General features: G+C 45.6%; 116 protein-coding genes and 2 riboswitches (2 of these 118 cut by a window edge). Of the genes, 29 read left to right on the top strand and 87 right to left on the bottom strand.

The features are described 5' to 3' along the window. Positions 1-921, top strand: the 3' portion of a protein-coding gene (locus BK120_RS07270) for an MFS transporter (protein WP_083681702.1). 267 nt of this gene lie to the left of the window's left edge; only the last 921 of its 1188 coding nucleotides appear in the window; its start codon lies beyond the left edge, outside the window; the stop codon is at positions 919-921. 132 nt (positions 922-1053) lie between these two features. Here BK120_RS07270 and BK120_RS07265 read toward each other — a convergent pair whose 3' ends face one another. The 3 genes from BK120_RS07265 to BK120_RS07255 all read right to left on the bottom strand — a co-directional run bounded on the left by BK120_RS07265 (position 1054) and on the right by BK120_RS07255 (position 3049). Continuing rightward, positions 1054-1773 carry a YebC/PmpR family DNA-binding transcriptional regulator gene (locus tag BK120_RS07265; protein ID WP_076266821.1) on the bottom strand — a complete coding sequence of 240 codons (720 nt, stop codon included), beginning with the start codon at positions 1771-1773 and terminating at the stop codon, positions 1054-1056. Positions 1774-2066: 293 nt separating this feature from the next. Next, on the bottom strand, positions 2067-2264 hold the full coding sequence (locus tag BK120_RS07260) for a cold shock domain-containing protein (RefSeq protein WP_054024152.1): 198 nt from the start codon (positions 2262-2264) through the stop codon (positions 2067-2069). 83 nt (positions 2265-2347) lie between these two features. After that, positions 2348-3049, bottom strand: a complete 702-nt coding sequence (locus tag BK120_RS07255; protein ID WP_076266820.1) for a methyltransferase domain-containing protein — start codon at positions 3047-3049, stop codon at positions 2348-2350. A gap of 146 nt (positions 3050-3195) precedes the next feature. On the opposite strand from BK120_RS07255, the gene BK120_RS07250 reads away from it, so the two are divergent. The 3 genes from BK120_RS07250 to pepF all read left to right on the top strand — a co-directional run bounded on the left by BK120_RS07250 (position 3196) and on the right by pepF (position 5729). After that, positions 3196-3429: a hypothetical protein gene (locus BK120_RS07250; RefSeq protein WP_076266819.1), complete on the top strand. Its 234-nt coding sequence runs from the start codon at positions 3196-3198 to the stop codon at positions 3427-3429. Positions 3430-3561: 132 nt separating this feature from the next. Continuing rightward, entirely contained in the window at positions 3562-3744 is a 183-nt protein-coding gene (locus tag BK120_RS07245; RefSeq protein ID WP_076266818.1) for a hypothetical protein, read from the top strand. Between the two features lie 194 nt (positions 3745-3938). Then, positions 3939-5729: an oligoendopeptidase F gene (gene pepF / locus BK120_RS07240; protein WP_076267058.1), complete on the top strand. Its 1791-nt coding sequence runs from the start codon at positions 3939-3941 to the stop codon at positions 5727-5729. A 73-nt stretch (positions 5730-5802) separates the two neighbouring features. Here the strand turns inward: pepF and BK120_RS07235 are convergent, their stop codons facing one another. Further along, positions 5803-6150, bottom strand: coding sequence for a winged helix-turn-helix transcriptional regulator (locus tag BK120_RS07235; RefSeq protein WP_076266817.1), 348 nt, complete (start codon positions 6148-6150; stop codon positions 5803-5805). A gap of 187 nt (positions 6151-6337) precedes the next feature. Between BK120_RS07235 and BK120_RS07230 the strand changes: the two genes are divergently transcribed. Next, positions 6338-7066, top strand: coding sequence for an SDR family oxidoreductase (locus BK120_RS07230; RefSeq protein ID WP_076266816.1), 729 nt, complete (start codon positions 6338-6340; stop codon positions 7064-7066). A 77-nt stretch (positions 7067-7143) separates the two neighbouring features. Here the strand turns inward: BK120_RS07230 and BK120_RS07225 are convergent, their stop codons facing one another. From BK120_RS07225 to BK120_RS07175, 11 genes are all read right to left on the bottom strand, one after another. Continuing rightward, positions 7144-7635, bottom strand: a complete 492-nt coding sequence (locus BK120_RS07225; RefSeq protein ID WP_076266815.1) for a DinB family protein — start codon at positions 7633-7635, stop codon at positions 7144-7146. A 207-nt stretch (positions 7636-7842) separates the two neighbouring features. Then, complete coding sequence (locus tag BK120_RS07220; RefSeq protein WP_076266814.1) at positions 7843-8703, bottom strand: DUF92 domain-containing protein; 861 nt, start codon at positions 8701-8703, stop codon at positions 7843-7845. Positions 8704-8782: 79 nt separating this feature from the next. Further along, a complete protein-coding gene (locus BK120_RS07215) occupies positions 8783-9544 on the bottom strand; it encodes a glycerophosphodiester phosphodiesterase (protein ID WP_076266813.1) in 762 nt (253 codons plus the stop codon). Positions 9545-9568: 24 nt separating this feature from the next. Next, entirely contained in the window at positions 9569-10861 is a 1293-nt protein-coding gene (locus BK120_RS07210) for a CapA family protein (RefSeq protein WP_076266812.1), read from the bottom strand. Between the two features lie 100 nt (positions 10862-10961). After that, the gene (gene hemG / locus BK120_RS07205) at positions 10962-12410 is read right to left on the bottom strand and encodes a protoporphyrinogen oxidase (protein ID WP_076267057.1); all 1449 of its coding nucleotides are present in this window, start codon (positions 12408-12410) and stop codon (positions 10962-10964) included. Between the two features lie 5 nt (positions 12411-12415). Next, positions 12416-13369, bottom strand: coding sequence for a ferrochelatase (gene hemH, locus BK120_RS07200; RefSeq protein ID WP_076266811.1), 954 nt, complete (start codon positions 13367-13369; stop codon positions 12416-12418). Next, the gene (hemE, locus tag BK120_RS07195) at positions 13362-14432 is read right to left on the bottom strand and encodes a uroporphyrinogen decarboxylase (protein WP_076266810.1); all 1071 of its coding nucleotides are present in this window, start codon (positions 14430-14432) and stop codon (positions 13362-13364) included. The genes hemH and hemE overlap by 8 nt, the downstream gene beginning before the upstream one ends. Positions 14433-14643: 211 nt before the next feature. Beyond that, positions 14644-15333 (bottom strand): hypothetical protein, encoded by a 690-nt coding sequence (locus tag BK120_RS07190; RefSeq protein ID WP_076266809.1) that lies wholly within the window; start codon positions 15331-15333, stop codon positions 14644-14646. 2 nt (positions 15334-15335) lie between these two features. Further along, entirely contained in the window at positions 15336-15938 is a 603-nt protein-coding gene (locus BK120_RS07185; protein ID WP_076266808.1) for a hypothetical protein, read from the bottom strand. After that, positions 15935-16978 (bottom strand): type IV pilus biogenesis protein PilM, encoded by a 1044-nt coding sequence (gene pilM, locus BK120_RS07180; protein ID WP_076266807.1) that lies wholly within the window; start codon positions 16976-16978, stop codon positions 15935-15937. Before pilM ends, BK120_RS07185 begins: the two co-directional genes overlap by 4 nt. Before the next feature lie 33 nt (positions 16979-17011). After that, the gene (locus BK120_RS07175; protein WP_076266806.1) at positions 17012-18985 is read right to left on the bottom strand and encodes a hypothetical protein; all 1974 of its coding nucleotides are present in this window, start codon (positions 18983-18985) and stop codon (positions 17012-17014) included. 73 nt (positions 18986-19058) lie between these two features. On the opposite strand from BK120_RS07175, the gene BK120_RS07170 reads away from it, so the two are divergent. Next, positions 19059-19514, top strand: a complete 456-nt coding sequence (locus tag BK120_RS07170) for a type IV pilus modification PilV family protein (protein WP_076266805.1) — start codon at positions 19059-19061, stop codon at positions 19512-19514. Between the two features lie 21 nt (positions 19515-19535). After that, complete coding sequence (locus tag BK120_RS07165) at positions 19536-20042, top strand: PilV family protein (protein WP_076266804.1); 507 nt, start codon at positions 19536-19538, stop codon at positions 20040-20042. Here the strand turns inward: BK120_RS07165 and BK120_RS07160 are convergent. The 5 genes from BK120_RS07160 to BK120_RS07140 all read right to left on the bottom strand — a co-directional run bounded on the left by BK120_RS07160 (position 20039) and on the right by BK120_RS07140 (position 25363). Then, positions 20039-20812, bottom strand: a complete 774-nt coding sequence (locus BK120_RS07160) for a prepilin peptidase (RefSeq protein WP_076266803.1) — start codon at positions 20810-20812, stop codon at positions 20039-20041. The genes BK120_RS07165 and BK120_RS07160 overlap by 4 nt on opposite strands. Before the next feature lie 71 nt (positions 20813-20883). Continuing rightward, the gene (locus tag BK120_RS36365) at positions 20884-21234 is read right to left on the bottom strand and encodes a prepilin-type N-terminal cleavage/methylation domain-containing protein (RefSeq protein ID WP_372238961.1); all 351 of its coding nucleotides are present in this window, start codon (positions 21232-21234) and stop codon (positions 20884-20886) included. A gap of 143 nt (positions 21235-21377) precedes the next feature. Continuing rightward, positions 21378-22589, bottom strand: coding sequence for a type II secretion system F family protein (locus tag BK120_RS07150; RefSeq protein WP_076266801.1), 1212 nt, complete (start codon positions 22587-22589; stop codon positions 21378-21380). A 33-nt stretch (positions 22590-22622) separates the two neighbouring features. Further along, positions 22623-23660 carry a type IV pilus twitching motility protein PilT gene (locus BK120_RS07145; RefSeq protein WP_076266800.1) on the bottom strand — a complete coding sequence of 346 codons (1038 nt, stop codon included), beginning with the start codon at positions 23658-23660 and terminating at the stop codon, positions 22623-22625. Between the two features lie 35 nt (positions 23661-23695). Then, complete coding sequence (locus BK120_RS07140) at positions 23696-25363, bottom strand: GspE/PulE family protein (protein ID WP_076266799.1); 1668 nt, start codon at positions 25361-25363, stop codon at positions 23696-23698. 320 nt (positions 25364-25683) lie between these two features. On the opposite strand from BK120_RS07140, the gene BK120_RS07135 reads away from it, so the two are divergent. Next, on the top strand, positions 25684-26907 hold the full coding sequence (locus BK120_RS07135) for an MFS transporter (protein ID WP_076266798.1): 1224 nt from the start codon (positions 25684-25686) through the stop codon (positions 26905-26907). Between the two features lie 481 nt (positions 26908-27388). Here BK120_RS07135 and BK120_RS07130 read toward each other — a convergent pair whose 3' ends face one another. Then, positions 27389-28021, bottom strand: a complete 633-nt coding sequence (locus BK120_RS07130; RefSeq protein ID WP_076266797.1) for an O-methyltransferase — start codon at positions 28019-28021, stop codon at positions 27389-27391. A 142-nt stretch (positions 28022-28163) separates the two neighbouring features. On the opposite strand from BK120_RS07130, the gene BK120_RS07125 reads away from it, so the two are divergent. Next, positions 28164-29306, top strand: a complete 1143-nt coding sequence (locus BK120_RS07125; protein ID WP_076266796.1) for a THUMP domain-containing class I SAM-dependent RNA methyltransferase — start codon at positions 28164-28166, stop codon at positions 29304-29306. Between the two features lie 27 nt (positions 29307-29333). After that, positions 29334-31367, top strand: coding sequence for an LTA synthase family protein (locus BK120_RS07120; protein WP_076266795.1), 2034 nt, complete (start codon positions 29334-29336; stop codon positions 31365-31367). A 113-nt stretch (positions 31368-31480) separates the two neighbouring features. Here the strand turns inward: BK120_RS07120 and BK120_RS07115 are convergent, their stop codons facing one another. From BK120_RS07115 to racE, 8 genes are all read right to left on the bottom strand, one after another. Next, positions 31481-32923: a PDZ domain-containing protein gene (locus tag BK120_RS07115; RefSeq protein ID WP_076266794.1), complete on the bottom strand. Its 1443-nt coding sequence runs from the start codon at positions 32921-32923 to the stop codon at positions 31481-31483. An 86-nt stretch (positions 32924-33009) separates the two neighbouring features. Then, positions 33010-33309 carry a hypothetical protein gene (locus BK120_RS07110; protein WP_076266793.1) on the bottom strand — a complete coding sequence of 100 codons (300 nt, stop codon included), beginning with the start codon at positions 33307-33309 and terminating at the stop codon, positions 33010-33012. Next, the gene (locus BK120_RS07105; RefSeq protein ID WP_076266792.1) at positions 33272-33886 is read right to left on the bottom strand and encodes a DUF3990 domain-containing protein; all 615 of its coding nucleotides are present in this window, start codon (positions 33884-33886) and stop codon (positions 33272-33274) included. Before BK120_RS07105 ends, BK120_RS07110 begins: the two co-directional genes overlap by 38 nt. A 110-nt stretch (positions 33887-33996) precedes the next feature. Then, positions 33997-34221, bottom strand: coding sequence for a YuzB family protein (locus BK120_RS07100; RefSeq protein WP_076266791.1), 225 nt, complete (start codon positions 34219-34221; stop codon positions 33997-33999). Between the two features lie 37 nt (positions 34222-34258). Beyond that, on the bottom strand, positions 34259-34561 hold the full coding sequence (locus BK120_RS07095; protein WP_076266790.1) for a heme biosynthesis protein HemY: 303 nt from the start codon (positions 34559-34561) through the stop codon (positions 34259-34261). Between the two features lie 45 nt (positions 34562-34606). Beyond that, on the bottom strand, positions 34607-34840 hold the full coding sequence (locus BK120_RS07090) for a hypothetical protein (protein WP_076266789.1): 234 nt from the start codon (positions 34838-34840) through the stop codon (positions 34607-34609). A 78-nt stretch (positions 34841-34918) separates the two neighbouring features. Further along, positions 34919-35824, bottom strand: coding sequence for a M14 family metallopeptidase (locus BK120_RS07085; protein WP_144376702.1), 906 nt, complete (start codon positions 35822-35824; stop codon positions 34919-34921). Between the two features lie 102 nt (positions 35825-35926). Next, on the bottom strand, positions 35927-36736 hold the full coding sequence (gene racE, locus BK120_RS07080) for a glutamate racemase (RefSeq protein ID WP_076267055.1): 810 nt from the start codon (positions 36734-36736) through the stop codon (positions 35927-35929). Positions 36737-37065: 329 nt separating this feature from the next. On the opposite strand from racE, the gene BK120_RS07075 reads away from it, so the two are divergent. The 3 genes from BK120_RS07075 to BK120_RS07065 all read left to right on the top strand — a co-directional run bounded on the left by BK120_RS07075 (position 37066) and on the right by BK120_RS07065 (position 41057). Further along, the gene (locus BK120_RS07075) at positions 37066-37872 is read left to right on the top strand and encodes an SDR family oxidoreductase (protein WP_076266788.1); all 807 of its coding nucleotides are present in this window, start codon (positions 37066-37068) and stop codon (positions 37870-37872) included. Between the two features lie 48 nt (positions 37873-37920). Continuing rightward, the gene (locus BK120_RS07070; protein WP_076266787.1) at positions 37921-39666 is read left to right on the top strand and encodes an alpha-glycosidase; all 1746 of its coding nucleotides are present in this window, start codon (positions 37921-37923) and stop codon (positions 39664-39666) included. A gap of 170 nt (positions 39667-39836) precedes the next feature. Then, positions 39837-41057 carry a sugar phosphate nucleotidyltransferase gene (locus tag BK120_RS07065; RefSeq protein WP_256710821.1) on the top strand — a complete coding sequence of 407 codons (1221 nt, stop codon included), beginning with the start codon at positions 39837-39839 and terminating at the stop codon, positions 41055-41057. Between the two features lie 133 nt (positions 41058-41190). On the opposite strand, the gene BK120_RS07060 is transcribed toward BK120_RS07065, so the two are convergent. The 5 genes from BK120_RS07060 to BK120_RS07040 all read right to left on the bottom strand — a co-directional run bounded on the left by BK120_RS07060 (position 41191) and on the right by BK120_RS07040 (position 44018). Further along, positions 41191-41607 carry a YtxH domain-containing protein gene (locus BK120_RS07060; RefSeq protein WP_076266786.1) on the bottom strand — a complete coding sequence of 139 codons (417 nt, stop codon included), beginning with the start codon at positions 41605-41607 and terminating at the stop codon, positions 41191-41193. Between the two features lie 51 nt (positions 41608-41658). Beyond that, positions 41659-42135: a DUF948 domain-containing protein gene (locus tag BK120_RS07055; protein WP_076266785.1), complete on the bottom strand. Its 477-nt coding sequence runs from the start codon at positions 42133-42135 to the stop codon at positions 41659-41661. A 216-nt stretch (positions 42136-42351) separates the two neighbouring features. Then, positions 42352-43008 (bottom strand): helix-turn-helix transcriptional regulator, encoded by a 657-nt coding sequence (locus BK120_RS07050; protein ID WP_076267053.1) that lies wholly within the window; start codon positions 43006-43008, stop codon positions 42352-42354. Between the two features lie 150 nt (positions 43009-43158). Further along, a complete protein-coding gene (locus BK120_RS07045) occupies positions 43159-43578 on the bottom strand; it encodes a DUF86 domain-containing protein (RefSeq protein WP_076266784.1) in 420 nt (139 codons plus the stop codon). 152 nt (positions 43579-43730) lie between these two features. Further along, complete coding sequence (locus BK120_RS07040) at positions 43731-44018, bottom strand: Dabb family protein (RefSeq protein ID WP_076266783.1); 288 nt, start codon at positions 44016-44018, stop codon at positions 43731-43733. A gap of 110 nt (positions 44019-44128) precedes the next feature. Here BK120_RS07040 and BK120_RS07035 point away from each other — a divergent pair, with 110 nt between their 5' ends. Beyond that, complete coding sequence (locus tag BK120_RS07035; protein WP_076266782.1) at positions 44129-44395, top strand: hypothetical protein; 267 nt, start codon at positions 44129-44131, stop codon at positions 44393-44395. 69 nt (positions 44396-44464) lie between these two features. Here the strand turns inward: BK120_RS07035 and BK120_RS07030 are convergent, their stop codons facing one another. The 4 genes from BK120_RS07030 to BK120_RS07015 form a co-directional block, all read right to left on the bottom strand. Next, positions 44465-44854, bottom strand: a complete 390-nt coding sequence (locus BK120_RS07030) for a cupredoxin domain-containing protein (protein WP_054024112.1) — start codon at positions 44852-44854, stop codon at positions 44465-44467. 135 nt (positions 44855-44989) lie between these two features. After that, a complete protein-coding gene (locus tag BK120_RS07025) occupies positions 44990-45391 on the bottom strand; it encodes a YhjD family protein (protein WP_083681694.1) in 402 nt (133 codons plus the stop codon). A gap of 362 nt (positions 45392-45753) precedes the next feature. Then, positions 45754-45990: a hypothetical protein gene (locus tag BK120_RS07020; protein WP_076266781.1), complete on the bottom strand. Its 237-nt coding sequence runs from the start codon at positions 45988-45990 to the stop codon at positions 45754-45756. Positions 45991-46106: 116 nt separating this feature from the next. Beyond that, positions 46107-46682, bottom strand: coding sequence for a GNAT family N-acetyltransferase (locus BK120_RS07015; protein ID WP_076266780.1), 576 nt, complete (start codon positions 46680-46682; stop codon positions 46107-46109). Between the two features lie 129 nt (positions 46683-46811). Here BK120_RS07015 and BK120_RS07010 point away from each other — a divergent pair, with 129 nt between their 5' ends. Next, the gene (locus BK120_RS07010) at positions 46812-47483 is read left to right on the top strand and encodes a class I SAM-dependent methyltransferase (protein WP_076266779.1); all 672 of its coding nucleotides are present in this window, start codon (positions 46812-46814) and stop codon (positions 47481-47483) included. 52 nt (positions 47484-47535) lie between these two features. Here BK120_RS07010 and BK120_RS07005 read toward each other — a convergent pair whose 3' ends face one another. Together BK120_RS07005 and BK120_RS07000 are read right to left on the bottom strand one after the other, a co-directional pair. Continuing rightward, positions 47536-49104: a sensor domain-containing diguanylate cyclase gene (locus BK120_RS07005; RefSeq protein WP_076266778.1), complete on the bottom strand. Its 1569-nt coding sequence runs from the start codon at positions 49102-49104 to the stop codon at positions 47536-47538. Positions 49105-49184: 80 nt separating this feature from the next. Next, entirely contained in the window at positions 49185-49490 is a 306-nt protein-coding gene (locus tag BK120_RS07000) for an ArsR/SmtB family transcription factor (protein WP_076267051.1), read from the bottom strand. A gap of 122 nt (positions 49491-49612) precedes the next feature. On the opposite strand from BK120_RS07000, the gene BK120_RS06995 reads away from it, so the two are divergent. Next, positions 49613-51004, top strand: a complete 1392-nt coding sequence (locus BK120_RS06995) for an MFS transporter (protein ID WP_076266777.1) — start codon at positions 49613-49615, stop codon at positions 51002-51004. 1 nt (position 51005) lies between these two features. Here BK120_RS06995 and BK120_RS06990 read toward each other — a convergent pair whose 3' ends face one another. From BK120_RS06990 to BK120_RS06945, 9 genes are all read right to left on the bottom strand, one after another. Next, the gene (locus BK120_RS06990; protein WP_076266776.1) at positions 51006-51674 is read right to left on the bottom strand and encodes a DNA alkylation repair protein; all 669 of its coding nucleotides are present in this window, start codon (positions 51672-51674) and stop codon (positions 51006-51008) included. 100 nt (positions 51675-51774) lie between these two features. Next, entirely contained in the window at positions 51775-53130 is a 1356-nt protein-coding gene (locus tag BK120_RS06985) for an S-layer homology domain-containing protein (RefSeq protein WP_076266775.1), read from the bottom strand. A gap of 156 nt (positions 53131-53286) precedes the next feature. After that, positions 53287-53754, bottom strand: coding sequence for an NUDIX domain-containing protein (locus BK120_RS06980; protein WP_083681736.1), 468 nt, complete (start codon positions 53752-53754; stop codon positions 53287-53289). Between the two features lie 907 nt (positions 53755-54661). Beyond that, positions 54662-55090, bottom strand: a complete 429-nt coding sequence (locus BK120_RS06970; RefSeq protein WP_076266773.1) for a pentapeptide repeat-containing protein — start codon at positions 55088-55090, stop codon at positions 54662-54664. A gap of 118 nt (positions 55091-55208) precedes the next feature. Next, the gene (locus BK120_RS06965) at positions 55209-56234 is read right to left on the bottom strand and encodes a S66 family peptidase (protein WP_256710820.1); all 1026 of its coding nucleotides are present in this window, start codon (positions 56232-56234) and stop codon (positions 55209-55211) included. 177 nt (positions 56235-56411) lie between these two features. Continuing rightward, positions 56412-56819, bottom strand: a complete 408-nt coding sequence (locus BK120_RS06960; protein ID WP_076266772.1) for a DUF6855 family protein — start codon at positions 56817-56819, stop codon at positions 56412-56414. A gap of 76 nt (positions 56820-56895) precedes the next feature. Beyond that, positions 56896-57243 carry a hypothetical protein gene (locus BK120_RS06955; protein WP_076266771.1) on the bottom strand — a complete coding sequence of 116 codons (348 nt, stop codon included), beginning with the start codon at positions 57241-57243 and terminating at the stop codon, positions 56896-56898. Between the two features lie 475 nt (positions 57244-57718). After that, the gene (locus BK120_RS06950) at positions 57719-58324 is read right to left on the bottom strand and encodes a DUF2087 domain-containing protein (protein WP_076266770.1); all 606 of its coding nucleotides are present in this window, start codon (positions 58322-58324) and stop codon (positions 57719-57721) included. A 204-nt stretch (positions 58325-58528) separates the two neighbouring features. Further along, on the bottom strand, positions 58529-59086 hold the full coding sequence (locus tag BK120_RS06945; protein ID WP_076266769.1) for an SLOG family protein: 558 nt from the start codon (positions 59084-59086) through the stop codon (positions 58529-58531). A gap of 87 nt (positions 59087-59173) precedes the next feature. Continuing rightward, positions 59174-59276: riboswitch (TPP riboswitch) on the top strand. 87 nt (positions 59277-59363) lie between these two features. Here BK120_RS06945 and BK120_RS06940 point away from each other — a divergent pair. From BK120_RS06940 to thiD, 4 genes are read left to right on the top strand one after another with little or no spacing between them, the layout of a single operon-like run. Beyond that, on the top strand, positions 59364-60140 hold the full coding sequence (locus tag BK120_RS06940) for an ABC transporter ATP-binding protein (protein WP_076267048.1): 777 nt from the start codon (positions 59364-59366) through the stop codon (positions 60138-60140). Beyond that, positions 60121-60897: an ABC transporter permease gene (locus tag BK120_RS06935; protein WP_076266768.1), complete on the top strand. Its 777-nt coding sequence runs from the start codon at positions 60121-60123 to the stop codon at positions 60895-60897. The genes BK120_RS06940 and BK120_RS06935 overlap by 20 nt, the downstream gene beginning before the upstream one ends. Further along, positions 60894-61919: an ABC transporter substrate-binding protein gene (locus BK120_RS06930; RefSeq protein WP_256710819.1), complete on the top strand. Its 1026-nt coding sequence runs from the start codon at positions 60894-60896 to the stop codon at positions 61917-61919. Before BK120_RS06935 ends, BK120_RS06930 begins: the two co-directional genes overlap by 4 nt. Positions 61920-61951: 32 nt before the next feature. Further along, positions 61952-62761, top strand: coding sequence for a bifunctional hydroxymethylpyrimidine kinase/phosphomethylpyrimidine kinase (thiD, locus tag BK120_RS06925; protein WP_076266767.1), 810 nt, complete (start codon positions 61952-61954; stop codon positions 62759-62761). A 69-nt stretch (positions 62762-62830) separates the two neighbouring features. Here thiD and BK120_RS06920 read toward each other — a convergent pair whose 3' ends face one another. The 6 genes from BK120_RS06920 to BK120_RS06895 form a co-directional block, all read right to left on the bottom strand. Further along, positions 62831-63013, bottom strand: coding sequence for a hypothetical protein (locus tag BK120_RS06920; protein ID WP_076266766.1), 183 nt, complete (start codon positions 63011-63013; stop codon positions 62831-62833). Between the two features lie 324 nt (positions 63014-63337). Continuing rightward, positions 63338-63835 (bottom strand): preQ(1) synthase, encoded by a 498-nt coding sequence (queF, locus tag BK120_RS06915; protein ID WP_076266765.1) that lies wholly within the window; start codon positions 63833-63835, stop codon positions 63338-63340. 31 nt (positions 63836-63866) lie between these two features. Beyond that, on the bottom strand, positions 63867-64601 hold the full coding sequence (queE, locus tag BK120_RS06910) for a 7-carboxy-7-deazaguanine synthase QueE (RefSeq protein WP_256710818.1): 735 nt from the start codon (positions 64599-64601) through the stop codon (positions 63867-63869). Then, entirely contained in the window at positions 64601-65038 is a 438-nt protein-coding gene (gene queD / locus BK120_RS06905) for a 6-carboxytetrahydropterin synthase QueD (RefSeq protein ID WP_076266764.1), read from the bottom strand. The genes queE and queD overlap by 1 nt, the downstream gene beginning before the upstream one ends. 9 nt (positions 65039-65047) lie before the next feature. Beyond that, the gene (queC, locus tag BK120_RS06900) at positions 65048-65698 is read right to left on the bottom strand and encodes a 7-cyano-7-deazaguanine synthase QueC (RefSeq protein WP_076266763.1); all 651 of its coding nucleotides are present in this window, start codon (positions 65696-65698) and stop codon (positions 65048-65050) included. 147 nt (positions 65699-65845) lie between these two features. After that, positions 65846-65889: riboswitch (PreQ1 riboswitch) on the bottom strand. A 150-nt stretch (positions 65890-66039) separates the two neighbouring features. Further along, complete coding sequence (locus BK120_RS06895; RefSeq protein ID WP_076266762.1) at positions 66040-66561, bottom strand: hypothetical protein; 522 nt, start codon at positions 66559-66561, stop codon at positions 66040-66042. Positions 66562-66715: 154 nt separating this feature from the next. Between BK120_RS06895 and BK120_RS06890 the strand changes: the two genes are divergently transcribed. Next, a complete protein-coding gene (locus tag BK120_RS06890; protein ID WP_076266761.1) occupies positions 66716-67297 on the top strand; it encodes a DJ-1/PfpI family protein in 582 nt (193 codons plus the stop codon). Between the two features lie 55 nt (positions 67298-67352). Further along, positions 67353-68018: an HAD family hydrolase gene (locus tag BK120_RS06885; protein ID WP_076266760.1), complete on the top strand. Its 666-nt coding sequence runs from the start codon at positions 67353-67355 to the stop codon at positions 68016-68018. 100 nt (positions 68019-68118) lie between these two features. Here the strand turns inward: BK120_RS06885 and BK120_RS06880 are convergent, their stop codons facing one another. Further along, entirely contained in the window at positions 68119-69228 is a 1110-nt protein-coding gene (locus BK120_RS06880) for a rhamnogalacturonan acetylesterase (RefSeq protein WP_076266759.1), read from the bottom strand. Positions 69229-69516: 288 nt separating this feature from the next. Between BK120_RS06880 and BK120_RS06875 the strand changes: the two genes are divergently transcribed. After that, positions 69517-70419, top strand: a complete 903-nt coding sequence (locus tag BK120_RS06875) for a hypothetical protein (protein WP_076266758.1) — start codon at positions 69517-69519, stop codon at positions 70417-70419. 135 nt (positions 70420-70554) lie between these two features. Here BK120_RS06875 and BK120_RS06870 read toward each other — a convergent pair whose 3' ends face one another. The 10 genes from BK120_RS06870 to BK120_RS06825 all read right to left on the bottom strand — a co-directional run bounded on the left by BK120_RS06870 (position 70555) and on the right by BK120_RS06825 (position 82211). Further along, positions 70555-71229: a FadR/GntR family transcriptional regulator gene (locus BK120_RS06870; RefSeq protein WP_305953878.1), complete on the bottom strand. Its 675-nt coding sequence runs from the start codon at positions 71227-71229 to the stop codon at positions 70555-70557. A gap of 130 nt (positions 71230-71359) precedes the next feature. Beyond that, positions 71360-72085 (bottom strand): LutC/YkgG family protein, encoded by a 726-nt coding sequence (locus tag BK120_RS06865; protein WP_076266756.1) that lies wholly within the window; start codon positions 72083-72085, stop codon positions 71360-71362. Further along, a complete protein-coding gene (locus BK120_RS06860) occupies positions 72078-73607 on the bottom strand; it encodes a LutB/LldF family L-lactate oxidation iron-sulfur protein (protein WP_076266755.1) in 1530 nt (509 codons plus the stop codon). Before BK120_RS06860 ends, BK120_RS06865 begins: the two co-directional genes overlap by 8 nt. Before the next feature lies 1 nt (position 73608). Next, entirely contained in the window at positions 73609-74331 is a 723-nt protein-coding gene (locus BK120_RS06855) for a (Fe-S)-binding protein (RefSeq protein ID WP_076266754.1), read from the bottom strand. Positions 74332-75081: 750 nt separating this feature from the next. Further along, positions 75082-75840 (bottom strand): DeoR/GlpR family DNA-binding transcription regulator, encoded by a 759-nt coding sequence (locus tag BK120_RS06850; RefSeq protein ID WP_076266753.1) that lies wholly within the window; start codon positions 75838-75840, stop codon positions 75082-75084. 37 nt (positions 75841-75877) lie between these two features. Beyond that, complete coding sequence (locus BK120_RS06845) at positions 75878-77347, bottom strand: rhamnulokinase (RefSeq protein ID WP_076266752.1); 1470 nt, start codon at positions 77345-77347, stop codon at positions 75878-75880. After that, a complete protein-coding gene (gene rhaI / locus BK120_RS06840; protein WP_076266751.1) occupies positions 77344-78564 on the bottom strand; it encodes an L-rhamnose isomerase in 1221 nt (406 codons plus the stop codon). The genes BK120_RS06845 and rhaI overlap by 4 nt, the downstream gene beginning before the upstream one ends. 31 nt (positions 78565-78595) lie before the next feature. Next, positions 78596-78967 carry a sensory rhodopsin transducer gene (locus BK120_RS06835; RefSeq protein ID WP_076266750.1) on the bottom strand — a complete coding sequence of 124 codons (372 nt, stop codon included), beginning with the start codon at positions 78965-78967 and terminating at the stop codon, positions 78596-78598. Between the two features lie 13 nt (positions 78968-78980). After that, the gene (locus BK120_RS06830) at positions 78981-81050 is read right to left on the bottom strand and encodes a bifunctional aldolase/short-chain dehydrogenase (protein ID WP_076266749.1); all 2070 of its coding nucleotides are present in this window, start codon (positions 81048-81050) and stop codon (positions 78981-78983) included. A gap of 255 nt (positions 81051-81305) precedes the next feature. Further along, positions 81306-82211: an ArsR/SmtB family transcription factor gene (locus BK120_RS06825; RefSeq protein WP_076266748.1), complete on the bottom strand. Its 906-nt coding sequence runs from the start codon at positions 82209-82211 to the stop codon at positions 81306-81308. A gap of 183 nt (positions 82212-82394) precedes the next feature. Here BK120_RS06825 and BK120_RS06820 point away from each other — a divergent pair, with 183 nt between their 5' ends. Both BK120_RS06820 and BK120_RS06815 read left to right on the top strand, forming a co-directional pair. Further along, on the top strand, positions 82395-83561 hold the full coding sequence (locus BK120_RS06820) for an iron-containing alcohol dehydrogenase (protein ID WP_076266747.1): 1167 nt from the start codon (positions 82395-82397) through the stop codon (positions 83559-83561). 16 nt (positions 83562-83577) lie between these two features. Then, positions 83578-84405 (top strand): aldo/keto reductase, encoded by an 828-nt coding sequence (locus BK120_RS06815; protein WP_076266746.1) that lies wholly within the window; start codon positions 83578-83580, stop codon positions 84403-84405. Between the two features lie 63 nt (positions 84406-84468). Here BK120_RS06815 and BK120_RS06810 read toward each other — a convergent pair whose 3' ends face one another. From BK120_RS06810 to BK120_RS06765, 10 genes are all read right to left on the bottom strand, one after another. Beyond that, a complete protein-coding gene (locus BK120_RS06810) occupies positions 84469-85629 on the bottom strand; it encodes a sn-glycerol-1-phosphate dehydrogenase (protein ID WP_076266745.1) in 1161 nt (386 codons plus the stop codon). An 85-nt stretch (positions 85630-85714) separates the two neighbouring features. Continuing rightward, the gene (locus BK120_RS35890) at positions 85715-87595 is read right to left on the bottom strand and encodes a substrate-binding domain-containing protein (protein ID WP_076266744.1); all 1881 of its coding nucleotides are present in this window, start codon (positions 87593-87595) and stop codon (positions 85715-85717) included. Next, entirely contained in the window at positions 87592-88803 is a 1212-nt protein-coding gene (locus tag BK120_RS06800; RefSeq protein ID WP_076266743.1) for a response regulator, read from the bottom strand. The genes BK120_RS35890 and BK120_RS06800 overlap by 4 nt, the downstream gene beginning before the upstream one ends. Positions 88804-88827: 24 nt before the next feature. Further along, positions 88828-90600, bottom strand: a complete 1773-nt coding sequence (locus BK120_RS06795) for a cache domain-containing sensor histidine kinase (protein WP_076266742.1) — start codon at positions 90598-90600, stop codon at positions 88828-88830. Positions 90601-90717: 117 nt separating this feature from the next. Continuing rightward, on the bottom strand, positions 90718-91767 hold the full coding sequence (locus tag BK120_RS06790; RefSeq protein WP_076266741.1) for an ABC transporter substrate-binding protein: 1050 nt from the start codon (positions 91765-91767) through the stop codon (positions 90718-90720). A gap of 70 nt (positions 91768-91837) precedes the next feature. Then, complete coding sequence (gene yjfF / locus BK120_RS06785) at positions 91838-92866, bottom strand: galactofuranose ABC transporter, permease protein YjfF (RefSeq protein ID WP_076266740.1); 1029 nt, start codon at positions 92864-92866, stop codon at positions 91838-91840. Then, positions 92866-93873 carry an ABC transporter permease gene (locus tag BK120_RS06780; protein ID WP_076266739.1) on the bottom strand — a complete coding sequence of 336 codons (1008 nt, stop codon included), beginning with the start codon at positions 93871-93873 and terminating at the stop codon, positions 92866-92868. Before BK120_RS06780 ends, yjfF begins: the two co-directional genes overlap by 1 nt. Then, positions 93845-95380, bottom strand: coding sequence for a sugar ABC transporter ATP-binding protein (locus tag BK120_RS06775; RefSeq protein WP_076266738.1), 1536 nt, complete (start codon positions 95378-95380; stop codon positions 93845-93847). Before BK120_RS06775 ends, BK120_RS06780 begins: the two co-directional genes overlap by 29 nt. Before the next feature lie 158 nt (positions 95381-95538). After that, positions 95539-96597: a Gfo/Idh/MocA family protein gene (locus BK120_RS06770; protein ID WP_076266737.1), complete on the bottom strand. Its 1059-nt coding sequence runs from the start codon at positions 96595-96597 to the stop codon at positions 95539-95541. 34 nt (positions 96598-96631) lie between these two features. Continuing rightward, positions 96632-97519 carry a sugar phosphate isomerase/epimerase family protein gene (locus tag BK120_RS06765; RefSeq protein ID WP_076266736.1) on the bottom strand — a complete coding sequence of 296 codons (888 nt, stop codon included), beginning with the start codon at positions 97517-97519 and terminating at the stop codon, positions 96632-96634. 126 nt (positions 97520-97645) lie between these two features. On the opposite strand from BK120_RS06765, the gene BK120_RS06760 reads away from it, so the two are divergent. Continuing rightward, positions 97646-98536 (top strand): helix-turn-helix transcriptional regulator, encoded by an 891-nt coding sequence (locus tag BK120_RS06760; protein ID WP_076266735.1) that lies wholly within the window; start codon positions 97646-97648, stop codon positions 98534-98536. 76 nt (positions 98537-98612) lie between these two features. Continuing rightward, on the top strand, positions 98613-99530 hold the full coding sequence (locus BK120_RS06755) for a DUF4358 domain-containing protein (RefSeq protein ID WP_076266734.1): 918 nt from the start codon (positions 98613-98615) through the stop codon (positions 99528-99530). A 344-nt stretch (positions 99531-99874) separates the two neighbouring features. Here BK120_RS06755 and BK120_RS06750 read toward each other — a convergent pair whose 3' ends face one another. Beyond that, positions 99875-101761: a beta-L-arabinofuranosidase domain-containing protein gene (locus tag BK120_RS06750; RefSeq protein WP_076266733.1), complete on the bottom strand. Its 1887-nt coding sequence runs from the start codon at positions 101759-101761 to the stop codon at positions 99875-99877. Between the two features lie 190 nt (positions 101762-101951). Here BK120_RS06750 and BK120_RS06745 point away from each other — a divergent pair, with 190 nt between their 5' ends. Together BK120_RS06745 and BK120_RS06740 are read left to right on the top strand one after the other, a co-directional pair. Next, positions 101952-102809, top strand: a complete 858-nt coding sequence (locus BK120_RS06745; RefSeq protein ID WP_076266732.1) for a helix-turn-helix transcriptional regulator — start codon at positions 101952-101954, stop codon at positions 102807-102809. A gap of 74 nt (positions 102810-102883) precedes the next feature. Continuing rightward, positions 102884-103420, top strand: coding sequence for a GNAT family N-acetyltransferase (locus BK120_RS06740; RefSeq protein WP_076266731.1), 537 nt, complete (start codon positions 102884-102886; stop codon positions 103418-103420). An 83-nt stretch (positions 103421-103503) separates the two neighbouring features. On the opposite strand, the gene BK120_RS06735 is transcribed toward BK120_RS06740, so the two are convergent. The 10 genes from BK120_RS06735 to BK120_RS06690 form a co-directional block, all read right to left on the bottom strand. Further along, positions 103504-104676 (bottom strand): sugar ABC transporter permease, encoded by a 1173-nt coding sequence (locus BK120_RS06735; protein WP_076267045.1) that lies wholly within the window; start codon positions 104674-104676, stop codon positions 103504-103506. Between the two features lie 2 nt (positions 104677-104678). Continuing rightward, a complete protein-coding gene (locus tag BK120_RS06730; RefSeq protein ID WP_076266730.1) occupies positions 104679-106202 on the bottom strand; it encodes a xylose ABC transporter ATP-binding protein in 1524 nt (507 codons plus the stop codon). 80 nt (positions 106203-106282) lie between these two features. After that, positions 106283-107383, bottom strand: a complete 1101-nt coding sequence (xylF, locus tag BK120_RS06725) for a D-xylose ABC transporter substrate-binding protein (protein ID WP_076266729.1) — start codon at positions 107381-107383, stop codon at positions 106283-106285. A gap of 133 nt (positions 107384-107516) precedes the next feature. Then, positions 107517-109064 (bottom strand): response regulator, encoded by a 1548-nt coding sequence (locus tag BK120_RS06720; RefSeq protein WP_076266728.1) that lies wholly within the window; start codon positions 109062-109064, stop codon positions 107517-107519. Then, the gene (locus BK120_RS06715; protein WP_076266727.1) at positions 109042-110508 is read right to left on the bottom strand and encodes a sensor histidine kinase; all 1467 of its coding nucleotides are present in this window, start codon (positions 110506-110508) and stop codon (positions 109042-109044) included. Before BK120_RS06715 ends, BK120_RS06720 begins: the two co-directional genes overlap by 23 nt. Further along, on the bottom strand, positions 110505-111482 hold the full coding sequence (locus BK120_RS06710; RefSeq protein ID WP_076266726.1) for a substrate-binding domain-containing protein: 978 nt from the start codon (positions 111480-111482) through the stop codon (positions 110505-110507). The genes BK120_RS06715 and BK120_RS06710 overlap by 4 nt, the downstream gene beginning before the upstream one ends. 183 nt (positions 111483-111665) lie before the next feature. Continuing rightward, positions 111666-112091: an L-fucose mutarotase gene (gene fucU / locus BK120_RS06705; protein WP_076266725.1), complete on the bottom strand. Its 426-nt coding sequence runs from the start codon at positions 112089-112091 to the stop codon at positions 111666-111668. A gap of 39 nt (positions 112092-112130) precedes the next feature. Then, complete coding sequence (locus BK120_RS06700; RefSeq protein WP_076266724.1) at positions 112131-113633, bottom strand: rhamnulokinase; 1503 nt, start codon at positions 113631-113633, stop codon at positions 112131-112133. Between the two features lie 50 nt (positions 113634-113683). Continuing rightward, positions 113684-114343, bottom strand: a complete 660-nt coding sequence (locus BK120_RS06695; protein ID WP_076266723.1) for a class II aldolase/adducin family protein — start codon at positions 114341-114343, stop codon at positions 113684-113686. Between the two features lie 15 nt (positions 114344-114358). Further along, positions 114359-115343, bottom strand: the 3' portion of a protein-coding gene (locus tag BK120_RS06690) for an L-fucose isomerase (protein WP_076266722.1). 806 nt of this gene lie beyond the right edge of the window; only the last 985 of its 1791 coding nucleotides appear in the window; its start codon lies beyond the right edge, outside the window; it ends in the stop codon at positions 114359-114361.

Genomic DNA, 115343 nt, shown 5'->3' with positions numbered 1-115343 from the left:
TTATTTGGACAGCTTGTCATGATTTCATTGCTTTTCCCTATTGAAAACTTTGCTCTTGTTTGCCTTGTTATGATGGGCTTTTATTTTTTTCAGACACCTATTAATCCATTAAGTGACAGTCTGCTGTTATTATCAAGTCAATACACCGGAACGCCATACGCTTTAATACGCATATTCGGTTCGCTAGGCTTTGCAGTAACGGCTTATACGTTCGGACTTATTCTAAAAGAAATTGGCTCACAGTGGACGCTTCCGCTAGCACTTTGTACCATAGCCATCACCCTCGCCTTAACGACGAGAATTAGAGACTATCAAGGAAGCGCTCGGAAAATCGATTTCTCTGGATTCTTTAAGCTTATTCGCCAGCGCGATGTCCTATTGTTCTTTTTAATTATTTTGACCATTTCGATCCCGCACCGTATGTACGAGGGATTTCTTGCCGTCACCATGCGTCAAATGGGAGCAAGCGATTCTTTGGTTGGACTCGCATGGCTCGTGTCCGCGATGAGCGAGATTCCGATCTTGTTTCTACTCGGCAAATACGGCCATAAATTTAAGGAGCTTCCGCTGCTTATGATCGCATCCATCATGTATGCTGTCAGACTATGGCTGCTTAGCGATATTCAAGATCCGCGCTGGGTAATTGCTACCCAAGCCATGCACAGCGTTTCGTTCGGCATTTATTTTTCAACTGCGCTGCGTTATTTGTCCCACCTAATTCCCGACGAGTTCCGCGCATCCGGCCAAGCCGTTTATGCCGTTGTCTGGACTGGACTTGCCGGAGTGATCAGCGGCATGTTCGGCGGTTATATTTATGAGCATTTCGGACGCGAGACCTTCTTCCGCATGGGAGCTGCCTTAGCACTGGTTGCAGCGGCTGCCTTCCTTACAAGATACTTTTTCAGTCGTACGAACCGATAACGAGCTCTAGTTCACCAAGTAAAAACGCCTTCAGTGTCACAATGAAATCATATCTTATAGTTAAACAAAGGCTGCTCCAGAAGGCGTATCACCTACGCTTGGAGCAGCCCTTTTTTATTGCTTAAGCAGATACTATTCTACAATTTCAAAATTGGAGTATACATCCTGCACATCGTCGTTATCTTCAAAAGCATCCATCATCTTAAGCAGCTTCTCCGCATTTTCGCCGTCCACTTTAACAATCGTTTGCGGAAGCCAGCGCACGCCAGCATTTACGAAAGAGTAGCCTTCCTTCTCAAGCGCATTTTTCACCTGCTCGAATTCATGCGGATGTGTCAAAATCTCAAAGCTTTCGTCATTGACAATAACGTCCTCAGCTCCGGCTTCAAGCGAAACCATCATCATCGTATCCTCATCTGTCTCATGCGCTTCACGATCGACAACAAGCAATCCTTTATGGTCGAACATATAACCTACACAGCCGCTCTCACCCATATTGCCGCCACGTTTATTAAACGCAGAACGAACGTCAGCTGCTGTACGATTCCGATTATCTGTCAAGCATTTAACCATAATAGCTACGCCGCCTGGGCCATAACCCTCATACATAATATCATCGTACTCGACGCCATCGCCTGCACCAGCTGCTTTCTTGATCGCACGCTCGATATTATCGTTTGGCATTTGCTCCGCTCTTGCGTTGGCAATCGCTGTTTTCAAACCAAAGTTCGAATCTGGGTTTGGTCCGCCTCTGCGGGCTTGTACATAAATTTCACGTCCAAGCTTGACGAACTTGTTATTTTTAGCCTGATCGGCCTTTCCTTTACGGTCTTTGAACAATTTAAATTTCATTATGCTCGCTCCCCTGACAAAGTTTCCAAGCAACAGTTTATCATTGCAAATAGGTCTTGGTCAATGAAAGCAAGCGCAAACGGCGGTTAATTCACGTTATTTATTGATCTGATTATGGCTTAGAAATTCGTATCGTAATGGTGGTTTAATAGTCCAACTTCAAAAATATAAAAAATGCTTTGATTATTTATAAAAGGCTGACAATAAAATTTATAAATACTATTAATGGTAATATGTTCATATTAAAAAAGGGCTCCCTGCTTCCAGGGAGCCCTCTCCATTCGCACATTTTCCTATAGTTTAATGACGTTGGCCGCTTGAGCACCGCGGTTACCTTCAGTAATGTCGAATTCAACCGCTTGCCCTTCATCTAAAGATTTGAAGCCATCGCTTTGAATCGCTGAGAAATGCACGAATACGTCTTCTCCGCCCTCTGTTTGGATAAAGCCGTAGCCTTTCTCTGCATTAAACCATTTAACTGTTCCTTTCAATTGAACAACCTCCTAAATATGACCGCCGTTTTATTTGAACGTGCGAGTAAAATTATTATAGCTATCCCGTTTCGAAAAAGCAATTAAAGTAAGATTTTCAAATATTGACTAGATCTAGGAATAAACGGAAGGTTTGAGTTTCCAAGCTCTGTTCGCCCTCCGTTAGCAGCTATCATCGTTATCAGGTTATCTAGTTCCGAATAAGGTTCCCAGTTAAGCGATATAAGCGGATAAATTCGAATTTGACCGCCTGGCTTACAAATACGCATCAGTTCCAGAACAGCCTGCGAATGAAATTCATGACCAAATTGATTCGCATACAAAAACATAAAATGGCTGCACAAAATGAGTGAAAAGCGATTCTCCTTGAAGGGCAGCTCTGGAAGCTTGCCATCTATATAGATTTGTTTATTCTCGTTTCTTAATACATCGGCTTTAAATCGTTCAATGGATGCTTCGCGTCCAGCTCGATGATTCTCAACCGACCCGTAATAGCTCCAGTCAAAATGCTCCTGAATTTTAGCAATCTTAGCTGTTGAATTTTCGATTTCCTCAGCTGCCTCAGAAATCCATTGCTCAATTCCTGCCCCGTAGCGCGGATCAACAGCAGTTGCTGAAAAACCTCTCTCATTTACTTCAGCAGTAAATGACGAACCCCCGGCTGCAACATCAAGAATTTCCCCTTTAGCAAGATCCTCCTGCTGTAAATCAAACATCCTTAAATACTCTTCGTAGCTTCTGCAAGTCATAGCGACTCCCATTTGCTCATAGCCCTGTTTACTCATTCTTGCACTCTCCTCTGCTCGTCTCATCTCAACTTTTCTCGTTACAGCTATAGCTTCTTCTTGCAGCGTCGTATTGATTACCGCCGCCATAATGGCTATGATGATAAGAATACCATAATTAACTACTATAAGGGTGGAATTTACGCATGTTTAAGAAACACGAAATTTACAAGACCGACAAATACAATATGTTGACGGTTGAAGTTCAAGGCAAAACACTTATTGTTCGGGAAATTTCTGATCAATGGGGCGAGGACACACATACTTTTATTAGCCGCCCTGAGATGCTTCACTGGGCACAGAATCGGTTTCGCGCAGCCGACTTTGTTGGACGCGAAGATGAACTAGCATCCATTATGAGTGCGCTTAAGGAAGTATAAGCAGTCTATTTCTAACCAATCAGCAGGATATTTCACACATCGCGGCGAACATATCGTTACGCATTTGTGCATAGGTAAAATTAGAATGCTGCCTTTTGAGGCCAGCTTACAATCAGGAGGACTTGCCTTCAAATGGATGCTACCGCTTCAGTTATTTTCATTATTGCAGCCTTCGCGCTAGGAGCCATCGTTATCATGAAACGAGATACCTTGCCTCCTGGCATACGCAGAGGTCTTGCACTTGTATCCATTGGATTTATTGCATTTGCGTTTTTTCTGATCGTATATGCTTTTTTCACAATGGGTACAGCTTAGCCGGCAGGCAGCTGAATATTCATTATCCCGTACGGACATAGTAGAAACAAACTGTGTCCTGAGGTGATAACTGGATGAAATGGCTTCCCCTGCTGCTTGTTTTAAGCCTCGTGCCAGGTGCTTCCGCTACAAATGAGACCGCGGCACATGCAGAGCATGCTTTACCAACCTTATCCATACCAAGGAGGAATTCGATGAATCACGTACCTAAACGTTCAGAATCGGCACCTGAGACCCGCTGGAAGCTAGAGGATATTTTCGCAAGCCAAGCGGCATGGGACAAGGAATATGCAGAAGCAAAAGGATTAATCAAAAAAATATCCGAATACCAAGGCAAATTAGCCGATGTCGCGCAGCTTAAAGCTTGCTTCGAGCTTGAAGATGAATTGTCACTGCATGTTGAACGGCTTTATGTATATGCAAATATGAAGCATCATGAGGATACGGCAGAACCTACTTATCAGGCTCTTTCCGAGAAATCCAAAAAACTAAGTGTGGAATCCGGCGAAGCATTATCATTCATCACACCTGAGGTTCTCAGTCTATCCGATGAGCAGCTGGAGCAATTGATAACGAACGAATCCGTTGCCAAATTCCGCCACACACTCGAAGAAATGCGTCGCCAGAAAGCTCATATTTTATCAAAAGACGAGGAAGCGCTGCTTGCACAAGTAGGCAATATGAGCTCCGCTCCCGGTACAATCTTCAGCATGCTGAACAATGCAGACCTCAAATTCCCAAAAGTGAAAAACGAAAAAGGCGAATTGGTTGAGCTGACACACGGCAGTTACATACAGTTTCTTGAGAGCAAAAACCAAGACGTACGCCGCGAGGCATTTAAAGCAGTGTACGAAACATACGGCAAGTTAAAAAACACACTTGCTACAACATTGACGGCTAACGTTACAAAAAACAGCTTTTATGCAAAAGCTCGCAAATATGACTCCGTGCTGGATATGTCCCTTTATGGCGACAACATTCCGCAGGAAGTCTATACAAACCTTATCAACACCATTCATAAGCATCTGCCATTGATGCATCGTTATATGGAGCTTCGCAAAAAGCTGCTCGGTTTGGATGAGCTGCATATGTACGACTTGTTCGCACCGCTCGTTGACGAGTTCAAAATGGACATTACGTATGAGGAAGCCAAAAAAACAGTAAAAGAAAGCTTGAAGCCACTGGGCGAAGATTATTTGAAGGTGCTGCAAGAGGGCTTCGATAATGGCTGGATTGATGTGTACGAGAATGAAGGCAAACGCAGCGGTGCTTATAGCTGGGGCGCTTTCGGCACGCATCCGTATGTATTGCTCAATCATAATGACAACTTGAACAGCATGTTCACATTGACGCACGAGATGGGTCATGCTCTGCATTCCCATTATTCGGATACAAATCAGAACTACCGCGACGCACAATATACGATTTTCCTTGCTGAGGTTGCTTCAACATTAAACGAAGCTTTGTTGATGGATTATCTCCTTAACAAATCAACTGATCCAAAAGAAAAAATGTATTTGCTCACTTATTATGCGGATCAGTTCCGTACAACTGTATTCCGTCAAACGATGTTTGCAGAGTTCGAGAAAATCATCCATGAGCGCACGGAGCAAGGTGATTCATTAACGCCGCAAGATCTAAGCAAAATCTATTACGATCTTAACGTTCAGTACTACGGCTCAGGCATGGTCGTAGATAAAGACATTGAAATGGAATGGGCTCGTATCCCCCATTTCTATAACAGCTTCTATGTGTACAAATACGCTACGGGCTTCTCAGCTGCAACCAGCTTCTCCAAGCAAATTTTGGAGGAAGGCGAGCCTGCGGTTGAGCGTTATCTTGGCTTCCTCAAAAGCGGCGGCAAAGACTTCTCGATTAATATCTTGAAAAAAGCCGGCGTGGATATGTCTTCACCTGAGCCAATTGAGCAAGCAATGAGCGTCTTTGAAGAGCTTATTGGTCAAATGGAGCAACTGACGAAATAACCGAAATACGTAAAAAGACCGTCAAGCCTGCTTGACGGTCTTTTTGCTGTTTATTTTTGAGGAGCTGGATTGATTATTTCATTTCCTTCGTATCAACGTAGGCCAAATGCTCCCTACCCCAGCCGCACATGCTGTCAAGCACCGAAGTTAAAGTTCTTCCGTGTTCAGAAATGCTGTACTCCACCTTAGGAGGCACTTCTTGATAGATAACACGGGTAATGAGCTCATCCTCTTCGAGCTCGCGAAGCTGCTTCGCAAGCGTACCTTGCGAGACATCAGGAATAAGCCGTCTTAGTTCGCCAAATCGTTTGGTCCCGTCAATTAATAAAATAAACAATATAAGCGGCTTCCATTTCCCGCCAATCATATGAAGGGTGGTAAGTACACCTTTTAGCCTCGGTTCCTTCAAATCCGTAATCATCGTATCCCCTCCACTATCATCATACCGCATGTTATTTGCATGCGCACGTTAGTTCCAGTCATTATATTTTTTTATGATTAGTACGATTTTTCGTACTAAGTACGAACAAAGTGCGTACTTGGCAGCCTTGTTTTTGTCATGAATAATAAACACTAGAAGTGATTTGACTGCAAAAGGAGATATGATTATGTCTAATTTTTCATTAAAAAATAAACGTATCGTCATTATCGGAGGAAGCTCAGGAATTGGCTTAGCGACTGCAAAACAAGCGATAGAGCAAGGGGCTCAGGTTGTCATTGCCGGCCGGTCCAAAGAAAGGTTGGATGCTGCACGGCAGTACTTAGGTCATGAGCATGTTGAAGCCTATGCATTAGATAACAAGAATGAACTGGCGCTTCAGTCTTTTTTCGAGCAAATCGGTCATTTCGATCATTTATTTACACCTGGTGCCTCCTATGTTCGAGGTCCAATAACGTCAAGCGCTGAGGTTGCACACAGCTGCTTTAATTCAAAATTTTGGCCGCAATACAATGCGGTAAAATACGCTGCCCCATTTATTAACTCGAATGGCTCAATCGTGCTCATGTCCGGTGCTTTTGGCCAACGGCCGCTTGCGGGCGGTGCTTCCTATGCTGCCTGCAACGGCGCTATCGAAAGCCTTGGCAAAGCGCTGGCGGTTGAACTTGCTCCCATACGTGTCAACGTCATATCACCCGGCACCATCCATACGAATTTCAACTTGGAGGGTGCAGAGCAGGAAGTTAGAGACCAATCTTATGATGCCTATGCAAAAATCAATCTGTTAGGCAAAATCGGTCAAGCTGAAGAAGCAGCCCATACGACTATTTATTTAATGACTAATGCGTATACGACAGGAAGCACCCTTTTTCCTGATGGCGGATATATTTTGCGTTAAGCAGGTATTTTGTAGAGCACGGATAACACCAAAAGATTCCTTAGCGATCGCAAGAAATCTTTGGGTTCTGTAATCTATTAGTTTGTCTTAGGGCGAAACACCGAAGTGGATGTGTATTCCTCTTTCAAACATAGTTTTGCAATATAGAATAGTTGTCCCATATGTTCAGAATAATGGGCAGCACATTGATGCAGCATATCCAGATTCGTTCTTTCTCGGTTCCTCACCGTTTGGGTTTGTTCCAACGCTTCATCCGAAATCGTCTGAATCGTATCGATGACCAGCTGCAGCCTATCCTGAATGATCATTTGCAAGGCTGCCTTCTTTACATATTCAGCTTTAAACTCATTGTCACGGCTTCTCTTATTATCTACATGTAAAATACCTTTTACGATTCTCTCTTCAATATTGCCATCTATGTGATTGATCAACATCGATATGCTGTGACTTGATGGATCAGGCTGCCAATTCAACTGGTCATCATCAAGCTGATCTATCACCTTCATCATCCTTTTTCGGATTTCTTCAAATTTATTGGTTAACCACACCCGATTAAAACTGTCGTTCATATGATTCCCTCCTTGTGTATTGGTAGTCTATTGATTTACATATTTATGTAAATTTTAACGAGGTAGATATAGGATAAGAATAACATAGATTACCTTTTATTGAGTGGTTAGTGAAAGGGTTAACCATCGTGTAGATTGAAAAAAAAAGACTGATCAGGTGAATTTCTTCATCCTGATCAGTCTTTTCACATTAGCTATTCCTATCGGTCACAGAAAAACTTGACCGATCCCCCATGCTAGCACGCCTGCGAATAACGACGACAGAAGGTTCACTCTGTCGTTGTTCAGCCAGGCGAAGCCGCGCACTTGCTCCGCCGCGCTGCCGCAATGCGCGGCGCGCTCGATCTCGCTGCCGCATACCCGGCAGCGATACATGGCCTGGCCGGTTGCGCCGAGCAAAGAGTCGGCGAACGCCCCGGCCAGGCCAGCGGCGGCCGCTGCGGCGATATATACCGCCGCCGCGCCGCCAAGCGTACCCGCAGCAGCCTCTGCTGGCTGCGGGGCCGCAAGCAGCAGCGCGGCAACGGCGCCAATGAACACGGCGCCTGCGAGCGCTGCTGCGCTGCCGAGCGGCGTGACACCGCCGCTCGTTCCAGGCGTGACCGGCTTGCCGCTCGTCACCGATCGCGGCGCCGTCTTACTTAAGGCCCCGATCTCCGTGGCCCATGTATCCGCGTTTACAGCAGCCATCACGCCGATGTACGCGAATAGCCACCCCTCATCAGGCCAGATTGCATGAGCAGCGCACAATAGGAGTCCTACGCCGCCATTTGCCCATACTTGCCCTGCATCACGGCGGCCCGTCTTCGCATATTTGGCTTCGGCAGCTTCCTTCGCTCTATGTTTTCTCTTCCACTTCGACCATACACTCGATGAAACAAAAAAACCGATCAATAATCCAAACCAGACCGGTTCACCTAGAGTTACGAAGCCGGTTCCCATTACGATCGCCGAGCACGCGCCTGAAGCAGACAATGATTTCACATGATAGGCTGCTGCCGCAATAAAGCAGCTGCCCACTAAACCGATAATCAGACGCAACCACCATTCATCTATCCATCCTACCATCTAGCGAGCAACCTCCTGCTTATACACAACCCATAAATGCTTGCTATCTTATTCTTTGCACTCTATTTATTAATTTTAATCATTTTTTTCTATTCACTACTTCTAATTCCATGCTTTCAGCCCGCAGCTCATGCCAGCGTTCCGGGTAATTTGTACATATTAATAATTCCGGATCAAGTGCAGCAATTTTACGGATCGCACGTTTCTCATTGATCGTCCAGGCCATAATTTGAATGCCTGCATTTTTCAATAGCTCGACTCGTTCCTTGTTTAGCTTGGAATAGCTGATCGATAAAAAATCTGCTCCCAGCTCTTTTAGCTCTTTAGGCAGCGAATTCCGCCAGCCGTCAATAATAATACCGGTACGAATTTGGCTGCATAGGCGCTTCATGCGGTATAAGGTCCCTTCATGAAAGGACGTGATGACCACTTCACTTTCCGCTTGATATGCCTGTATACATTCAAGCACCTTCTGCTCGATCAACGGATAACGGATGCCGTCCGTCTTCAGCTCGATGTTAAGCTTGCAGTGTCCGACTGATTCTTTAATCACCTGAGCAAGCGTCGGAATATGCTCGCCTTGATACTTTTGTGAAAACCAATTTCCCGCATCTAGTGCAGCAAGCTCAGCAGCCGTCTTTTTTTTCACATCGCCTTTTCCATCTGTCGTTCTGCGCAGCGTGTAATCATGAATCACCATCGGTACATGATCCTTTGAAAGATGAACATCAATTTCAATCCATTCAATTAGTGGATCAGCGAGCGCCAACCGTATAGCTGCCATCGTATTTTCCGGCGCGCGGCTAGACCAGCCTCGGTGCGCTACGCACGGATTTTTCATTAAACGCTCATCCTCTCACTCGGCTCATTTTTCAGGTGTAATGCGTCCATCCTCATTCAGCTTTACGCCAAAGGAGACCGATGTTAGCCGATCGAGTAACGCTTTTGCTTTTTCTCCCTCTAATGGGGTAGGCTGCGCATTAACTGTAAACATCGGATGAAACGTCATCTCACAATCCCCTTTTTTTGTGCATAAAGCGTCAAGAACACCCGTCTCGCCCGCTGTCTCCTTGGGATATGAGCTAAAAATAAAGTTTCCTAAACTGTATGCAATCCATTTGCCTTTATACATTTCGAAGCCTTGCAGCACATGCGGGTGGCTTCCGATTACCAGATCTGCTCCCGCATCGATATATTGTTTGCCAAAATCTTTTTGATAAGGCTCGGGCTGATCGACTCGCTCTTTGCCCCAGTGCACCATCACGACGACGATATCGGCTTCCTTCTTTGCTTTCGCAATCGCTTCCGTCGCGCGCCGAGTGTCGTAGGTTTCAGCTAATCCAGCCACATTTTTATCCGCTTTCCATGAAGAGAACGGCACGACTCTGCTGAGGCCAATATAAGCTACTTTAATGCCCCGAACCTCCTTGATCACCGGAGTGAAAGCCTCGGTATCATTATTGCCCGCCCCCATATGCGATAGGCCTGCTTCATCCAAATATTTCATCGTGTCGAGCATGCCCTCAACGCCTTGGTCAAGCGCATGGTTGTTGGCTAAGCTCAAAACATCAAAGCCTGCATTGCGAATCGATGGAAGAACATCAGGCGAACCTTTAAACACATATGGCGTTCCTGTTACCGGAGTACCACGCTTCGTCACTGGAAACTCCAAATTTCCAGCCGTCAGATCCGGTTCGCTTAGGTACAGCATTGCAGGCTGATAGAGATACTCATAGCCTTCACGGGCAGTGATGGCGCTCACATAATCAGCAACGAGCAAATCCCCCACAAAGGAAAGGCTGACTCTCTCTTCCTCGATGCCGGCTCCGTTAGGATCCGTTACAGCAGAAGTATCTTCCTCTTCATTCGGTAGATTGGACCCTGTATCATTTCCAGACAAATCTACGTCGTCTGTTAAATCCGGCTCTTTTTCTGACCCTTTATCACCCGTGTTAATCGTTTGATTTTGTCCTTTATTCGCATTACCTGCGAAGCTTAACAAACCTTTGAGCTTATCTGAATTTTCAGCCGCAAGCCAGGCACCTAATACGATTATAATGATGCCTAACAGCGACAAATTAACGAAAATTAGTCTTCGAAGCCTCTTTTTACGTTTAGACCTATCCTGCTGATGCGTTTCAGAACGTGATATGTGCATGGAAGATGGCTCCTCTTTAATAGAATCAAAGTCTATGAATAGCTAGACTCTTCCATTATAGCAATGATCCACCTTCGCGGGGAGAACTATTATTGCGAGCTTACTTTAATAGTTCCTGAGCAGCTTCCTTGCCCTGTCTTATGCAGTCCGGAAGACCTACTCCATCGAATGCTGCACCCGTAATCCAAACTCCTGGCAGCTCTCGTTCGAAGCGTCCTCGCAGCTGTTTCATATTCTCAACATGACCAACCGGATATTGCGGCATGGAGCGCGGCAACCTCGTAATTTCAACAAACAAAGGCTCTGCCTTTATGCCCATTGTTTCTTCAATATCTCGCCGCACAGCCTTAATAAGCTCAGCATCCGGTAGTCTAACGCTTTCTTCATCACCCGACCGTCCGACATAGCAGCGAAGCAGCACCTTGTCATCCGGACTCGAATGCAGCCATTTATTTGATGTCCATGTGCAAGCAGTAATTTGCAAACCTTCTGAGCGAGGCACTACAAATCCCGATCCGTCAAAATCGAGCCCAAACGTCGCTTTATCAAATGCCAGTACGACGTTTGCAACGGATACATAATTAATAGCCCGCAGCTCGTTAACTTCCGTCAAAGGCGCAAGCAGCTCTGCCGCGTTATATGCAGGTGCCGTCATCACGATTCGATCCGCCCACAGCGTCTCCCCGCTATCAAGGACAACCTCATAACGAGCTCCCTCTGACGCACTCGAAACAGCTTGATCCGCACAACGTTTAATTTCAACAACCTTTGTACTAAGTCGTCGCTGTACTTTGCTCAAAGCTTTATCTAGTGCATTAACAAGCGAAGACAAACCACCCTTGAACGTCAAAAAAGTTCCACCCTTTGCGACGGCTGGAAGCGCCCCTGCAGCAGCACTCACTTTACGGTTATGCTGCATGCCGCGAATCAGGCTGCCATGCTTGCGCTCTGACGCGGCAAACTGCGGAAATGTAGCTTGCAGACTTAGCTTTTTCAAATCACCTGCATAAATACCCGCAAGCAGCGGCTCCGCGATGCGCCGCATCACTTGATTGCCCACTCGTCGTTCCAGAAAACCGCCAAGCGACTCATCGCTTTGCTCCTTGCGAACAGGCAGCACCAAATCCATCAGCGCCCGCAGCTTGCCGCCCCATGACAATAAGCCTGTTTTCACGAACGGCCCAATTTCAGTCGGAACCCCAAGCACGAGCCCCGCAGGCATCGGAAACAGCTTTCTTTGATGCAAAATATATGTTTTTTTCGCTCCTGGATTCGTTGTCGTAAGCTCGTCCGTTATGCCTAGCTCCTCCGCCAAATCAATGATGGCAAGCTTGCGCGCCAAAAAAGAATCCGGCCCTTTCTCGATGACGAACCCGTCACGCTGCAGCGTATTAATTTTTCCGCCTAAGGCAGGAGCCCCATCTACGATGGTTATCTCCAGCTCCCTGCCTTGCCGCTCCGCTTCCCGCTGCAAATAAAAAGCGGAGCTCAGTCCGCTGATCCCTCCGCCAATAATGACAATTCGATCAGGTTTTCCGATTCTCCGCATCTCATTCATTCCTTCCCTTGGCTGTCCAAAGCTTCGATGACCGATTCTGCCAATGTTTCCATATATAAAGGATCACGATTCAGCATCGCAATTCTATCTAAAGTCATATTCAGCTCTTTCGCAGCAGCTTGTGCTTCAATATCAAGATCGTACAGCACTTCCAAATGATCTGATACGAAACCAACTGGTGCGACAAGTACTGCTTTTACGCCCTCTTCGGCGAGCACTGGCAATGTTTCCAAAATATCAGGGCCAAGCCAAGGGTCTCTTGTCCGTCCTGCGCTTTGCCAAGTAAACTGCCAATCCTTCACGTTAGCTGCTTTCGCAACCGCTGCGGAAGTTTCAAGCAGCTGCTGCTCATAAGGATCACCAAGCTCACGAATTTTTTCAGGCAAGCTATGCGCGCTAAAAAGTACCTTCACACGCTCTTCACCGTCTGTAGCAGCATCCAAGCGTTCTAATCCAGCTACAACGCGATCCGTAAGCGCCTCAAGCAATTTCGGATGCATATGGTATTGCTTTACGAAAGTCATCGCGATACCTAGCTCTTTCGCCTTTTCTTCCGCACGCTTAATATAACTGCCCACACTCATCGTTGAAAAATGTGGCGCGAGTACGATACCGATCGCTTGCGTGATGCCGTCCTTCGCCATTTGCTCAACACCGTCTTCAATATACGGTTTTGCATGCTTCAAGCCCTGGTAGCATGTATATTTATTTGGAGCTAGCTGCTCTAGTTTGTCCTGCAAGCCGGCAACCTGACCGTTCGTATTTTCACGCAGTGGGAAAACCCCGCCTACAATCGCTTCATAACGACCCTTAAGCTCAGCAAGCAGCTCAGGAGTTGGTGCATTGCCGCGGCGAATATGCGTGTAATACGTTTCAACATCATCCATCGATTCCGGCGTTCCGTAGGACATTACAAGTACGCCTATTTGTTTCGCTTTATGCTCAGACATGACTAGTCTCCTTATGGCTGCGTGCAGCGATTGCCTTTTTAGAATACGATTGTACGAATGCAGTTAACTGAGCCAGCTTCTCGAGTGATGCTTCAGGGAACAAACCATGACCAAGGTTGAAAATAAATCCTGGCTCCTCTATTCCGCTATCAATGATCTCTTTCGCATAGGACTCAATCACGCTAATTGGCGCAGTCAGAATTGTAGGATCTAGATTGCCTTGCACGGCAAAGCCATGATCCAGTCGCAGGCGGCCTTCTGCAATCGAAACCCGCCAGTCGAGACCGATGACATCTGATTTAACATTTAATAGTTCCGGAAGCAGCTCTCCCGAGCTTACGCCTGGGAAGTAAATTTTCGGCTGTGGCAAGTCTGACAATTCTGCAAAAATACGCTCAATCGTCGGCAAGACAAATTTCCGGAAATCCGCTGGCGTCAAAGCGCCTACCCAGCTGTCGAACAATTGAAAGGCTTTACCGCCTGCCGCGATATGCGCGCGCAAATAAGTGATGACCATGTCGCCAAGCTTACGCATCAATTCATGCCATAGCTCCGGCTCGCTGTACATCATTTCTTTCGTACGCAAATAGTTTTTGGATGGCCTTCCTTCAATTAAATAGCTGGCGATGGTGAATGGCGCACCAGCGAACGTAATTAACGGCACTTCTAGCTCACGGTCTAGTATCCGAATCGTCTCAATAACATGGCCTAGATCGCCTTCCACATCAATCGGCTTCAAGCGCTCAACATCAGCAGCCGAACGAATCGGGTTCGCAATTACGGGCCCAATATTAGCTACGATATCAAAATCAATTCCGATAGATGCTACTGGATTCATAATATCAGAATACAAAATAGCTGCATCGACACCCAGCTTACGAACCGGCATCATCGTTACTTCAGCCGCAAGCTCCGGCTGTTTGCATATTTCAAGCAAAGAATACTTCTCTTTTATTTTGCGATACTCAGGATCATATCGTCCCGCTTGTCGCATGTACCATACAGGTAATTGATCTACTTGTTCCTTCCGGCAAGCCCGTATGAAACGGTCGTTATAAGACATTCCCGTTCCCCATTTCTATGTATTTTCCTATGCTTCCATTATGCCCTTTTTCCGCAAACCTAACAACCGCCGACACTCCACTTCCTATGACAATAGTATGACAATCAGCAGCAGGTTGCATGAAGGATGTATGAAAAAAAGATGGCTTCATTAATAAGAGCTGTAGCACTCTAACTAATAAGCCATCTTGTACTTATGACATTCCTTTGAATTAGGCTGATTGCTCCTGAGTTTTCTCCGTATCACTGACTTTACGGAAAACGTCTGCATATTGAGGAAATATGTACGTTTGAATGTTCATTCGCAAGGAAAGAATCGGTTTATCTTTCTTAATAAACGGATGCGAATTTAAATCTGGATAATCCTTATTAACGGTTTCTTTAGTTAATTCCGTCAAGTTCCACTTTTGCAATGTAAACAGCCGTTCATGCTTCTGCATATTGTCGATATAAAGCAATAGACTAGGAAGATGACCAACGACAACCACTTCGAGGTTATTAGTAATCGTATTTGAGTTTGGCACCGCAGTCTCAGAGGTTTGTGGAGTATTTTCATCCTCATTCGATTGCTTAACATAAGCTAGCGGTGCCATAGAGAGCAACGCTAAATCTTGAAAAAAAATGAGGTTATCTGAGTCAGTTCTTCTTACAGGCACACGGTTCGTTAATTCTTCTATCTCTTTCTCTGATATCTTCTCGTCAGAATATTCGTTTCTCACACTTTGCAGCGTCAGTTTTTTTTGTACTAACACTTGTTTAACTTGCTTCAAGTTCTCTAGCTCAGGTAATAGGTAAACATACAAAGATACTGCGTTCACCAATACCAATATAGCAATCCCAATGATAAAATAAATCTGAAATTTAGTAAGCGACGGCTTGGCAACTTTTAATTTGATCTCCATATTTATTGAGCTCCTTTTTCCTTATTAAGCTCAATGACCAAGGTTAGCTTATAAACTTCTTTTCTTTTCATTTCTATGACGGTTTCGCCATTTGCACCTGAAGTAACAGCTTCCGCAGACGTTTGCTCGTCCACTTTCTTATAGAAAGAAGATAATACAACATCTTGAAGCTTATCATTATCCTCCAAGTCCTTCATATATTGAATCACCTCAGATGCATTTACAAAATCGAGCTCCATACTAATTTTCAGATCATCACTAGCGGATATCGTCACTATCTTTGTTGTCAAAGGCAAATTCCCAATAATGGCCGCCAAATACGATTTCCATTCCGTTCGATTAAGCTCTAATTGGGCAATCATTTGCTCAGCTTGTTTATATCCGTCCACCTTTACCTTCAAATCGCCGTTATTACGGATATTGTCGGCTTCCTGCTCCGATTGTAAGCTCTCCTGTTGAAATCTGCTAGCTTCCGCTTGCCAAGTCTTCGTATAGTACAGCTGCGCGCTTAACAAAATTAACATTAATAACAACATCAGCGGCAGCAGCTTTGGATTTTTGGAGTTTGATTTTTGCTTCACAGGCAATAAATTTATTGATTTCATGTTTCCTTCCCCCTCAAAGCTAAACCAAGCGGCACGGCATACATTGGAACACTCCAGCTGCTATCCTTTCCTGCTTCAGATATTAGATCCAAATTCAGCAACGCGACAGGCGGGGTTAGACTATCCTCCATTAAAGAAGCTAGCTTATCTAGTTGTAAAATATCACCAGAGACTATCACTCGGCTGAATGTACGTTCACTCTTATTGATATTGTAGTAGTAAAAATTCATTAACCGCTCTAGCTCTGCTATTAAATCCTGTGCAGCATTCATGAAAAATTGCTCAGGGTTTGAGTAGTTATCTAGCCAAAGATTTTGTTCAATGTCGTGTTCTGTGACTAACGATTTGAAGGATACCTCGACATTACGGGTAATTTTGAAATGTCCATCTTCTATAATAGTTATCTCACTGTTTAGTTCATTTACATTAACGATAATATTAATTCCTTCAACATCGATTTGCCCCCATTCTACTAACCGCAGTAGGGAGAATGACTTGATCTCAATGCTGCAAGGAATTAATTTCAGTTGTTCAAAAATATCTACATAATCCTGCAATATGCTCGTTGATGCAGCCACCACCAACACCTCGCATAAATTCGCTTCTTCTGATGGTAGCACTGCCTGAACGTTAACAGCCTTCGGCAGCTTAATGAAATCGTAATAAGGATCGTCAAATGCCATACTCAAGTTATTTTTCACTTCGAACTGTACAAGCTTCTTAAGCTCAACATTTACGATATCCGGCAGCTTGAGACTTCTTACCATCACTCTTTGACTAGGAATGGCGAAATGAACGTATCGACTTCCAAAGCGCCTGGAGTCCAACACTATTTTCAATACAGCTTGCAGCTTTTCCTTATCCATGACCTTTCCATCGTCAACAACACCCACTGGCAGCTCTCTTGAGGAATAGTTCATTAATTGAACAGCCTTCTTGCCCTTTTGTTGAATCTCACAAACCTTAACATAGCTGTCTGTGATTTCAATACCAAGGGTTTGATGACCATTAGTTAGTTTTCTAAGTATGGACTGATTCATTTCTCATCCCCCTTGCGGCAGTGCAAAATGTAGTTACTTAATGCAGATACGTTCTTGTATGTGTCCTTTAACAAGACCATCTAGATATGTAGAGGTTGCATACTCCGAATTAAACTTCGTTGTACCACCTACGTAAAAACCTTTGGTTTGATTACTATTCCAGTCCTTCTTTAAGTCACCAAAGGTAGCGTCTTTAAATACTAAAAGCATACCACCAACATCTAGGCTCCCATTTAGTCGCCATTCACCAAAGTTTAAATCTGCTTTAGAAATTAGATTTCCACCAATCTTTATAAACGCATCCGTTTGTATAGTATTATTAAAAACAATATTTCCTTTTGACACTAATGAGCCTTTAATATTGAATGCTTTCTCGATAGTACTATTAACAGTAAAATCTCCTTCCACAATTACATTGCCAAGAACATTAAAATCAAAAACTGTATTTGCTAGTAGCATATTCCCTTTTATATAGATAGAGCCGCCCACTTGAAAGTTTTTCTTAATGACATCATTAATGATTAAATTATGATTAGCAACGATATCTCCTGCGACGACAAAGCTATAAACTGTATTTTTAATTTGAAGGATTCCTTTCACCTTCAAGGACCCCCCAATGGAGAATAATCCTGTTACACCATCTCTTGACTCTGCAACAGGATTGGTGAAGAGCATCCCGCCTTGAACAACAATATCCTTTTTCACATCAAAGCTAGTAATACCGTTTGTTGCATTGATACTTCCTTTTACAACTATACCGCCATCGACATGCCATCTTAGAACGGTGCTCTTATACTCAATATCACCATTCACTATAATATCGCCTTTGACAAAAAAGTTTGTCAGTGTATTATTTACCACTAAATTACCATTCACAATTAGATCACCGTCAATAACAATCGTGCCATTCGTTCCCGTATCACCAATGACTACATTTCCTTTTACAAGAACATCTTGTTTAAAAGTGATCGTTTTGTCAGCAGCGAGTTCTCTAAATCTCAAATTCCCCCCGACACGTACGTCTCCTTGAAAAAGTATCTCTGCTTTGACGATATCCTTGAAGTACAAATCTCCATTTGCCACAACAGAATTCCCGTTACTATCGGAATCAATGACTACATCCTTTGTAATGATGGTGTTTGGCGATCCGCTTATATTTACATGTCCTGCATTGGTAATTGCTTGTCCTGAAACATATTTTGACAACTCACTTGATGTAACTTTACTATTTAATGCTGCAACCTCACTAAACCGTTTATCCAAGAACACGTTCTGGAATGCGTTTGAGATCACGTTAGAAGAATGATTGATATAATAGTCCGCTGTCGGAGCAAACCAATCTTTAAACTGAGTGTCCGTATAATCATTTAGAATATGCGACGTCGGCAACGCTTGACCCGTTGCAGGCAATATATAGCATGCTGCAAAAACTTTATTGTTTTTGTTATCCTTATTGTCTGTTGTATTGTGACTATTTTTCATAATGACCTTATTGCCAGTTGAAGGGACCGGCGGGGTTGGTGATGGTGTAGAGCCTGGAGTTGGCGTCGGCGTTGGTGTTGGCGTTGGAACAACGATGATTGGAGGAGAAGTAGGCTCATGAAGCGGAACTAAATTATACCTTAGCTCGCTTGCACGAACCTGATTTCCGTTTCCGTAACCTGCTTTAAAGACTACAGCAATCGGCTTATTATCGCTGTCATTCACAATATCCGCTTGGACGTTTAATTGGTGCATTCCATTGACAATGTGAACCAACCGTTCGATGTTTGGCAATGTATTGTTCGTTTCATCAATCTGTTTCATATCCTCATACATTCTAGCGAACACGGTCATACCTGAATGAGCATCTGTGAAAGACTTCTCTGAATTTGCGTTTGTTTTGGCTTGCAACAATCCAACACTCGTACTCATAGCAAGCGGAGCTATTACAATGGAAATCATTACGATAAATCCAAAAACAAGCATTAACGTTCCGCCTTTTTCGGACTGAAAAGATTTAATCATTGCCTTTTCCCCCTTCAGCATATTATTCTATGAGTAAATCGATCCGACTACTTAACTTTAAAGGAGCTGCCCGATGCGTAATCAAAAAGGATTAACATTGATAGAAGTTTTGGGCTCCATCGTCTTATTAGGCATCGCAGTTCTAGGTATCACATTCATTTTGCAGCAAACCGCTTTAGATACCAAATCAAATGAAAAATCAGATGAAGCAGTTGTAGTGGCTAGAAATGTGATGGAAGAAATCAAAAACAAACTAAAAACGAACAGTGCACAAACTACTGTATATGGACAAGCCATCTCACTAGAGAATCTGCGGAATCTTGCCTCAACAACCATTTATTATCCGGATGCCATTGATCGGCGGTATGAACTGGACATTCAATCTCATACAGCTTCATTAGGAACAGTAGCTCTTACAGATACAGCAGTATCCGACTTAGACTCCATATTCCGCCGAGTTACCGTCAATTGTATCGAGGTCTCTTCTTCTAAAAAATTCGAATTAGAAGCGTATGTTGAATATAAATAATTTCGATTGAGGTGAACGGAAGTGCGATATTATTTAAAAAATGAAAAAGGTTTGACGCTTGTTGAAGTTACTGCCGTTCTTGTTCTTTCGGTCATTATTTTAGGCTTCTTAATTTACCTGCTAAACTATTCAAATATGAGTCTAAATCAAGTATCTGCTAGAGAGAAAACACTCCAACAACAAAGGGATATCATGAGCCAAGTTGTGAAAACCGTCCGTAAAGGCTATTCGCCAGTACCACTAGTGAGTAAAACTAGCCAGTTGCGACTCGTTAGTTCTGAAAATGATGAGGCAGTCGATTACACATATGATAGTTCTTCGAAATCACTTACAGTCTCGTATAAACCAATTGTTGCAAACATTGTATCCGCAACCCCAACTTCAAGCTTCAAATTCTCTGATAAGGTTGAAAGTATTCTATTTGATGCCAAAGACGGTCGAATAGAGATTACGCTTGAGATGAAGCTGCCCAACAATTCGATCAAAAAAACATCAACCGTTGTTTATACTACTCAACGAATCAGCTAAAACATCAGCAAAGATAAATACCATCCAATCAAGCCGTTCCCCCAATAATAAGCCGCTAATGCACCTGCAGCGATATAGGGTCCGAACGGTATCGTTTTGCCTCTGGACTGTGCCCCTGTTGCAATCAAAGCAAGCCCTCCGATTAATCCAAATAAACTGGCGAGAAACAAACTGAGCAAGGTGAGCTTAACGCCTAAGATCAAGCCAATGAACACATAAAGCTTGATGTCTCCGCCACCCATCGTTTCTTTCTTCAACACCTTATCTCCAATGATGCCAATGATTAACAACGCCCCGCTGCCCGTAATAGCAGCAATGCCATAATTCAATAATGGAAGCGGATGAACGAGTAATCGGATGCATATTGCACCGACGACACCAACCACCACCACTTTATTTGGAATAATCATATCGGTAAGATCTGTTTGTACGATGATAACTAAAATACTGATGAAAAATAGAACAGCGAACAGTTCGAGCTTCCAGCCTATGTAATAGGCGGCATGAGCAAACAGAACGGCCGTTATGAGATCGCCTACGGGGTAGCGCCACACTATACGATTGGTACTTACTGTGCTATTGAGCATCGAGATTAGAACAGATAGAAACGGTATAATCGCATGCCGTTTCGGCTTTGTTTGATTGTTGAGTTCGTATGTAGGTGGATAAACAGGAAAAAGCCGTTCATCCCATCGGATAGCAACAGCGTTAAGCACACCGCTAAGAAGCAGCCCAAAAAACGCGAATGCGATAATAGCTGGTGTAATCATTTTGACCCTTCTTTGTTTTGGAGATTTATAGAAAGGCAACCTTAAGAGGTTGCCTTTCTATACTATTGTTATTAGCTTAAGGTTACTGTCCATTTATTTGCGTTAAGCGTTGCAGTAAATTTAGTCTTAGCATTACCTGTTACTTTCCAAGTAGGCATAGCATTTAAATATCCCTTAGTTACTAATTCTGTGTCAATAACCGCATCTGTCACAGTTGCAGTTTTCTCTTCATCAATCACGTACCGTAACACAGATTCGATAATAATTTGGTCGGTAGCAGCGTCTGCTTTTATTTTTGAATTGTTAATCGTGTTCCCAATAGCCGGGATAGCAATCGCAGCAATAATCCCAACAATAACTAACACCGCAAGCAACTCGATAAGTGTAAGACCCTTTTGATTCCGTTTCAATGCCATCAACATAAACATTCTCCTCTCAATTTTCAAAGCATATTTAAAACAATTAAAACCAAGAAACCAATACGACATTTAAGCAGCTCTGAGCAAGGGGTACATCTATGCTCAGAGTGGATAACGCTTATTCTCCGTAATTTGGAAACATCAATCTATAAATAGCTCTGCATCATCTTAAAAGTCGGCATCATGACCGCCATAACGATGACTCCTACCACACCCGTTAGCAGAACAATCATAAGCGGCTCTAAAAGCGACTTGAGACGGTCCGCCATCTGATCAACGTCTGACTCATAAAAATCTGCAACCTTATCCAGCATGTCCTCAGTTGAACCTGAACGCTCCCCGATAGCCATCATTTGAACAACCATTGGTGGAAAAAGCTTGGATTGTTTAATCGTTTCTGACATCGTTTCCCCACTTAGAACCTTTTCCCGAGTATCAGAAATCACCTTCCCCATTGCCTCATTTCCTACAACATTCGAGACGATAGACAAGCCTTGCATAATCGGAATAGCAGCAGCTATAAGTGAACTAAACGTTCTTGAGAAACGGGCAATTGCTTGCTTATGCCATAATGTGCCGAATACCGGTATTTTGAGAAGCAAGTAGTCCAACTTTTGTCTACCGGAAGCTGTGCGTCTAAAAAATTTCCATAATAAGCTCGGCACAAACATTGTAGCAATTACGATATACCAGAAGTTTTGCATAAATTCACTAACTGACATAACGATGCGCGTTGGCATTGGCAGCTCGATTCCCATACCCGCAAAGCTTGTCACATACTGAGGAATAACAAAAAGCATCATGAAAATAACGACGAGAACCATCATTACGAGCATCACCGTCGGATAGACCATTGCTGACTTTACCTTTTCTCTTGTGTTGCGCTCTTTCTCAAAGAAAACAGCTAACCGATGCAGCATCGTATCCAGATTTCCTGCTACTTCACCTGCCTGAACCATGCTAACAAATATAGGCGAGAAAACGGTAGGGTATGCGGACACTGATTCAGAGAACTGCTTGCCGCCTCTCATTTCTTCAGCAATGGCTGCGAGAAGTTTGGATAAGGTTTTGCTATCGGTCTGTTCACTCAAAATTTGAACAGCCTCTACTAAACTAATACCCGCTTGATACAGAGTAGCGAGCTGTCTGCAAAAGACATTAAACTGATCCATCTTGACTCGCGGCCCGCCAAACGATATATCCTTGTATAACGTCGTTTCATTCGTATCTAATATATCCGTAACCCACAAGCCCTTCTCGTTCAGAGCCTCGCGTGCACGTTGCATCGTATTCGCTTCAAGAATTCCAATTGACTTCTTGCCACTGGAAGTAATCGCTTTGTACCGATATTTCGGCATTTTACCCACTCCAATGAAACTCGAATATTAAACTTATAACTCACCGAATCCGAATAATGCTTCACGTGCAGCTTCTATTTTAACCTGCCCCTGCTGCACGAGTTCCCGCAGCGAATACTCCATTGTCTGCATACCTAACGCCTTGCCAGTCTGCATAACAGAACGTATTTGATAAATCTTCTCGGATCGTATTAGATTTGAAACAGCGGGCGTATTGACAAGAACTTCAAAGGCAGCTGTTCTTCCATTTCCGTCGGACTTAGGCAATAGACGTTGTGAGATGACGCCTAGTAAAACGGCTGCAAGCTGAATTCGAATTTGCGCCTGCATCGCAGGCGGGAAAACATCAATAATACGATCTATCGTTTGCGGTGCGTCCGCAGTATGTAAGGTGCCAAATACGAGATGTCCAGTTTCTGCTGCACTAATTGCTGTACTTATCGTTTCTAAATCTCGCATCTCACCTACGAGTACAATATCTGGATCCTGTCTGAGCGCTGCTCGCAGGCCATCAGAGAAGGACGGCGTATCCAGACCAACCTCACGCTGATTGACCATCGATTTCTTATGATCATATATAAACTCTATAGGGTCCTCAAGTGTTATAATATGAGCATTTTCCGTTCGGTTTAGATGGTCGATGATGGATGCTAACGTGGTAGACTTCCCGCTTCCCGTAGGCCCAGTTACTAGTAGTAAACCTTGTGGTTTCTTCGCAAATTCAGACGCCATCCGCGGCAGCCGCAGCTCCTCCATAGTAGGAATTCGGCTGGGCACTATTCGAATAGCTAGTCCAACGCTGCCTCGCTGCTTATACGCGTTTATTCTAAATCTGGCGAGTCCTGCTACTCCGTAAGAAAAATCAACGTCACCGTTTTGTTGAAGCGCAGTATACTGTTCTTCATTCATGAATTGCTTAGCGAGCTCGAGCGTATCAATCGGCTTTAGTAACTCATCATTTATGGGTATTAATTCTCCGTGAATTCGGAATATGATGGGAGAATTAACTGTGATGTGAATATCAGATGCTTGTTTGGAATGAGCTAAGCGAAGCATTTCCTCTGCCTGCATGTACAGCCCCCCTCCTGGCAATAACTAACTAGCCTTTATTCTCCAAGTCCTAACACACGAAAAACCTCAGTAACCGTTGTAAGCCCTTCTGCTGCTTTACTTAATCCATCCACCATGATTGGGATCATTCCTTGCTTGAGTGCATGTTCATAATACTCATTGTCAGATCGCTTAGAAATAATGAAGGAGCGAAGTTCATTATCTACAAGCAACACTTCATGAATGGCTAATCTGCCTTTATAGCCGGTGCGACCGCATTCTCCGCAGCCCGCACCCTTGTATAGGTGATCCGTTCGAATGCCATAGCTTGTTATAAGTTCTAATTCCTTATCAATCGGCGTATATCTCTGCTTGCAATGCTTACAAATCCGTCTAACAAGCCGCTGTGCCACGATACAATTGACAGAAGACGAAATAAGAAAGGGCTCTACTCCCATATCTATTAATCTTGTAATTGAATTCACTGCGTTATTTGTATGTAATGTACTCAGAACCAGATGTCCAGTCATTGCGGCACGTACTGATATTTCTGCTGTCTCTGTGTCACGAATTTCTCCTAGCATTACGATGTTCGGGTCCTGCCGCAAAATAGCCCGTAATCCTCTCGCGAATGTCAAACCACTAGTAGAATTAACCTGAACCTGATTTACACCTTCAAGCTGATATTCTACTGGGTCCTCTACTGTAATGATGTTCACGTCTTCTTTGTTTAAATGGGCAAGCGCTGAATATAGTGTTGTAGACTTACCGCTTCCTGTCGGACCTGTTATAAGTACTACCCCATAAGCCATTTCAATGCTTTTGCGAAAGACCTGCTCATTACGCTCGGATAACGCTAGTTTTGAAATATCCGCCAATGAATTTCCAAGATCTAATACTCGAATAACAACCTTCTCACCATGAATCGTCGGCAAAGTCGAAACCCGGACATCAACCTTTCGAAAATCAATATCGAGCTCCACTCGTCCATCTTGCGGAAGACGTCGCTCAGCAACGTTCAAATTAGCCATAATCTTAATTCGGGCTACAATAATGCCATGCATATTAGGTGGGAGCGTTCGCTCCGTTCTCATCACACCATCCACACGATAACGTATGCGGAAACTTCCGTCCTGCGGATCAAGATGAATATCACTTGCACCCAATTGCACAGCTTGTACAATAACTTGGTTGACGGTTTTCACGACAGGAGAATCCTCATCCGAAATCGCGTGATCTTCGTCTATATCTTTTAGCTGCAAATTTTGACTGATCTGCTCGATTGTATCTTGCAGCCCATAATAACGGTTAATGGCACGTACAAGCTCATCTTTAGAAGCGATTACTGGCTCAATTCGAAGCCCCGTAGCAATACGTATTTCATCAATTGCGAAGTAATCTAGCGGATCAGCCATTGCTAGAATCAGCTTATTGCTTTCCATGCGAAGCGGCATGACACAATGCTGGTCGGCCAGCTTCTGAGAAATAAGTTGTATAATCTTAGGATCTATCTTCTGGCGATAGATTTGTACATGCGGTATGCCTAGCTGAAATTCCAACGCTTCAATAAACTGCTGTTGTGTTATGTAACCCTTTGAAATCAATACGTCGCCAAGCCTAGTCTTTAATTCCCGTTGCTGAATTAATGCCTGCTGCAGCTGTTCTTCGCTAATTACGCCAGACTCGACTAGCAAATCTCCTATTCGCTTACGAAAACCTGACATAACTCATCACCATCTATCGATAAATTTGTAGATATACTAAAGATATTCTCACAATTTGGAACTTGATTTAATTAAATCAAGTTCTAGCATGTCTGTCAATGACTTTAGAACTATATTTTACTCTAATATATAAGTATTTTAGCCTAGTAAAGTAGATAACTATTTCAACAGGGTCTTATGACCTATGAAAATCATCCCATTATAAATATAAACGTTTAATAAGAAGAAAAATTACTTAGTCAATATTTTTAAATTGTACATTTTAATCATTTTATTAGAAGCAATTTTTTCGAACCGATCACATATGTTATAATTTTCTTATGGAACAATGGAAAAAAAATCTGATCGTGTTGTGGTTCGGACAGTTTCTCGTTATGGCTGGGATGACGATGATCATTCCGTTCCTGTCCCTCTATTTGCAATTTGATTTAGGTTTAACCGATAAGCATGAGATCGGCGTGTGGGCTGGGCTTATTTTTGCGGGCAACTTTGTGACGTCATTTATTTTTCAACCTATATGGGGAAAGATGGCTGACAGGTACGGTCGCAAAATGATGCTTCTCCGCTCTGGTTTCGGTATGTCCATCGTTATGGTATTGATGGGGTTTGCCACAACTCCATGGCACTTGCTGCTGCTTCGTATGGTGAATGGGACAATATCCGGCTTCAACCCTGCATCTATCGCATTAATTTCAGCAACAACGCCTAAAAACAAGATGGGCTTCGCGATGGGAACGATTCAATCAGGAGGCATTGCCGGAACGATACTTGGTCCATTTATTGGCGGCTTGCTCGCGGATTCTATTGGCTTTAGGCCGATCTTCTACCTGACAGGAGCCTTGCTGTTCGCAGCCTCGCTGCTTGCTCTATTTGTTGTAAAAGAACCGTTTGACCGCATGAAAGCAGCGGCTCGCGTGCAAGCCTCCGTCATCGAAGGTTTTCGAAAGTTAAGCGGCATTCCTCAGCTTACTGCGTTATTTGCCGTCACTTTTCTCATTCAATTCGCTATGATGAGCCCAATGACGCTTATTCCGCTTTATGTTCAGGAGCTTCACGGGACAACGGCCAACCTTGCTTTCTTGGCAGGCTTCGTCGGATCAGTCACCGGTCTCTCTAATCTCGTGTCCTCGCCGCTGCTCGGTAAGCTTAGTGACCGAATCGGCGCAGAACGTGTACTTGGCGTAGCGCTTGTTGGTTCGTCGCTCGCCTTTATTCCGCAAGCGATGGCAGGCACTGTATGGCAATTGCTCATTGCCCGCTTTTTTCTTGGCATCTTTCTCGGGGGGCTTATCCCAGCCGTAAACTCCCTTATTCGAAAATACACACCTGACGGCATGGAGAGCCGTTCCTACAGCTTCAACACCAGCACAATGAGTCTAGGCAACATGATTGGCCCGATCACGGGTGGTGCCCTCTCCGGTTGGATCGGCATTAAAGGTTTATTTCTTTTATCTGCGGTCATGCTCATGATTAACGCTGGATGGGTGTGGCAGTCGCTGCTTCGCAAGCGGCCACAGCCAAAAGAGCCGGTCAAGGACGGCTGATCGATTACATGGAGACAGCAAAGGTCATGAAGGAGAATGCGAATTCCTTCATGACCCTTTTTTAGATTAATGTAGTACCCTCGTTGTACATGCACATAGGTTCTTAATGAGTTCAAACGATACGACACATGCGACATCTACGTATGAGCACACATATGCGCTTAAAGATTACTTCCAACGCCAAATAGAAGCTGTAAGAACACATAGGTTCTTACAGCTCACAAATTGACGCTGCTTTCACCCAATAAGCACACATATGCGCTTAAAACCTACTCCGAGCACTCCCAACACGCCAAATAGAAGCTGTAAGAACACATAGATTCTTACAGCTCACAAATCAACGTTACTCCTACCCCATAAGCACACATATGCTCTTAAAACCTACTTCGAGTATTTCCAACAAACCTAACTCCCACCACCTATCAAAAAAAAGCCCTGATCCCCTCCAGCATTATACCGATGGGAGTCAGGGCTTGCTCTATTACTTCACAATCGCTATCGCTAATCCATCGTAGCCCGGCAATATCGTGCTCTGAAAACGATCGTCTGTTGCAATGATCTCATTAAAAGAGCGCACGGCACGAACTGCTGGACCTTCCTTGGCTGGATCAATCGTTCTTCCGCGCAGTAAAATATTATCGCCTACAATAATCGCTCCCGGATTAGCAAGCGCGATCGCGTAGTCCAGATAGATGGGATATCCTTCTTTATCTGCATCGATAAAAAAGAAATCAAACTTCCTGTCAGCAGACTTCAGCTCCGCAAGGCTTTGCTTCGCATCACCGACCCTATACTCTACCTTATCTCCGAGTCCAGCTGCTTCCATATGAAGCTTGGCTAGATCAGCATAGTTTTGCAGCAGCTCAAGCGATACTAATTTACCGCCCTCTTGCAGGCCCCGTGCCAAGCAAATGCCGCTATAGCCGCCTAGTGCTCCAATTTCAATAATATTTTGTGCTTTCGACAGCGATACAAGCATCGTTAACAGCCTGCCATACCCATCAGCAACTGATATATCCGGCATTCCATTAGCCGCTATACCTGCTTTTGTACGCTCAAGATCAGCATCTGCCACATAAAGCGAATCCACATATTGTTCATTTTGCAACGTCATTCTACTCTCTCCAATTTTACAATTTGTAAAAACAAGCTAGTTTGTCCTATACTTGATTGTATGTTTTTGTTCACGGGGTTACAAGCTTATGCTTTAGATATGAAGCTAAGGTCACCAAGAATTAATGAAAAGAGAGTGTAAAATGGAAAAGTTACAATTGATCGCAACTGCGCCAATGGGGCTTGAAGCGGTTGTTGCACGTGAATTGAAGGATCTAGGTTATACCGATCTTCAGGTAGAGAACGGACGCGTTAATTTCACAGGCGGTCCTATCGATATTTGCCGCACCAATCTTTGGCTGCGCACAGCAGGCAGAATTCTAATCAAAATGGGAGAATTCCCTGCTACCACCTTCGATGAATTGTTTGAGGGCACCAAAGCGCTTGATTGGCCGACATGGATTCCGAACGACGGTGAATTCCCTGTAAATGGCCGCTCGCAAAAATCTCAGCTGACAAGCGTACCTGCCTGCCAAAGCATCGTCAAAAAAGCGGTCGTTGATAAAATGTCTGCACGTTATGGTACCGAATGGTTTCCCGAAAACGGCGGACGTTATGTAATAGAAGTTACGCTAATGAATGACCGTGCCATGCTGACGCTGGACACTACAGGCGATGGCTTGCATAAACGTGGATACCGGAAAGTAGCTACCGAAGCTCCAATTAGGGAAACACTTGCCGCTGCTCTCGTTCAACTTAGCCGCTGGCGTCCTGATCGGCCGCTTTATGACCCATTTTGCGGTTCCGGTACGATATTGATTGAAGCAGCAATGATTGGCTGGAACATCGCACCTGGCCTTCGCAGAAGCTTTAACAGCGAAGGCTGGCCGCTTATTCCGAATGAGCTGTGGGATGAAGCTCGCGATGAAGCATTTGATTTGGTAAAAGATGATGTTCCACTTCAAATTGCAGGTTCTGATATTGATCCAGGAGCGATTGAAATCGCAGAAGCTGCGATTAAGAAAGCGGGTTTCGGCAAAGAAATCAAGCTTACTGTTCAACCTGTTGCCAAAGTGAAGCTTGAAGGCGATTATGGCGTTATTATTACGAACCCGCCATACGGCGAACGTCTCGGCGATGATGTACAAGCAGAGGCTGCGCTGCGTCAGTTCGGATTGACTGCGCTCCATTACCCAACTTGGTCGTATTTCTCGATTAGCCCATCAACGACAATCGAGCACTATTTCGGACGTCCTGCGGATAAGAAGCGGAAGCTGTTTAATGGACGTATCGAGTGTAATTACTTGCAATTTTTTGGCCCGCTTCCCCCTCGCGGAAATCGATAGTAACGAATGAGGAAGGATATTTTATAGATGTTATATAATAACCACTCGGCTTTACGCCGCTTGATGAGCAAGATTCTGATAGGGTTCGAGCGGCTGAAGGCTGTAGACTTGCTTTTATTTGTGGCTGTGATGATGGCGAAGGTTTATCTATTCAACGCCATTCTTGACGTACCCAAAATGAAAATGACCGATAAAGATGCCCTTATCGAGCTCGGAGCCATTTTATTGTTCAGCTTCTGGACTATATGGCTGCCTGCACGCGGACGGATCGTTGCACTTATCGTGTTGAACCTGATTGCATCCTTTGTTTTGTATGCCGATATTATTTATTATCGCTACTTTCAAGATCTGATCTCCGTTCCGGTATTGCTTCAGTTCAGTCAAGTGGACTCCCTAGGCGAGAGTATCGGCACACTTCTCCGAGCGACGGATTTTATCTTGTTCCTTGATTGGATTGTCATCATTCCCTTTGCGATCTACGCATTATGGCGAGGGCGGAGCGATCTTCGTCAAGCGAATGAGTATCGTCGCAAGCCTGCTGGCATGCAAAAGGCAATCGTCCGCATCGTTCTAAGCGCTGTCATTTTTGGCATCGGAACATCGCTTGTTTTCACAAACGTAAATGAAGCGAAGCGTACGTGGGGACAAGGTATTTTGGTCGGCAATTGGTGGAATCTGTCCATCTACAACATGACGGGTGCGCTTGGTTTTCATGGCTATGACGTGTATCGGTATGTCAAACAACACTGGCTGGATGCGGAGACGGTTACCGCTGAGCAGTATTCGGGTGCAAAAAACTGGATTCAAGAACGCGGCGACCAGCGGGAAACGCTTGAGCAGGATGCTTTATTTGGCGCATATAAAGACAGCAATGTCATTATGCTTCAGCTCGAAGCTTTCCAAAACTTCATGGTTAATAAATCAATCGGCGGTCAAGAAATTACCCCGAATTTAAACGATTTAATCGAGCAGAGCGCCTATTTCAGTCAATTCTATCAACAAACCGCTCAAGGCAGAACCTCGGATGCCGATTTCATGGCAAACTGCTCCATGCAGCCCGTCACGAACGGCTCGGTTTTCATCCAATATGCACCAAACGAATTCGATTGTATGTCCAGCACCTTAAAAGCAAACGATTATGGGACATCCGTCTTCCACTCTTATGAGGGTGGTTTTTGGAACCGAAATACGATGTACAAAAACATGCAATATGATCAGTTTTACAGCTTAAAGCATTTTCAACTAGATGAAAAAATCGGCTGGGCTCTCGGAGACAAGTCTTTCTTCCGACAATCCTTTGACGTCATTGCCGATCAGAAGCAGCCCTTTTACTCCTTTCTGATCACACTCTCCAGCCATTATCCGTTCACAATGCCGGAAGAGGAGCAAAAGCTTAACCTTGGCGAGCTGGATGGTACATTAATGGGGGATTATTTGCAATCCATTCATTATGTAGACGCCGCGCTCGGTGAGCTGGTTGATCGAATGAAAGCAGAAGGGCTCTGGGATCACACGATTCTCGTCATGTACGGGGATCACGACAACTCAATTAATGACTGGTCGTTGTTTGAGACTTTCCTTGGCAAACCGCTGAATGATTTAGAGCGTCAAATGATTGTGAAGCAGGTACCTCTGCTCATACATTTGCCAAAGAACGAGCATGCAGGAACATATACGAATGTAGGCGGTCAGCTGGATGTAACGCCTACGATCATGCATCTGCTCGGCATCTCGACGGCTGATCAATATTTAATTGGCATGCCTCTGCTTATGGAGAATCCTCTCCTTGGCAAGAAGGTCGTGCAAAGAAACGGTGCCTTCACTGATGGTACCCTCTACTTTATGCCTTCAGCAGATGGCATCGCTGAGAACGGAGCATGCTGGAACATCCAAGACAATGCATCCATACCAGTCAGCGGCTGCATAAGTGCCTTTGAAGACTCGCGCACCGAGCTGAACATGTCGGATCAAATCGTCATGAACAATCTCATCGCTGACTTCAAGGAGCAAACCGCTACAGAAGCTCGCAGCAGCAATGAGCTTGAGACAGCTGGTCGTTAACCTTGCAGCTTGGTAAGCTATGAAAAAGCAAAAGAACCTTCAAATCCACATTCAATAGTGGATTTAAAGGTTCTTTTTTATATTCGGTATACCTAACATTCCTATACATTTAGCTACTTTTTATGCTCAGACAGCCAATTCAGCACATCGTCAATCGTGTTCACTGGCACAATGTTGAGATCAGGCGCTCCGCTGCGAGCATCTCCTTCAAGCTCTGCCGGCACAAAAAACACATCAGCATCCGTCCGGCTGATGGCATAAGCCTTTTGCTTGATGCCGCCAATTAATCCAATCGAGCCATCTGCTTCAATTGTACCTGTACCCGCCACCTGATTGCCATACGTAACGCCGCCTGGTGTCAGTTGATCAATAATAGCCAGCGTTAGCATCGCCCCATGAGATGGGCCTCCAATATGCGCCATAAAGCGTTTGTAATCGATGTTAAGCGGGATATCGAGAAGCAGCTCTGTTTGCACCGATATGCCGAACACCGCTCGCTCTGGCGAATCAGCTGAAGCCTTCGTCTTGACCTCTGCCTGTGTCTGGACTCCCGATCTCCTTAGCGTAATCTGTACGGACTCGCCAGGCTTTACCGCTTTCTCCATGTAGTCGGTCATCTCGCCAATCGATTTAACCGCTTGCCCATTCATTGCATCGATAATATCGCCAGCTTGCAGCTTCTGCTCAGCTGGACTATCCTTTACGATAGCAATAATTCTAATGCCATCTGGCTTAATTCCGCCTCCAACGCCTGCTTTCTGCATGGCAACAGCTGCTGCAACACGATTGGCATCCGTTTTCATATGAACGACTTGTGTGTACGATTCCGTCAGCGGCGGTTCATTTTCTGGTATTTTCTCGAAGCTATACATCGGAAGCAGCTTGGCATACAGCCAATCAGCCGGTACGGCCGGCCTCTCGAATACGAGTATGCCGTTTACCGTTCCCCCGCTGTTTTCGCTCTTCTCGACATGCGCATAACGATTCATATTAAGCGTCATCCCCGGGTATGTGACTCTATACCCAGTAGGGCAGAGCAAAACCAATAGAAGCACTATCGTAATCGTTAGAGTGATCATCCCGCGCTTTGGCAGCCACAGAGAGCTTAGAAGCCTCTTGGGAGCGTTTGAACGATTCCCCCCTATATTCGATGCCTTCGCCGCTCGCGACCGCTCTAACGCTTCAGTAAGAAGCATATCTGCAAACACTAGCGGTGCAGCAGCGCCGATAACCAGCAGCATCTGGAACAGCATCTCTGGCGCAAACAGCACATAACCTGCTCCGATTATGCCTAGTCCAGCGATTATAAGCCGTACTAACTGTAAAATAAGTGTCCAGCCTTTCCTTTTCCGCTGCTGCCAGACCCCGAGCAAGGCACCAACCGCCCAGCTAATCGGTATTAGAGCTAATATATTGAACAACCAATCGATCATTTCTATCCACTGTATCCCGCCGGACGTCTTCAGCGGGGCCGGCAGCCAAATGAGCTCTGCTGCAGCCAAACAGACAAGCGCTAGGACTAGTCCAAATAGATAATAACGTGCTGGCTTCAGCATTCTTCTCCCCCTAAGCTTTCTCAAACGAAGCATATGTATTTCTCTTAGGATAAACAAAGGACCCGGGCGATACACATCGCGGGGTCCTATTTCATTTGCAAATATTGCCGCTGTTCCGAATCAATGCCTCTGTCTCTCATTTCGCCTTTCTCCACGCTTTGGATACGTTCAAGCCACTGCGCTGGGGAATGGTTCATACGACGCGCACGATCGAGCAGCTGAGCATACTGGGCACAATTGTCATACCCGCTAAGCTTGCGGATAACCTGAATATATTCGACGACAAGCTCTCTCGCATCCGCTGCGGTATAGCCGTATTCGGCAGCTAAAGCCTCAGCAATTCCGCGTTCATATAAGCTTAACCTGACCTGTGTTTTCACTTTCATGATACATCCACCTGCTTCCCGTATAAATATGGTAGCCGACTAGTTTCAAATGAGATTCCCACCGTTCGGAGCAAAAAACGACCTGATTGCCGAGCCGCAGCGAATCGAGCTTCCTGCCTTTACGCGACACTGTAATTTGCTCATAAAACCATTGCTCATCTTTCTTTAATTGTACTGCTTTATGTACGATTTTTCCAGTGTCATTGTCCGCCATAGGACCGATGATAATGTCTGGATGTGCATCACAGGGATCAGTTCCTTTGACTGCTGCCTTGCGGTGAGCAAGAATGAAAGACGCCCATGCCGGTGAATCGGATAAAAACAAGAGAGGCTCAACCTGCTCCGGAACCGAGGTCAGCTCTACGACAAGCACGCATGGACGACCGCCGTCCCATGACTCCTTTGCTGCCTTATGCGACCATTTGCGTGCTTGCTCAGCCGATATTGTCGTATAAAATCCTTCTCCAAAATCTTTCCCCGGCCGCCAATAGGGGGAATTCAACAGCTTCTGCCCAAATGATTGTACAGTATCGCTTGTAGTTCCATGATATAAAAGCTGAGGCGTCGTTATGTCCACGCTCGCACTCCTTTCGTTTGGCTCCTCGTATGAAAATACAAAGACCCTACGAAATCAAACTGTCGCAGGGTCTTGTCGTGTATGTCGTTCTATAATATTAATATTATTATTTATTTCTTGATGTAAGGAATGATCTTCTCGATGACCTCATCCTCTGAAGGCGCCTTAATGTACCGTCCATTAACAAAAATAAATGCATAGCGGGCGCATGGCCCGCAGTACGACTTGCAGCCTACACGAACCTCTGTGTCCGGCGCCAGCTTCTGCAGCTTGGGTAAAATCGATTTGATCTTCGTATGCTTGCATTTGTCGCAAACCATTATATCGTTAGCCATTATTCATCGTCCTGTCTCAACCGAATACGGAAAAATGCTAGTGATCACCGTGGTTGCCCTTGGTTGGATTCGTAACGGCAAAACCTTCTTCAGGCACATAGAAATAATCGATGCGAACGCCGTCCAGAAAAGCATTGTCTTTCTCCAAAATAACATCGATCCCTTTGTTAGTGGATACAACAATATCCTTCTCAGTCGGCTCGTCGATTCCCATACCGTAATGAGCATGGTCGCCGTGCGAATGAGTGACATAAATACGCAGCTTTTTACCTTCGTTTTCAGGCTTGTCCAGCTCTACTTGCAGAACTTTAGCAGCATTTTTTGAAATTTTGCAGTTCATAAATTATCCAGCTCCTCTTATCGTTAGGCCTTTCGGCAATCGTTATTATTTTATATTATACTTGCTCTCCATTCTACGGGCAAACCATTCGGCAAGCACCATCGTAACCGCGATGTCATCAATCGGCATGAACGGCATGACGTCCGGCAAAACCCAGTAAAGAAAAACAGGCACGGAAAAAATCAGCTTGTCCAGCAGTGAAACATCCTTTGATCGAAGCAGCTGAAAAATACGGACAAACGTACGCTGCCAATGGCGCAGCGACAGCAACTTACGCATGAAATCCCACCTTTGCTGACCTTTTCCGATTAGTATAGCATAAGCATGACGTAATTAACTACTAGAGGCCAGCGGCCGCTAAAGGCGAAGCGCCTCTAGCAGCAGCGGCTGCAGCTCCACATAAATTTGATCAAAATTACTCATCGGCAGCGGATTTTCGCCATAGCCCGCTTCCACTGTAAAGCCGGGTCTGCGGAACTGATGAATAAACCAGTCCTTATATCCCGCATCGCTGCCAGTCAGCTTTACCGCTTCATATCCACTTGCCTGAGCGAGCCGTTTGGCAAGCTGCTCTGCATTTGCCGGCTCATAATCACGATAATTCCAATAGATTTCCCGCCCCTGCGTATGAAGCGCAAGAACCGCATCGAAACCGATTCTACTCGTAAATTGAGCCATGGCATTCGCCTCCGGCTCACTTAGCGGATACGGTCCTGGATAGTCGCGTGGTCCAGGTCCCTCTACCCCTCTGCGCTTGCACTCCTCTTCCCAAAACGCAGGGAATTGATCATTTAAGTCAACACCTCTAATGTTGGCCTTCCAGTTGCTGAACTGATCGGAGCCGCCATTCCATTCCATTAGCTGTTGATAATAAGGATGCCTCGGCAATGCTCCATATTGTGCGAGTTCTACACCATCTGGGTTTACCATCGGTACAGCCCATAAAGTCACGTCTTTGCACAAATCCGCCACTTGCTGTCCACCCATTCGCTCCCCGCTGCAATAAGCTGCTGACAAATCAGCAACGAAGCGCATCAGCAGTGCAGAGGTTATCCATTCATTTGCATGAAAGGAGCCGTTCATATGAATTTGACGCGGACCATTGCCGCAGCGGAGCGCCAATAACGGCTTGCCCATTACGCTCTCCCCAATAATATGTGCCGATAAAAACGAGTATCTGCCTGATAGCTGCCGAATACCTTCCACTAAATCAAGATAGCCATACGTTTGTAAGGAGTATATATCCATCGCCCCCAGCTGCATAAATTTGCTCCTATCATGCTATGCAAGGCCTTACTTGTCCTATGTAGCAATCAACAAAAAGAAGCCTTGCTATGTTTAAGCCCGGCTTCAGTTTCTTATCATTTAAATGATATTGGGTATTTGCCAAACTACAGGCGTCAGTTCAATCTGCTTCCCAAGCCACTGCTGAGTAATGGTTTGAAACATTCGTGGATCTCCGCTGCAAAAAAATTGATGCACCGGTTCCCTCTCCTCGCTTGCTAGCTGGTCATTGTTTTCCAAAATATTTCTGATCTCGCGTGTCGTCTCATCCGCTGAGCTGATAAGATTCACACTCTGGCCCATCACCTCGGATATGGTTTCCGCTAGAAAAGGATAATGCGTGCAGCCAAGTATTAACGTATCCATTGGAAAAAGCCTCAAATGCCCAATGGAGCTCTGCACCGTCTCGTACGTTTCAAAGGAACGAAAATTCCCCTTTTCCACTAGCGGCACAAATCTCGGGCACGCTTCGCTTATCACTTGCACCTTCGGCGACAGCGTCTTTAAGGCTTGCTCATAAGCACCGCTTTTGATCGTTCCCTCTGTGCCGATGACGCCTACATAACCCGTAGCTGTAAGGCCGATAGCAGCTCTTGCACCAGGATCAATGACGCCAACAACCGGGATCGCGACTCTTGAGCGAATGTCTTCAAGTCCGGCCGCTGTTGCTGTGTTACATGCTATAACAATCATTTTCGGATTAAACTGAATTAAGTAATCGACGATTTCCCTCGTAAAACGAACAATCTCTTCTGAAGAACGCGGTCCATAAGGCGTTCGAGCCGTGTCTCCAAAGTAAAGGATTTTTTCTCGCGGCAGTTGGCGCATAACTTCCTTGGCAACGGTGAGGCCGCCAACGCCTGAGTCCAGTATTGCAATCGGTTGCTGCACAAACACACCGCTTTCCTAAACATAATGTGATGAATAGAGACAAAATAGCATATGAATACAGGCACAAAAACGTACCAGTATCTTATCGACATTTCGGACAAGCGGTCTGAAATTTCATGTTGAAAGCTCCATTTAAATGACAAAGGACCGTTAATGACTACGTTACGTAGCATTGACAGTCCTTTTTGGGTTAATCCAGCAATAATGCAGAGGAATAAATGGGGTTCAGCCTTTTGTATTCGGTTTAGATCATCTCGGATCGGGTACATACGTGTAGATACAATGTGGAGCATTGCATTTGGATTGAAAACAAAAAGGAGGGCATTCAGATGACAAAAGTGAAATATCCGATCGGCCGTTTGCAAGAAAAGGTCGCTCTCATTACCGGGGCAGGCTCTGGTATTGGCAGGGCAGCAGCTTTGAAATTCGCGAAGGAAGGCGCCAATTTGGTTCTGCTTGATGTTAAAGAATCCGCCATGGAGCAAGTATGCCGAAGTGTTCGAGAATACAATGTCGACTGCTTGCCTATTGAAACTGATATTTCCAACGAAGCTCAGCTTGAAGACGCCTATCGACAAGCACGCGAGCATTATGGGCACTTGGACATTGTATTTGCCAATGCAGGCATTAACGGTGTATTAACACCGATTGAACTGATGGATATCGAAGACTGGAATACGACGCTTCAAGTTAATCTCACCGGCACATTCCTGACTGTAAAACACGCTATCCCTTTGTTAAAGGATAAAGGCGGAAGCATTATTATCACCAGCTCCATAAATGGTAATCGGGTGTTCTCGAATATCGGCTTCAGCGCCTACAGCAGCACAAAGGCTGGACAGGTCGCTTTTGCCAAGATGGCTGCTTTGGAGCTTGCTCAGTACAAAATTCGCGTGAATGCCATCTGCCCCGGAGCTATTGAGACGAATATCGAGCAAAACACGGAGCGCACGCCAGAACTAGAGAGTGTGTCGATACCCGTTGAATATCCAGAAGGCAGCCAGCCGCTCGAAGATGGGCCCGGCAGCGCAGCTCAAGTGGCCAAGCTTGCATTATTCCTCGCATCTGATGATTCGGACCATGTCTCAGGTACCACCGTTTACATAGACGGAGCAGAATCCTTGCTGCGCGGATAGCTATTATTAACGATAGATAGAAGACCATATGATAAGGGGCGAACGCCATTGTTTAAAGAATGTTTACATCATTCATCGGATCTGAAATGGGCCTATGCATACGATCGCGATACTTTCCATCTTAGACTGCGCACCAAAAGAAATGACGTTGAAGAGGCTGTTGCGGTAACAGGAGATAAATACGACTGGGATCAGCATCATCATGATGTACCGATGGAAAAAATAGCTGCCGATTCCCTCTTTGATTATTGGGAAGCTGCCATCAAGCCGGAGTTTGGGCGTTTTTCGTACGGCTTTCGTGTACGCAGCGGCGAAGAAACGTTATGGCTCATCGAGAATGGCATCTTTGAGGAGCAGCCTGCCCCAGCTGGCGGATATTTTGAAATTCCTTTTATTCATACGGTTGATTTGTTTGATGCGCCTGAATGGGCAAAGGAAGCAGTTTTCTATCAAATTATGCCCGACCGCTTCGCAAATGGCGATACGGCCAACGACCCCGACCACGTGCAGCCCTGGGGTGAAGCGCCTAGCGGCGAAAGCCACTTTGGCGGCGATCTGCAAGGCATAATCGATAATCTCAAGCATCTGACGGACCTCGGAGTGACGGCGATTTATTTGACGCCATTATTTACAGCACCTTCAAATCACAAATATGATACGGTCGATTATATGCAAATCGATCCGCAGTTTGGAGATGCCGAGCAGCTTAAGAAGCTGGTCAGCGCTTGTCATGATCTAAATATCCGAGTAGTCTTGGATGCTGTCTTTAATCATACGAGCGAGCAGTTTCCACCTTTCCAAGACGTGCTCGCGAATGGAGAAAATTCAAAGTACAAGGATTGGTTTCATCTGAATGGCTTCCCTGTAGAGGTCAAAGACGGTACAGCAAATTATGCTACGTTTGGATTTTATGGCAATATGCCGAAGCTGAATACCGCAAACCCGGAAGTAAAGCAATTTTTGCTTGATGTTGCTGTGCACTGGATTAAGGAAGCAGATATCGACGGATGGCGGCTCGATGTCGCTAACGAAATTGATCATGCTTTCTGGCGGGATTTCCGTCATGCCGTTAAGGCTGAAAAGCCGGATGCTTTTATTATCGGCGAGGTATGGAGCAATGCGCTTAACTGGCTGCACGGTGATCAGTTTGACTCTTCGATGAATTACCCATTTGCGCAGCACATCTTGGATTTTTTTGCTTCCTCCGAAGGAAAAGCATCTGATTTCGCCGATCAAATCAACCGTTTACTTATGCGATATCCTCAGCAAACCAATGAGGCGATGTTCAACCTCCTATCCAGTCATGACACACCTCGTGCGTCAACTCGTTTAAATGGAGATAAGCAGCGTTTAAAGCAAGCCGTTGTATTCATGATGACTTCTATGGGTATCCCTTGCATCTATTATGGCGACGAGATTGGAATGGATGGCGGCGATGATCCGGACTGCCGCAAATGTATGGAATGGGATGCGGACAAACAGGACCGCGAGCTGTTTGATTTCTATCAGCTCCTCATTGCCCTACGCAAGCAGCATACCGTTCTTCGTGATGGGCGATTCCGCTTCTTATTTGCAGATAACGAACGCGGCGCCTTCATTTATGAGCGATTAAACGCCAATCAACATTTCACCATTTGGATTAACCATACCGAGGAAACCGTTAAGCTTACGCATCCAATGCAGGCGGACGACTGGAAAGATGCGCTCTCGAATGAAGAAGTTGCCACATTCGAAGAGCAGCTTCAGCTTGAGCTCGGCCCGCATGATTTCCGAATTTTGTATAGAAATATCTAATCATTTGAGGGCTTTTGCACCGTCTTGCCGGCGGAGCAAGAGCCCTTTTCGCTTATCTATTTCCCCCTTTTTTTCTCCGTATCGGTTTCAAAGTCACCATGAAAGGTTAATGACTCCATATAAGAAACAGAGCCAACACTACTACACTTACTAGTCAGGGGGAAATTGAATTGAAGAACCATACTGAATGTATTGCTATGCTGTTAGCCGGTGGAGAAGGGCGGCGCCTAGCCCCGCTCACAACTCAGTTTGCCAAACCTGTCGTACCTTTTGGCGATCGCTTCCGAATGATTGATTTTCCACTTAACAATTGTGCAAACTCAAATATTACTACGATTGGCGTGCTTACGCAGTACTGCGCCGAAAGCGTTCATAAATATGTAAATCAATCCACGAACGGTTATCAAACGGATCAAGCGAATAGCGGAGTATCCTTCCTCCCTTCTTCAAAAAAATGTTTAGAAGGCTATGCGGGAACGGCCGATGCTATTTATCAGAACATCGACTTTATCGATGAGAAAGCTCCAGAGCATGTACTAATCCTCTCGGGCGACCACATTTACGAGATGGACTACAAGCCTATGCTTGAATTCCACAAAAACCGCGGTGCAGCTGTTACGATCGCCGTTAAACAAGTTCCTTGGCGCGAGGCAAGCCGCTTCGGCATTTTAGAAACTGATGAACAATTTCGGGTCAATTCCTTTCATGAGAAACCTTCGGATCCTCGCAGCAACTTAGCTTCCATGGGCATTTATTTATTCCGCTGGTCAGACTTGAAAAAAATACTCATTGAAGATGCTGCTTCGGAAGCGTCAACTCATGATTTTGGCAAAGATATTATTCCTGCTCTTCTTACCTCCAAAACCAATATGATCGCTTACCCTTATAAAGGCTACTGGCGGGATGTCGGTACAATAAACAGCCTATGGGAAGCCAACATGGATCTGCTGGATGGCGAGCTAAAGCTTGGCGCAGCGAAGTGGCCAGCTCAGTCCGGAACAAACCAGTCTAGCGAAAAGCCTTACTTAAGCCCCGAAGCATCAATTACCGACTCCATCCTCCACCCCGCTTGCGCTGTGGAAGCAGAAGTAACACGCTCCATCATTTGCTCAGGCGTTACAATAGGCGTAAACAGCGAAATTTATGAGAGCATCATCATGCCGGGAGCCAGAATTGGAAGAAATGTTACGCTCCATCGCGTCATTATCGGTGAAGGTGCTATTATTCATGACGGCGCGTTCGTCGGTCGATTAGATGATGAAATTTCTGTAGTTGGGCCAGGCGAAGCCATTACCGCAACTTCACCATCAATGAACGACTACAACATGGAGCCGCTCGCAAGCTTGCTTCGTCCCGTGTCCAATTACGTTCACAACCATATTGTTGGCTAACCCTATTCATACACGTGAATAAAAAAACAAACGGCAGGAGACTTCGCTCCCTGCCGTTTGCCTTTTTGAATTAAACAATTGAACCATTTTACCCATTGCCTAATTTACGTATGTTCCATCTATCGTTAAGTCTCTATTGTTCCTTTGCTGTAGCAGCTTCTGTTTCTCCGGCTTCTACCGCTTCAATTGCACTTGCTGCTTGCTCATTGCCATCTTCTGTAAAAGCGATATCGCCACTAACCGCTTCTGTTTCCTCTGTAACTTTGTTGCGGCCTCTTACCGTGCTTACAACGCTGCTTGCCGCTTGTTTCGTACGATCGGCAATTTGAATCGCTTGGCCGCTGATCTGTTTAGCAATACGACCCGTCGTATCGCCTACTTGACCTGCAACTCTAACCGTCGTTTCTCCAACCTTCTGTGCGCCTGTTGAAATATCCTGACGCAATTCCTTGCCCGGCTTCGGTGCTAGCAACAATGCAGCAATCGAGCCTACAACACCTCCAGCTAATGCGCCGAGAAAAAATCCTTTTGTTTGTTTACGTGTTGTCATTGTTTTTGCTCCTTTCGTGTTTAGCGTGCTCTTCGACCTTAGCACCTTGACTTAAGATTCCGATTCGAATACAGGTCCATGCTCATCTTCGGCAGTCGTTGCTGCCTTTCGGCTAGTTTGCCACAGCTGCCATGCCGCCATCCCTAGCTCTGCCCATTCAAGCGCCTCACCGACCTGCCGCTTCGTCTCGTGCCGCTTCGCATGCTGCTCAGCCGACTCCGATAATATAGACGTTACCCGCTCAACCGTCGATGTCGTGTGGGCAATTGCTCCGCCGACCTGCCCTGCCGCTTCAAATAGCTTGCTCATGGCTTGCAACTGACGGTGTACCGCGCGAATCGCTTCCTCGGTCGGCTGCACAAGCCCGCCAATCTCAGCGGATAACTTACTGAGGTCCTGCCTCATAATCTCCGCTTCAGCCTGCACTTGCTTCACTTTGCTTAGCGCCGACCGCAAGGCAATGAGTATACCGCCAACTAGAATGACAAATGCTCCAGCAACTACCGCTGCGCTCCACATCATGACCATGCCTGCATCCCTCCTCCTCTATCAATTGCAGGATCATACGTATATGCTCCTAGACGAATGCCCACTTGCGTAATGACAGTATAAGCAGCATGGGCTTGTCATGACACAACCGAAATAAAAATGATAAGGCATCGGTGCTTTTTCCACATTTGCAACAAAAAAAGGCTGTCTCAGCAAATCTTCTCCGATTTGCAAAGACAACCTCTATTTATTTCATTAACCGATGCGGTAGCTGCACTTGCCGCCGCCCTTCGCCAAACATTCCGTTCGTTCAACAGGTACGTCAAGCAGCGATTTAAACAAGGAGAGCTCACATTTGCAAGCTTGCAAATATTTGCCGGCTACTTGAGCAATCGGACAATTATACTCATACAACATATAGCTGCCGTCGCTTTGTGGTTCCACTTCAGCCATATAACCTCCAGCGTTCTGAATCGCTGCGAGCTCGCTCACCTTCTGCTCCAAGCTCTTGCCCGCCATCCGGGGCTCATAACGTTCGAGCAGCTTGTTCTTGCGTCCATCAAACATCCGGTCAATAAGCGCTGCGGTATCCGGGTCATCAGCGAGCTCGCCCAGCAAGTCGAGTGCGAGCATATGATAATTTTTGGGGAAAAGCTCATCCGCCTCAGCTGTCAGCTCATACGCATGGAGCGGTCTGCCCATGGCTTGCCGCACCGATACGATATTCACGCTGCCTTCGCTCTCTAGTGCATACATATGCCGCCTGATTGCCATTTCCGTTAGTCCTAGCTCGCTTGACAAGGAACCAGCATTCAATCTGCCGCCTGTTTTCAGCAGCATCAATATGCGCTCTCGCGTGGAATGATCACCGCGTGAAGCTGCCGTTATATCTGATGCACTTGCCGTTTTCATCCGCTTCAACCCTTCACCACCTTTGCAGGCTTGATAGCGTCATTGTAACGTATTTTTAGTTTTTCGTAAATCAAGCGTAAAACAATCATAAAGTCATAATCTATGCTTGCTCTGCAATCGTAATGGTTTACGTGCAAATAGCAAAAACGCCTACAGCTCGCGTTCTAAATAATCATCAATCGATTGCTTAAAGGCAGGCAGCAGAGCAGTAAGCGTCTTCGTAAGCGGATGAAGCTCAGTTCTCGGCCAAACATAATAGTCCTGCACTAACGGCTTGCGAAGCTTCACCAGCTCCGTCAGCGTCGCCTGCATTTCAAGCGGAAACGCGCCTGCCTCGCCAGTAATATCGATGATGTCCTCATAGCTGCTCGCATCCCGCAAAATAAACCCGTCGATCAAGAAGCTGCCAACATCTGTTACGGTTTCAATAGCCAGATGCAGCGCTCTTTCCTGCGCCAGCCCCTCCAGCACCGTTCCCTGCCAATTAGCGGCAAGCGAGTCCAGCGCCGAAGCGATTTCAGTAATCGAATTCAACCTTACCGCTATTTGTTCACGATTCACATAATACATCAATCAGTCGCCCGCTTTCAGCCTTGCTTCTTTTTTTTCCCTTTGCGTTTCAGCCACGCCACCATAATAATGCTGCTAAAAATGATAACAAGCAAATAAGTAAATATTTCGTATACATCCCTCATGTCGCTCATAACTGCTCAACCTGCCTCTCAGCTTTCAAAATCAACGCTGACGGAAGCTTCACGAACTTGCATCATGTGTTCAATAACTTTTTTATGTACAGGATGCACTTGATACACTTCTAGCGCTTCCAAAGATTCGAACTTCGTAATAAGAGCGATATCGTAAGAACGCTCCGAATGCACAACGTCCACGCCAACCTCAATCGACTTTAATACTTCGATTTGCCCTTCCATATCCCTAAGCACTTGTGCGGTACGCGCTACGCTCTCTGCGCTGCCATCTTTTAATTTAAAAAATACGATATGAGTAAGCATTATTTAGTTCCTCCTCTAATATTGACGCATAACTTTTGTCTATTTGTCACATAATAACCTATGCAGTCGCATTACGGCAATCTTTAACACGAAGGGGCTCGGTGTACGTTATGCGCTATCCAGTTACAATTGTTGCAACAATTATTGGACTAGCTATCTGCTTGTTCAACTCCACGGGTTACGACCCGCACAATCTTGTTTTCTTCATGTTTAGCATTCCCGCATGGGTCGTTGATTTATTTGTTGACGTGCACGAGGTTAACGTCTTGCTCATGTATGTACTTACTGTTGCTACATGGGCGCTGCTTGGCTTTCTCGCCGACGTGCTTATCGTACGCAGTCGTGACAAAGAGCATCATCCTCGTTCAGCACGATAGCTTTATTTTAGGCAAAAAGGAGCCTTTCGGCTCCTTTCTCATTTCTACAGCACATGAATCAATTACGCACTAGGCTGCTTCAACCACTAAAGTCGATTCCATCGTTGTATGTCCTTGACCGCATGGAATGGAACAATAGATTCTGTAAGTACCTGGCTCTTTAAATTCCAAATCTGTTTCCGGGTGATCGTTATCCAAAGCTACTTTAAGCTCGTCAATATGCATCCCGTGGATACCGCTTTTGTTGGAAAGTTTTAGTCTAACTTTGTCTCCAACTTTAACTTTGTACTCTTTTTGATCAAATACAAAATCGTTGGACGCTACAACCTTCAATAAAGTCATGCCCTCTGGCAACGAGGCAGACTCATCAACCGGCTTAGCTGGCAGTGCGAACGTGAGCAAATATAAGCCCAGCAAAGACGCCGCTGCGAATACAGTAAACATAATCCACTTATGCATTGCTATGTGCTCCCCTTTGCGATCATAATGTCTACCTCTTATATTACATAAGATCGTCCGAAGTTCTCAACCTTAAACTACGGAAAGCTGAAAAGTTTTTTTGTTATTTTGACAAAACCATGAACAATTACAAAATTAGCTGGACAAATACTGTTTTAACACCCGTTCAGACTCCGCTTTTACAAAGCCCCACAGCATAAAAAAACGATGATGGTACCCTCTGCACACATATTCGGCATGCAAACCATCCGCTTCGCGCTTCTCCTCATACACCTTTATTCCTGTTTCGCGGAATTTCCTTCTAATTCCAGCGAGGTCGAGCAGCACCCGATCCTGCATGCCGCGCATCATCGATTCATAAAACCGCGGCAGTTTAATGGCTGATGTGCCTATCACACGTATATCATGATCCAAAATACGCATAACAATGCCAAGCAAAACGTACTGCTTCACCAGCACAAGCTCTTCCTCGGTCTGTATCGGTGGATTAGCTGCCATTCTGACTTTTCCGCGGGCTTCTTCCTCTTTAGCGGCCATTGCCACCCCTCCAAATAAGAACATTTGTTCTTATTATAGCGAGGAGCGAGGATTTGATGCAAGTTAATTTACTATTACCCAAAAGTTAACTTTTAATCCTGCTTGGCGTGATTGTTTGCGAGTCATTGATTCGCATCAGATGCATGACATAGGCATAAATCAATTTTTACCAAATCCAATGTAATACAACATGCTTAGAAATGCGGCTCGCTCGCGCTAACAACTGCATCTTCACTTTACCCAAAAAAATGAATACCCTTGTAAGAACGACTGCGTGCTTACAAGGGTATTGTTGTCATTACTTTAAAGTATTTCATTATGTACGTCTTCATATTACCATAGTAAAATTACGAAATTCAAAGTCAGCTAACCTGCTTATCCCAAACCAAACAGCCCCTATAAATACAAAAGGAACCATCGCTGTAATTCGCGTGATTCCTTCGGTGTTTCTTATTCAGCTTCGTCTGCTTCTCCTGCAGAGTAGGTGTACGTTTGATTGTTGGATTGACGCCCAGCCAGCTGCCCCGCAGTGCATCCGGTGTCATGCGCCCTTGCTGCGCCAGCTTCTGTCTTGCCTTTCTCGCCTTGCTAATAGACATTAGTAATGCCTCCCAAAAAAAGTATTATAAAGCAACGCCGCCGAGCAAGCATACATTTAGCTTCCTGCGGCTCGCTTCTTCCTATTATACGATGAAAACGTCCTTTGCGAAAGACGCTAACGTGCGTGCAATAATTCAAACTCCTTGCGCAGCATCGTAAATACAAGCAGCTCAATAAAATTCCCATCCTCAAACTCAAATTCCCTCGGCTGACTATCCTGTTTGAAACCGAGCTTACAGAGCAGGTTGATCGATGCAGTGTTTGACGGATCTACCTTTGCCTCGATGCAATGGAGCTTCATGCTGTTGAAGCCAAAAGCAATAATGGGCGCCGCTACCTCACTCATAATCCCTTTCCGCCAGTAGCTTGGAGATAGATCATAACCTAAATCCGTACGCGCATGCTCCTTCAAATAATGTAAAAACCCACATGTGCCGATTACTTTACCCGAGCTCTTCTCTTCAATTATCCATCTGATGCCTATTTGTAGAGCATAAATCTCCAAATGCCAATTCATTTCCTGCCATGCCTCGTCTTCTGCCGAGAAAGGCAGCAGCGGTGTATATTTGACAACATCATCATTGGAATAGAGCTCAAACAATTCATGCACATCTCGCTGCTCTGTTTTTCGCAAAATAAAACGATCCGTCTCTATTCGCGGAAACGTCTGAAATGAGAATGACGCACCCATCCATTCAACCCCTTTTTCCATCATACAAACACGTAAAATACATAATCTTTCCCTTGCATCATAAGCTTGTAAAATGAGCCTTGCATGTGAGCTTGCCATATAATCACGTTTGCGGGAGGAAAATAACGCATGTTAAATCCAAATGAGCACAGCCGCGAAGAAGCACGCTTCTTCACATCGACTGATCCGAGGATAGATACGCTTATCTATCCTTTGCCTGAAACCTGGTGGAGCCGTCCCTATGAGTATGAATGGTGCCGAACGCTCATTTCACCAAATGATATCGTACTGGATGCAGCCTGCGGCATTTCGCACCCTTTAAAATTTTATTTGGGCGGCGTTTGCAAGGAAGTACATGCTTGCGATTTCGATGCGCGCATTAGCTCATGGGAGGCTATTTCTCAGGAAATTATTCAGGACGTAGGTCAGCCAGCTCTCCAGTTAATAACCAACCACCAAGGCTGGTCCAAGGTTCAATATGCTCAGGCAAGTATAACTGACCTTCCTTATGAAGATAATTATTTTGACATCATCTTCTGTATTTCTGTGCTTGAGCATCTAAGACATGTAGATCAGGACCTCAGCTTAAAAGAATTCGCAAGAACAGTGAAACCAGGAGGCCGGATCGCGCTAACCTTCGATTATCCGACAGTTGACTTGCAGCAGCTCAAACGAGCCGCTGAATCTGCAGGACTCACATATGGCGGCGAATTTGAGGCTGCACCCAGCTCTACTGCCATTAGCTCAAATATGTGGGGAACGCTTTATTGCTTTAGAGTACTGTTAAGCAAACCAGTATGATTTTCTATTTGGGATGAATGGCGTATGGAGCAGAGCAGCCTTAACCGAACAACTAATCCTCTCGTCCGCTTAATGGCTTATTGTCGTAAACCGTTGTTCGGTTTCTGCCTGCTTCCTTCGAGCGATAAAGCGCTTGATCCGCCATTTCAATTATTTCCTTCGCTTCCTTCGCCTTCCCACTCGAAATTGAAATGCCGATTGAAACGTAGATTGGACTGCCAGTCGGACTGGCGCCAGCAGCGATTCCTTCTCTAAGCCGCTCCGCAATATTTGTTGCCGTAGGAATGCTTCCTAGCTTAACCAGTATGCCAAACTCTTCACCGCCGTAGCGGAAGCTAAGATCGTGACTTCTGGAAAATGCTTTTATTTGCGCAGCTGTATAGATTAATACTTCATCTCCAATAAGATGCCCGTGCTGATCGTTAATTTTTTTGAAATGGTCAACATCCAGCAGTATAAGCGCAAACGGTATATCCTCGGCAATCCACTCTTGAATGGTCAAATCAAATGTTTTCCTATTCGCAAGTCCCGTAAGCCCATCCAATCGAATTTCCTTGTTCAGTAAATTAAAATGGTTATTTATACTTTGATTAAGCTGTCTCACTTCATAGATGTAAGAATTTGTTTTGGGCATTTTAGAACGTATCGCCTTTGTTGATAAAATCGCTTCCTCTGAGAAAGCAGCTAGTTCAAATAGAGGCTTCGATATTAAATGGGAAACATACCACGCAAGCAGCAGGATTACGATAAATAACGGGAGAAATTGCAGCAGTATACTCCATATCAATTCATTTAATGGCTTATCAATAATTGAAGCAGGCGTTTGTGCTACAATAGCCCAACCGGTTATCGACTCGCTCGCATAACCCGCAAAGTAACGATTCTCCTTTGAGTTAACAATCTCCTGCGATCCGCTATGTCCAGCTAATGCCTTATTAATAACCTCATTTGAAGTAATTTTTTCATTAATTCGCTTATGGTCCGGATGGAAAATAAGGCGGCCTTGCTTATCTGCTACGTAGACGTAAGAGCCGTTTCCGTAAAAATGTTCGTTGAGCAATTTGCTAAGCGCGTTGCTCTCGCTCAAATAAATGGTTCCAGCTACAAAACCTTCATATTCGCCATGTTCATTGAATATGGGTGAAGAAATTAGCATAAGAAGCTGGTTCGTTGTTGTCCCCACATAAGGCTCTGAAATAAGCGGTCTTTTCTGTTCAACCGCTTGTTTCGATGCATAAGAGTTCAGCACTGCCCCTGCCTTGACTCCTCCGCTTGAAAAACTAGATAACATCACTTTACGATTGGAATCCACAATGATAATCGCATTAAAATATTGCTCATTTGCATCGTACCAGCTATCCAATTCCTTTTGCGATATATTTTGTATGCCTGCTCTTGCAGCGATGGCATCAACATTATTTCCAATAATATCCAATAATTCTTTCGTATTAGAGGACAGCTTTTGCGCATATTGATAATTGCTTTCCAAATAACCCGACGTTAGTGAAGTCTTGTTTGTCGTCCATGCAAAATAACCGCCGATGATGGCGGTTAAGATAACAGAGCCGATTACGAACAGCCCCAAGACGAATCGAAGTTTTAAGCCTTTGCGTGTACCCACAGTTGTTCCTTCTCTCGTTGCCAAAGTACAGCCTTATTTTAGCGTATATGGGCGAGAAAAGAAATAGTTCTTACTTTCGTCTATACAGAAGCCGGTTGAAGAATAGCCGTTAACAGGCCTGGAAAGCGAGCATCCAAATCCTCAGTGCGCAGCGTCAAAAAATGCTGGGTGCCTTGCTTTCTAACATTCACTATACCCGCTTCACGCAATGTACGGAAATGATGCGTCATTGTAGACTTTACGACAGGAAGATCAAAGTGGCCGCAGGACTGTTCGCCATGCTTATCGATAGCGACAACAATGCTAAGCCGAATAGGATCACTTAATGCATATAAAACAGAAGTAAGCTCAATATCCTCACGATTGGGATGGAATAATATTTTCAATGGCATTCGCACCTCTCTCATTAAGTACTTATTGCATTATACCATAGCTCATGCTATATTTTCATTGTACGATAATATTCGTACAATGAAAATAGATAAAGAGACAACTTTGGAGGTTCTATATGAGAAACAGTGCCGCTGTTACTGTCCCACCCGTATTCACCGAGGAGCGGCCCGCCTTTAGAGACGGTCTCGTTATCCCGCTGCTAGGTTTAACCGTAATTATTGTGATCATGAATACGATGATGTTTAATCTGGCCTTGCCCCAAGTCACGGCTCAGTTTATGCTATCCCCATCGGCAGCTTCATGGATCATAACTGGTTATTCTATTATATTTGCCATTTCATCCATTACCTACAGCAGACTCTCTGACTTTGTTCCGATTCGTCTGCTGCTCACGATTGGCTTAATCGCCATGGGCGGCGCATCAGTGCTTGGTTATTTTAGTCATCATTATGTACTGCTGCTTGTCGCGCGCCTGATTCAAGCTTGCGGAGCGGGCTCCGTCCTTAGTTTAACCATCGTGCTCATTACACGATTCATTCCACTTGCTCGCCGGGGCAAATCCATGGCACTTATTACTTCGGCTGCGTCACTTGGCCTTGGTCTAGGCCCCGTCATCGGCGGTGCTATAACACAGTATTTGGGCTGGAACGATCTGTTTATCGTTACCGGAATCTCACTTTTACTCATTCCTGTGTTTTATCGACTGCTGCCGGTTGAACCATCGAACAAGGGGTCCTTCGATATTCTAGGTGCTGCACTTGTCGGAATTGGCTCCACAGGTGTTCTGCTCTATATTACGAACCATTTCTTGATTGCTCTTATTGGCGGAATCCTAGCGCTAATCTTATTCTGGATACGGATTAATCGTGCAGTAAATCCTTTTGTTCAGCCTACTTTGTTCCGCAATAAAAGGTATATTCGTCTGATTACACTTGGTGTTGTATCTTACATTAACAATTTTTCTACACTATTTTTGCTGCCTCAGGTGCTTATTCACCTGTTCAAGCTGACACCAGGTCAAGCAGGTCTCATTATTTTTCCGGGAGCCATTGTAGCTATGCTTTCCTCCAATCGCATTGGAAAAATCATTGATCAACACGGCAACAGCTTGCTGCTTCGGCTAACTCCTTGCTTTCTCTTGCTCGCTGCTGTTTCTTTCGCCTTGTTCGCGGATCAATCCATCTACGTTGTCATGGCAATTTATATCGTGATGAGCGTTAGTTTCTCCGCGTTAAACTCGGGCGTTTCGAACGAGCTGTCAAGAATTTTACCAAGTGAGCATGTAGGTGCTGGAATGGGCTTGTTCCAGCTGTCGCAATTCATTAGCGGCGCTTTCAGCGTAGCGATTAGCGGTATCGTTCTCGCTGCACAAAGCACTGTTCCGCTTGGCCGTGCTTTTTCAAATATATTTTGGGGAATGGGCGTCATTGCCGCCTTCGCCATTGCAGCATCGTGGTTGTACTATTTCTCTTCCAAGCAGCAGCTCGATGAGTCAAATCTACGTTAAGCTAAACGATATGCTTTAACGCCTCTTTCTTGCTAAGCGGCGAGAGCGGCGTTTCTTCTACAAACCGATGCACACAGGCTGCATCGGTTTTTGCATATTCTCTAAGCGCCCAGCCGATAGCTTTGCGAATGAAAAACTCGCTTTCGTCCTTCGTGCGGCGTATATAGTCAAATAATCGATCTGTATCCGTATCATGCTTGTACTTAAGCTGAAACAACAAAGCAGTTCTGCGGAGCCACATCTGATCAGAATCGATCCAGCGCTCCGTATACTCCGCTGTTAATTCCGGATATTTCGAGAGCTGACTGCCGACTAAATGCGCTGCCAGAAAATCAACGGTATCCCACCAAGAATGGGTCGTTACCCACCGCTCCAGCCTGTCGATATGTGAAGGCTCAGCCTCTTTGCTGTATCTTTCCATCAAACCCATCGCTACATAATGGAACTCTCGCTCGTTCAGCTGCCATAGCTGCTCTGCTGTTTGCAGCAGCGCCTCGCCCTTCGGCTTTTCATTTTGCTTCCAAAACTCGCGCAGCAGCTGCGTTCGCTCCGGAGTCTTTAGGCCAAGAAATATAAATTGGCCGCGCATGTAAGCCTCCATAGGCTGAGCCGTCTCCGGATTGGCGTGCTCCCTGAACAAAGCTTCCAAAGCATGCGCAATTGCAGTCATCAAATACCAGCTCCTTTTCTTGAACGATAACACAAAGCAGCCCTGACCATCAACGATGGTCAGGGCTGCTTCATAGTAACTATTTTGCCAAATAATCTTATTAAGCCGCTTCGTTATGCAAATATCTAAAGAATGGCTTATCTACCCAAAATTGAGTAGGCGTAATGTTGACATTAGGATCAATGGCTTTAAATCCTGCAACGACCTTCGCAGAATCCTCATTAAGCGAGAACGGGTTAACTGTATAAGGGCTGTCTGGATCTGTAATAAAGTTGTTCGTAATAATTTCATAATCCTTCAGTGCAGTTTGTGAGTAGTAGAGCGGCTGCCACCATGATGCAACGATAAGTCCTGCTTGATCCTCTTCATCTTTCTTCGCATAAGCTAGAACAACGTCTTGGAAAGCTGCTTTATCTGCCGCAGTTGCAAATTCAAATTCAAGGTCATACTCTTTGGAATACGAAATATAATTGCCATTTGCAATTTTAACTACGTTTGGACCAGGATTGCCCCATTCCGCTAGAAAAATAAATGCGGATGTTTTTGGCTCGAATTGCACTTTCGCATTTAGGCCTTCACTGCGAAGCAAACCAATAAGCTGAATCGCGTGATTAAAATCGGAATGACCGTAAATCAGAGACAAAGAATCGATGAAGTTAGCATTGAAACGGGAGTCCTTGATGTTGTAGCCTGTGATCAAGCTTTGCTCCAAAGCAGTATTTACCAGCTTTTGCAGCTTAGGCGCATCGATAATATCAGAAGTTTCGTAAGCGCTGCTTAGCTTTTGGAAAATATCGTTGTCGTTAACATAACCGATATACTTTTTGTAAAGACCTTTTGTAATAAGCACTTTACCAAGCAATGTGTGGATCAATTGATCGCTTGCTGCATTTTTTGGTTTGAAGCCTGTGTAAAATTCAGCTGGCAGCAAGCCTGTATCTACTGCTGCTGCAACTTCTTGCGCACCTTTTGTGCCAAGCGCGCTGCTTTTAACGTTCAGCTTCGTTAGTACTTTGTTTACTTTAACAGCCGGGTATGTATAAGCAAGCTCCTTCAAATCCGCTGCTCTTACTGCAATGGAAATCGCTACAGCGCTTGTAAGTACTTGATCGCCTTGAATGGCTGGGCCAGACAAAATGCCTTTCTCATACAAAGCCGCCGCTGCTGGATAAATCTTATTATCTGACTTTACATCGGAGAAAGTGACCTCTTTGCCTGATGGCTCGTAACCAAGAATATCAGCTACTGCTTCAATAAATTCACCCTTCGTCACTTTGCTGGAGAGGCTGACATTAAATTTTTCTTTCAAAAACTGCTTATACTGCGCTGCGCCATCTTCCTTTAGTGCCGCTGCTTCAGACGGAGCCGCAAAGGCTGCTGATTGTGTAAAGATAACAGAGAAAGATAAGAGGAGTGCTACTAGCAGTTTTGTGTATGATGCTTTTGTGTTTTTCATAAACATTGCCTCCATGTTTCTAATTCCGATGTTTTTAATCGGGTATGAGTAATGTTCCATAGTATACCAGCTAAAAAATGAAAGTGTCAATAAATATATTTTATTTATTAAGTTTTTCTTTTCCCGGATATCATCGTTATTTTGTCATACACTATTTCATTCGTTTTTACCTTTAGCAGAGATAACCTTGCACCACTCAAGAACCGCTTTGTCGACTTCATCCATAGTACCAATTTCTGCAATTAAATCCCAAAGTACGATCTGCTCAGTTTCTTCATTTGCTTGGAATGGGACGAGCTTATCTACATTAGCATAAAAAATGGGATTATATTTGATATCTCCATTAGGCTTCTTCACTTTTATCAACCCGATGAACTCGAAGTCATTAACGATTTGTGATGTTTCTTCGAATAACTCCCTGCTTGCACATTCCCTCGGTGTTTCCCCTTCCTCTCTTCCCCCTGCGGGTACTTCCCATTGTTGTCTCCACTTGTTAAAACAAATAAGAAATCGCTCGTCACAATTGATTACCGCGTATGAACCCGCCAAAAGTACATCCTCGCTGAGGTCATCCTCTTTCATAGGTAAGCATGCCAATAGCTCAAAACCATTTTTATTTGACATTATACTCAACGTTGTCTCTCCTTCCATCATTAACTTACCTTCGAATACTCCACTTTATAAGAGATTTATGGATTCGTGTAGCTCTACATTTACGTAGTACTCGCAATAACGGATTTATTTAGTTTTTATTTTCAGTTCAAGCATGGCGGACCTAACAATACAAAAAAGACTGCCCCTCGGCAGCCTTCATATAGAAATACAATTAATTCGCAGCATCCATTTGCTTATGTATGATGATGATTTACTATAAATCTTCAAAGCCGACCGTTATAAAAATACCCGCACTAACGACTGTAATATGAACAATAGAAAATAAAACATGTACAGAAACTACATTCAAATCTTTTCTTGTCAGCTGGGGACTCGTTCTTAACTTATATATGGAAAAGCCAATTAGTCCCGTTATGAATAATGATTGAGCCAACCATCTTGAAACGGTTAAAAAAGCTGGAGTATTATTAACGATCGGGTTTAAAAACCATCGAAATGGATCAAATAACATTGCCGCAAGAATCATAGCCCATGCCAACAAATGAATCGGCAAAGCAGTTAAAATATGGTTTCGAATAGCTGCTCTCCTCCTATTTTCAATCAGATATCATAGAGACGTGACAATTTAGAACAATGTTGCTTTGCTAACGGACATCAGGTACTCTATTTGCTACATTTTCACCCTTTTTTGCGAACTAACGGACATAGAGGACCTTATTCAGCTTCAAAAGTCATAATTTTACTTCATTTCACATCCATAACGTATCCTATGTCCGCTAGCAAGCGGATTGTACGTTAAACTCATAAATAGCGTCCTCATCACATTTATTTAAAAAAAACCGCAAAAGGCTGCCTTGTTGGCGAACTTTTTACGGCTTTAGGTGATCGTGCCTCGCTGGATAAAGTTGATTTATTCTTATTTCTGCTCCATAGCTTTAAACTGTTTAATTAAACCTTCGATATCAATTCCGTTTATAGTTAAACCAGAAATATCGCAGTTGTCCAACTTAGCGTTCTTTAAATTACAATCCGTGAACACGCTTTGATGTAGATTACAATTGGTTAATTGCACAGGTGTTCTGTTGAATTCAACATCAGGCTGATTTGGATTGCCGAATCCAATGTTGCGAAAATGGGCTCCGCCCCACTGTGCACCGTCAATAACAAACTCACTCAAATTAGCATCGGAGATATGTAATCCCGTTACATTCACATCATTCATATTCATACCACTAAGATTACAACAGTTAAACGTGACCTGCTCCGCACAAACATTTTTGAAGCTGGAAGCTGTAACATCTGAATTAACGATTGTCAGGATCTCTTTTTCATTTTCTAATTTCATATTTTACCCTCCAAATTATCGTTTGAATTCTATTCTAGTTTAAAACAGCAGCTGATTTCTGTCCAAAATAATATTCACAATATCATGTACTTAAATAAATGACATATAGTAGATTTTATTATTGCACGGCAGATTCTTCAATCGAAAAAAGTACCCCTCGTTCCTCAGTGGCTTGCAAACTAGCCTCAACACCATTCGGAAGTACAATCATAGGGTCCGTGTGGCCAAAATCCGCATCATATATGATCGGAAAATCGTATCCTCTCGTTGCATTCTGCAGCAGCTCTTGCAATGAATCTTCTTCATTAAATCCTACATTCGAGTGGAATCTTCCAATAATCAGACCGGAAATTTGATCAAAGATACCCATCTGGCGAATTTGTGTAACATATCTATCAATTGTACTTGGCTGCTCACTCTCGTCGTCTTCTAGACACAAAATTTTGCCCTCGAAGCTTGGTAAATAGGGTGTACCCGCCAGCAGGAGAAGTGTACCCATATTCGCAGCTAGTATAGGCCCTCTTGCATGCCCTGGCTTTAAAATCTTCATGCCTGTATTAGGGACGGTCGCTCTTGGGCGTGAATCGTCAATGTCCCAGCTTAAATGTTCCTCTGTCCAATGATCGCTGGAGTCAATCTTTCCAATTGGTGTATCCTTCATTAAAGTTCTCACAAAGGAATGGTATGTAAAATCAATAAGTCCGCCAAATTCTCCGAATTGCGGCATAATAGCGGGTCCCATAAATGTAATAAGATTTGTTTTCGCATGTATGCCTGCTAGAAGTGCAGTGATATCGCTATACCCCATTATAATTTTCGGATGGCTGCTAATAAGCGAATAATCTAATTCTTCAAGCAGCTGATGTGAATTGTATCCGCCTATTGTAGCGATAATTGCTTTTACATCAGGGTCACGAATCATATGATGAAAATCATCCAAACGATTATTTAGGCTGCCAGCCGTGTGACCAGTCCTCTTCCTGCTATGCTGTCCTGTAATTACTTTAAATCCCATATTTTCTAAAGCAGCTATTCCACGATTCAATCTGTTTGGGCAATAAAATGCAACCGGCGAGGATGGTGAAACAATTCCAATGGTATCTCCGGGTTTTAGTTTATCGGGTTTCAATTGTGAGGATGTCAAGGAATAACCCTCCTTATCATTCTTTTAAAATAAATATATACAAATATTTGTAAGTTCTCAATCACTCTTACAATAAAAAAAAGCTGCCAATGCGGCAGCCATTCACTTAAACTCAATAATCATTCACAATAGGATTGAATGGTTCTCGTCCCATTTAAAGTTTTCACACCACTGCTCTTAAATGGACTTCATCCGATTATTCCTTGGATTATGCTCTAATTCTGCAAGTCCCAGCTTCTCCATTAATGGTGGAAGATACATTCCGAATCTGCCGCGCAGCCCTTTTTTCAATCCATACCAGCCGCCAATCGGGTTTTCAGACGAGCGTCCCCATGCTTCAACGGTACCCTCTTTTGCAGGCTTCTGCTCATCGGCGCTGCCAAGCTCAATCCAGTCACCATGTTGTTTGAGCATCGCGCTTAAGTCTTCGATGCAGCGGAAATCATAATGCAAGACCGTCTTCCCAACTGTGCATACTAAAATTTGTTTACCGTCCTTTTCATCCTTATACATTTCATATTCAGATGTCTGAGGGGGTGTTTTTAATTTCCATGGGTTTTCTTTTGTACCTTCTGCCAACGTCATATGTATTCGCTCCTTTTGTAATCCACTCTTATTATGTACTTTATCTTTCAGATATCCTTCAGAAATTACTAAATGTTTACTCTGGAAGCTTGGAGATGACGCCATCCAAAGGAAATACCATTTGAACAAACTCCCCCGAATGAGCATCTATATTTACAATGACACCATCAATCATAGAAGACCATTGTTGATTGCCCAACAATTTGTTCCAAAACGTATTCTTCTCTAGCACAACATACTTTGCATTAATCTCAGTGTCAAATTTAGAATTCAATTTTTCATTTACGATGTCCACATATTCTTTTGCTTTGATCATAGCATTGTATTCGCTTAGGATAGGCTTTTGAATTTGAAAAATTACAACGATTCCTATTGTTGCCGCAAGCAATAATAACAAAGTAACCTTCTTCACTTTAACCCCCAATTGTTCTTCTCCATATCACAATCTCAATTTTAATAGATCGATGGTATATTTTATTTTTCAAATCAAAATCATGTATCGTCAAATCATCATATCTTTTGATTTCTGAATTGCAGCTATCAATTGATTGTAAATCCCATCAGCCTTCCCCATCTCCCAAGCCCCCAGGTCCTGCTTATTTCCATTTCGTATAATTAAAAAAATTCGATAAAAAAATTACTTTTACTTTATGACGCAGTAGCACAGCAGCCGCTCGATGAGTTCAGTTTTACTTCTAACGGACATAGAAGCCCTTATTTTCAAATTTAAAGGCCAAATTAGATTTTAACGGACATAGAGTCCGTTATTTAGCAGAAATCGCAGTCATTTATAACGATTATAGCCAAATAACGGCCTTCATGTCCGCAACTACGGCCAATAGAAGGAGATAAGGCAAATAAGGCATCTGATGTCCGCTATTATCAAAAACAACTTCCGCTTACGAAAGAATCTCCCACTTCGCCCAAATTTCTTGCGGATTCAATTCGTAAATATCATTTTCTCTAAACATTAATTGATGCATAATGAACTCTCTGCGAATGGTCGCGAAGTCGTCATGATAACCTTTGATAAACGCATTAATTTCCTTCTCTGTATACTGTTTCCCTCTCGTCAAATGAGAAACCATATGCTGAAGCACGATCAACTTTTTCTTATGCTGAGCCGGCATATGCTTAAGCTTACCCTCAGCAGTAAAAAAGTTGCGGATGACTGAATCCTTCAGTTTCTTATTGCTATCCTCCATGTTGTCCACTCCTTTCTCTGTACCTGCATTACGGTAAATGAGCTCCGCCGCCGCATTAGCGTTACTCTTAATAAAATAATGGTTCAGCGAAAAATAAATCGTATTTTTCTCTCTGCGTTCATTAATTAAGCTGGCCTCTCTTAATTTGGTTGCATGATGCGTAATCGTAGCAGGCGTCACGCCTAATTTCTCTGCGAGCACCTGTCCATTAAGCTCACCTTCAGCCAGCATAATCAACAATTTAATTCTCGTCGGATCGGATAATGCCTTATGATAGGCTACCACCTTATCTAATTGCACCGTTCACCACCTCTTCCTCCATCAAACAAATTTAACTTATATCTAATTAGATATTTATCTAATCAGATAATAATACGCCACCTATTATTTGTCAAACACAACAATCTCGAAAATACAAATAGTCAGCTTGGCGCATAGAAAAAGCTGACAGGTCTCTGCCTGCCAGCATAAAATAAACTCCTCTTACTCAACTACGATGCATCGTTAATTTTCCGAATACAAATTGTCATCATCCGCAATGCTCTGAATGTCCTCCGAGCTTATGCTGAAATAGCCATAGCCCTCAGCCTGCTGTTTCTTTAACGCTTTTTCTTTAAAAAACTTGGGGCTGCCCTCGCCTGCATCCTCATCATAAACGAGCAGAATACCGTCCGTTTTCCGAAACAGCAGCTCGTCCCTAGCCGTAAACTGCCAAATGCCATTATAGGGCTGGTTGCTGACCGAAGCGTAATAATCGACCCCTTTTAAAACCTGCTGATAAAACTCCTTTTTATCATCCTTCCATTTCTCTTCCGGATTGCTGTATGCCGAAATAATTGAAAGTCTCAAATGAGGATAAATTTCCTTCAGCGCAATAACGACCTCGCACGCCCACAAATCCACGCCATATTGACCCGGGGTAATCACCCACTCAAGCCCATCTTCTATAAGCGGAACCAGCTTGCCTGTCAGCGCTTTTTTTATATAAACAATGCCCTCATGCTTCTGGCTAAAAATATTAAGCTCATGCGCTCGGTAGCCCGTTACGAGTAAATTTTTCATTTGTCCAACGCCTTTTCGGATAATTATGGTTTACATCTATCCAGTGTATGCTATAGTAGAAAAAATACAAATTGCATATAAACCTATTTATTTCACTAGGGGAGCCTAACGGCTGAGATGGAGCAACTGCTCCGGACCCTTGGAACCTGATCTGGATCATTCCAGCGGAGGGAAGTGGAGCAGCAAAGCATTCATTCATGCGCGCAAGCCTTGTGTGATCGTTAGACCCGCTCATTTCCCCTCGGAAATGGGTGGGTCTTTATTTGTTTACGGAGGGATGCGTATTACAGCCATAATCTCACTTCACCAAGTAAGCTACACCTACGACAAGCTTGCTGAAACATCTATACTGTCTAGTCTTTCGCTTCAAGCCCATTCTGGTGAGTTTGCCTCTATCATCGGTGCTAGCGGCTCAGGCAAAAGCACTCTCTTTAAGCTCATGGCCGGATTGCTTCAGCCTAGCCTAGGCGAAATTAGGCTGCATGGCAAGCCTGCACCCAATCGTCTCGGCAAGATTGCTTATATGCCGCAAAAGGATCTTCTTCTGCCATGGAGAACAATACTCGGCAATTGTCAGCTTCCACTTGAGCTGACATGCAGCAATCCCCATTATACCACGATCCAAATCATGGAGCTGCTAGAGCGCTTCGGACTAGCAGGCTATGAACAAGCTTACCCTGACGAGTTGTCAGGCGGCATGCGACAGCGGGCAGCTTTTCTGCGCACGCTAGTAACCGGACAAGAGCTGCTGCTGCTGGACGAACCGTTTGGCGCGCTTGACGCCATGACCAAACGCGGCATGCATAAGTGGCTGCTTGAGCTGTGGAGCGACCTTGGAAAAACAGTACTCTTTATCACACATGATCTTGAGGAAGCGATATTGCTGAGCGATCGCATTTATTTATTGCCAAGTGCAGCTAACGAGGCGCAAGGGATGCAGGAAATAGTTGTTCCTTTGCCGAGACCAAGACACTATGAGCAAAATTATGAACCCGACTTCATCAAGCTGCGGCAAGATTTGGAGCGAAGACTGCATGCGCAAACCTCTAATTAACCAGTGGCTGAGCCATTACGGTCTTTTCATACTGCTGCTCGTTAGCTTGTTGTTCATTTGGCAATGGGTCGCACAGCTCGGACTGGTTCCGTCCTACATACTGCCGTCACCTAGCTCAATAGCTCAGGCATTAATCGAAGACGGCCATCTGCTGCTTGGCAAACATCTGCTGGCTACGCTTAAAGAAGTGTCCCTCGGTTTTCTATTGTCGATTGTTATTGGGACTGCGCTCGCTGCAGGCATGCACACTTTCCGAATACTGGAGAAGGCGCTGTACCCGTTTGTCGTCATCAGTCAGACCATCCCGCTTATCGCTCTGTCGCCAATTTTCATTATGTGGTTTGGCTATACGATTTGGAGCAAGGTCGCTGTTGTTTTTTTGACTGCTTTTTTCCCTATCGTTGTGAGCACCTATGACGGACTTAAGAAAAGCGGTAGCGAATATGAAGAACTACTGCTCACAATGGGAGCAACGCGCTGGGGCATTTTCCGAAAAATACAAGTACCCATCGCCCTACCGTCCTTCTTCTCAGGACTTAAGTTATCGGTCGTCTATTGCGTTGTCGGCGCCACCATCGGTGAATGGCTTGGAGGCAGTGAAGGCCTAGGCTACTATAGCCGCCGAATGTCCAACAATTTGAACGCCGATTCCATGTTTGCATCTGTTTTCCTGCTATCCCTCATTGGCATCTTATTATTTGCTGCCATTGTCCTTTTGGAGAAATCAATTCTAAAGAGAAAGAGGTTCAATACATGATCATCAACGCAAAAATGAAATGGATAATGCCAATGCTTGCTTCTCTGCTGCTCGTGCTTAACGGGTGCAGCAGCAACGCTGTCCCAACTGAAAACAAACCCGAGGACACTTCGGCTAAACAAAATCCTCAGACTATTAGCATTATGCTCGACTGGTATCCAAATGCGGTGCATTCCTTCCTCTATGCGGCTCAAACAAACGGTTATTTTGCGAAGCATGGTTTAGAGGTTAACATTCAGATGCCCGCAGATACGAATGACGCGTTGAAGCTAGTGGCTGCCGGCAAGGTTGATTTGGCGCTCAGCTACCAGCCACAGGTATTGATGGCTCGCGGCGAGGATATTCCTGTTAAATCCATTGCTGCAATCGTCAGGCATCCGCTTAATCATCTAATGGTACCAGCAGGCGGAAGCGCCAAATCACCCAAGGACCTTGTTGGTAAAAAGGTCGGCTTCTCCTCCATCCCTCTCTATGAAGCAATGATGCGCACCATGATTAAGCATGATGGCGGCGACCCGCAAAATGTCGAAATGATTGACGTTGGATTTTCCTTTATTCCAGCAATAGCAACCAACAAGGTAGATGCGATCATCGGCGGATTTATTAATCATGAACAATTGCTGCTTGCCAAGGAAGGGCATCCGATGACGGCGATAAACCCAACTGATTTTGGCGTGCCGGATTATTACGAGCTCGTACTTGTAGCAAGTGAGCAAGGACTGGCCGAGAAGCAGGCGTTGTTCAAAAGCTTCATCGCAGCCATTACGGAGGGTCAACAATTTGTAGCTGAAAATAAACAAAAATCGTTGTCGATTTTAGTTGAGCATGAGAACCAGACCTCCCCTCTCGATCAAGAAATCGAGACAAAAAGCTTGGACATTCTTCTGCCTCTCATGGATGCAGGGAAGCAATCATTTGGATATCAGGAGCCTACTTCATGGTCTAATGTAAGGGATTGGCTCGTCGATAACGACTTGCTGCCAGATAAAATAAAGGCTGAGGATGCTTTTTCAAATTTGTAAATTAATTCTACTCTTTCGAAGGAGATGCACGGATGCGAAGATATCAAGCACTTACGATTGCAGGCTCGGACTCCGGCGGCGGCGCAGGTATTCAAGCTGATCTAAAAACATTTCAAGAGCTCGGCACCTATGGCATGTCGGTTATTACCGCAGTGACTGCGCAGAATACGCTTGGCGTTCAGGGCATCTACCCACTGGATGCTGAGGCTATTAGCTGCCAGATCGAGTCAATCGGCGAGGATCTGGAGCCATCCGCAGTTAAGACAGGTATGCTGTTCAGCGCAGAAATTATAAAGATCGTCGCAATGAAAGTAAAACAATATAACTGGCATAATCTCATCATTGATCCTGTCATGGTGGCGAAAGGCGGCTCTCCTCTGCTTCAGCAAGAAGCTATTCAGACACTGATTACGTATTTGCTGCCGCTCGCGCTTATAACGACTCCTAACATTCCAGAAGCCGAACTTATCGCAAAAATCCCGATCCGTACGTTAAGCGATCGAGAGAAAGCGGCCCGAATATTGCATCAGATGGGCTCACGCTTTGTTGTCATTAAGGGCGGCCACGGTTCAAGCAGCGAACCGCTCGTTGATCTCATCTACGATGGAGAACAATTTGTATATTTGGAAAGCAAACGTATCGACACTAAGCATACTCACGGCACAGGATGCACTTTCTCCGCTGCGATTGCAGCAGAAATTGCTCAAGGCAAACCTGTACTTGAAGCTATAAGAACTGCCAAAGCCTTCATTCAAGCCGCTATTGAAGATAAGCTGGGAATTGGGGGCGGGCATGGCCCAACCAATCATTTTGCTTATAGGGACAGACAGCGCTTGAGCTGATTGCATTTTATTAGAAATAGCAAACGCCGCTTCCATATAGGTCGCGGCGTTTACTAATTAGTCATGCTTTCATGCCTTTTCATCCTGCTTCGGCTGCAACAAGAAGGGCTCAATCATATTATCTATACTAATATATTCAGCTTGTGACGCGCTTGGAGCTGCAAGCGCTCGAACGGGAGATACTCCAAAGTTCGTTAACGCCGATGCTATGGTGCAAAGCAGTACAGACATACATATCGCATTTTTAATCATCGTTTGTCCACCTATTCTCCAGGACGTGTCTGAAAACCCGTTCAGTGGCACCTTTCACCGCCTTTTCACCCCCTGCTTCGTTCCGTTTGCTTGACGTACCCCGGTACGCCTTCACAAACGCGCCTTGCATGGAACGAAAATTTGGCAAAATTTGCTGTCCTCTGAGTTCTCAGACATGCCCTAGTAACTCTAAACTAAGTATAGACTTTAAAAGAATAATTGAAATGGACTTCAGGCATGAAATTCACCTAGACCTTAGTCGGGCAATTCAGAAAAATCTATCATAAATGTATCTCTTTTACTAATTTGAGCTGCAATTCTAAATTAACGATTATCCACTTTCTCTGGGTACAAATCATGATTCATGAGGCGATGCTCGGCCATTTGCTCATATTTTGTGCCAGGCTGGCCATAATTGCAATACGGGTCGATGGATATGCCGCCACGCGGTGTGAATTTGCCCCATACTTCTATATATCTTGGACTCATCAGCGCAATTAGATCATTCATGATAATGTTCATGCAATCCTCGTGGAAATCACCGTGATTGCGGAAGCTGAACAAATACAGCTTAAGCGACTTGCTCTCTACCATTTTGTCACCCGGAATGTATGATATATAAATGGTTGCAAAATCCGGCTGTCCCGTCATTGGGCAAAGACTCGTAAATTCCGGACAATTAAATTTCACGAAATAATCGCGATTCGGATGCTTATTATCAAATGCCTCCAAAATTTCCGGTGCATAGTTAAACAAATATTGTGTTCCTTGATTGCCTAGCAGCGTCACACCGCTCAGCTCATCTTTGCTTCTTCCTTCCATGCTCGTTTCCGCCTCTCTTAGCTGTTTTGATTTAAACGCCTTTCTTATTGCCCCATACCCATGTATGAAGCTGCGGCAGAACGTGCACCCGCTTTAAATCCTGATTCGGCATAACCTTCTCGATCAGCCATTCATAACGCTCCAATAAATAAGGAAGCATGAGCTGCGGCTCCGTTTCCTGCAAGTTTCCATTGCCTGCCTGCAAATAAAATGGAACCATTGGATACCTGAGGTGAACGTATGTCGCGTACTCTAGATCATCCTCGTCGAAAACGACTGTTTTTAAGCAAAAGCTAGTTGATTTCCGATTCAGGTTGGACACGATTTCATCGAGCTTCGACCAGTCTGTCTTCATGCCAGAGCTCGGCGGCTTAGGCGACAAAGTGAGCTCATCAATCGACCAAAACCAGTCCTGCCAACGACTTCCTTGTGTCTCCAGTGCAACGCTGATGTTTTGTTTATGGAGCTCATCCACAAATTCACCCAGCTGCGGGAGCAGTGCGGGATTGCCGCCTGAAATCGTCACATGCTCAAACGTATTTCCACCTATTGCTTTTAATCGCTCTATTATTTCAAATGCTGTCAGCATGCGAATATCTTCTTTGCCGCTGCCGTCCCAAGTAAATGCCGAATCGCACCAAGAGCAGCTGTAATCGCAGCCAGCAGTACGAACAAACATCGTTTTCCGGCCAATAACCATACCTTCTCCTTGGACCGTAGGGCCGAATATTTCCATTACAGGAATTCGTTTATTGGATGGCATCATTAGACCGCCTCCCGCTTCGGACGATAAATACAATAGCTCGTCGGCGTTTCACGCAAAAAGACCTGAACGCATTGCGGACGATTTACAGTACCATCCAAATGGCGCTGAACGATGTCGCTAATCGTTCGGGCTACCACTTCAGTCGTAGGAAAACGATCGGGCAACACATTGCTAAAGTGTTCGTTGTCGTCATTAAGCAAAGAATGGTCAAAACGATCATGAATCAACCTTTTAATTATGGCGAAGTTGACAAGAAAACCTGCCTCGTCAAGCTCATCGCCTGCAACTGTTACATTCGCATAATACGTATGGCCATGAAGTTGCTGGCATTTTCCAGCCTCTTCACTCGGTACGAAGTGAGCTGCTGCAAAGTGAAAATCCTTATTAAGCTCATAACTATAGCTATGCTGTGCGGCCGGATAAATCTGCTGCATCATCGCTTCACCCTAATTGCGCTGGACTAAATATTCGTCCAACCCATTCCTTCGAAGCTGACAAGCGGGACAATCTCCGCAGCCATCCGCAATAATTCCGTTATAGCAGGTCAATGTGCGTTCACGGACAAAATCAAAGGCGCCCAGCTCATCTGCAAGCTTCCATGTCTCGGCTTTGTTCAGCCACATAAGCGGCGTATCGATCACAAACGGATAGTCCATCGATAAGTTCAGCGTCACATTTAACGATTTTACGAATATATCTCGGCAATCCGGATATCCGCTAAAGTCCGTTTCGCATACGCCTGTTACGATATGTTTCGCACCAAGCTGCTTTGCAAGCACTGCTGCGAACGTAAGAAATAACAGATTACGGCCATCAACAAAAGTTGTAGGCAGCTCTCCTTCTTTTTGCTCAATCGCGATATCGTCTCTTGTGAGTGCATTGGGTGCCAATTGATTAAGAAGGGACATATCAAGAATATGATGCTTAATCTGAAGTTCCTTGGCGATAGCCGCCGCGCAATCCAGCTCCAGCTTATGCCGCTGTCCATAGTTGAATGTAACGGCCTCTACCTCCGCGAATCGTTCCTTTGCCCAAAATAAACAGGTCGTGCTGTCCTGACCGCCGCTAAACACAACGATCGCTTTTTCTGATTTCATGCTGCATCTCCCTCTCTGATGTGAGAAGACTGAGATCGCTTGAATTCCTTCGTATGTACATAAAAAACCAAAGAAACGGCGCGAAGCGTTAAAAAAACCGCTTCGCGCCGAACGCGAAAACGACGATGTCACCTAATGGGACAATCGTTTCGCATAGTTTTTTATAGAGGGAGTTCGCGAACCTCTCCCGAGAGCTATCATTGTCCGTAGACAACAGCTTCGGAGTTTCTTCTTCAGTTGTTCATTCACAAGTACTATAGCATAGCTTCTTGCTTAAAGAAACAGACAGTATTTCACTGTAAATATTAGGAACTTAGAGGACTGGAATATAAAAAAAACATTTATTCAGCAATCTCTTTCAGCTTCATCAATGTCTTAAGGACATGATCAATCAGCTCCGGAATATCCTCCATTTGCTCTTCGCCTATTTTGCGACTAAAGCCAAGCTCGATCACATTCGAATAGGTAGGCGGCTCCGTGCCAAAAAGGTAGCTTATCGTTTGTGTCGGTTCTGTATCCGGCTCCCAAATACGCTTCATAATTTGCTTAATTTGGCTGCACTGAGTTGTGACATCCGTCACTTCCATGAAGAAACGAATTCGAAGCGAGCATGCAGGGGTCTCGCCTGTCAGCTCCAATATTTCCGCCGCCAAATCCTTCAGCGAGGCAGTCAGCTGAATTTCCGCAGACACCCCTGCATATTCAGCAAGCTTAAACTCCAGCATAAATTCTCGCGACATAACCGCCAGCTCCAGACGATCTACCCGGTTGATAATATCAATTTTCCGGTCGAGCGTATCCAAATCATAGAGCTGATTCTCAAAGACTACTTTCAAATTTTCATAAACAGTTGGATCAAACATCGATTTCCCTCACTTATACTACAATATCGTCTTTGCTATTGTAGTCGATAAGAGTAACAGAATCGAGCTTTCGATTCGCTTTTTTGACACTTTAATCTATACCGAAGTCCATATTTGTAATATTATTGCAATAAAGAAAAGAGGTGCTGCATCGATGAAAATAGCTTTTATTTTATTTGATGGCGTTACTTTTTTGGATTTTGTCGGCTTCTATGATGTCATCACTCGCTTGAAGTACTACGAATCAACAAAAGAGTTCTCTTGGGATATCTGTGCGCTGCAGGAAGAGGTTACGGATGAGCTTGGCATGACGATTAAAGTCAATCAAGTCAAACCCGATCTAACGCAATATGGCCTCATTTTCATTCCCGGAGGGCTTGGAACAAGAGCGTTAAGGTTTGATGAATCGTTCACCGCTTGGATAAAGGAGGCTCAGCAGGCAGCGTATATCGTCTCCGTGTGCACAGGCTCGCTGCTGCTTGGAGCCGCTGGTTATCTGACCAATAAAAACGCTACTACCCATCCTTACGCCTATGATTTATTAGAGCCCTATTGTAAAGAGGTTATTCGCTCGCGTATTGTACGAGACGGCAATGTCATTACAGCCGGAGGAGTCGCCACCTCGATTGATTTGGGTCTTTACATCATCGGGTTTTTCTTAGAAGAGCATGAGGTGAAAAGTATTAAAAAACAAATGGATTACCCTTATGAAATGGAAAGCATAGCGATCTATTAACCTCTCTACCAGAAAAATACGGTGTAGTTTCACAAGAACAGACGGAGGTGAACCGTTGAGCACCATTGATACGATTATCTTTGACCTAGACCAGACCTTGCTTGATAAAAACCAATCGTTACTCAACTTTGCAAAGTATCAGTATGAACGTTTTGCACTCCATGCCTTCATTGCAGACAGAGATGAATTTATAGCGAAGTTTACTGAATTAAATAATAGGCTCATACCCAAAGAAGATGTTTATAACGAGTTAATCGGATTTTTCAAGATTGAAGATGCTCTATTTACGCCGCTGCTCGATGATTTAAACCATCACTTTCATCAATACAGCGTCGGGTTTCCCGGCATGAATGAAATGCTTCTCTCCTTAAAGCAGCGTGGATATAAATTAGGCATGATTACGAATGGCAGGGAATTTTATCAGAGGAATAAAGTAACTGCACTCGGTATTATGGAGCTCTTTGATGATATTGTCATTTCAGGTGCGGTCAATTTGAGAAAGCCTGATCATGCTATTTTTCAATTGTCCCTCTCTAATTTAAGCTCTTCGTCTGCGCAGTCCGTTTTTGTTGGCGATAATCTCAAGGCTGACATTATTCCGGCGAACGAATTAGGGATGCGAACGATTCTGAAGAGCAATGACCACTCAATTAAATATCCAGATGCGATATGTCATGATTTACAAGAAATACCAGCAATCATCCATCGTTTTTCAGCATAAAAAAAGTCACAGAGGCTGCTCCTCAAGTAGATTTATCTACATAAGAAACAGCCTCTTATTGTGTCAATTCAGCTATTTAACTACTCCACCGCTGTCGCTTCTAAAGCCCCTTTAAATATAAAAGCAGCGGCGATAAAGCGAGCTCACGCACGCCTTCTGCTACTAATCCAGCAATTTGAATGCCGCCCAGCTCTTGAAAATGTGTGTCGTCCTGAGCGCCATCAGGAAAATGAATAAATTCCCCAGGATAAGCCCACATGAACAACGCCTTAGAGGGCTCGTCTCCCAAACGCTCATACAAATCCTTACTCTTTGCAGCCAAATCGATCAGCGGAACATCCAGCTCTGCCGCAAGCTGCTTCATTCCGAGCAAATAATCACCATGAGTATCGATAATCCTGCCTTGCTCGTCGAACTTGCGGCGATGCATCGGTGTAATTAATACAGGTTTTGCACCGCGTGCCCTTGATTCCTCTACATAAACGGCCAGCATTTCCTTAAAGCTGCCAAACGGTTCAGTTGCCCGATCTTCATCCGGCTTCTCGTCATTATGTCCGAATTGAATCCATAAATAGTCGCCCGGCTTTATTTGCTCCATGATAGCTGCCAATCGCCCTTCATTAATAAAGCTTCGTGAGCTTCTTCCCGACATGGCATGATTATCAATCGCTACATCCGTCTTAAAATAAAGCGGAAGCATCTGCCCCCATCCGGCATATGGGAACGTATCTTGATCGGTTACAGTCGAGTCTCCCGCCAAATAAATCGTCGTCGCTTGCTTCGCCTCGTCGATCTGAAGTGCATTAATTCGCGGCGCTACTCCTGAGAAGGCAAGGCGCAGCCTTCCATCGGTTACTTTGACGGTGAAGCTGTGTACGGCATATTGTCCTGCTGATGTAACGGCCTTGTGCAGCACTATGCGCCCTACGCCATATTTTAACGTAGTAGAGGTTGGAGCAATGGCATCGCCTATCGTAGCTGTTATCGTGTAGCAGCCATTTGGCAGATCAACAATAAACGCGGCTTCAAGTGGAATACAGAAAGCTCCGCGAAGACGATCCGCCTCTTCTCTATTCCGTGAGCTTATACGTAGGGTTGACTCAAAACCGTAGCCTGCGTCTTTGTTATAGATCGTATTCGGCAGTACTTGTATATAAGGTGAAGCGGGAGCGCTGCCGATACCAAAATCAAACTTAAGCGAAACAGTCATGAAAACACCATCCTAACGGTTTATTTATGTCATTCTAGAATATCAAAATACGACAAGATAGGAAGTTAATTAGAAGTGGTTTTTGTTCAAAATTCAGTCCACCTGCGTTTGATTGCCTTATGAAGAAGCGCAGTGCTTTATCTTTTTCACTCAAAGGCTCTCTACTAGTTATGCTTGCGAGAAAAATTCCATACGAATAAATTCGTCAAAATTTGCGTTACCCGCGGAATTCCGTATACTAATAGATAGGAATCATATAGGAGCTATTTACTAATTGAGGTGACACAAGTGGACGAGTTAAAACAAGCCTATGAAACGATGGGGCTGCCAGAACTTGCGGCCAAAGAGGAAGTGGAGAAGCGTTATACGACACTTATGCGTCAATCACGCTCCAGAGCACAGCTGCAGAAGGATAACGCGGGGGATGCGGATGAATCTTTTGCAACGATTACGAAAGCATATCGACTGATTCTAGAGTACGAGGATCGCAAGCTAACCGATGCCTTCAACGAGCAAGAGTACGGTAAATACAAGAAGATGGCTGGACAAGCTCAGAAAATGGATCATTTCTGGCGCTATTACAAGTTTCACACGCTCGGAGCCATCGCTGCGGTAGCACTTATTATTTATGGTGTAATCAGCTTCATGAACTATCGTGAAGAACAAGAGCGGCTCGCTAATTTGCCGCCCGTCGATTTGAACGTTTCATTTATGGGCAATTACATGCTGAAGGATGATGCGCCTAAGAAAGAACCGATTGAAACCGCTCTTTTGACAGCGTTTCCCGAATGGAAAAGATTTGTTTCTACGCTTACGTTTGTCCCTAAAGACCAGCAATCACAATTTGCCTATATGCAGAAAGCAGTGCTCGTACTAGCTACTGAGCATCCGGATGTATATATTATGGATGAGAGCATTTTCGATTGGATCGGCGTTCAGGGAATGCTAATGAAGTTAGACGACGATGTTAACGGAGTATTTAAGCCGCACATGACTGACAGCCTTTCGAAGAAGCTTAAGACCGACGAGGATACCCAAGAGCATGTATACGGAATTGACCTCAGCAAGAGTGCACTGGTCAACCAGCTTCCGCTGTATAAAGAAAACATGATTATCGGCATCAGAGTCGATAGCAAAAATCCAGACAAAGCCAAAGCATTCATTAATAAATACTTGGCTACAATAAAATAGCAGAATAACAAAAAAAGCCCGATTCCGACAGCCATAATGATGGTTTGTTCGGTAATCGGGCTTTTTAAGTGTTGGCTGGTCGACAGTACTATTGAAATACATCTTATCGCATGCTATTCAAGGATTCTCCTTCAACTAGCCCTCTCCCAAATGCTTCAGCACGATGCTCTCAACATGCTTCAAATGCTGCTTCATTCGCTCAGCTGCAAGCTCAGGGTCCTTTTTCGCAATCGCTTCAACTATCATAGAATGCTCCCTATAAAGTCGTTCCGCTACCGCCGCACTCGAATAAAGCTCCACCCGCCTAATGTCATGGATAGCTGTTTCGATATGATTCATAATCGATTCGAACAAACGTACCATGATTGTGTTATGGGTCGCATTGGCAAGCGTGAGATGAAATCGTAGATCCAGTCTCTCACCTTCGGACTCATCACCAGCGGCACGCTCCATCTCAGCGATAATTTGGCTCAGCTGCTTAAGATCCTCATCCGTATGCTTTACAGCTGCGATTGCAGCATTGGAAACCTCAAGCGATTCGCGAGCTTCCAGTAATTCCAGCACTGTCTTACGGTTCATACGAAGAGACGCTAGCTCCGGCAGCTCCATATCAATCGGTACGCTGCGAATGACGCGACAGCCGCCACCTTGCCGAATTTCAATCAAGCCCATCGCTTTAAGTGCGCTCAGCGCTTCGCGGGTAGTCGAGCGCCCTACCCCAAATTGCTCGGACATTTGTTTCGTAGAGGGAAGCTTATCTCCCACTTTTAATTTGCCATCTATAATAAGACGCTTCACTTGCTCGGTAATTTCCTCGTAATGATTGCGTTTTGACAGCTTCTCTACTTCTAATGACGAAATAACCTCTCACCTCCAACCTTAAACGGCATGCACTGCCTTCTAACAACGCCAAGCCGCTTCTCCTACCCTTAATTTACAGCTACCCGACTAACAGCGCATACACGATGCCTGGTCCGTGAACGCCGATAGTCAAATCATTCTCAATGTCGGATGAGCGGCTTGGGCCGGTAATAAAATGAATACCTGCTGGCAGCTGCTCGCGTCCCGCTTCATCAAACGTCACGAGCACTTCGCCAAGTCTCGTTTTTAAACGTTCGATCGGGATAATAATAATAAGTACGGTTGGCAGCAAACTGACGGACCGCCCTTTATTTGGAGCTGATAATACAGTAACCGAACCCGTATAGGCAACGGCATGATCCGCGATCACGATGCCAAAATCCGCTTCAGCTGCACGAGCGCGCCAATGCTGCTCAACATCCGTATTCCACACCGATACCTGCGAATCCTTCAAAGCGCCTTCAAGCTTGAGCTCATCCAGCTCTGGCTGATTTTGACAAATAATATATTTAGCACTCATTTCCTCCGCTTTGGAAACGATAAAGGATTTCACATCATCCATCGATGGAAGACGGGCTACATGGCCGCCTACTGAAAGAAAATTGTCTGTAAACTGTTTGATTCGCTCTTCTTCCGGCCATTCGAATGAGTTCCAGAAATCGGGAGCTCCGCGAAAAGGATGCTGCGGCTTATGTGTCATTCGCGGATGTCTCAGCTTAGCCGCAATATCATTCATAAAAAGCTCCTGTTTCGCCCTTGAATCTGCTTCAAGCTTTTCCAGCCATTGTTTATGTGTCTCAGCCATGATCATGTCCTCCTTTACCTTGCTTTTCCTCATGCTCACGAGTACGTACAAGCTCCTCCATCCGATTTTGCATCGACGGCTCCATCTGTTTTAAGCCCTGCTTCAACTCTTGATCAAGCGTATCCCAGCGATCACGGAACGATTCCTTTGGCAGGCTAGGTGTTACACGATAGGTGTTCCAGCCCTTTAGCGGCCCAAGCTTCGTCTTAATGACACCGCTTCGTACGACGAGCTTCTGACCGAGCTTACCGAGTCGCAGTACCCCGCCAAGCCGCGAGGAATTGCCCATGACGGTGGCGAAGCCTTGCATACCGATGGACTCCATCTTGCTGCCATTTCCACTTTCCACCTTGCGTCTGCGTAAATAAACAAGCATATCATGAAGGGGGATTTTGACCGGACAAGCTTCATAGCAAGCGCCGCATAAGCTGGAAGCATTGGCGACATCATCCCATTCGGCGATGTTTTTGTTCAAGGACGGCGTAAGCACGGCTCCAATTGGACCGCTATACGTGCTGCCATAAGCATGACCGCCAATATGGCGATAAACCGGACAAGCATTCAGACATGCACCGCAGCGAATACAATTGAGCAGCTCTTGGAATTCCGGATCGCCAAGCTGCAAAGAACGGCCATTATCAATGATAATGATGTGCATTTCATCCGGGCCGTCTGCATCCTCGGAGCGGCGCGGGCCAGTAATGCCATTCATATACATCGTCAGCTTTTGTCCAGTTGCCGAGCGCGGCAGCAATGTAGCCATCACTTCAAGATCAGACCATGATGGAATAATTCGCTCCATACCCATCAACGCAATTTGCGTTTTAGGGACAGTACTCACCATCCGAGCATTGCCTTCGTTTTCAAAAAGCACCATCGATCCCGTCTCCGCAATCGCAAAGTTGCAGCCGGTCATGCCGATCTCAGCCTCCAAAAACTTCTCGCGCAGCTTTTTGCGAACGAAACCTGCAAGCGCCGTCGTATCCGGCGGCAGCGTGTAGCCCGCCTCTTTGGACAGCAATTCAGCGATTTGATAGCGGTTTTTGTGAATGGCTGGGATGACGATATGGGATGGCATTTCACCTGCAAGCTGAATAATATATTCGCCTAAGTCGGTTTCTACCGCTTCAACACCAATGGATTCAAGCGCATGATTAAGATGCAGCTCCTCTGAAACCATTGACTTGGATTTGACGACCGACTTCGCATTCGCATGCTCTGCAATGTCTAGCGTCAGCTTAACCGCTTCCTCTGCCGTACTCGCAAAATGGATATGAACGCCGTTTGCGCGGGCATTGTTCACAAACAAGTTCAAATAATAATCCAAATGTGCGATCGTATGGAGACGAATTTGTCTGCCTCGCTCCCGCCATTCTTCCCAATTCCCGTGCTCGTCAGTCGCTTTTTTCTTCCCATTGCGCAGCCGTTCTGTTGTGAATCGCACCGCTTTGCGCAGAAATTCGTCGTTGAGGGCAAGATCCGCTCTTGCTTTTACTGTAGCTTCCTTTTTCACGACAGCCATCTTATTTCACCCCTTCATATAGCAGCTCAGCCAAATGCATAACACGGACAGGTTCGTTGCGATAGCGCAGGTTTCCAGCAATGTTGAGTAAACAAGCCATATCTAGCCCGACTAACACTTCCGCTTCCGTCTCCAGCACATGATCGACCTTCTCCGTCACCATTGCTCCAGAAATATCAGCCATCTTAACAGCGAATGTTCCGCCAAAGCCGCAGCAATCCTCAGCAAATGGAAGCGGTACAAGCTCAAGTCCCTTCACATTCTGAATAAGCGCAAGCGGCTCATCCTTTACGCCAAGTATCCGACTGCCGTGGCAGGAAGGATGATAGGTCACTTTATGAGGAAATGCAGCGCCAACATCGGTAACGCCAAGCACCTGCACCAGAAACTGCGTGAATTCATAAGATTTGCTCTGAAGCTTGTTGGCTCGTTTCAGCATGACCGGATCATCCTCGAACAGCTTCGGATAATGGTGAATCATTCCCGTGCAGGAGCCTGATGGTGAAATAACGAAGTCGCTGTCTTCAAACGCATCCAATATCGTTTTGGCAGACTCCCTCGCTTCCTTCCAATAGCCGCTGTTGTAGGCCGGCTGTCCACAGCAGGTTTGCACCGTCGGAAACTCCAATGAAACACCGTACTTTGCCAGCAAGCGCACCATCGCTTCGCCGACCCTTGGATATAACGCATCGCTTAAGCAAGTAATAAATAATGAGACCTTCATACCCGCACCCCTTCCGTTACTTATACTTCTATAATATCAGGTTGTCAGACAAGTTTGGTGAAAATTTTTTATGTGAAAATGTTTTAGATGTAAGAACACTTATGCGCTTACAGCATTCTTTCGTAGGTAACCTGCCTGTTAAGCTGCGCAATAAGCACCTATTTGTGATTACAGACTCTCAAGAATGTAACTTTTACGGCTGTAAGAACTCATATGCGCTAACAGCATTCTTTCGTAGGTAACCTGCCAGTTTAATTGCTCAATAAGCACCTATTTGTGCTTACAAGCACTCAGAAACGCCACTTTTACATGTGTAAGAACTCATATGCGCTTACAGCATTCTTTCGTAGGTAACCTGCCAGTTAAAGCGCTCAATAAGCACCTATATGTGCTTACAAGCACTCTGAAACGCCACATTTCCCGCTGTAAGAACACATATGCGTTTACAGCATTCTTTCATAGGTAACCTGCCAGTTAAATTGCTCAATAAGCACCTATTTGTGCTTACAAGCACTCAGAAACGCCACTTTTACCGCTGTAAGAACAAGTATGCGCTAACAGCATTCTTTCGTAGGTAACCTGCCTGTTAAGCTACTCAATAAGCACCTATATGTGCTTACAAGCACTCAGAAACGCCACTTTTACCGCTGTAAGAACACATATGCGCTTACAGCTCATTTTCGCAAGTAACCCTATCCTATACAACAATAATGGCGCTGCGCTTCTACTGAAGCCAGCGCCATCTATGCTCTACACCGTTGTAACGGAAATTTGTTTTTCCCTAAGCTGTGATAAGATCGCTGCTGGCAGCCGCTCATCCGTAATAATTGCATCTACATCATCTAAATCCGCCACATGAGTAAACGCTTGAACGCCGAACTTGCTGGAGTCGGCGACTAGAATGACTTGATCCGCCATACCTACCATTTTGTGCTTGATGCGTGCTTGCAGCTCGTTCGACTCGCTTACGCCGCGCTCCAAATGGACACCTTTGCAGGAGAGAAATGCTTTATCCACATGATATGCATCAAGAGAACGCTCGGCTAACGGACCGACATAGGACAATGAACGCGAAGCCAAAATGCCGCCCGTCGAAATCACTTCAATCTTCTCTTTGCTGCTCAGCTCCATCGCAACTTTGATGGAGTTGGTTAGCACCGTTAGAGGCATATCCGGCATGCTTGCCGCCATATACCAAGCCGTCGAGCTCGCATCAAGCAAAATACGCTCATTCGGCTGAATCAACTTAATCGCTTCCACAGCAATTCGTTTTTTCTCCTCCGCATGCGTAATCTCCCGCTCGAAATACGGAATTTCCGGCTGCTGATCCTTTACGCTAACCGCACCGCCATGGGAGCGGCGCAAACGTCCGGCTTGCTCCAAGCGGTCAAGGTCACGCCGAATCGTTTCCTCGGTCACCTGACATAGCTCGCTCAGCTCCGTAACCCGGATGCTGCCTCTCTCATTTACCAGCTGTACAATTTTATCGTATCGTTCATGGACCAGCATAACGTACCTCTTTCATACTTATATTTGTATTCGCTGCTTAAGCGATTCCTGTTGTTTCTTTAAAAGCACGATATGCGCTCTCCCAAGCATCATTCTGCTCTGGTTCATACACATCAACTGGGAATGACTCGCGTATCACTTTGCGCGCTTCCCAGATGTCAGCAAGCTGACCACTTGCAATCCACTGCACGATCATGTTGCCAATTGCACTGCCTTCCACGGGTCCTGCCCACACGGGCTTGCCAATCGCATTTGCAGTCCATTGGCAGAGCAGCGTATTTTGAATGCCGCCGCCAACCATATGCAAACCGCTGAACGCTTGACCAGACAATTGCTCTGTTAACTCTAGCACATTTCGGTACTTCAAGGCTAAGCTCTCCAAAATACACCGAACAATCGCTCCTGTATCTGTAGGTGCCGTCTGCCTTGTGCGCAAACAATACTCCGTTATTCTAGCAGGCATGTCTCCCGGGTGCAAAAACAACGGATCATCCGGATCAATAAACGCAGCAAATGGCTTAGCTTCTTCGGCAAGCTTTACTAATTCGGGGAACGTATAAGAAATTCCTGCCCGCTCCCATGAACGTCTGCATTCCTGCAAAATCCACAGTCCCATAATGTTCTTCAGCAAACGATACGTGCCATAAACGCCGCCTTCGTTCGTAAAGTTCAGCTGCTGCGACAGTTCATTAATGACTGGCTCGTCGACTTCTGTACCCATAAGCGACCAAGTGCCGCAGCTTAAGTAAGCAAAAGACTTTTCAAGTGCAGGCACTGCGGCAACCGCTGAGCCTGTATCATGCTCCGCTGCTGCATAAACAGGAACGGACTCAATGCCAAGCTCCTCGCAAAGGGAAGCTCGCAAGCTGCCAACCTTCGCCCCTGGCTGTACAACCTCACCGAACAGTTCCGGCGAAATGCCAATCGAGCGAATAAGTTCCTCGTCCCAGCTGCCGGCAACAGGGTTATACAGCTGCGTTGTCGTTGCGTTGGAAAACTCATTATATTTCTCACCCGTCAAAAAATAACGGAGCAAATCCGGAATCATTAGAAAATGTTTGGCATCCCGCAGCAGCGGTGAATCTGCCTTCTTCAAAGCAGCCAGCTGGTAAATCGTATTAAACGGCAGAAACTGAATACCCGTCTTCGCAAATATACCCGTTGCCGTCAATTCCTCCACTACCTGCTTCATTACGCCATCTGTATGATGATCGCGATAATGATAAGGATTGCCAAGCAGCTCCCCATTGCTTCCAATCAAGCCAAAATCAACGGCCCAAGAATCAATCGCAAGGCTGTCCAGCGTAATGTCGCGATGCCTAACTAGCAGCAGCGCTTGCTTTAACTCATGAAGCAGTCGCAAAATATCCCAGTGCAGTCGATCGCCGACCTGCACCGGATCATTGGAGAACCGGTGCAGCTCCTCTACCTCGATCTTGCCATTATTCAGCCTGCCAAGCAGCGCTCTTCCGCTGCTTGCTCCGAGATCGTAAGCAAGGATGGTCACCAGCTGGCACCGCCCTTGCCTCTCGCCAATATGTCTTTGCCATAGCTGCTGCTTAGGTATGCTTTCATTGGATCATGCGGCAAGCCCTGCTCTTCGCGAATCGCGTGCAAAAGCGGTGTAACATCGAATTCAAATGCGCGGCGCACAGCATCCTCAGCGCCAAGAACATCATTGCGTTCAGCAGCATCATTCACTTCATCATGGTTAATGAGCAGCGCCTTTGCCAGCTGGGTTTGCACGTTCAGGACGGAGCGCAGCATGGCAGGGATTTTTTGCTCGATATTATGTGACTGGTCAATCATATAAGTAATACTCTCTGCATTGCCGCGAACAGCAGCATCCGCATCGCCTGCCGCACTCAAGATTTGATAGAAAATCAAGAACAGCTCGTACGGGTTTACCGTTCCGACAATAAGATCATCATCTGCGTACTTACGGCTGTTAAAATGGAATCCGCCAAGGCGTTTCTCGTCTAGCAAGTAAGCAACGATATGCTCAATGTTCGCGCCAGGCAGATGGTGGCCTGTATCGACAAGCACTTCCGCTTGCGGTCCGAGCTTTTGCGCGAGGTTGTAAGCCATGCCCCAATCGGCAAGATCCGTATGATAAAACGCCGGCTCGAAACATTTGTATTCAATCAGCAAGCGCATGTCAGGCGTCAAAGCGCTGTACATTTCGGCTAGCGCTTCCTGCATCCAAGCTTTACGCTTGCGGATATGGCCTTGGCCCGGATAGTTCGTACCGTCTGCAAACCACAAGCTGAATTCATTCGAGCCCGTTTCTTTCGCAATATCGACGCACTCGAGCAAATGGTTCGTCGCTTTGCGGCGGATCGCCGCATCGGAATTGGTTACGCTGCCCAGCATGTAATCCTCGTCCTGGAACAGGTTCGGGTTCACTGCGCCGATGGTAAGTCCAAGACTTTCTGCATGGCTTCTGAGCTTGCCGTAATCTTCTACCTTGTCCCATGGGATATGAATAGCTACTGAAGGAGCGATCCCCGTCAGCTTATGCACTTGCGCCGCATCTTCAACCTTCTCAAACGGATTGCGAGGCACACCTTCCTTCTGGAACACTTTAAAGCGCGTGCCTGAATCCCCATAGCCCCATGACGGCGTCTCAATTTTGAGCGCTTTCAATCTAGCTTTCACTTCATCTATATTAATGCCTCTTTCTTTCTGCTGCTCCTCAAAAAACGTATAAGCGCGATCAGTCATTATGGAACACCCTCTCATTTATATTTTCAACCTATTTGATTGGAAAAGCCATCGTAGACATCAACGTATTCTCTGCCTGCGTCGAATCTAATCTGCTGTATTGTACAATGATTGGAATATTGCTCTGCACCTCAATGGCGTAAGGAACGCCGATTGGAATCGACGCCCCTTCCTTCATTAATGAGCTGGTGCGTATATGGTTTGTTCGTCTGCCGGGAACAACAACTTGAATATCTTCCATCGGCTCGCGATCCTCAAAATAAATCGTAATATGAATAATGGCCTCTTCGGTGGAGCAATTCAGCACGCATATCGATTCATGGCTGGTTAGCGTTCCCGTGCTATCTGGCGGTATATAACCATCCGGTATATACCAAGATTTTTCGCCTCTCCCTTGGATCATATCGCCTAACCTCCTAACGGGTGAATGCAGCAGGTACGCCGCCGTCAATAGTTAACATACAGCCTGTCGTTTTATCTGCTTTGGAGGAGGCAAAAAATGCAATGCCCTCTGCGATGTCGCGCGGATAAATGTTGACGAGCAGCGTCGTGCGCTTGCGGTAGTATTCTTCCAGCTGATCCGGCTCAATGCCATAAGCCGCAGCACGTTCATTGCGCCAGCTGCCGTTCCAAATTGCTGACCCCTGCAAAATCGCATCCGGCAAAATCGTATTTACACGAATGCCGAATTCGCCGCCCTCAGCTGCGATACAGCGTGCCAAATGAGCTTCAAGCGCTTTTGCCGAGCTATAAGCAGATGCATTTTTACCCGCGTACACAGAGTTTTTCGAACCGATGAACACCATGTTGCCGCCAATGCTTTGCTGCTTCATTAATTTAAATGCTTCGCGAGCGACCAGGAAATAACCTGTTCCGAGCACATTCATATTCAAATTCCATTCCTTAAGCGATGTCTCGTCGAATGGGCTTGAAGTCGCAAGACCAGCGTTGTTCACGATAATGTCCACGCCGCCGTAAGCAAGTGCTGTCTCTGCATAAGCAGCTTTGACCTGCTCTTCGCTCGTCACATCCATTTTCACGGCTGTTGCTCGGCATTCGCCAAATTTCTCATTAATTTCAGAGGCAACCTTTTGCGCGCCTTCAAGATTAAGATCTGCAAGCACAACATGCGCACCCTCTGATACTAAACGGCGTGCTGTTTCACTTCCGATACCGCCAGCGCCGCCTGTAATGAAAGCAACCTTACGCGAAAATTCCGTTTCAGCCGGAGCAAGCGACAATTTGTAAAGCTCTAATGGCCAGTATTCCACGTTGTACGACTCGTTCTCGCTAAGCGATACGAAATCACCTAATGCTGTTGCGCCGCGCATCACGGCAATCGCACGGTGGTATAGCGCTCCGCTCACTTGTGCCATCGCCCAGCTCTTGCCGGTGTTGATCATACCGATTCCCGGAATTAGAATTACGCGAGGCGCTGCTTCAAACATGATGTCGCCTTCATTTTTGTTGCGTTCAAAATAAGCTTTATATTGCTCTTTGTATGCAGCGATTCCTTCTGATAGTTTCGCCTTCAAACCATCGATATCCTCTGCATTTGGCGTCCAGTCAATAAACAATGGAACAACCTTCGTATGCACCAAATGATCCGGGCATGCAGCGCCGACCTGCGATAATGTCGGAGAATTATTCCCGCTTACGAATGCAAGCACATCCGCCTCATCGTCAAATGTCAAAATCATCTTCTTCGCATCGCTCACTGCGCCGCGAATGGTTGGCATAACCTGTGCAGCTACGCTTTTGCGAACATCAGCTTCGAGCACCTCGTATTTCACGCCGCCAAACAATGAAGCCTCGTCAAAACGAGATTCAATGAATGCCTCTGCCTCGGAAATGATTTTGATCGTTTGCGCGTAACATTCCTCGCTAGTCTCGCCCCAAGTAACAAGGCCGTGCTTTTCCATCAGCACCAGCTCGGCATTTGGATTGGCAAGAACACCTTCGGCAATCATTTTGGAGAGGTTGAAGCCAGGACGAACATAAGGAACCCAGACAAAACGGTCGCCGAAAATTTCCTTCGCAAGCGCTTTTCCGTTATCCGCACAGCACAAGCTAATAATAGAATCGGGATGTGTATGATCCACATGTTTGAATGGAAGAAAAGCATGCAATAGCGTTTCAATCGACGCACGCGGGTGCTTCGAATCGATCATGCAGTTGACAAGGTAAGCAACCATCTCTTCGTCCGGCATTTCAGCACGTTCAAATAATGGACGGATATCATCCATCCGCAGTCCAGTAAAATTGCCTGCTTTCATAGAAGCAAGATCCGAACCGCTGCCCTTCACATACATCACTTCAACATCGCGACCACGGAAATCTTTTACGATTGTTTTGCTAGACGTATTGCCGCCGCCGTAATTGCAAACTCTGCGATCTGCACCGATGATGTTGGAGCGATATACGAGCTCAGCTAATCCGCCTTCCAACTGCGATGCTTTTTCGTTTTCCCACAAACTTTGTACCATGGATATACCTCCGAATGATGTTTTGTATTTGTTTGAATCGATCATAACACATTTGTTTATGTTTGAATATGATTATTTCAAAAACAAACAAAGATGCATATCTGTCGTTTTCTTTATCTATTTTTGACTAAACAAGCTATTTCCACAGTTTCGGGCAGCAAGCATGTACTTATTAGACTAACAAAAAAAGATGCCCCTCAAGGTCGTAAAAACCTAAAGGGGCATCTCTTCATTATATACACTGCGCAGCATTCCTTACTGGCAGCGCAGCGTCACTTCAATATCTTGGTTATAATTGCCGAATCCTTTGCCAAACAGCGTAACGCCGCCGCAATTTCTCGTCGTTGTGCTGGATGAGATGCGGAATAAAATTTCTTTATCATAAGCGAGCATTAGCTCGCCAATCGTAACATCAGATACTTTAATGCCATCAATATACGAGCCTTGCTGGTTAACGCGGATCGTTTTCATAAAGCCATACTGAATATTTTTATGCCACCACTCGGGAGTATACAACCCTCGTGAGCTTCCAAAATCGCCTGGATACGTCCACGTTCCAACACCGACACCGTTAATCGTAAAAGCAATATCCGATGGCAGGTGGTTGACGCTGCAAGGCGTGTCCGAACAAATCTCCATCGCAATTTCGAGCGACTCTGGCATTTCGTTATTCACCATATAATTGGGTATACGGTATTCCACAAATCCTGAACCGAACCATAAGACTTTGGCATGGACATGCTCTGGATCGGCAAAATAACGCGGATCATCGCACATCCCAATCATTTGAGTATCGGATGCCAGTCCGCAGGTTGGTTTAATTTGGTACGATGAATAATGTCCCACAGGCAGTGAAACCGAGTAACGCTTCGTTTCGTCCGTGACGGGTTCACTCTTAAAAACCAGCATCGCCTGCGACAGCTGGAGATGGCATATCTTTTGCATGCCGCGCTTGCCAGCCACGCTTTCGCTGCGAACAATGCCGGCTTCCTCCAGCATATGAATATGTCTTGTAACGATAGGAGACTTTATATCTAGCGCCTCGGATAAGCTTTTTATATTCATAGGCTGCACGCCTAGCAATTCAATCATTTTGACCCGTGTGTGTGATGAGAAGCATTCAAGAAACTTCATATTGCGGCTGCTCACTTCAATTTCCATTGCTGCTTCCCCTGTCTCTAGCTAATTTCAAATCATTATATAACTAAAAAGTTATCCTTTCAACACTTCCCTGCTCCACCTTGACTTATGGAGTAGAATTAACTAAAATAAACGGCGTATACATAACTCAAAAGATATTTAGTTACCTTTTTAGTTATCTAAATAGTTTTAGGAGGAATTAAGATGAACTCATTTCAATTCGTTAATCCAACTCATATTGTGTTTGGTGAAGGTACAGCCAAGCAAGTAGGCCAATTAACCTCCAAATACGGCAAAACGGTCCTGCTCGTTTACGGATCAGGCAGCGTCAAAAAAACAGGCTTGTACGATCAAACCGTAAGCCTTCTTCAAGAAGCTGGCATCAAAGTGCACGAGCTTCCTAATATTGAACCAAACCCGCGTTTAACTACCGTCAAAAAAGGGATCGACATTTGCCGCGCTGAAGGCGTTGATTTCATTCTAGCCGTTGGCGGAGGCAGCGTTATTGATGCAGCCAAAGCTATCGCTGCAGGTGTTCCTTATGAAGGCGATGTATGGGATTTCTTCACAGGCAAAGCTGTTATTCAAAAAGCGCTTCCGCTTGGTACGATTTTGACACTGGCTGCAACAGGTTCGGAAATGAACGGTTCTTCGGTCGTTACGAACTGGGAAGAAAACTTAAAGCGTGCTTTTGGCAGCTCGCATACGTATCCGGCATTCTCGATTCTCGATCCTACGCTTACGTACACGGTTCCTCGCAATCATACCGTTAACGGCGCTGTAGACATCATGTCACATGTGTTCGAGCAATATTTCAGCTTAACGCCAAATACACCGCTGCAGGAGCGCTTCTGCGAATCCATTTTGCAAACGGTAATTGAGAATGTTGAGCTAGCTCTTGAAAACCCTGAGGATGCGGCTGCTCGCGCGAACCTTATGTGGTGTGGTACGATGGCTTTGAATGGCGGTCTTATCAGCGTTGGCATGAGCAATGACTGGGCTTCGCACGGCATTGAGCATGAAGTGAGCGCCATTTACGATATTCCGCACGGCGCAGGCTTGGCTGTTATTTTCCCGAACTGGATGAAGTACGTTTATGAAGAGCGGGTGGATCGTTTCGTTCAATATGCAACTCGTGTATGGAATGTGAATCCTGAAGGCAAATCAGACAACGAAATCGCTCTTGAAGGCATTCAAGCCACTCGTGATTTCTTCACGAAAATTGGCGCTGAGTCACGTCTTGCCGACTTTGAGATCGGAAGCGACAAACTGGATCGCATGGCTGAGGAAGCTGTACGTTATGGCACGATTGGTTCATTCAAGCGTTTGGAAAAACAAGATGTTAAAGCTATTTTGGAATTATCACTTTAACTGGAGGTTACGATAAATGACTCATGCCCTAACAGCACATACCACATTAAGTAACGGAGTAAAAATGCCTTGGCTTGGTCTTGGCGTATGGAAAGTGAAAGATGATGGCGAAGCGGAAAGAACGGTCGCCTCTGCGATTGAAGCTGGTTATAGAAGCATCGATACAGCAGCAGCTTACAATAATGAAGAGGGTGTTGGCGCTGGTATTCGCAACAGCGGGATCGCGCGCGACGAAATTTTTGTAACGACAAAAATTTGGAATGCTCATCAAGGCTACGATTCCACGCTGACTGCCTTTGAAGACAGCAGACGGAAACTTGGCATTGAAGTTGTTGATCTATTGCTCATCCACTGGCCTGTAAAGGATAAGTACTTGGAAACTTGGCGCGCGCTTGAAAAGCTGTATCGTGACGGTTACGTACGTGCTATTGGCGTGAGCAACTTCCAAATTCATCATCTACAGGATGTCATTACAGCAGGTGAATTTGTTCCTATGGTCAATCAAGTGGAATACCACCCGCTTCTTACACAAACGGAGCTTCACGCTTTTGCCAAGAGCCGCAGCATTCAGCTAATGGCTTGGAGCCCGCTTATGCAAGGAAACCTGGATCAAAGCGTGCTCGCTGATATTGCTGCCAAATACGGCAAATCGCCTGCTCAAGTGGTGCTTCGTTGGGATCTGCAAAACGAGATCGTTACGATACCGAAATCGATTACTCCGGCTCGCATTAAAGAAAATGGAAATATTTTCGATTTCACGCTAACGTCTGAGGAAATGGCTCAAATCAGTGCGCTTAACCAAGATCACCGTTTTGGCCCAGATCCAGATAATTTCAACTTCTAAATTAAATCACTTCAAATTAATAACGGCTCCATCCTTGTTTCAAAGGATGGAGCCGTTTTTTGCTTAAATGGAATTATAAACCCTTAGTAACGTATATCTGTTTGGCCTAACGAGATGCGCTTTCTGCAAGCTTGCCGTGAGCAGCTCCTTATCAACGCCGAGCTCCTCCGTCGTGGTCGGTCCGCCAACCTGCTTTAGCCACGCTCTGATTTGGGCTTCATCCGGAAGTGCGGCAATAGCCTCCCGTACCTTCTCAGGATTAGCTGTAAAAGCTAGACCCTCCTCTTCAGCAGCAAGCTGGTGATAAAGCTTGGAAATTTCCGCGCAGGCTACGCCAACCTTTGCACCATGCAGCAGCTGTCTTTTGCCAAGGCGAATATATTCCATTTCCCAGAAATGCGACAAATGATGCTCTGATCCAGACGCCGAATGAGATTGACCGAATAAGAGCATGGCAAGGCCGGACTCAATAAGCGCTTCAATAAGTATGCGAATGCCTTGCTGGTCACGGGTTGCAATTAACGAGGCATTCTCTACACATTTGTTAAGTGCAATACGCGTAATTTCAGCAACCTCTTCTGAATAGGGCTCACCACCTTCAGCTACGCCAAAGCTCCAATCAAATAACGATGTATATTTTCCCAGCATATCGCCAAAGCCAGCAGCTACCATGACTGCTGGCGCCGCTGTGAGGATTTCCAAATCAGCAAATATCGCATCGGGGCCAATGGCCGCGATCGTCTTCTTCTCGCCGCGAATAATAATCGGCGCTCCTTTGGAATTGAAGCCGTCAACAGATGGCGCAGTCGGAACGGATACAAAGGGAATGCCCGTTGTATAAGCGGCATAACGAGAAATATCATGTATCGTTCCTGAGCCTGCTGCAATGACTACCTGTGCTTTGCGCAGTTGAATATCCAATAAGAGCTGCACGATCGATGCTTCATCCGCAATGACATCGCCTTGACGGTCCGCCTTTATGATCGTCACATGAACAGAAATACCTTGCGCGGCAATGGCTTCCTCTAGAAGTTTACCGGCAATGTTGTATGTAATCGCATCCGCAGCGATAACTACCTGACTATACTGCTTTTCCTTTATATAAGGAGCTACCGCTTGAAGGGCACCCGCTTCGACTAGCAAAGGGTTTATTTCAATCGCTCGCAACGTTTCTTCATCAAAACCTGCTGCTAGCTTTTTCACTCTATCAATAAGGTTTGACATGGGCTATGCCTCATTTCGTAGTGTAATATTTTTATTCTGCTCTTGTATGGCATACCTTGTCAACTTTAACAGCACTCTCCTTCTATTAATATTCACGGCTTGCCAGCGCCATTTTGGCAGATTCCTGCGTAAAAACACCTTCAGCCGTAATAATCTTCATCGGAAGCTCCTTGCCCTCCGACAAATCCTTAACAGCCTTCATGAGCTGAGGACCAAGCAGCGCGTTGCATTCAACTGCAAAGTTAAGCTTTCCGATACTTAAAGCTTTAAGAGCTGACTTTGTTGCATCAACAGAGATAATCGTAATGTCCTTACCCGGCCGCAAGCCAAAATCCTCTATGGCCTCAATAGCGCCTAAAGCCATATCATCATTATGGGAATAAACGACGTTTATCGCAGAGCCATGACGTTTCAGCGCCGCCGCCATCAGCTCTTTGCCCTTCTTCTTCGTAAAGTCGCCTTGTAATGATTCAAGCAAAGTGAAGTTTTGATCGGTTTGGATAACCTCCTTGAACCCCTGCATTCGCCCAACTGCTGGAGCAGAGTGTGCGGTTCCTTGCAGCTCGACGAATTGATAGCTTTGTCCTTCCTCTGCCTCTTGCATCAACCATCTTGCCGCCCTTCTGCCTTCCTCGCGAAAATCTGAACCGATGTAAGCTGTCCACAGCGTATCATCGCTTACGTTCACTTCACGATCAGACAATATGACTGGAATTCCTGCCTCCTTCGCTTCCTTCAATACCTCTTCCCAGCCGGTCTCCGTCTTCGGTGAGAAGGCGATCACATCCACCTTTTTGTTTATAAACTGCCGAATCAGTTCAATTTGTTTATCCTGCGACTGCTCCGCATTCTCATAAAGCAGCTCCACGCCTGCCTCCTTTGCCGCATTAATCACCGACTTTGTATTCGCGATTCGCCAGCCGCTTTCCGTACCCACCTGCGCAAAACCTAATACAATTGGAGATTGTGCCTCTTGGAGCGTAGGCGCTGGTGAATGCGTAACGCGCGGCTCGCCCTTCCCCTCTAGTTGATTCGTTATTTTCTGACTGCGCAAAATAACCTTTTTGGGAATTCCCTTTTCTTTATTCAATATATCGACCGCATAACGGATCGCTTCCTTGCCGCCAGGGGGGCTTGTAAAAGTGCCTGTCAGCTTGTTCTCCGAAACGAGCTGCAGGCTGCCGTTTTCAGAATTGACGCCATCGATACCGATAATATTAATATCATTCCTATCAAGCTTCTGTACTGCTCGGTATGCGCCTAATGCCATAGCTTCATTATGGGCAAAGATTAAGTCAACCTCGGGTTGATCTTTTAACCAATCCGTTAGCAGATCCTCCGCAAGGTCGCGCTGCCAATCCGCATTCATCGTCTGCACGATGCTAAGCTTGGAATTATGAATCGCTTCTCGGAACCCATTGCTGCGTTCTTCAACGGTCGGAGAACCGGCCAGCCCTTGCATTTCAATTATTTTACCGCCCAACTCCCCCAGCGTTTCCATTGCAAATTCGCCTGCTTTTCTGCCGATCATTTCATCGTCCGTACCTACGTATAGCGTATAATCATATCCTGTCACGCCTCTTCCGAGCACGATAACAGGGATATTCTCGTAAACGGAGCTTACTGTTTGTGTGAGAGCTACTGGATCATCAAGCGATATGATGAGCAGATCGACGCCATATCCAACCAGCTTCTTCACATCCTTCGCCTGCTGCTCGCTGCTTTGCGCGGCATCGGTGAAGATAACGCGCATATCCGAGTGCCTGCTGACCTCCTGCTGAATTTCCTCATTCATGGCCACGCGCCAAGGCTCGCTCAAATTGGGCTGGGACACTCCGATCAAATAATTGTATCCGCTGTCATTTTTCGTTACCTTCTCGTTCATTACGCACGCCCGCGTCCATACTACCAAAGCGACAAAAATCAAGCAAAGGATAAGAAAACCTGCTGCCTTTCTTCCAATCATGAACGTATCCCTTTCTTATAGACCATCGGCGAGGTTCCAGTCACCTTCTTAAAGGCGCTGCTGAAATAATGCTGGCTGCTGTACCCTACCTTCTCCGCAATTTCATACACTTTGAACAAGGGATCGCTCATCAATTGAATCGCTTTCCGAATTCGAACCTCCGTCAAATAATCGATAAAAGAAAGCCCAAGCTCCCGCTTCAGCTGCTTGCTTAAATAAGTAGGACTCACCTGTACACCTTCAGCGACATCGCCAAGCGTCAGCGAAGGCATGTAGAAATTACGATCAATAAACTTTTTCGTCAAAATAACGATCGGAGACAAGCTGCCTTTGCTGCTAAGCTCTCTTGACAACGTACGGTACAGCTTCGGAAGCTCTTCGGTACTCTCCACTGCCTGCTGCTCAAAAATAATCGTTTTTTCAAGAAGTGCTTCCATTTTATCTTGAATTTTCTGTCCTAACTTAAGCCATTCGTTATAGCTGTCTAAACAGCCCATGACGATGATTTGACCTTTCTTATCGTTAAGCACGACATGATTGCCAGCTCCATTGCCAGCAAGCAGATCCTCTGTAATGTTTTTCAAAGCAAACTCCAGAAGGTCGCGGTCCCACACGCGCATCGCCTTGCCGGATTCCACGTTTTGAATCACCTTAAAGGCGATCATGCCGACAGCATCTACCCAACCCAGTCTTAGGAAGGCGGTCTGATTATGAATTTCCTCAGGCGCAATAATGCCTTCCAGCCATTTCAACAAAAACGTATCCCGAATCGCGACGGAATTGGTTTTGAGCTGCTGATCCATCCATTCCAGCTTTTGCTCCTTGTCTCGTTTCTGCTCAAGCTCGCTTATCGCTTTGCGTACAACAGTCTCCAGCTTGCTTTTCATTACAGGCTTGAGCATGTATTCGAATACATGCAGCTTTACCGCCTGCTGCGCGTAACGAAACTCATCATGTCCTGAAATAACGATGACAATGCTGCGTTCCAGCGTTTGCCGCAGCCGCTCAATGAACTCCAGCCCGTCTACAAATGGCATGCAAATATCAACAAACAAAATATCGGGCTTACGCTCTTCCGCGAGCTCAAGCGCTTGCAAGCCGTTCTCGGCTTCGCCTACCAGTTCTATGCCAAGCTCCTCCCAAGGAAGCACCTTGGCTAATCCCCTGCGGATCTTCGGCTCATCATCCGCTATAAGCAGCTTCCACATCTCCATACCCCCAGCCATTTCGAGTTATCCAACTATTAACGGTAGCTTTACCACGATTTTGGAGCCTTGTCCCCGCTCGCTCTCAATGGTAAGACCATAACCAGAGCCATATGACAGCTTGATTCGTTCATTCACATTGTACAATCCATAACCTCGATCCTCGCTGCTTTGCCGGATAGCATGAAACGATTCATTCATCTGAATCAGCCGCTCCGCTTCAAACCCGACACCGTCATCTTCAACAACAAGAACCAGCTTATTGTCTTCTGCAGAGCCATGTATACGAATCGTGCCTTTAGCCAGCTTTTCTTTGATGCCATGATAAATTGCATTCTCGACGAGCGGCTGCAAAATGATTTTGAGTACGCTTTGCGTCTGCAGCTCCTGCGGAATGTCGATCTCAAAGGATAACTTATCCTCATATCTGGCCATTTGAATAATTAAATAGCTCTCCACATGCTGAATCTCGTCGCTAAGCGGAATAACCTCCCGACCTTTGCTAAGGCTGATTCGGAAGAGATGAGTTAAGGCAACTACGATATCGACGATATCATCGGCATCCCGGTCCTGTGCCATCCACTGAATCGTATCCAGCGTGTTATAGAGGAAATGAGGTTTAATTTGCGCTTGCAATATTTTCAGCTCGGCCTCGCGTTTCTCTCTTTGCTCCAAATATACAAGATGAATTAAATTGTCAATTTCCTGCACCATATGGTTAAAGCTATTGCCCAGCTGTCCGATCTCATCTTTCGTTTTACTAGGAAAGCGCAGATGAAGCTCGCCTTCTTCTACCTTCTTCATTAAACTGCGCAGCTTCCCAACGGGACGAACGATCGCATTCGTGAAATACCAGGATGCCATAAAGGCAAGCAGCAGCGTGACAAGCGCAATAATAACGGTATAAAATTGAATGTCCGCAACGACTTGAAGCGACTCCTTAAGCGGAAACACGCCGACGATTCGCCAATCAAACTCTGGAAAGGTATTATAGATCATCTGGTATTCAAGCTCATTGACTTGGCGAATGACTTTGCCAGAGCGCCCCTCCATCCAATCGCCCGAAATGCGGTACACAATCGGATTGACCGGCGAATACACGACACCGCCATTCTCATCCATAATAAAAATAAAGCCGCTTTTCCCTAGCGATACCGATTCTACGATCGCCTGAATAATGTCTAATTTCATATCGATCAAAATAACGCCAAGCACTTGGCCGGTCAACGGGTCCTTTACGGCCCGCACGAACGACAGCACCTGATCGGCGCTTAAATTTTGCTCTGCTCTAATATTTCTCCCAATCGGATGGCTGAACAAATGAATATGCTCCGGCTGAAGAGCTGCCTTCTTGTACCACTGCTCTTCCGTCATGAAATCTCTCGTAATCGGCTCTAAGCCGCTGCTTGCGAATTGGTTGTTGCGGCTCACAATCATTGCTCCAGCAATTTCTACATGCTTCTCTATATAGACCCTCTGAAGTTTCCTCACCTTAGAATCCAGCAGCTTCAACTGCCCTGATTCGTTATTCGATCTTCTCATAAATTCGATGACCGACGCGTCCTGCGACAAATAATAAATAATGTTATCCATTTCTTTTATGTATACTTCAATGTGGTTTTTTACCTGATCCATCATTTGCACCGTATGTGCATTCGTTTCCTCTTCAATTGCATTTTTGTATAAGGTGCTGCCCAGAATGCTGAGCGCAGCGATTGAAAATAAAGTAATGATGACGAAATAAAATAAAAGCTTGAAACGGATACTACGATTCGCAAATAAACCGCTTAGCATAAACATTCAATCCGTCCTCATCAAATAGTGATCATTTCCTTTGAAATGCGAAAAACGAAACTGCATAAGAGATTTTTCTCTTCTGCAGTCTCGTAATTTACCTATCTTCAATTGCCATAACGATTAATATTTGCGATTTGGCAGCGCATCGATTGCTTTTTGGCCGAAATAAACGTCCTCATCCGATTTAATCCATTTTTCGAGCGTAGTGCCAGCTTTGTAATCGAGAATCGCTTGCTTCAGCTGTGGTCCCAGCAATGGATTACATTCTACAGTAACATTCATTTTACCTTCTGCAATCGCTTCAAAAGCTGCTTTAATGCCGTCAACGCCGATAATTTTAATATCTTTACCTGGCTTTAAGCCCGCTTCTTCAATCGCTTGAATCGCGCCTAGCGCCATATCGTCATTATGTGCGTAGACAACTTGGATGTTTTTATCCTTTTTCAAATAAGCTTCCATGACCTCTTTGCCTTTGGCGCGAGTGAAATCGCCTGTTTGGGAATAAACGATTTTGTAGCCGGCTTCACCAGCAATCGCATCCTCGAATCCTTTTTTACGGTCATTCGCTGCGCTTGCACCTACTGTGCCTTCCAATTGAACGATGTTGACTTGAGCGCCAGCGCCAAACTCATCGATCATCCATTTTGCTGCGTTTTGACCCTCGAGAATAAAGTCGGAACCGATAAACGATACATACAAGTCCTCATTGCCTTTTGTAATGCCGCGGTCTAGCAAAAACACTGGAATATTCGCATCTTTAGCTTCCTTTAATACCGTTTCCCAGCCTGATTCTACGACTGGCGCAAGTCCAATGGCATCTACTTTTTGGGCGATAAACGTACGGATCGCTTTAATTTGGTTTTCTTGCTTTTGCTGTGCGTCAGAGAATTTCAGCTCGAAGTTCGGATCTTCGCTAAATGTCGCTTTAACCGAATCGGTCTCAGCATCACGCCAGCCGCTTTCCGCACCGATTTGCGCGAATCCTACAACCAGCTTCTTGTTCGCTTCCGGTGGTGCTTCCGTTGCTGCATTCTCTGTTGGCTTGTTTGTTGCATTTCCGTTTGCTGGTTTGTTGCCCCCATTATTGCTGTTGTTGCCACAACCGGCGATCAAGCCTACCAGCATAATCGCAGCTAGCATCGTGACGATAAACGGTTTCTTTCTGTTCATTCTTATTTCCTCCCTATCGAACTTGTATTGGCTACACTCTCAATATACAAATGTTGCAAATGTTCTGTATTTACAAATTAACGACTTTATTTTCAAATTTCGGTTTATTTTTGGAAGCTGGCAAAGCGTTTTTTTCTTTTCTCATCACAATAATTCGTTGAAAAGCCATGAAAAGAAACAATAAAAATCCAATCGTAATCTTAGTCCACCAAGAGCTGAGCGTCCCTTGAAACATAATGATCGTTTGTATAATACCTGTACAAAGCACGCCAAGCGTTGGCCCGATCAAATAACCAAATCCGCCAGTGAGCAAAATACCGCCAATAACGCACGACGCAATTGCATCCATTTCCATCCCCATCAAATGCAGCGAATAGCCCGACAGCATATAAAGTGTAAACACGATGCCCCCAATTGCAGAGAACAAACCGCTTAAGGTGTATACAAGAATTGTCGTTCGTGCAACAGGCAGCCCCATCAAAACAGCGGACTTTTCACTGCCGCCAATCGCATACACCGCCCTGCCGAAGGAGGAATACCGCCCAATCAGAAGAGCAGCGATCACAACGGCAATCGCAATGACGACACTAATCGTTATAAAATGATCGCCCCACAAATAAATTTTGTATTGGGAGAGCTTCACATAAACCGAATTGCTAATAACGATACTCTCCGTGCTGATGAGAAAGCTGATCCCTCTAGCAAGGAACATTCCCGCCAGCGTGACAATCCAAGGATGCAGCTGAAATCTCTGAATTAAATACCCTTGTCCTGCCCCAAACAGCGTACCAATGACGAGAGCAACGATCGTTACAACAAGTGCGTTTGCCCCATGCTGGAAGAGTGACGCCGACACCATGCTGATCAGCGCAACGACCGAAGCTACGGATAAATCGATGCCGCCTTTTATAATGACGAATGCCATGCCTGTGGCCACAATAATGAGATAGGCGTTGTCTATAAATAGATTCAAAAATACTTGCATGGAGAAAAAGCCCTTGTAAAGCGCAGCACCTGATCCGTACAAAATAAACAAAAGAAGCAGCGTAGCCAAAACAATAATATTGTTATGGCTAATTTTCAGAGAAATCAGCTTCATTATGCCGCCACCTTCTTTTTCACAAATTTGAATGACTGCCGGAATAAGTCGGATTGAATCAAGCAGACGATAATAACAACAACCGCTTTAACGAGCAAAATACTGGAAGGCTCAACACCCAAAGAATAAATCGTCGTCGTTAAACTTTGGATGAACAAGGCTCCGAAGATCGTTCCGCCAAGGTAGAAGCGTCCGCCACGCATCGAGGTTCCGCCAATTACGACAGCTAAAATAGCATCCAGCTCTATCCACAGTCCGGCATTGTTCGCATCGGCACTTGCTACGTTTGCACTAATAATAATGCCGGCAATACCGGCGCAAATGCCCGTAATCGTATAAGCGGTCATGAAGATTACTTTAGGACGTATACCCGCATAGCTGCTCGCTGTCTTATTGCCGCCGGCAGCCTCTAGAAAAAGTCCGAATGCGGTACGCGTTTTGAATAGATATACGAGTAAAAATACAGCCATCGCAATGAACAGTGGAAATGGCAGCCCTAGCAAATGCCCTTTTCCAATAAACTGATACGCCTTATCGTTAGTCGTAAGCACTTGCCCGCTCGTAATTAGTTGAGCGATTCCTCGGCCAATCGTAAGCAAAATTAAGGTAGCCACCATCGGCTGAATGCCAATCATCGCAACGAGCATCCCATTCCATAAGCCGCATAATAACCCTGCAAATACCCCTGCTAGAATGACAAGCCAAAGTGGATAACCATCGAGCATAAATACCGCGATAGCCCCCGAAATAGCGAGAACTGATCCTACGGATATATCAATTCCCTCTTTAGCAATGACTAGAGTCATGCCAATAGCAATAATGATGAGCGGCGATCCATTTTTCAAAATATCAATTAAATTGCCGAATAAATGACCATCCTTCCATTCCATTCGAAAAAAATCAGGGATGACGATCAAATTGAAAAGAAACAATACAGCGAGTGCCAGAATCGGCCAAATGATTTTCTGCTTGCTTAAATTACGCGCCAATCCCGTCAGACCCGCCATACATTTCCGCTCCCTTCGCAATCATTTCCATAATAATGTTCTCGCGCATGTTTGCGCCGGCGACCTCGCCGATCTTAATCCGATCGCGTAAAACGATAATCCGATTGCAGCATTGAACGATTTCCTCTAGCTCCGCCGATATGATGAGGATCGATATGCCTGTTGCCGCCAAATCAAGAATGAGCTTGCGGATTTCCATCTTGGAACCAACATCGATTCCGCGTGTCGGCTCATCCAGAATAAGCAGCTTCGGCTGCGTAGCAAGCCACCTCGCCAAAATAACCTTTTGCTGATTACCGCCGCTTAGATTTTCAATCTTCTGCTCCGCGCTTGGCGTTTTGATCTTTAGCAAATCAATGTAATAATTGGCGATTTCCTTCTGCTTGCGCAGCGGTATGAATGAGAAGAGGCCTTTACGGGCTTGCAGCGCCAAGACGATATTTTCACGAATGGTAAGCTCTCCTATGATGCCTGCAACTTTGCGATCCTCTGGCGTGAATCCAAGCCCTTTCTGAATAGCTTTCTGCGGATACATCGAAGAAATAAGCTCGCCGTCTATGGTCAAGCTGCCTTCATCCGCTTTGTCGATGCCAAAGATGAGCTTAGCGATTTCTGTTCGGCCTGAGCCAAGAAGTCCTGCAAGACCAAGCACCTCCCCTTTCCCGATCTGAAGATCGATAGGATTAATGCTACCTCGTTTGCCAAGCGAGGTGGCCTCCAAAAAGTTTTCGCCAGCCGTTCGCTCTACTGCTTTTTTCCCTGTTGCTTCTTCTACGCTCCATTCCCTGCCGATCATATGGGACACAAGCTCTGTTTTGGTTAAATCCTTCGTTAAATATTCGCCGACGAGCATCCCGTTGCGCAGCACCGTAATTCGGTCGGTTACTTCATATACCTGGTCTAGGAAATGAGTTACAAATACGATGCCCATGCCCTCTTGCTTTAGAATGCGCATAACTTTGAACAGCTGTTTAACCTCATTCGCATCAAGGCTTGACGTAGGCTCATCCAATATAAGAATACCGTTCGAAATATCAACAGCTCTCGCAATGGCTACCATCTGCTGAATAGCGACCGAATAATGCGATAATGGTTGCTTAACATCAATCGCAAGGTCAAGACGCTCCAGCAGCCGCTCGCTGCCTTGGTACATTTTGTGCCAGTCTATTAATCCGCGTTTTCTTGGATGACGACCAATATAAATGTTCTCAGCCACGCTAAGATTTGGGCATAAATTGACCTCTTGATATACCGTACTTATGCCAAGCCGCTGTGCTTCCAGCGGAGATTTTGGAGCTATCGTCCTGCCAGCAAGCAACACCTCTCCAGCATCCCATTTGTGCACGCCGGTCGCTACTTTAATCAACGTCGATTTTCCTGCGCCGTTCTCTCCCATGAGCGCATGGATCTCGCCTTTCCTGAGACCAAAATCAACATTTGAAAGCGCCTTGACGCCAGGAAACGATTTGCTAATTCCTTTCATATGCAGCACATAATCGGTGCCCATGGTCCTTCACCTCTTTCCGTTTTCACCTCCAATTGTAGAAAAAACGACCATCGTTCGTATTTAGAAATATAGGTCTTTTTTTAATGAATTCGGACATTTATGCAAAATAAAAGAGCGACCCCGCAGCTGTGTCAGCTCGGAGTCACTCTCTTGTTCACCTATGATTTATTTGCCTGCGCCGCTTCCATAAAACCAGCAATTTGTACCTTTTGACCGGTTTTTGCACTCTCAAGTGAGGCTAGAACCATCGCCATACTATAAATATTGTCGCTGCAATCCGTTTCCGGCTTGCTGCCTGCCTCAAGCGACGCGAACATATTGTCCAAACAGCCTTTATGATGCGTATTTTCCATTTCAGGAAGCTGGGATTCTACTCGTTTATAGTCACGTATGAATTTCCCGCTCTGATCGCCGCTAACTACGATCTCCGCATACGGGTTGTTATCTCCTTCCCAAATCGCTGTACCATGCTCGCCAGTTACTCTCCAAGAAGCCTCCCATGTTGTGGATGCCCCCTCCGCGCACCAAGATCCGCGATAATTAAATACGGAGCCGTCGGACATCTCAAAGATACAGATCGCATTTGCATTTCCAGCATACCAAGAGCCAGGAGGGTTAAACTCATGACAGTAGACAGATACAGGATCGGCACCAATAATAAATCTCGCCTGATCGAAGGTATGAATCGCCATATCCAGCAGCAATGGGCTGTCCATCGCGTCGCGGAACCCACCAAAGTGAGCGCCTAGAAAAAAGTCTGCGCCGACAAAACCTGGTTTGCCGATCGTGCCCTCCTCAAGCAATTGCCGAAAAGCACGAATGCGCGGGTCAAACCTACGATTTTGCATTACGGCATGTGTTCTGTCCGACTCGGCAGCAATACGTACGATTGCATTGCAATCAGCCATCGACTCTGCAAGCGGCTTTTCTCCGAAGACATGACAACCCATCTCTAGAGCCGTCGTGCTGATTGTATAATGGCTTGCAGGAATGGTCACATCGAATACGATGGTAGCATCTGTCTCCGCGATCGCTTTTTTAATGTCGGTAAAGGTTGGACAATGAAGCCCCTTGCGTTCAGCCATCGCTTGCGCAAACTCTTCCTTAATATCAACAAGCCCGACAATTTCAGTGTCTTCCCGTTCTTTGGCGTAGTCTACCCAAGTGTTCGCCATGCCTCCGCACCCGGCAATAACGACACGATGCTTAATCGACATTATATTCTCTCCTTTTTTTGCACTCTATTATTATCTATACCGGATTAGGAACAAAATCGCCGCCGCGGCAGTTTTTCAAATAATTAAGCGCATGTACTTGTCCTGTCATTTCCAACTCGTCCTTGTAAACAGGATCATGCCAGCCCTCAATATCAATTGTGCCTTTATAATCGTTCTGTCTCAAAATCGTAATAATATCTTTCCAGTTGGTATCGCCAAAACCAGGTGTACGGTGCCATACATACTGCTGCTTGCTGTGTACCCCGTGCTCCTTCACGATATCCCAAGCGATCGTTGCATCTTTGCCATGCACATGGAACACCTTATTCGCCCATTTGCGCAGCTGCGGAATCGGATCGATTAAGCTGACCATTTGGTGGCAAGGCTCCCATTCCAATCCGATGTTGTCCAGCGGCACCGCGTTAAACATAAGTTCCCAGGCTGCCGGGTTATGGGCAATATTCCAATCGCCTGTCCCCCAGGTTCCGCCCATATCGCAGTTTTCAAAAGCAATCCGTACACCTTTATCCGCTGCTCTGCGTGTGAGCTCCCCGAATACTTCCTTGAATTTCGGAATAGACTCGTCAATCGGTTGATTCGTCAAGCGGCCTGTGAACCCAGATACAATATCAGCTCCAAACAGATGCGCATGATCAATCAGACGCTCCCAGCTCGCAAGCGTATCTGCGTTGTTTCCTTCTCCCGTTAGCGGGTTTCCGAAAACGCTTACAGCTGGAACCACAAAGTCATGTTCATCTGCGAGCGCTCTTACCCGTTTAGCCATCTCCACAAGATCTGTTTCACCAGTCGTTTGCCAGAAAGTTAAGTTAAACGATTCAAATCCGTGCTTTACGATTTGTGGAATGATCTGATCCGCATTCCCGCCGCCGACAAGCGTTCCAATTCTCAATTTGTTATTCATCCTTGTATATCACTCCAATATTGGCTTATAGTATTCTCAACAACTTCATTATAACTAGGAGTTTTGCATATTTCTCTATACAATCTTGCGCAATACTAGTCGAATCTTGTGTTGGAGGTGCTGTAGATGAGCTATCCGAAAGAGCTATGGGAAAATACGCGTCTAGAGCAAAAAGCGTATCCATTTCAGCTCTTCCAAAACCGTGCCTATAATGTAACGCCAAATGAATGTTTCCTCTATTTACACTGGCATGAGCATTTCGAGATTATCATTATGAGAGAAGGCAATGCTCTCTTCCATATCGACAGCCGTCCATTTGTCGTCAAGCCAGGAGAAGTGCTGCTCATCCCAGGCGGCGGTCTTCATGTCGGCTATGCACTGGGTTACGACAATATTTATTATGATTGTATCGTCTTCAACGCATCCCTCTTCAATGATTGGGTCCATGATCCGCTGCATGCGCAGTTTGTTGCGCCTTACTTGGAGGGTAGGCTTCGTTATCCCGTTAAGCCGGCCGAGCAGGATGAGTCCTGCCTTCAGCATTACTCGCTGCTGGAAGAAGCAATTACCGAGCTGATTGCCAAGCCGCCAGCCTATCAGCTAATCGTCAAATCAAAGCTGTATGCTCTATTTACGCTTCTTTCCCGCACTTTCATCGAGCGTCAGCTGGTAGGCATGCCGGCGGAACCATACTTTGTCAATCGCGACCGCTTCAAGCTGCTCATTCAGCGTATCGAATCTGATTTTCGCGAAAAAATGTCGATTGAACAGGCCGCCAAGCAAGTCAGCCTCAATCCCTACCATTTTTGCAAGCTGTTCAAAAAGCTGACAGGACGCACCTTTGTCGAATATGTAAATGTCAATCGCATGAACGAAGCCGAGCGGCTGCTGCGCGAAAGCAATGACACGATTACTGAAATTGCAGCAAAGGTAGGCTGCGAGAATCCGAACTATTTTACGAAGCTATACAAGCAGTACAAAGGGATTACCCCCTCGCAGGCACGTAAGCTGCAATAGCGGCAGATGAGCGTACAGCAACCTTTTGGCCTTTCCCTGCGTCTTACTTACAACGATGATTAAAGGAGATAATTGGATGTTTATGCTTAAAACGAAATACTTCTCCGTCATATCCATGGTTATACTCATAATGGTCATTACAGCTGCCTGCAGCAGCGCCGGCAAACCATTGAATAATGACGAGAGCAGTTCTTCAATATCAGGTGGAAATACCGCAACGGACAAGCCTACCGAGGCACCATTCCCTACTGCGACTGAGGATATAACTACTGAAGCGCCGACAGCCGCCTCATCTCCATCGGATGCTGTAGAGACGGCCACTCCTGCTCCAACTAAACAACCAGCAAAGACTGATGAACCTGCTGCGACTGCGAAACCAACGAAGAAACCTGCAGCCTCAGCTAAACCTTTGCCAACCATAAAGCCGACCAAGAAACCAGCCTCTCCAGTACCGACTGAGAAGCCAAACACCGAGACACCAACCGAGAAGCCAATCATAAAACCAACGGTTGCACCGAAGCCATCCACCCTGCCGATTGCTACGCCGTCTCCTACACCGAAGCCGACGACGAAACCAGATCCAGGCAATCCATCTGGTGCGGTCACCGTTGCTGATATCGCAGCCAAAATAAAAGCCGATGCAGGGCTTGGGTCGCTTACGGAAGTTGAAGGCGAACGAATAAAAGACAGCTATGGCATAGACCCGGAAACGATGCTGATTGACGGCATTTTCTATCAACCGATGATAATGATTCAAGCTGGAGAGTTTTCTGTTGTTCAACTCAAGTCAGAGAAAGACTATTCCGACATTGAAGCGCTGTTCAAGAAACGTGCCGAGGCTGTGCAAAAAGTATTCGAAACCTATGTACAAGATCAATACGAACAGGCTTTAAACTATCAAATCCTGCGCAATGGAGATTTTGTTCTCTTCTCGATCACGCCTGACCAGAAAAAAACAGCTGAACTTTTTAATGCGTTTTTCAAGAAAAAATAATGATGGAGAATTAAGTCTATCTAAGATAAATATAAACCTTGCGGGACTCAACTTCGTCCATTTGGCGATTGGGTATTATAGAGCTAAAATCTATACCTATTTTCAAGACATTAGCCCTTTTGTCAAAAATAGGTATAGAAAATAGACTTAATTTGCCTCATAACCTGCCGAATGGTCCCCAATAGGTCATTCAGTCAAAAATAAGACTAAAATATAGGTCTATTTCAATAAAACTAGCTCATTTCGTAAAAATAAGTATAGAATATAGTCTTAATAGAAAAATGGCGGTGCAGGAACAACTCCTGCACCGCCATTTTGTTGTAAAGCGTGCGATGTCGCTTTGCTTATCTCCGAATAACCGGCTTTCGATCTCCAAGCAGCGGGAATTCACCGATTCGCAGCTTCGCGCTGCCATACGGGACCAGCTCGAGCTCAGTCACCGGCTGACCCTCTGTGTCTGGATTGAGAGGCGGAGTACCCGCATTGTTGCCTTCCATCCGCCATTCTGCAACAAGCTTGCCGCTTGCTTTCAAGCGGATCGGCGCAGCAGCCGCATCAAACGGCTGATAGGGAATCGCATCTTCGCTCACCATTACCTCAAAGCTCGTGTCCGCGAGCAGGCCATATTTCCATGGAGAACCCGGATATATTTCCCAGTCATGAAACCGTTCACGCGTCTTGAGCAGCTGCCAGTTTTCCACCAGCGGCAGAGCGTAGACTAAAGGTCCACGTTCTACGCTTACTGCGTACAAATTACGAGAAACGGTACGAACCTCCATAGGCAGCTTCAGCAGCAGCTTATCACCGTCTTGCCATTCCCGTTCAATTCGCGCATAACCTTTTACTGGGTTTAAAATAATACTTTCACCATTCACAAGCAGGCTCGGACTGATCGACCATTCCGGCACACGCAGCGAAATAGCAAAAGTAGCGGAACGTTCAAGCACTAGCTCGATCGTCACTTCATCTCGGAACGGATATTGTCCGCTTACTCGCACCTCAGCTGCAATGCCGTCTGCAACTGACGTTTGGACATGGCATGGAGCATACGATACAGCTGCCAAACCTCCGGCTGCATCCGTCATCCACAGATGAGAAGCAAACTTTGGCCATCCCTGATGCATATTTGATGTACAGCAGCCAAAATTAGGCTCTAAGCCAAATAAATTGGCATCTGGCCCATTGCTCCAATTTCTAGGCGCTACATTGCAAACAATTTGATTCACCTGCTGATCATACTGATGCGCGCTCCAATCCTTGGAAATCGTAGCTGGCAGCGCGTTGAACGCCACCTTCTCCAAAATATCACCGAATCGCCCTTCGCCAAAAATCCGAGTAAGCTGCTCCATCGAATACATATACTCCACGACTGCGCAGAGCTCAACCCCTTGGCTCGGATGTGTACCCGACAGCCATTCATCGCCGGAGAACATGCCGTGCGCTTGCCCATGATGAGTCATCAAGCTGTCTAGGCCGCGATGAACCGCATCACGCTGAACGCTCTCACCATACAGCTCATATAAAATGCCTGGCATCTTGATGCCCATCGCTACATTGACAACATGTGTCCGAAAATCCCATTGCTCTACTTTTCTCCAGAACGGGAAGTCATGGAAAATATCCGTCCAATCCAGTGTTTGACTGGCAACGATATCAGCCAGCTTGAGCAGCTTGGCATCTTCCGTCTTCTTATATAGCCATAAAATACATAACAGCATTTCGGAACCGCGCGACTTCGCCCAGCCGCGCAAAGGCTGCTCTTCGATAATCGAGCTTACATAACCGAAAAATTTGCTAAGGAATGGAACGATTCGTTCATCGCTCGTTGCCTCCTCATATTGCATCATCACCTTAAGCATAATCATGAAATGCCACCAGTCCTGCTTCTTATCCAGGTCATTATTAACCGTCGTAATATGTGCAGGCCCAAAAAAGCCATTCTCCTGCTGGCTGGCGAGCGACCATTCTATCCAACGGTTCGCTTTCGCGATCAGCTTCTCATCGCCCAGTATATACGCAAGCGGCAGCAGCCCGTCCAAATAATAGGGACCGCGTTCCCAGCTCTCGCCTTCCCCTCCGATCCAACCATTGTTCGGGCCTACATCCGCCCAATGCTCCTCCAGATGACCCGTAAGTCCATCCGCTTGTATTCGAAGCTGATTATACAGCCAGCCTTCTGCCTTAATGCTGCCAAGCGGCAGCGCCCCGAATGCTTCATGTAATTGTCCCATGCTTCTGTACCACTCCTTCATGCCATGATGAATGCATACCGAATATACCATGCGGGACTTGCCCGATTGGATAGCTGATCTCAACCACTTTTTATCCAATCACAACATCTTTGTTTTATCGTATCTTTACTCAAACTGCAATCATCGCATATGATTATCCCGTAATGACTAAGCAAGGAGTGAAGCCTGAATGTTCCAATTCATTTGTCCCCCCATGCCTCATTTCATTCATGGCGGCGAGGACACTTATCCTTTACTTGGCAGACATGCTGATCGTTCAAACATTGGCGTATTCGATCTCATATACGTAACACGCGGTAGTTTATTTATGGAGGAAGAAGGGCAGGCGTTCAATATTTCGGCAGGCCATTATGCTATTTTTCGGCCTGACCGTTCTCATCGAACGACTATGCCCTGCAGCGAGGAAACCCATTTTTATTGGCTGCACTTTCAAACGGTCGGTGATTGGAGTGAATCACATGAACGGCTGCCTTTCTCCATTTCACAGGAGGGGCAGCCCTTTGCTCCGATCGAGTATTTCCCTTTCCAGCTTCCAAAGCAGAAGCGTCTGCTTGTCCCTCATGCCATTGAAGAGAAAATACGCGAGCTGCTGCAGCTGCAGGAGCAGCCCTCTGCTCAATCGCGCTGGAACCAGCAGCAAATTTTTCACCACCTCCTCCAGCTGCTTCAGGATCAAAATCAATCGGCGGTGGATAGTCCTTATTTGCAAATTGCCGAAGCAACCGCTCTGTTCCTCCGGCGCAGCTATCAAGACCCGCTCAGCTATAAGAAAATGGCAGAGGAGCTGCATTTTCACCCCAATTATATTGCGATTTGTATGAAAAAAACATTTGGGTGCACTCCCCTTGAGTACGTCACGCGCCACCGTATTGAGCAAGCGAAGCGGCTGCTTATCCACACCAATGAACCAATTGGCAAAATAGCCGAAGAAACAGGCTTCGGCTCCTTTCCTTATTTTGTTCGCTGCTTCACGAAACACACAAGCACGACACCAAAAGCTTTTCGAATGCTGTATCGCTCCAAATAATCAATAAAAAACCCTTGCAACTTCCATATTTTTCTTTATACTTAATTAAAATTTACATTATGGAGGTGCATGCTATGACTGTATTTCATACCGACAGATTAATACTCAGACCATTTGAGGCTGGCGATGCCGAGGATCTACAGCAGCTAATAAACGATTTTGATGTTGCAAGCACCACTCTAAATATCCCTTATCCTTATCCAGAAGGCGGAGCTGCTGCCTTTATTGCCCGTCGCGCTGAGATTGATCAAGAAGGGACAGGCTACACATTTGCTCTGATCGATAAAGGAAACCATACGTTTATGGGAAGCATCGGCATGACAATAAATAATAATCATAAAAGAGCTGAGCTTGGTTATTGGTTAGGCAAACGGTACTGGAATCAGGGGTATGTTACAGAAGGCGTCAAACGAGTTTTACAGTTTGGGTTCGAGGAGCTTGCACTTAATAAAATCGTTGCAGCTGCTATGACAAAAAATCCTGCCTCATCAAGCGTTATGAAAAAAAACGGCATGCAATACGAAGGCACTTTCCGCCAGCATTTTCTAAAGTGGGATGTATATGAGGACATCGCTTATTACAGTCTTTTGCGCGAGGAATATTTCAAATGATAGATTAGCAGGACATCAGGGAGAAACGGTTTCCCAGCAAAACTCCCTGATGCTCAAGCTTAGCTCATTGCCAGAATTCACACTTAAACCTTCTTGCGCTGCCTCGTGTAAATATCGACGTATACCGCAAGAATCAGTATGCCGCCCTTTACGATATACTGCCAGAAGGATTCAAGATTCATTAAGCTCATCCCGTTATCCAAGCTGGCCATTACGAGAGCTCCGATAATCGCTCCAACGATGGTGCCCGTGCCGCCCATCAAGCTCGTTCCGCCGATTACGCAAGCCGCAATGGCGTCCAGCTCATAGTTCTGACCTGCACTCATTGTTGCTGCATTTAAGCGAGCAGTCAGCACTAGTGCAGCTATGGCTGCTAACGTATTGCAGAGAACGAACACGAGCAATATGCGGCGCTTAATATTAATGCCTGATAATCGCGCAGCCTCCGGATTGCCGCCAATCGCATATACTTGACGGCCAAAGGTCGTATTTTTTGATATAAACGTAAAAATAAGCGCCAGCACAATAACCATAACGAATGGAACAGGAATACCTTTGTAGCTGTTCATTAAATAAACGAATCCAATAACAATGGCGCCAATGACGCCTAATCGCAGCACGCTGACGGCAAACGGCTCAACATCAAAGCCAAATTTAGCTCTTGCTGCTCGCTTTCGCATGACAAGGTATCCCGCAACGGCTAAAGCAGTAATACCAAATATCCATCCGATAATATCCCCCACATAAGATTGACCAATGGCTTTCACCGATGGCGTCAGCGGAGCAATGGTCACGCTGCCGGTTGTACCAAACAAAATACCCCGAAAAATGAGCATCCCGCCAAGTGTCACAATAAACGCCGGCACCGCCCGATAAGCGATAATCCAGCCTTGAATAAAACCGATCGCTGCACCAACGCCTAAGGTAGCTAAAATAACCGGTATCGTATTCCACTCGTACCACACGTTGAGAATTGCTGCGATACCGCCCGTCAAGCCGACAAGGGAGCCAACCGACAAGTCAATTTGCCCTGCGACGATGACGAGCACCATTCCGATAGCCAGTATAGAGGTAACCGACATTTGTAGAAACAAGTTTGATATATTCGTCGGCGATAGAAACCGGTCATGCAGCAGCGAGAATAAAACCCAAATCGATATTAATGCCCCGATCATCGTATACGCGCGTGCGTCAAATTTCAGCCATTGCGGCCGCTGCTTCGTTTTTGTCTGGCTTATCACCGTTTCTTGATTCATGCTCATCGTCCTTTTCCTCCCGTAGCAGCCATCATAATCATCTCTTGCGTTGCTTCCTCTGCCTTAAACTCGCCCGTCTGTTTTCCTTCTGCGATGACGATAATTCTGTGGCTCATGCCTAGCAGCTCTGGGAGTTCGGACGATATCATAATGATGGACACGCCCTGCATAAGCAATTCGTTCATAATATTATAAATTTCAAATTTGGCGCCAACATCGATGCCCCGCGTCGGTTCGTCCAAAATTAAAATTTTCGGATTCGTCATCAGCCATTTGCCGAGTACAACCTTCTGCTGATTGCCGCCGCTTAAAGTTCCTACAATCGTCTCCACTGAGTTCGCTTTCACTCGTAGAGAGTTCAAATATTGATTGCCTGCCGCAATTTCCTCATTAGGTCGAAGCACCCCGCCTGAGGATATAGCTGCAAGGCTTGCTAGACTGACATTGCTTTTAATATCCATGCCAAGAACAAGCCCATACTTTTTTCGATCCTCCGAAACGAGCGCCAGTCCAGCTTTTATAGCATGCCGCGTATGCTTAATCTTTACAGGTTTCCCGTCAATCTCAACCAATCCGTTGCTTTGACCTGGATAAGAGCCGAATAAGCTCATGACCAGCTCCGTTCGCCCCGCTCCCATCAACCCGGCAATGCCTAATATTTCACCTTTGCGCACCTCAAAGCTCAAATGATCGATCACTTTTTTACCTTGCCGCTCTGGATTCATAACCGTATAATCCGTCACCTTGAGCATGACTTCGCCGGGTCTTGCCTCCACGCGCGGGAATCGCTCCTTGAGCTCGCGTCCAACCATCAGTGAAATGACTTTATCCTCATTCACATCAGACACGTCGTATGTGCCAACCGCCAGACCATCCCGCAGTACCGTAACGGTATCTGCAATGGCAAACACCTCGTTAAGCTTATGAGAAATGTAAATACAAGTAACGCCGCGTTTTTTAAATTCACGTAAAATATTAAGCAATATATCAACTTCCTGCTCCGTTAAAGCAGCTGTAGGTTCATCGAGAATAAGAATATTCGCCTTCTTGGACAATGCCTTTGCAATTTCGATTTGCTGCTGCTTGCCGATGCCAAGGCCGCCGATCAATTGCTCTGGATTCACATCGAGAAGGCCGACTTCCTTCAGCCACCGTTCGCTCTCCTTGAATACGCGCTCCCAGTTAATAATTCCGAATACCGCTGGTTCTTTGCCGAGAAATAAATTTTCGCCAATCGATAAATCCTTCACTAGAGCAAGCTCCTGATAAATGATTGCAATGCCCGCTTCTTCCGCATCCTTTATTTTATCGAAGCGCTTCTCTTCACCGTTAATGAGTATTTGCCCATCGTAGGTGCCGTGCGGGTATAGACCGCTCAATACCTTCATGAGCGTCGACTTGCCTGCTCCGTTCTCACCGCACAGTGCATGCACCTCTCCTTTTTTCACCGAAAAGGTCACGTCGTTCAGCGCTTTAACGCCAGGAAATTGCTTCGTAATATTACGCATTTCTAATGCCGCCGTCATTCCTTCCTCACCTCCGTAAATGGCAAAGAGGGGAAGAGCGTCATGGCACCCCGCTTCTTCCCCTTTACCTAGTCAAGCAGCTACTTCACGTTTTTGTAAACATCGTCCTTGGAATGGAAGCCGTCTGCAATGACGGTAGCATCCATATTCGTTTTGTCTACAGCTACCGGATTAAGCAGCACGGACGGCACATCGATTTTACCATTGTTAACCGTTTTATCAGCGCCTACATCCTCGCCTTTAGCCATCTTCACTGCAAGGTCAGCCGCTTTCTCAGCCAAATCCTTAATTGGTTTGTATACCGTCATCGTTTGTGTTCCTTCAACGATACGCTGTGCTGCCGCAAGCTCGGCATCTTGGCCCGAAACAGGAATTTTTCCATCAAGCCCTTGCGCTGCAAGCGCTTGAATAACACCGCCTGCTGTACCATCATTCGCTGCGACTACAGCATCGATTTTGTTATCATTAGCAGTTAACGCGTTCTCCATATTAGCCAGCGCGTTAGCTGGGTTCCAATCCTTCGTCCATTGATCGAATACGATTTGAATGTCACCGCTGTCGATGAGCGGCTGCAAAATATTAAATGCGCCTTTTTTAAATAAATGGGCGTTATTATCCGTCTCGGCACCGCCGATGTATACGAATTTCCCTTTTGGAGCCAATTTAATAATCGCCTCAGCCTGCATTTCGCCTACCTTTTCATTATCAAAGGAGATGTATAGATCCAAATCAGAGTTTTTGATTAAACGATCATAAGCAAGCACTTTAATACCGGCCGCATGAGCCTTTTCTACAATCGCTGCCGTTGCTTCTGCATTATGAGGAACGACGACCAGCACATCTACACCTTGGCTTATTAAGTTTTCCGCCTGAGAAATTTGCTTCGCGTCATCGCTGTTTGCTGCTTGCACCTCTACCTTAGCGCCAAGCGCCTCGGCTGCTGCGATGAACAAATCACGGTCGCGCTGCCAACGTTCCTCTTGCAGCGTATCGAGCGAAAGGCCGATTACAATTTTGTCGTCGCCTGATTTTACGTTGTTCGTTTTTGTTGTTGCTTCTTTATCGGTTGACTTAGACCCCGCGTTCCCATTGTTTCCATTGCCGCTAGAGCATGCCGAAATTACGATGACTAGAGCTAGTACAAGCGATACAACCCCGCCTCTTGTAAACCGTTTCCTCATTTTCTTCGCTCCCTTTTATAAAAAAATGTAAATGCTTACATTTCTAATATAACATCGCGCTGGAAGCAGAGAGCCGCCATCTTCCAGTACTCTTTTGCTATCGTCTGCATTTTTTTAAGGCGAACAGCCCTGCTTAGGCTCTTTTGCCAAGGATGGCTCTGCGGTAATCGGTTGGCGATACTCCGCATACCTTCTTGAACACCTTGCTGAAATAATTAGGATCGTTATAGCCAATCTCATAAGTTATTTCCTTTAAGCTTCGATCGGGATCAGCCATCAGCTTCTTGCCCTTTTCGATTCTGCATTCGGTTAAAAAATCGATATAATTCATGCCTTCCTGATCCTTGAACATTTTGCTCATATAGAAAGGGCTTAAGCCAAATCGCTGCGCCATCAGCTCCAGCGATATATCCTTCTCTGAATGCTCAATGATATACTGCTTCATTTGCAAAGCCGCATCCGGCTGTACTCTGCTCTGATGAGTGACGATACCTTCGATCAGCTTAGTAAGCAAGCTTTCCGTTTCTGTTCGCAGCTGCTGATACTGCGTCACTTGAAACGAAAATAACGGCTTCTCCACTTCGATCCCCATCTCCTCTGCGACACGGGAAATGATCCACAATCGCTCCAGCACCCATTGGGCAGATTGCTCCAAGGATGCATGATGCTGATCATGGACGACGATTAGCTCCATCACCATCTTGCGTACAATATCCCATTTCCCTAATCGAATGTGATCGACAAATTGTTTTTCCGTCTGTTTATCTTGATACCCGCCGGCAAAGGGACTGCGCGATTCGATTTCACCATAAAATTGATGTTTCGCAGGCAGCGAGGCATTGGCTGTTGCAAGCAAAGCCTCTTGATATGACAGCTTCACGCTTTCTAATCCCTTATAGGAATCTCCGATTCCAACAAATAAATCTCCGCCAACTTCACGCTGCCGCAGCAGCAAAAACTGCTGGACAAGCGAGGCTGCTTGAGCACGATAGGTTTTACTGGCATCTCGAAAAATGACGATTGGAATTTGCCGCGCAGACATCGCGCCTACCCAGCCGCTTCCAGCTTGTCTCACCTTCGCTTTAATCTCGCCATACAGAACTTCTGACGCTGAATGGATTGGCAGCATGACGAGCATAACAAATGCCTCGCTTGTCCGCTCTCTGCCAAGCAGCCCCAGCATATCGTCGATATGGACATCATGCACATGGTCGAAGAGCAGCTGTGTCACGACATCTGATTCGACAATAGGCATCACTTTCCTCAGCGCTTCCTCCTCGTATTGCCTGAGCGCGAGCTCGCTTTTTTCACGCATAATCTCCTCTATGACCTTGCCAATGGTTGTTGTGATTTCACTTGCCTTGCTTGGCTTTAGCAAATAATCCTTAACCCCAAGCTTGATAGCCTGCCTTGCATAGTCAAACGTGTCGTATGCGGTGACCATAATAAATTTGGCCGAAGGCAGAAACACCGAGATTTTCTCGATTGCTTCGATGCCGTTAACGCCGGGCATTTTGATATCCATCAATATCAGATCAGGCTGCCACTCGCTTGCCGTCTCGATGGCTCTAGCCCCATTTTTTGCTTGCATAAATTGACAAGAAGGAAAACCTTTTTGCAAAATAGCCTGCAAGCCTTCCCGTTCTACTTGCTCATCGTCAACGATTAACAATTTCAACATGCTCAGCTACACTCCCTACGATTGGCATTTTTATCGTTACCTTCGTGCCCTCTTGCGGCGCACTTCTTATTTCAATAACGTCGTCGTCACCGACAAACAACCGCAGCCGTTTCACTACGTTGCTGAAACCGATCCCCGTTGAATGGCCTACGCCATCTGCATTTCCGCCTTCTGTCAAAATATGATTGGCCTTCTCCGCCGTCATGCCTGTGCCGTCATCCTCAATTTCAATAAGAACAAGATTATCCTTCTCATAGATGCGAAGTGAAATTGTGCCTCCATCCTCAAGCGGCTCAACGGCATGGATGACTGCATTTTCGATAATGGGCTGAAGCGTTAAGCAGGGCAGCAGCAGCTGCAGGCAGTTCTCATCCACTTCCAGTACAAATCTAAGCCGATCTGTAAAACGCGCGCTTTGAATTTCGATGTATTTCAATATGACAGACAGCTCTTCCTCAAGCGTGACTGCCCGGTCTAGTCGGCGCAAATTATAACGAAGCAAGCCTGCTACGTTGGCAATCAGATCGCTCGTTTCCTCCGAGCCGTCTAGGTATGCTTTTTTGGATAAAATATCTAAGGTGTTGAATAAGAAGTGAGGGTTAATCTGGCTTTGAAGGCTAATAAGCTGGCTTTCCTTCAGGAGCAGCTTATTCTGCTGAAGCTCGCTTTCGAGCTGTGCCTTCTGCTGAATCTCGGAGATGAGATTGTTAATATTGATCCGCATGCGATCAAAGGTTTTGGCGAGGAATGAAATTTCATCGTTGGAGTGTACTGCTATAGGCTTATCGAATCTGCCGCGCGATAATTCCTTTGCAGCGATCGTCAACTTCTGGATAGGTCTTGTAATGCTAAGCGAAAACCAATAAGTAAACAGCAGCAGCATAATCGTGATTAGTGAAAGCAGCCATATGCCAAGCCGCTTCAGCTCCGCGCTTTGTTCGATAATGCCGCGGTAAAAAGCATCGTACGTCCGTACTTCCTTGTCGATGAGCGTTACTGTAGTCTCTGCTATGTATTTGTCGATGCGGGTCGCTTCCTCAAATTTCTCAGCTGATTGCTCCCCATTGCCTTGCTCCAAAAACATGACTGACAAATCCGCTGACGCCACCAAGCTATCAATCATATTGATGAAGCTCGTCAGCGTAAACGTATTATCCTTATTTCGAAGGCTTATCGTTTGCTGCTTCGCCATCATTATGTTTTCATTGCTTTGGTTCAGCGTCTGCTGCTTGAGTGCTGTTGGCTTCTGCAAATAATCATTTAAAGCCGTAATCGTCTGATGACTGCGATCAGTCACCTCATTCATGCGCAAATAACGCTGCAAAATATCATTGTATTGCTCCTGCGTCTTCTGATTATAGTAGGTGAGCACCATCCAAATCGTAACCATTATAAACAGCACAATTAACGACATCGTCAATATTTTACGCTGAATGCTGTTCATTTGGCATCCTCCGCCCGCATGACCCGAATATCTGTGAAATAACCGTCAGGGTTTAGCGGAACCTGCTCGCCTGTCAGCCATTTGATCATGAGAGCGACGCTTTCCTCGCCCATCGCCTCAGGGGATTGCGCGATTAAGGCGTCTATTTTTCCTTGCTGCATCAGTGTTAGCGTCTCCGGCGAATCGTCGAAAGAATAGATAAAAAAGTTGTCCACTCGCATGCGCTTGCTGATTTCCTGAATAATCGAACCCGCATGATTCGCTGAAACAGCGATGAACGCATCCGCATCTGGTTCCTCATTAAGCAGTTCATTTGTTGCCGCCGCCACATCCTCACGGGAATCTCCTGCTGCTACTATCTTGGTTATAATCTTCGGGTAGGCGTTCAGTACATTCAATATGCCCGTTAAGCGCGTTCTTTGGAAGTATTCCTGACGATCTGACACCATCAAAACCACTTTGCCCACAAAGCCCATATCCGACACCATCTGCCGCGCGATCATGCTCCCCGCTTCCAAATGATCCGAGCCTACATACGTTCTGCGCAAACTCTCGTTCATCGGAACATCGTTTGCTACGGTTATGACGGGGATGCCCTTGCTCGCCGCCTTTACCTTTGTTAAACTTTTAAATTCGTCTGTATCAAGGCCCTGCACGATGATTCCATCTACTTTAGAAGCAATCGCAACCTCAATATTTTTCAGAAAATCATCCCGATTTGTGCCATATGTCCCCCACACCTCGAGACTTGCACCATTTTGCTCTGCTGCAGCTTTAGCGCCTCGTTCCACCTTCGCCCAAAAAGGGGTATCCAGCTCCCTCGTTATGAGGACAAGGCGGTAGCTATTGTGCTGCTCTGCCGTCAATGCCGGTTCAATCAATTCGGAGGAAAACACTTTAACCATGGAGGTCAGCGTAAAAAACAAGATGACTAAGCACACTGCAAACAAGCTAACAATGATCGATTTGCGCAACCTATTTTCCTCCTGCCGACAAAATAGGATATTTTTATGAGAGCGGTTTCATATACAAATCATAGTAGATGGCTGGCTTGCTGTCTAGTTGTACAGATAGAAAGAGGCTGCCCTCGGTATTTAACCGTGAAGGCAGCCTCCAAATATAAAGCCATAATATAATGCATAATTAGTCGGCTATTCTTAGATAACGCCCTTTTTCAAAATAAGATTGGCATAAAGCGCACTCTCACCTGTAGCGATTACCGCATAAGCCTGCTTCGCTCGCTCGTAAAATGCAAAACGTTCGACCTGCTCAAAAGGCTCCGAAAGACCAGTACGCTGCTCGATAATCGAGCGGTATTGCTCCCAAATTGGGGTTTCAACCGTATCGCCCGGAACTACCTGCATAAGTGCTGCTGGTTTCTCAACATATTGATCTAAAGGGAACAGCTGCAAAATAGCGTCAAGCAGCGCTGGCACATCATGCCCATCCGCACGAATGAGCCGCTTTGCATGGCTTGCAGAGGGAAAGTTGCCGTCGGCAATCACGATTTCGTCGCTATGTCCCATTTCGCTGAGCACCTTCAGCAGCTCTGGAGAAATCAGTTTCGATATCCCAATCAGCATGCTAACCTCCTCCTTCCGGTATCGATAAAATCATATGAGTTATTTAACTCTAGCAACACGCTCATAAGCTTCGAACGCATGATCCCACTCATTCTGCTGCTCAGGAGCAAATTCCTCTACCATAAACGATGCAGCTACAAGCTTCCTTGCTTCTTGAAGATTGCCGCATTCGCCTAGCGCGACGAGCTGCATGAGCATATTGCCAATCGCACTTGCTTCTACTGGTCCCGTCCAAACCGGACGGGCAATCGCATTAGCCGTTAGGCGGCAAAGCAACCTATTCTGAATGCCACCGCCAACCATATGCAAGCCATCAAATTGCTGCTTCGTCAATACTTCCATTTGAGCCAGCGCCTGCCGATACCTTAATGCCAAGCTCTCCAAAATGCAGCGTGTAATTTCTCCTATAGACTGCGGTACCTTCTGGGACGTTTGTTCGCAATAAGCTTGTATGCGCCCGATCATGCCGGAAGGTGCAAAAAACATCGGATCGTCGGGATGGATAAAGCTGCGGAAAGGCTCAGCCGCTTCGGCTTGCGTCACGATTTCGGCAAACGACCAATCGTTCCCCTGCTCCTCCCATTCCCGCTTGCACTCTTGCAATATCCAAAGTCCCATAATGTTTTTGAGCAGCTGATAGGTTCCTTGAGCGCCGCCTTCATTAGAGAAATCAAGATCTTGCGCTTCTCTTGAGACGTTTGGACCTGCAAGCTCGGTTCCAATCAGCGACCATGTTCCGCAAACTAGATAAGCGAAGCCCGATTCACCATCCGCAGGAACAGCTGCAACCGCAGATTCGGTATCATGCGTTCCAACAGCAACGGCTGTAATCGCAGGGACATCCAGCTCGGCGCAAACCTCTGCCGTTAATTGCCCAATCTTCGTACCCGGATGAATCGGATCAAGAAACAACCGATTTGGAATGCCCAGCTCATCCATTAACTCTAAATTCCATTGCTGTTCCTTGGGCTTGTATAGCTGCGTAGTCGTCGCCATCGTAAACTCGCACACCTTCACGCCTGTTAAGAAATAAGCAAGCAAATCAGGCGTAAGCAGCAGCGTTCTAGCTGCCGCAAGCTTCGGCGATGCCGCTTTCTTCATCGCATACAGCTGGTTTATCGTATTAAAGGGCATAAACTGCAAGCCGCCCTGCTCATATAATCGGTCTTTGCCAAACCGTTCGAGCAGTTCTTCTACTATTCCATCTGTTTGCGAATCACGGTAATGATATGGATTGCCAAGCAGCTCGCCATTTTCATCGAGCAGTCCAAAGTCTACGCCCCATGTATCAATGCCGAGCGTTTGCGGAGCGTAGCCTTCTTGAAAGGCTTTACGAATGGCAAACTTCAGCTCTTGCAGCAGGCGCAAAATATCCCAGTGCAAATGACCGTGTACAGAAACCGGCTGATTCGGAAAACGATGAATTTCCGTCACCTTCAGCAAGCGCTGACCGCTTGCTTTATCAAGCAGCAGCTCGCCGATTAACGCCCTGCCGCTGCTTGCGCCCAAATCAAACGCGAGCACAGTCGCAAGCTTCGTCATGCTTAAAGCCTCCTTTAACTAAAGCTGGCGCTTCACGAATGGGCATCGCATCACTTCATTTTTTGCAGTAATTCGATGCGGTAAGCTTCGCTCTCCAGCGATGCGATCTCTTCGAACTCTTCTTTCGTCAGCACCTTCGGCTCACGAATCGCCTTGGCAATCAAATAAATTTTTGTACTTTCCTCAACGACCTCTGTACGATAGTAAGCCTCTCGTAAATTGCGACCAGACGTTACTAAGCCATGGTTGCCAAGCAGTACTGAGCTTGCTTCATTTACTTTCGCTACGTATGCATCAGCGAGCTTATCCGTCGTCGGAAGCACATATGGAACGTACACCGTCTTGCCAACGAGCGCTGCTTGATCTGGAAACATAATGGGAAGCTCCTGCTCAACTAAAGTGAATGCAATGCAATAAGGCGGATGCGTATGGACGATTGCTCCAATATCCGGATTAGCACGATAGGCATATAGATGCATCAGCACCTCAGATGATGGTCGAAGGCCGATATCTGTTATTTCCCCAGTCTCAATATCTACCTCGACCCATTGATGCGGCTCAACTTCATCAAGAGCAAATCCGCTTGGCGAAAGATACATTTTGCCTTCAAACTTCGCGCTAATATTGCCGCCTGGTCCTACAACCAGCTTGTTCGTTACTGTTTTGCGAGCATATTTGCATAGCTCGTTGCGAATGTCCGTGCTGCTCATGGTAAAACCTCCGATTTATTTGTAGATAGGCCCGAAATTTTGACAAGCGAGGTAATCGGCGTTCTCTGGATTCGCCGTACCGAACAATCCCCATGCTCTTGGGCGGAATACACGTTCTCTCGAAACGTTATGCATATTAACCGGAATCCGCAGCATCGAAGCGAGCGTAATTAAATCAGCGCCGATGTGTCCATAGCTGATAGAGCCGTGATTTGCACCCCAATTATCCATTACCTCATAAACGGAACCGAAAGCCCCTTCACCCGTCAAGATTGGTGCAAACCATGTTGTCGGCCACGTCGAATCGGTACGTTTGTCGAGTGTGTCATGGACATCCTGCGGCAATTCTACCGAATAACCTTCTGCGATTTGTAGTACAGGGCCAATGCCCTTCACCAAATTAATGCGAGACATTGTCATCGGCATGCCGCCGCGCGTTAAGAAATCAGAGGAGTAACCGCCTCCGCGGAAATATTCGACCGAAGCTGGCCGCCATGACGTAGCATCCAAACATTTTTGCGCTTCTTCCTCCGATATTTCCCAGAACGGCTTCATGACCGGTTCGCCATCTTTCGTCTGCTCTCCTGTTCCGTCAAGCGTTGCTGAACCGGAGTTGATCAGATGGAGCAAACCGTTCTCAGCTGCACCCGCCAGCTTGTGTCCCGTAACTCGCTCCACAGATTCTGGACTCCAATACGTGCGGACATCGGCAAAAATTTGAGCGGTATTCGTAAGCAAATATCCGAAGAGCATAACCACGCCATTCAAGCTGTCATTTTCCGTAGCTACCATATAAGGCGCCCTTATGCCGTTCCAATCGAAGGATGAATTAAGTATGGATTCCATGAAATCACCGTTTGGAAAATGATCCGTCCACTGCCGCTGCCCTTGGAATCCAGCGACGATCGCGTTATGGCCGCCAGCTTCCTCGCCGAAGCCAAGTTTGGCAAGCTCAGGGTTGCCAATCATCAGATCACGGGCGATTTGCGTCATTTTCACA

This window comes from Paenibacillus sp. FSL A5-0031, from assembly GCF_001956295.1.
Lineage (GTDB): Bacteria > Bacillota > Bacilli > Paenibacillales > Paenibacillaceae > Pristimantibacillus.
Note: the sequence above shows the minus strand (reverse complement) of the source record. Positions and strands in the feature narration are given on the sequence as shown.

Bases quoted from the DNA above. Each gene is read 5' to 3' on its own strand.
- BK120_RS07265 (WP_076266821.1), bottom strand. From the start codon at position 1,773: ATGAAATTTAAATTGTTCAAAGACCGTAAAGGAAAGGCCGATCAGGCT.
- BK120_RS07255 (WP_076266820.1), bottom strand. From the start codon at position 3,049: ATGAGTAAACAGGGCTATGAGCAAATGGGAGTCGCTATGACTTGCAGA.
- BK120_RS07250 (WP_076266819.1), top strand. From the start codon at position 3,196: ATGTTTAAGAAACACGAAATTTACAAGACCGACAAATACAATATGTTG.
- BK120_RS07245 (WP_076266818.1), top strand. From the start codon at position 3,562: ATGGATGCTACCGCTTCAGTTATTTTCATTATTGCAGCCTTCGCGCTA.
- pepF (WP_076267058.1), top strand. From the start codon at position 3,939: ATGAATCACGTACCTAAACGTTCAGAATCGGCACCTGAGACCCGCTGG.
- BK120_RS07235 (WP_076266817.1), bottom strand. From the start codon at position 6,150: ATGATTACGGATTTGAAGGAACCGAGGCTAAAAGGTGTACTTACCACC.
- BK120_RS07230 (WP_076266816.1), top strand. From the start codon at position 6,338: ATGTCTAATTTTTCATTAAAAAATAAACGTATCGTCATTATCGGAGGA.
- BK120_RS07225 (WP_076266815.1), bottom strand. From the start codon at position 7,635: ATGAACGACAGTTTTAATCGGGTGTGGTTAACCAATAAATTTGAAGAA.
- BK120_RS07220 (WP_076266814.1), bottom strand. From the start codon at position 8,703: ATGGTAGGATGGATAGATGAATGGTGGTTGCGTCTGATTATCGGTTTA.
- BK120_RS07215 (WP_076266813.1), bottom strand. From the start codon at position 9,544: ATGAAAAATCCGTGCGTAGCGCACCGAGGCTGGTCTAGCCGCGCGCCG.
- BK120_RS07210 (WP_076266812.1), bottom strand. From the start codon at position 10,861: ATGCACATATCACGTTCTGAAACGCATCAGCAGGATAGGTCTAAACGT.
- hemG (WP_076267057.1), bottom strand. From the start codon at position 12,410: ATGCGGAGAATCGGAAAACCTGATCGAATTGTCATTATTGGCGGAGGG.
- hemH (WP_076266811.1), bottom strand. From the start codon at position 13,369: ATGTCTGAGCATAAAGCGAAACAAATAGGCGTACTTGTAATGTCCTAC.
- hemE (WP_076266810.1), bottom strand. From the start codon at position 14,432: ATGTCTTATAACGACCGTTTCATACGGGCTTGCCGGAAGGAACAAGTA.
- BK120_RS07190 (WP_076266809.1), bottom strand. From the start codon at position 15,333: ATGGAGATCAAATTAAAAGTTGCCAAGCCGTCGCTTACTAAATTTCAG.
- BK120_RS07185 (WP_076266808.1), bottom strand. From the start codon at position 15,938: ATGAAATCAATAAATTTATTGCCTGTGAAGCAAAAATCAAACTCCAAA.
- pilM (WP_076266807.1), bottom strand. From the start codon at position 16,978: ATGAATCAGTCCATACTTAGAAAACTAACTAATGGTCATCAAACCCTT.
- BK120_RS07175 (WP_076266806.1), bottom strand. From the start codon at position 18,985: ATGATTAAATCTTTTCAGTCCGAAAAAGGCGGAACGTTAATGCTTGTT.
- BK120_RS07170 (WP_076266805.1), top strand. From the start codon at position 19,059: ATGCGTAATCAAAAAGGATTAACATTGATAGAAGTTTTGGGCTCCATC.
- BK120_RS07160 (WP_076266803.1), bottom strand. From the start codon at position 20,812: ATGATTACACCAGCTATTATCGCATTCGCGTTTTTTGGGCTGCTTCTT.
- BK120_RS36365 (WP_372238961.1), bottom strand. From the start codon at position 21,234: ATGTTGATGGCATTGAAACGGAATCAAAAGGGTCTTACACTTATCGAG.
- BK120_RS07150 (WP_076266801.1), bottom strand. From the start codon at position 22,589: ATGCCGAAATATCGGTACAAAGCGATTACTTCCAGTGGCAAGAAGTCA.
- BK120_RS07145 (WP_076266800.1), bottom strand. From the start codon at position 23,660: ATGCAGGCAGAGGAAATGCTTCGCTTAGCTCATTCCAAACAAGCATCT.
- BK120_RS07140 (WP_076266799.1), bottom strand. From the start codon at position 25,363: ATGTCAGGTTTTCGTAAGCGAATAGGAGATTTGCTAGTCGAGTCTGGC.
- BK120_RS07135 (WP_076266798.1), top strand. From the start codon at position 25,684: ATGGAACAATGGAAAAAAAATCTGATCGTGTTGTGGTTCGGACAGTTT.
- BK120_RS07130 (WP_076266797.1), bottom strand. From the start codon at position 28,021: ATGACGTTGCAAAATGAACAATATGTGGATTCGCTTTATGTGGCAGAT.
- BK120_RS07125 (WP_076266796.1), top strand. From the start codon at position 28,164: ATGGAAAAGTTACAATTGATCGCAACTGCGCCAATGGGGCTTGAAGCG.
- BK120_RS07120 (WP_076266795.1), top strand. From the start codon at position 29,334: ATGTTATATAATAACCACTCGGCTTTACGCCGCTTGATGAGCAAGATT.
- BK120_RS07115 (WP_076266794.1), bottom strand. From the start codon at position 32,923: ATGCTGAAGCCAGCACGTTATTATCTATTTGGACTAGTCCTAGCGCTT.
- BK120_RS07110 (WP_076266793.1), bottom strand. From the start codon at position 33,309: ATGAAAGTGAAAACACAGGTCAGGTTAAGCTTATATGAACGCGGAATT.
- BK120_RS07100 (WP_076266791.1), bottom strand. From the start codon at position 34,221: ATGGCTAACGATATAATGGTTTGCGACAAATGCAAGCATACGAAGATC.
- BK120_RS07095 (WP_076266790.1), bottom strand. From the start codon at position 34,561: ATGAACTGCAAAATTTCAAAAAATGCTGCTAAAGTTCTGCAAGTAGAG.
- BK120_RS07090 (WP_076266789.1), bottom strand. From the start codon at position 34,840: ATGCGTAAGTTGCTGTCGCTGCGCCATTGGCAGCGTACGTTTGTCCGT.
- BK120_RS07085 (WP_144376702.1), bottom strand. From the start codon at position 35,824: ATGCAGCTGGGGGCGATGGATATATACTCCTTACAAACGTATGGCTAT.
- BK120_RS07075 (WP_076266788.1), top strand. From the start codon at position 37,066: ATGACAAAAGTGAAATATCCGATCGGCCGTTTGCAAGAAAAGGTCGCT.
- BK120_RS07060 (WP_076266786.1), bottom strand. From the start codon at position 41,607: ATGACAACACGTAAACAAACAAAAGGATTTTTTCTCGGCGCATTAGCT.
- BK120_RS07055 (WP_076266785.1), bottom strand. From the start codon at position 42,135: ATGGTCATGATGTGGAGCGCAGCGGTAGTTGCTGGAGCATTTGTCATT.
- BK120_RS07050 (WP_076267053.1), bottom strand. From the start codon at position 43,008: ATGAAAACGGCAAGTGCATCAGATATAACGGCAGCTTCACGCGGTGAT.
- BK120_RS07045 (WP_076266784.1), bottom strand. From the start codon at position 43,578: ATGTATTATGTGAATCGTGAACAAATAGCGGTAAGGTTGAATTCGATT.
- BK120_RS07040 (WP_076266783.1), bottom strand. From the start codon at position 44,018: ATGCTTACTCATATCGTATTTTTTAAATTAAAAGATGGCAGCGCAGAG.
- BK120_RS07035 (WP_076266782.1), top strand. From the start codon at position 44,129: ATGCGCTATCCAGTTACAATTGTTGCAACAATTATTGGACTAGCTATC.
- BK120_RS07030 (WP_054024112.1), bottom strand. From the start codon at position 44,854: ATGCATAAGTGGATTATGTTTACTGTATTCGCAGCGGCGTCTTTGCTG.
- BK120_RS07025 (WP_083681694.1), bottom strand. From the start codon at position 45,391: ATGGCCGCTAAAGAGGAAGAAGCCCGCGGAAAAGTCAGAATGGCAGCT.
- BK120_RS07020 (WP_076266781.1), bottom strand. From the start codon at position 45,990: ATGTCTATTAGCAAGGCGAGAAAGGCAAGACAGAAGCTGGCGCAGCAA.
- BK120_RS07015 (WP_076266780.1), bottom strand. From the start codon at position 46,682: ATGGGTGCGTCATTCTCATTTCAGACGTTTCCGCGAATAGAGACGGAT.
- BK120_RS07010 (WP_076266779.1), top strand. From the start codon at position 46,812: ATGTTAAATCCAAATGAGCACAGCCGCGAAGAAGCACGCTTCTTCACA.
- BK120_RS06995 (WP_076266777.1), top strand. From the start codon at position 49,613: ATGAGAAACAGTGCCGCTGTTACTGTCCCACCCGTATTCACCGAGGAG.
- BK120_RS06990 (WP_076266776.1), bottom strand. From the start codon at position 51,674: ATGACTGCAATTGCGCATGCTTTGGAAGCTTTGTTCAGGGAGCACGCC.
- BK120_RS06985 (WP_076266775.1), bottom strand. From the start codon at position 53,130: ATGAAAAACACAAAAGCATCATACACAAAACTGCTAGTAGCACTCCTC.
- BK120_RS06980 (WP_083681736.1), bottom strand. From the start codon at position 53,754: ATGTCAAATAAAAATGGTTTTGAGCTATTGGCATGCTTACCTATGAAA.
- BK120_RS06970 (WP_076266773.1), bottom strand. From the start codon at position 55,090: ATGAAATTAGAAAATGAAAAAGAGATCCTGACAATCGTTAATTCAGAT.
- BK120_RS06960 (WP_076266772.1), bottom strand. From the start codon at position 56,819: ATGACGTTGGCAGAAGGTACAAAAGAAAACCCATGGAAATTAAAAACA.
- BK120_RS06945 (WP_076266769.1), bottom strand. From the start codon at position 59,086: ATGAAAAATTTACTCGTAACGGGCTACCGAGCGCATGAGCTTAATATT.
- BK120_RS06940 (WP_076267048.1), top strand. From the start codon at position 59,364: ATGCGTATTACAGCCATAATCTCACTTCACCAAGTAAGCTACACCTAC.
- BK120_RS06935 (WP_076266768.1), top strand. From the start codon at position 60,121: ATGCGCAAACCTCTAATTAACCAGTGGCTGAGCCATTACGGTCTTTTC.
- BK120_RS06930 (WP_256710819.1), top strand. From the start codon at position 60,894: ATGATCATCAACGCAAAAATGAAATGGATAATGCCAATGCTTGCTTCT.
- thiD (WP_076266767.1), top strand. From the start codon at position 61,952: ATGCGAAGATATCAAGCACTTACGATTGCAGGCTCGGACTCCGGCGGC.
- BK120_RS06920 (WP_076266766.1), bottom strand. From the start codon at position 63,013: ATGATTAAAAATGCGATATGTATGTCTGTACTGCTTTGCACCATAGCA.
- queF (WP_076266765.1), bottom strand. From the start codon at position 63,835: ATGGAAGGAAGAAGCAAAGATGAGCTGAGCGGTGTGACGCTGCTAGGC.
- queE (WP_256710818.1), bottom strand. From the start codon at position 64,601: ATGATGCCATCCAATAAACGAATTCCTGTAATGGAAATATTCGGCCCT.
- queD (WP_076266764.1), bottom strand. From the start codon at position 65,038: ATGATGCAGCAGATTTATCCGGCCGCACAGCATAGCTATAGTTATGAG.
- queC (WP_076266763.1), bottom strand. From the start codon at position 65,698: ATGAAATCAGAAAAAGCGATCGTTGTGTTTAGCGGCGGTCAGGACAGC.
- BK120_RS06895 (WP_076266762.1), bottom strand. From the start codon at position 66,561: ATGTTTGATCCAACTGTTTATGAAAATTTGAAAGTAGTCTTTGAGAAT.
- BK120_RS06890 (WP_076266761.1), top strand. From the start codon at position 66,716: ATGAAAATAGCTTTTATTTTATTTGATGGCGTTACTTTTTTGGATTTT.
- BK120_RS06880 (WP_076266759.1), bottom strand. From the start codon at position 69,228: ATGACTGTTTCGCTTAAGTTTGATTTTGGTATCGGCAGCGCTCCCGCT.
- BK120_RS06865 (WP_076266756.1), bottom strand. From the start codon at position 72,085: ATGGCTGAGACACATAAACAATGGCTGGAAAAGCTTGAAGCAGATTCA.
- BK120_RS06860 (WP_076266755.1), bottom strand. From the start codon at position 73,607: ATGGCTGTCGTGAAAAAGGAAGCTACAGTAAAAGCAAGAGCGGATCTT.
- BK120_RS06855 (WP_076266754.1), bottom strand. From the start codon at position 74,331: ATGAAGGTCTCATTATTTATTACTTGCTTAAGCGATGCGTTATATCCA.
- BK120_RS06850 (WP_076266753.1), bottom strand. From the start codon at position 75,840: ATGCTGGTCCATGAACGATACGATAAAATTGTACAGCTGGTAAATGAG.
- rhaI (WP_076266751.1), bottom strand. From the start codon at position 78,564: ATGACTGATCGCGCTTATACGTTTTTTGAGGAGCAGCAGAAAGAAAGA.
- BK120_RS06835 (WP_076266750.1), bottom strand. From the start codon at position 78,967: ATGATCCAAGGGAGAGGCGAAAAATCTTGGTATATACCGGATGGTTAT.
- BK120_RS06830 (WP_076266749.1), bottom strand. From the start codon at position 81,050: ATGGTACAAAGTTTGTGGGAAAACGAAAAAGCATCGCAGTTGGAAGGC.
- BK120_RS06825 (WP_076266748.1), bottom strand. From the start codon at position 82,211: ATGGAAATTGAAGTGAGCAGCCGCAATATGAAGTTTCTTGAATGCTTC.
- BK120_RS06820 (WP_076266747.1), top strand. From the start codon at position 82,395: ATGAACTCATTTCAATTCGTTAATCCAACTCATATTGTGTTTGGTGAA.
- BK120_RS06815 (WP_076266746.1), top strand. From the start codon at position 83,578: ATGACTCATGCCCTAACAGCACATACCACATTAAGTAACGGAGTAAAA.
- BK120_RS06810 (WP_076266745.1), bottom strand. From the start codon at position 85,629: ATGTCAAACCTTATTGATAGAGTGAAAAAGCTAGCAGCAGGTTTTGAT.
- BK120_RS35890 (WP_076266744.1), bottom strand. From the start codon at position 87,595: ATGATTGGAAGAAAGGCAGCAGGTTTTCTTATCCTTTGCTTGATTTTT.
- BK120_RS06800 (WP_076266743.1), bottom strand. From the start codon at position 88,803: ATGTGGAAGCTGCTTATAGCGGATGATGAGCCGAAGATCCGCAGGGGA.
- BK120_RS06795 (WP_076266742.1), bottom strand. From the start codon at position 90,600: ATGTTTATGCTAAGCGGTTTATTTGCGAATCGTAGTATCCGTTTCAAG.
- BK120_RS06790 (WP_076266741.1), bottom strand. From the start codon at position 91,767: ATGAACAGAAAGAAACCGTTTATCGTCACGATGCTAGCTGCGATTATG.
- yjfF (WP_076266740.1), bottom strand. From the start codon at position 92,866: ATGAAGCTGATTTCTCTGAAAATTAGCCATAACAATATTATTGTTTTG.
- BK120_RS06780 (WP_076266739.1), bottom strand. From the start codon at position 93,873: ATGGCGGGTCTGACGGGATTGGCGCGTAATTTAAGCAAGCAGAAAATC.
- BK120_RS06775 (WP_076266738.1), bottom strand. From the start codon at position 95,380: ATGGGCACCGATTATGTGCTGCATATGAAAGGAATTAGCAAATCGTTT.
- BK120_RS06770 (WP_076266737.1), bottom strand. From the start codon at position 96,597: ATGTCGATTAAGCATCGTGTCGTTATTGCCGGGTGCGGAGGCATGGCG.
- BK120_RS06765 (WP_076266736.1), bottom strand. From the start codon at position 97,519: ATGAATAACAAATTGAGAATTGGAACGCTTGTCGGCGGCGGGAATGCG.
- BK120_RS06760 (WP_076266735.1), top strand. From the start codon at position 97,646: ATGAGCTATCCGAAAGAGCTATGGGAAAATACGCGTCTAGAGCAAAAA.
- BK120_RS06755 (WP_076266734.1), top strand. From the start codon at position 98,613: ATGTTTATGCTTAAAACGAAATACTTCTCCGTCATATCCATGGTTATA.
- BK120_RS06750 (WP_076266733.1), bottom strand. From the start codon at position 101,761: ATGGGACAATTACATGAAGCATTCGGGGCGCTGCCGCTTGGCAGCATT.
- BK120_RS06745 (WP_076266732.1), top strand. From the start codon at position 101,952: ATGTTCCAATTCATTTGTCCCCCCATGCCTCATTTCATTCATGGCGGC.
- BK120_RS06740 (WP_076266731.1), top strand. From the start codon at position 102,884: ATGACTGTATTTCATACCGACAGATTAATACTCAGACCATTTGAGGCT.
- BK120_RS06735 (WP_076267045.1), bottom strand. From the start codon at position 104,676: ATGAATCAAGAAACGGTGATAAGCCAGACAAAAACGAAGCAGCGGCCG.
- BK120_RS06730 (WP_076266730.1), bottom strand. From the start codon at position 106,202: ATGACGGCGGCATTAGAAATGCGTAATATTACGAAGCAATTTCCTGGC.
- xylF (WP_076266729.1), bottom strand. From the start codon at position 107,383: ATGAGGAAACGGTTTACAAGAGGCGGGGTTGTATCGCTTGTACTAGCT.
- BK120_RS06720 (WP_076266728.1), bottom strand. From the start codon at position 109,064: ATGTTGAAATTGTTAATCGTTGACGATGAGCAAGTAGAACGGGAAGGC.
- BK120_RS06715 (WP_076266727.1), bottom strand. From the start codon at position 110,508: ATGAACAGCATTCAGCGTAAAATATTGACGATGTCGTTAATTGTGCTG.
- fucU (WP_076266725.1), bottom strand. From the start codon at position 112,091: ATGCTGATTGGGATATCGAAACTGATTTCTCCAGAGCTGCTGAAGGTG.
- BK120_RS06700 (WP_076266724.1), bottom strand. From the start codon at position 113,633: ATGACGAAGCTTGCGACTGTGCTCGCGTTTGATTTGGGCGCAAGCAGC.
- BK120_RS06695 (WP_076266723.1), bottom strand. From the start codon at position 114,343: ATGAGCAGCACGGACATTCGCAACGAGCTATGCAAATATGCTCGCAAA.